Raw genomic sequence first — 85,101 nt, forward strand, 5'->3', positions numbered from 1 at the left:
TCTGCACGACTTGCAGCTTGAACTCCGCGTTGAATGTTCGTCTTTGCTTCTTGGTCATATTTCTCGTCCAGGTGGATTCCACCTATCGAGGTGTCCGGGGGAATTAGACCAGCACAGTGATACCCAAAGGAATGTTGTGCTCAACCATTTCCTTAAACTCTCTGGGCGAATAGGCCTTCCGATGATTCACGATGCGCCAAGCTTCGTAAGCGTCACGAAGAGCAGCACGGCGAAGGAACTGATCTTGTGGAACCAAATCGCAGACTTCATGGATGAATTCTTCGACTGGATTGGCACTCATACGCCACTTTTGCATATAGTGGTCGTGAGCCTTCGAATAGGAAAATTTTCCGTTCTTCAGCAGACGCTCAGCACCCTCCAATGCCCACTGGGCAATACCTGGAAGTTCATTTTCCAAGATACGCTTGGCAAGATTCGGATCCATACCAAGCCCCAGCTTCACGCGGCTATTAGGGAACACGACAACAATCCAGCGCTCATAAAATGCCGCAGTATGGTCATTGGTAGTGATCATGTGGTTGGACATGAAGATGTGTGTCGCTTCATTTTTAAACGTGAACGGCATCTTCGCTATTGCACGCCCCGTAAGCGAATCTAACCCTGTTACGCGCTTAAACACAGCAGCAGGAATAGTCCGCCCCATTGAAAGCTCACCCACCATGTTTAGGCGAACTCCGGCCAACTTAGCCAAGTAGTACTCTTCATCCCAACGGAATGGATCAATGGATTCCCGATACGTTTCCGGGACCAACTGCTCCAGTATCGTCCCCATCGTTCCCTTCCCTGAACGACCAAATGGGTCATGGAAAAGAACGGCTTTTTGCTGACTTGCCGTCAGACCAAACATGACCGCTCCTGCAATCTCTTGCATTAGTGCTAACTGTTGCACTTCCTCTTCTGTATCGTTTGAAGAAAAAGTCTCCCGCAAAAACTGTTTGAAGCGCGGCATGTCCATCTTCCGGGGTGTGAAGCTAACCCGGAAACGTTGTTTGTGCGCGGGCGTCAAAGGCATCTTGCTGAAAGTGTCGCCGTTCGCCTGAAAAAATTCATCTCCGCAAGCCAAGCCGATGGGCGCACTCCCAAAGTTGGAATCAGCAGCTACAGAGACGACGAGGCTGGCAATACTGTTGTAATCGCCCCCTTTTTTACACAGATCTTTTCCGTCGTGCAATTCCGTAACCAACTGCACTAGCTTAGTGTGCGCATACGGGACCCATAGTGAACTGGGAGCATCCACCGAATAGAGTTCCCCCTCGTGGCGAATCGGAACGTGAACATCAACTGTCAAGTGCCGATGGATGTCCCTGGCATAGCAGTTATGAGTCGGTTTGACCTCCAACTCAGTATTAGGAAGTACGCGAATTGCTCTTTCTAGATCGGTCCAGCTAACACCGAACTTTAGCTTCTTGATCTCTGACTTAGCGCGCTGAAAGTTGGCTTGGTCAAACCTCTTCAAACGAGAAAATGCCGAGAGCACATCATCGGCAAAGAGCATTCCGGTATCACCACTACCCTTCGCAAGCTGGATAGCACCCATGACGACACGTTGAGCTTGCTCCGTCCGTTGGGATTTCGAATCACCAGTAGCAGAGACCTCCTTTAGATATGGTGTGGACTGATGATCCCCAACAATAGGTCCAAGCTCAGATTGGCTGGAATGCTCAGAGCCTACCAAAAGTACCTGACCAAGGGCATTGCTCGGATTCGCGATAGTTAGCACGGTGTCCAGATCATTGCCAACCACGTCGTTGCAAACAGCGACCGTCAAAGTTGTTGGTGGGGACAAAGGAGCGACCGAAGCGGTCACGTCGGAGATATTGGAAAAGTTAGACAAAGTGAGATAGACCTTAAATATAAAAAATTACTGACAGGTACCGACCAGTAGTGCACGACAAAACGACAGTGCAGAACTGACCAGCCCTGGTCCAAAAAACGACCTAGGAACTGAAACTAAAAAATTGATCGAAGCTAAAAATATTGACGAATAGCAAAACCTCCTAAGCAACAGTTGAACAACAAAAACGATAACGAAAAATTCTCAGGGACCTTCATGAAGCAAGTTCATGAACGAAACACCGATGTATGAGATATCTCATGTATCGGCAAACAAGCTGGCGTTGCACCAGCGCGCTATTCCCAATGGGTTTAAAGGAAACGAAGGCATCAAGTGCCAACATTTCCGTGCCTGACTCGAATGACTCCGCGCCAAGGATTGCAACCTTTACTGATCGGAGACCAGTGATCCGGATGCGGGGCGTATGTTAAACCAGCGCCAGCAAAAATCTCAAACTATTTCAGATATTTTTATGACGTTTTTGCACTTGAAAACCGGCAACGTACCCCAATCGCGCACGCTAGAAAAACTTCACTGAACCGCCCTTTCCAACGCTAGAAAATTCCTTTTCGGTGAAGCATGGGTGCGGCCTACACTGACCGCATCAATCGACAGCGGCCAGAATCGCATCCAACTCCGCATGCTCAGCCATGTAGGCTCTCAAGAGATGGAATTGTTCCGTGCACATCTCCGAGAACTCCGTGTTCAGCGAACCCGATAGCAAGCTATAGGCGTACAGGCAGCAGGTGATTCCGAAGGCATCCGCAGACAGATCGCCCTCGAAGCCGTTGTCACAATTGACCCGCAAGACACCCTCATGGTCAGGTGCCATATAGAACGCACCATTGCTCAAGGTGTAGTAGTGCCAGTAGCCACCGTCATAGTCCACCGACAAGCTCCCTGCGGTGTCGAAGGTGAAGGACTCTAGGTAGATGAAGCGTGCACCGAATAGCCTAGCGACGAACTTGCCGCGCTGTGAATCGGTCAAAAGCTCACGAGATATCAAAGAGGAAACGGTCATCAAAAACTCCTTGGTTGAATTGGTGCCTCCCTCCATTCCCCTGATTCCAGACGTAGCAATGCCTCTGCACAAGGCAGAACTGAGCAATCTCAGTGGTCAAGAAAAAGGGGAAGGAGGAAGGCTAGAGAAATAGCAATATGACGGTGAGCGGCGCGTTAGCCATCCATGGTCCGACCGCCCTGCTCATGGAGAAAGTCTGCGATGTCATCGCTTGATTTCCTTCTCAAGCAGGTACAACAGCACACGGATGCCGATGATGGCGAACAGCACCAACAGGACGGTCCCAGGGAAGAATGCACACAGGATTGCAATGACCACTGCGGCGATCCAGCGACTTCCATAGGGAACACAGGCAGTCAGGCAGAAAATGACAGTGATAGCGGCGATGGTTTTCATCAAGATCCTTTTTTTGAGGGAATGGGTCGGTTTTTGGTCGGCATTGCACCAACCACCGGTACGAGAAAATAAAACGCCATGTGCTTCAACGGCTTAGAAGCGATGGCATTGCGTGACCATGGGAAAGACACTCCCGCCCAGGAGATTTAGGCGGTGGGTTTGGCTTCTTTGGGTGTGTTCACGACTGGTGATACCGCGACCTTCACAGGTGGCGCTTTAGAGGCAGGTGCCTGCTCTGGATCCAGATCTACCCCCGACTCCACCAGCACCTTGACCGAGGCCATGAAGGCTTCAGAGGGGGTGCGGATGTATTGGCGCGGGTTCTCCGTTGAGCGGGCAACCAAGCCTTCCTGTTTCAGCGCCGCCAGCACGAATCCAGCGGTATTGGCCGACTTGCCCTTGCAGACAGGCTGTATCGATACGCTGCTGATCAGGGTCTGCTTACCCAGAGTGCGTTCTATCTCGCTGACTGCAATCCAATCGTTGCTATAAAAGCCGCCTCCGCTGTTCCCATAAATCCTGAACAACACCTCCGCGTTGGCCCGGTATCCGACGTGGTACGTCAGAGTGGACTTAGCGGATAGCGTGGGACAGGTGGCAATTTTGAGAACTCTGGTGGAGGTGGATCCTGCTACGGTGGTGGTTTTCGATTTCATATTTCATTTCTCCGTTGGTTGATGGTGGTTTCGAAGGCCTATGTCCTTCATTACAGATACGCGGTTTTCCTCAGTTTTTGATACATGCCGGGAGCACCCAGGGGGATGGATCCAGCAAGCCAGATCACTATGCAAGGCCCAGAAACAAAAAAACCACCCGAAGGTGGCTGTTGGTGGTGATGTGTCATGTCTCATGGGATAGATACCTCTGGTGAACGAACCGCGTACTGTCGGCACATGGCTAGCAGACCGGGATCAATGCCCCCGACCTTGGGAATGAACACTTCCACGCCATAGCCATCGTCACTGAGGACAAAGACCATTTCGTAGCACCCCTTGTGTTCCTCGATGCATTCAAAGCTTGGGCGAAAGCCTTGTTCACCGAAGCGCACTCCATCGAACCGGTTAGCCAGGACCGGGAAGCCCAGTTGTGCATCGAGCACATCCACACTATCCCCAACCTCCAACACGACGAAGAACCCGTGGATATTCGGGTCGTAGGGTTCGTCTTCGCTCAACATGGCAAATCTGCAGGCAGCGATGGTAGCCATCTCCGTATCCAGAATCTGCACGGTCAACGCAGGGTCACGAATGACTTGCATCAGTGCCCTCCTCTATCAGGTTTCTCGTAATCAACATAAATACTCCTTTCAGAAACGAAAAAACGCCCAGGGCTGTGAACCGAGGGCGCGCTTGGGAGAAACTTTTCTACAAATACCAGTCTGTATTCCTTTCTTAAATTTATCTATCGCCTAATCACTAAAGCAGTTCGCTGGGCAACCTAGGTAGGGCAGAACGGAAGCACAAAGCCAGCACTCATTTTCATGAACTTAACTTAACTTAAAAACGAAGATATAGAGAATATTGATTGGCATGTAGTAATCAGGGATATTTAGTATCAAGCATCAATTAGTCCTACATAACAATTACCAAAACCCAATAATTCTCAAAAATGGCGCTCTAATTTTTTTGCCCATTTTTCACCTGCGGACTTGAAAGTATCGGCATAGTTTTTCTAAATAAAGTACAGATTGATCAAATGCCGTGACCAAGTGCCTGGACCCTTTCTAGGGCAACGTCTATTGGAAGCCTCCCCTTATCAACCAAGGACAGAATTCGAGCCGCTTGGGTACTATCCAAATTGCCTGCAATCAATGCATGGTTAACGCTTGCCTCCAAATCTCCACGAAGCGGGTCAGGGGAATCAGAGACACCTGCAAGCACTTTCAACCTCTTGCGCAGACCAGCCCGGATATGGTCTTGGGTGGCCCCCGACCTCACCAACCTGGAAATGCCGTAAGCGGCGGCGGCACCTGCTGCGGCAGCACCAATGACCCAACCAACAGGCGTTGCCGTCACGAAGACTCCGCCTAGGACACCGGCAAGAGTTCCTGAACCAAGCAGTGTGGTGGCTCCTGCAGCCCCAGCGGCGGCACCCGCAAGAGAGGTACCGGCGACGGCACCAGAAGCAATACCCAGTAGCTCACCGGCTCGTCCCACCTTATCCTTGCCCTGCAGGCTTGCTATTGCCTTGAGGGTGTCAGCTTTAGCGGCATCTTCGGGTGTGCTATCTGCAGGTCTGTCAGCACGATGATCGTGTTTCCCCTGATGCTCTTTCATTGGACGGCCTCAACATACTGCGCAACGCCCTCAAAGACACTCCTCAGCAGTTCAAAGAATTTTTCTACAAGGGCAGTAAGAACAGCCAGCGCGGAAGGTGACACATCGTTCTGAGTTGCAGCACCATAGCTAGAGCCAACGATTCCAAGCACCATGACCAGAGGGGCCAGGAGGGCTCCAATAAAGGGGATACCCGTTAGCAGATACCCCACTGCCAACCCAATTGCAGCCCCAACAGCGATACGCGGGTTTGCCAACAGGAAAGCAAATATGCGCTCGACGATGACTTTGCCGATCGCTATTGCGTGCCCTCCGATGACTTGCACTTGCTCCCATAGTTGATTTAGCCGGGTTAAGACCTCGGCAGGTATCCCCATCTTGGTTCCTTTGATGAAGAAGTTCTCAAAGCTCTCTTCGTCAACTTCGGCATTCAACAGCGTCAACTCCAAGAGTGCTGCTTTAGGGTTCATGCTTGTCAATTTAAGTACTCCATTAAAAGTGCCAACGGGTAGCAATCAAAAGTTCACGGGTTCTAGCTCCATCTCGGTAAATACTATTTATCTTGTCTCTTAGTGCACCGGCAATCCAGCATACAGTCAACAATGGCACCATCCTAAGGATGAAGTAAAAAGCAATTTTCCACCCACTACCACTTGAACCAGTATCAAGGGTCACTGCAAAACCGAACAACATCCACCGCAGAGTTAATACCGCAACCAAGATAGCAAGAACGCCGACTAGGATTCTTAATAGTCGAAGTACTCCAATTGAAAACCATGGAACCCCTGGCTCTTCAAGTTTTACTACTGCAACTGCAGGAACATTTCGTTTCGAGAAAAGGCTCCGCAGGAGTGCTATAAAAATGATGACTCCAAACCCTATTCCTAGTGCAATAACAAGCTTCATTGGCACCCTTCTAAAAGATAGCTAACTCTGCCTGGGATTTCTTTAAAGCACCTCCAGAGCGAAAGATCGATCAAGAAGCACTCACCAAAAGAAGCCAAACGGACTCTTCTGATAGGTCCCCAACTTGATACGAAACTCCTCGTCAGTCATCAAGATGTAGCGAACGGTCTCCACCATTGCAACTAGGAATGGTATGAACAACCACCAGCAGGTAGCCAAATAGACGATTCCCCAGCCCCAAGATCCCAGGTAAAACTTATGAGCACCAAAGCCACCTAGGAATAGTGCCCAAAGCGTAATTTCCGGTTTCTTCGGTCCTGTTTCGTTGGTCTTCCCCTGAGCAAGTGCACCATAGATATCAATAGCCTTTTCATTGCTTGCCTTGAAGTCGACCCAAGCACCACGAATAGGGGCATTGTTTCCATTCCAATCGGCTCCTACAAACTCGAACCGCTCCCCGTTTTCTGCGGATATGACCCCAGAATTTGTTCTAACTACATAATCCAAAATTTGACCACGCAAAATATTCTCCCTATTGTTTAAATTCTTCAATCCTCACACTCCCTCATTTCTGCATTACACAACTCCTATTGAAAAAATTAAAAGATGAAATATATTCAAAAAATCACTTGAAAAATAATTTTAGCCAGAAGTAACGAAAACTGCACCACCTATTTCAGATTGGCAACAAATATAGGAGACCTCACGCCTCCTGTTTAAATAGACAGGAAAATCGTTACTCGTCAATATAAATAATTATTTGAAGCTATGTCAGTTGTTATGCGACATCGAGCCTGAACCAAAAGTGCCGAAAGTCAGGCGTGCGGCCCTGCCGATGGTGCAGGCACCCACTGACAATTTGGGGCGTTGGGGGTGACATACTGACACTATAGTCTCTGGTACTATAGTAGTGAAGTGCGCACCATCAAAGGATGGGCGTAGCAGAAGAACACTTTGGCAAGCAGGTTAAGAAACTGCGCATTGCCTGTGGGATCTCGCAGGAAGAGCTCGCCCATCGAGCTGACATCCACACCTCGTATGTGAGTCAGCTGGAGCGAGGGAAGAAGTCACCTTCCTTTGGTGTGATTCTTCGAGTGGCGCTGGCGCTGGGCATGTCCGGCGCAGAGTTGGTTAGGGGCGTTGAAGAATCGATGGGCGCTCAGCCCTGTTGACGTAGATGGCAAATGCGGAACGATGTCCTCTATCTCGCGCTGCTCATTGATGGAAGGTGGGGGCTCTTCCACCTAATAGCGTCACATCACGTTGCCAACACCGAAACCACCGTGCATGTGGTGCTAAACAGATGCCTAGTGAAACAGCGAGCAAATCCTTTGCCCCGCCCAAACTCTCATACTTTGCAATGATCTACGAGTAGACGAAAGAGTACGTAGGCGCAATACTGCAAGTCAAATTTCGAGGAGATTTGCATGAGCACAGTGAAGGCGCGATCTCTGGCGGAGCAGATCAACGATGAAGATCGACTGGAAATGCGCATGGCATTCAACCTCGTCATCAAGATCGAGCAGTCATCAAATAGTCTGGGCGACGATACAAATTTCAGCTCCTTGGCCTCTGCATACGCTCAAGCTATGGGGCTGTTTACAAAGCGGATTGCCTCTGCGGCCAGGCCCACAGCCAACTACCCTCCGACTGAGTCATTGTGTACTTACCTTGATCGGTTGTCCGACGAGGATGAGGACTATGCTCCTGACGACAATGTCACTATGCCGCCGTCTGATTTAATGGATAAATTAAGGCTCATTAGTCCCGATCAGTTTTCCGATATCGATGCGCAATTTGATGCAGGCTGGAGCAGGGAAGAGGTTTTTGAATACTTATTAAATCAAGATCAACTTCCACCAGAACCAGATTCTGCTCTGACAATGCAAGTCCAAGGAGGATAAGCAACGTCTATTCTATCGACCAAGCAAGATTTTTAGATCGACCGATATTGAATATTAATATTTTTTAAATCCAACAATGTCAACTTATTTCAAATGTACTTAATTGTAATTTAACACCTTCCCACGAACGAATCCGCCGATTTGCAAAATCAGAAATAATATTAAACCGTGCTAAAGATGTAGACTCGTCCAAGGTTGATAATTCAGAAATTCTCGCGCAGCCTATACTATTAGTTGACGTTCCTAATCTTAATCCACTGTCAAACGTGACAATCCATCGATCATGGACAGGATGAAGACCATCTGTCTCTTTTCCTATAACGATGATTTCTGTATCAGGTGGCGAAACATCGCATAGTTCGCGCCATGCCGTATTGAAACCGGCTTCATGTAAACCTGTAGGTATCTCTTTTCGAAGGTGATCGCGACTTGTAAGAATGCGTAGTGTTGAACTAGGTGCCATTTCGGCAATCTTATGTACAACATCTAAGTCTTCAGGTCCAAAAAATGGGTCAGATATAAAAATTTCTTTCCCGTCATTTTTGAAAGCCCAATCACCTATAAATTTAAACACTGCATCTCTGTCACCCGGCTTTATGATGCCATCAGAGGTAAAACTAGACTCGGACATCTTTGAAGATTGCACACCAGCCAATGCTAAAACGAGCTCAGCAGAGTTACATGCCCCAAGGTGAAAATTGGAAACTAATTTCAACCCATTAGAATTCGGACCAATTTTTCTTACAGCATTCTCTATTATCCAACTCCAAATCGGATAAGAAGTATTAATTTGAACTGATCCTGCATACGCGAATAAATTCCGAAACTCATCCACTGGGCGCGGAATTATTCTCCCTCCATTTAAAGATGCGAGATTACTTCCGCATAAATCAATTAGGGAGTCAGTATCGATTGAGGCATCCAAAATATCTTTTGGATTTTCTGCCGCTTCTTTTTGAATTTTTCTTAGATTTATTTTTTTCAAATGCTCAGCTTTTTTAAAGGTACGAGCCTCATCCTTATCGGCCTGTTCAATTAATTTCTCAGCAAAATCTGGATCCATGTTAAAGGCAAGATCTAATAGCTTCTTCTGCTTTTCAAACGCGCCATCCTCATCAGGCATGGCCTTTGTTAGTACCAAAGCCTCCTTAACGAGTGCCGAAGCCAAAGTCTTATCCATTGATTCAACTAGTTCAGCGACCCACTGATATCGCTCAACCTTATCAACATCAGTTGGTATTTCTTCAAGGTCATTCTTTACATCAGACAGCCAAGTCGGGAAAAAAATTATTGTTTTGGGACGTGCACAGACTGAAACAAATGTAGTGACGATCGCCCTATCAGAAATATTTGATATATTGCGCGCCTGAGCATATAGCAAGACCCACTGCTCTTTAGTTACAGTCAAACCAAGTGTCATACGCGCCTTATGTATATGCGCGATTGCAGCCAACTTAAATCCATCATGCCTAATATTATTGCTATCGGGCAGAGTCCTATCGACGATTTTCTCCAATGAAAGAAGAAAATCAGCAACTTGATTTCGTCTTATTAAATTTACATTTCGTTTAGCGACAAGACTTGCGGTCATTTCTCGAATTATATGGAAAATTAACGAATCCATCGTCATAGTTTGCAAAATACTAACTATCGTAGCGGCATCGTCATTGGTTAAGTCATACTCCCAGTTATCTGGGGTCTGATATGCATCAGAATCTGATTGTTTCCGCAATAGAACCTTGCATATATTACCTTTCGCACGATCCCTTCTCGACTGCTGAGATATTTTTTCAATCCTCAAAATAGCCGATGCATTATGGGTTAAAAAAAGCAATGGGGCAGCATCAAGAATCAACGACTCTTCAATGTATTCATTATTAACAAAAGATTCATCAAAAAACTTCAATACATAAGTCTCACATATTCTTTTGCTGATACTTCTTTTTCCAAAAAAATAGAACCTCAAACCCAAATCGCACCACAAAGACATTCGATCCTGAATAACGGGAGCAGAATTAATTAATTTAGCAACCCTTAAAAAATCAGCATCATTTAAATCAAGGTCATCAGAAGCAAGTGACCCATAACATCTAACCAATAGATTTAAAATTTGATTCAACACAAGAGTAAAATCTCTTGACATTGAAACTCTGTTCTTCTCTTCTGTAGAAATATGATCAAGCCAAATTACGGCGAGCGGCTTATCTATTTTTGCGATGTCGCCAACAAAATAATATCCGACATCAGTTCTAACCCAGTCAACCATGATGGACGACCAAATACCCTTCATCTCTAGAAGTAACTCCTCAGCTTTATCTCTGTTACTATAACAAATAGCAAATATTTTGTATGCGGCTGCAATAGCTTGAAATTTTACATTTGCTATTCTTATATTTCGCCAAAGTCCAATAACACCTAAATTTACATCAATTACCTCTTTTCTTTCGCAATGAATTGCTATCGCATGCATTAATTTTACTATTTCAATACTTCTTGTTTTTTCATCTTCTATGCAATTAACTGCCTTAATGAGAACTCCAGGTTGAGTTACATAAATTTTGCTTGTGACAATTTCCCGAATAAAAGTGACGTAACCCCTATCGCGGCGCTCTTCAGTGTTGAAGCGTGAAATTAAATTAAAAGCCAATTTCGTATCTGCTCTTGCTAGTGCATATATGGCGCTTTTTGCAGCCTGATAATGATCCGCCGATGAAATTAATAGGGAATCTATTGCGGTCATCAGACTTGCCGTAGTTTGACTAACCAAAGAAGTTTTCTTCTCGAATTCACTGGGATTTGGAAGCTGTTGTAAAGAGTAAAGCATCCAAGAAAAACAAGCCGCTCTAACACTTGGATCTACGACATCCTCGATCTTCATAAACAACTCTAATAATGAAAGCTCGGTCTCATCCCTCAAGTATTTATATTTAACACGTTCCAACAACATTTGAAGACGAACAGACTCCGCATTTGTCCCCAGAAACAGCTTCGTACCAAGCTGTGCTTCAATCCTATCAACTAAAGTCTTGGATATGGCATCGTCTTCAATATAGGGAAGAACTACAGCTATGGCACGCAAATCTTCGAGCCGAGGTGAACGACTTAGATCCTTCAATGTAATATCAAGCGCCTTATCTGCAACCTTCCATGAGTTTTTATCTTTTCTTCTTCTTGAAATCCATTGTTTTAATACAACCAGTTTATTACTCAATTCGTTAGTTTTCTCAAGTCCAACGAGTAATTGATCGACAGAAAGCCTATCAACGATACCGCCAAGAGCATCAATAAACATCCGATGGTAATGCTCCGACATTTTCATCTCAACTGTTCCCAAAGATTTTTCCTCGGGAAGCGACTCTTCAGAGCTCGATTTATTTATTTTATTGTCAAGTGAATTATTCTTTTGTGAAACCTCTTTTTGTTCGACATTGGCTCTATTGAAAAAATCAATTGCAGTATCAAAATCCACAACCAAAAGATCGCAAGCAATTTCAAATGCGAGATGTCCCAGCGCTTTTGCATCAATCTCCAGAAGAAGTAAGCCAACTTCTTTAGATATTTCTGTTTTTATAGCAAGCTTTTCATCGTAAAGAAACTTTGCTGTGGCAGCCAACAACTGAAGCTTCTCTTCATTCGTAGGAGCGATGAACGCAAGTTCAATCGCACGCTCAACTTCCCCCAACTTAATTAATGCACCAATTCTATTTTTCGTCCCAACTGAAAATGTTAGTCCACTAATAACACTACCATTTAATGAAAATTTGGCTTGTGCCGATTCATCGTTACTTTTCTTTGCGGCGGAAAGACCCAAATCAGAATCGCCTTTTAACAATCTCAATGACTTTTGAGAAGTTAAAAGTTTGCAAAAATGAGCATTATCCAATCTCTTTATTAAATCGCCAAAATGTCCTGCACTCATTAACTGCCCTGGAAGATAGCGAACTGCATCAAGCCCATCAGGATCCTTCAAAAGCTGAGAAATAAATTCTTCTTGTATTAATGATTCTTTATGCGATAGTTTTTTCCTTAAAAAACTCCTTTGATCATTCGACCTAATCGATATTAATTGACTTTCCACTGCCAATTCAATCACTCTACATTTCTTCACCTTATCCAGCAATTCAATACAATTTAATTCAACAAGCTCGCTTAACTGCAACAAGGAAAGCTGTCTATTCGAAAATGCAATGTATGCCAAAATATTATGTGTTACTTCATCCGCTGGAATCAAACTCCATTCGAATTCCATAAGATCAGTTGCTGCATTTTCTTTCTTTTGAAGAAGCTCATCAACTGATGCGCCAGACTCGATTAACCCTTTAAATTTTGAAATCAAACCAATCGAACCTCCGCAAATTTTCCGTATATCAGTTACGTCTTTTGCTGTAATATTTTTATTATCTAAAAAGTAAGCGGTGGCTTCCTCAACTCCAATCTCCATTAGAGGAACTGTTTTGTATTTATATTTATCGAGATTTAATGATGGCAGCAATTCAGGTGACCCTGAAATTAAAAACCTAAACTCCCCTTGATTCATTGGAAATAGTTTTAATATTTCATCGCGTAAACGATGTTCTGCAGTATTTGGATCGCTTAATCCATCCAAAACAAATGTAATAGGATTTGCTCTTGCTTTTCTTTGGAGTTGATGCAGTAATCTAGTAAATGTCTCGGGGTCTACCGAGTCAAATTTTGCAGGTTGTTTATTTATTATCCAATAAATTTGCTCACTCAGAGCCAGTCTCACATACTCAGGAGAATAAAAAAATATATCACCAGGAGAGAGAAATACACCCAAAGATGTAAGCAAATTTCTTCTCATGTAGTTCGCAAGAAATTCACTTTTTCCACTAAGCGCGTTGCCTTCTAAATACGCAATATTGGAGGCCTTAGAAAATATATTTTGTATATGATTAAACAAACTCTCTCTTGGTAACAGGGGGCTGGGCTGCTTGGGAAAATTCCTGCAAAAATCTTTTGTGCCCAAAACATCCTGAGCATCAACTGTTATCGACATATACATTTCCTTACGTTTAACTATGGGTATTTAACCAGCTATTCACTTTTTGTGTAAAGTTTTTCTTGAATTCATGCTTCATATTTATGATAAAAATTGGCAGTCTCCAGCCTCGCTTGGAATAGTTGTTTTTTAGTTGATCAGCCGTAAACCTATCGTTTCCACTTAACCTGTTTTAAACTTTTTGTGTTAGATATTTTTCAGAATCAGCATGAACAACAAGATGCTTCGAACACGAAAAACTGTCTCGGAGCATTCTTAGAACTAAGCTTTTGACTTCAAGAATGTTTATGTCGTTAGTTAACATTGGCCTAATTTAGGCCGGCATCAACTTGCTTGGGCATCAATCCGCAGTGAAAGTAGAAAAACCGGAATTGTGGGCAGAATGAGAAAAAGACCTAAAGGTTCATCTCCGAGAATTTCATAGAGGTTTTTGATGCAAGTTATTGCAAATTTCCCGGCTAAATTGAAGACCAACAAGAACCTGAGTACAATAAAAAGAACTTTATATATTCGTATACACCAGTATTTACAGTGCTAGCGTCTAAAGGTGGCCGCTCTGAACGAAGCTGAATTTGCGAGTCAAACTCTCTTCAGGCAGGCGTCAACCAAGTGCGACAAACCCTGCAATCTGTACTACCGTCATGAGCAGATGGTTGACCTTGATCGTTCGGCCATTGCTGTGGACGCTGTGGATCGTACAGAACAAGACCAGCGCCCGCCTGGGCATCGAGATAACCGGGGAGCTGGCGGCCACCATCGCCAGGATCAACGCCCGGCCCTACGAGGCCACCAGCGCCTACCTGATCCAGAACGCAAACGGCCAGCCGCTCACCAAGGACGCGTTGCGTTCACGCTTCGACAAGGCCCGTACGCTGGCCGGGGTGACTTTTCAGTTTCGGGATATCCGGGCCAAAGCGGCGACCGATACGGGCGACCTGGCGCACTCGCAAAAGCTGCTGGCGCACAAGAACCGGGGGATGACCGAGCACTATGTCAAGGCCCGGATGGGCGAACGGGTGAAGCCGCTCAGATAACCGCCCTGCTGGGCGATACGGGCCATTTTTCGGGGTGTGTTTTTCTACTGTCCGCGCAGAATTGTAGAGAAACACCCGTAATTGTAGAGTGGCCCCAGCACCCCAAACGGGCGCTAAGGCGCATGAATAATGGTAGGACGTGAGTGACTTGAACACTCGACCAAAGGATTATGAGTCCTCTGCTCTAACCAACTGAGCTAACGTCCCACACAACCCAGCATTCTACTGTGCCTGAATCGTGCTACTTCTGGTGGCTCAGCGCGTTGCTGACCAGCTTGGAAGTGATGTCCACGATCTGGATCATGCGGTCGTAGGCCATGCGGGTGGGGCCGATCACGCCCAGGGTGCCGACGATCTGGCCGTCTACCTCGTAGGGGGCGCTGACGATGGAGAGTTCTTCGAACGGCACGACCTGGCTTTCGCCGCCGATGTAGATGCGCACGCCTTCGGCCTGGCTGGAGATGTCCAGCAGCCGCATGATCTGGGTTTTTTGCTCGAACAAGTCGAACGCACGGCGCAGGTGGCCCATGTCGCTGGAGAAGTCGCTTACGGCCAGCAGGTTGCGCTCGCCGGAGATCACCACCTCGTCCTGCTCGCGGGTGAGTGCGTCGGAGCTGGCATTGACCGCAGCCTGCATCAGGCTGGCGATCTCGCCGCGCAGGGTTTCGACCTCGTTCTTGAGGCGTTCGCGCACCTGCTCGATGGACAGGCCGGCGTAGTGGCCGTTGAGGTAGTTGGCGGCCTCCACCAATTGCGAGGAGGTGTAGTCCACCTCGGTAAAGATGACGCGGTTTTGCACGTCGCCCTCGGGCGAGACGATGATGACCAGAAAGCGCTTGTCCGACAGGCGCAAAAATTCAATGTGGCGAAACACCGAGGTGCGCCGGGGTGCCATCACCACGCCCACAAACTGCGACAGGCTGGACAGCAGGTTGGCGGCGTTGACGATGACCTTTTGCGGCTGCTCGGCGACCAGCTTGGGCGGCACCAGCGGGCCGGGCTGGGCGGTGAGCATGGTGTCTACAAACAAGCGGTAACCGCGCGCCGTGGGAATACGCCCGGCAGAGGTGTGCGGGCTGACGATCAGGCCCAGCTCTTCCAGGTCGGACATCACGTTGCGGATGGTGGCAGGCGACAGGTCCAGGCCCGAGGCCTTGGAGAGCGTGCGCGAGCCTATGGGCTGGCCATCGGCGATATAGCGCTCGACCAGCGCTTTCATTAACAACTTGGCGCGGTCATCGAGCATGGGCCCATTTTAGGGGCATTGATACTCCTGGCCGCATCCTCTGAACGCAGCACAAGTCGTGTTGTAATTTGTGAATGAAATCACAATTCCGCCACGTAGCGCTGTTCGGCAAATACGCCGCACCGGGCACCTACGCAGCCAACGCCTCGTCGCGCCAGGTGCTGGAAGAGATTGCGCAGTTTTTGACCCACCAGGGCTGCGAGGTGGTGGTGGATGCAGAAACCGTGGCCAACACCGGTCTGACCGGCTACCCCGCGCTGGATATTGCCACCATTGGCCAGCGCTGCGACCTGGGGCTGGTGGTGGGAGGCGACGGCACCATGCTCGGGATTGGCCGCCAACTGGCCCGCTATGGGGTGGCGCTGATGGGCATCAACCAGGGGCGGCTGGGGTTTATTACCGACATTCCGATCGAGTCCTACGCCACCACCTTGTTGCCGATGCTGCAAGGCACTTTTGAAGAAGACCACCGCAGCCTGATGCATGCCCGTGTGATGCGCGCCGGTGTGTGCGTGTTTGATGCGCTGGCGCTGAACGACGTGGTGGTGAACCGCGGTGCCACCTCGGGCATGCTGGAGCTGCGCGTGGAGGTGGATGGCCACCTGGTGGCCAACCAGCGGGCCGACGGTCTGATCATCGCCACGCCCACCGGCTCCACGGCTTATTCGCTGTCGGCCGGGGGGCCGCTGATGCACCCGTCCATCCCCGGCTGGGTGATGGTGCCGATTGCCCCGCATACATTGACAAATAGGCCGATTGTGCTTGCCGATGCGGCGGAGGTAGCTATAGAACTCATAGCAGGCCGGGATGCCAGTGCGAATTTTGATATGCAGTCGCTGGCCTCGCTGCAGCACGGCGACCGCATCATCGTGCGCCGCTCCGAGCACCGGGCGCGTTTTCTGCACCCCCAGGGCTGGAGCTACTTCGACACCCTGCGGCGCAAACTCCATTGGAACGAAGGCACCTAAAGCTATGGCCTTGAAACGTATTACCCTGCGCGACTTTGTGATCGTGCGGGAGCTGGAACTGGACCTGCAAGGCGGTTTTGGCGTGCTCACCGGCGAAACCGGCGCGGGCAAGTCCATCCTGATCGACGCGCTGCAACTGGCCCTGGGCAGCCGCGCCGATGCGGGCACGGTGCGCGAAGGCGCGGCGCGGGCCGACATCAGCGCCGAATTCGACAGCCCGCCCGCCGTCAGCACCTGGCTGGACCAGGCCGGGTTTGACCAGGCCGACAGCCTGCTGCTGCGCCGCACGGTGGATGCGCAGGGCAAAAGCCGCTCGTGGATCAACGGCAGCCCGGCCACCGCCACCCAGCTGCGCGAGATTGGCGACCAGCTGCTCGACATCCACGGCCAGCACGCCTGGCAAAGCCTGACCCGCCCCGACACGGTGCGCCGCCTGCTCGATGCCTACGCGGGCACCGGCACCAAACCACTGGAGGCCCTGTGGACCCAGTGGCGCAGCGCCCAGAAAGCCCTGGCAGATGCCCAGGCCGCACGCGACTCGCTGCAGCAAGAGCAGGAGCGCCTGGCCTGGCAGATTGGCGAGGTGGGCAAGCTCAACCCCGGTGCCGACGAATGGGCCGAGCTGAACGCCGAGCACACCCGCCTCTCCCACACCCAGGCCCTGCTGGACGCAGTGCAAACCGCCATTGACGCGCTGGAGGGTGAAGACTCCGGCGCGCTCAGCGGTCTGTCCCGCGCCCACACCGCGCTACACAATCAAGAGCACATAGCGCCCGAGTATGCAGCGCTGGCCGAGGTTTTGGCATCCAGTTTGGCGCAGGCCGAGGATGCCGCCCATTCGCTGCACTCCACCCTGCGCAAGACCGAGCTGGACCCGCAACGCCTGGACGCGCTGGACGACCGCCTGTCGCAATGGGTGTCCCTGGCCCGGCGCTACAAACGCACGCCCGCCGAGCTGCCCGCGCTGCTGGCTACGTGGAAGGCCGAGCTGGCCCGGCTGGATGCCGCTGCCGACGCGCAGGCCCTGGAAGCCGCCGAGCGCAAGGCCCAGGCCGCCTACCGCGCCGAGGCCAGCCTGCTGGGCAAAGCCCGCGCGCTGGCCGCACCCAAGCTGGCCAAGGCCATCACCCTGGCGATGCAGGGACTGGGGATGCAGGGCGGCCAGTTCCAGGTGGCGCTGCAAAAAATCGAGCCCAGCGCCAGCGGGCTGGAAGAAGTGCAGTTTCTGGTGGCCGGCCACGCAGGCAGCACGCCGCGCCCGGTGGGCAAGGTGGCCTCTGGTGGCGAGCTGTCGCGCATCGCGCTGGCCATTGCGGTGACCACCAGCGAGCTGGGCACGGCGCAAACCCTGATCTTTGACGAGGTGGATTCCGGCGTGGGCGGTGCCGTGGCCGAAACCGTGGGCCGCCTGATGAAGCAGCTGGGCCGCGACCGCCAGGTGCTGGCCGTCACCCACCTGCCGCAGGTGGCAGCCTGCGCAGACCACCACCTGGTGGTGGCCAAGCAGCGCGACGGCAAAAGCACGGTCAGCAGCGTGGCCTTGGTGCTGGGTGAACAACGCGTGGCCGAGGTTGCGCGCATGCTTGGGGGCGAAAAACTATCTGGCACCACGCTGGCCCATGCCAAAGAAATGCTAGGCGAACTATGAAACTTGAAATCGTTTTGATCACCGGCATGTCCGGCTCCGGCAAATCTGTCGCGCTGCACGCACTGGAAGACGCGGGCTACTACTGCGTGGACAACCTGCCGCCCGAGCTGCTGCTGAACTTTGTGAAGCTGGAGCAGACCCAGGGCGCGCACAAGGTGGCCATTGCCATGGACGTGCGCAGCGCCACCGCCCTGCCCCTGGTGCCGCAGCACCTGGAGACGCTGCGCAAGCAGGGGGTGCACATCAAGTCGCTGTTTCTCGACTCGGCCACCGACACCCTGGTGCGGCGCTACTCCGAGACGCGGCGCAAGCACCCGCTGTCGCGCTCCGAGCGCACCGACCAGCAGCACGCCCTGGTCGAAGCCATCGAACTGGAGCGCGAGCTGCTGGCCGACCTGCGCGAAAAAGCCCATGTGATGGACACCAGCTTTATCCGCGCCTCGCAGTTGCAGGGCTACATCAAGTCGCTGATCGCCGCCCCCGAAGCGCAACTGACGCTGGTGTTCGAGTCCTTTGCCTTCAAGCGCGGCATTCCGGTGGATGCCGACTTTGTTTTCGACGTGCGCATGCTGCCCAACCCGCACTACGAGGCCGATCTGCGCCCCCTGACCGGGCGCGACGACCCGGTGGCGGCGTTTTTACGCCAAAGCCCCGACGTGGCGCAGATGTTCAACGACATCGAGAAGTTTCTGACCCACTGGCTGGAGCCCCTGGCCCGCGACCACCGCAGCTACGTGACCGTCGGCATAGGCTGCACCGGCGGGCAGCACCGCTCGGTCTACCTGGTGGAGCAACTGGCAGCCGCCTTCGCCAAGCGCTGGGTCACGCTGAAGCGGCACCGCGAACTGGACGCGCGCGGCGACCTGCCGCCCATTTCGGGTGGCGCCACCATTTTTTAAGCCTTTTAGGCCTCTAGCGCTTATTCCATAAGCACGACAAGCTACCAATTAAATAGCAGACAGCAGCTTGCGAATGGGTGCGGGCAGGCCCATCTCCACCCAGCGCGGGGCCTCGACCCAGTCGCCATGCGGGCCGGGGCGCGCGTCTTGCGGCCACTGGGTTTGCACCGGGTGCAGGTACAAGTCCTTGTGCGTCAGCACATGCAAAAACACCGGCAGATCGTCCAGCACAGCCGCCCCCACCGATGCGGCCAGGGCCTCGCGGCTGTCGAACACCGGCAGGCAGTACAACCCCGCCCACACGCCCGCATCGGGCCGCCGCTGCAGCCACACACGCCCGGCGGCATCTTGCGCCCACAGCAGCCACCAGGACTCGGTGCTGCGCTTGAGCTTGCGGGTTTTAACCGGGTATTTCTCGGGCGCACCCTCGCGCTGGGCCTTGCACACCGGCTGCACCGGGCACAGCAGGCAGGTGGGCTGGCGCGGCGCGCACACGGTAGCCCCCAGGTCCATCAGGCCCTGGGTGTAGCGCGGCATGGTGTCCAGCCCGGCCTGTGCGGGCAGCAAGGCGGTGGCCTGGTCCCACAGGGCCCGCTCGTTGGCGGCCACGGCCAGGTCGGCCCCAAAGCCCAGCACCCGGGTCAGCACCCGCTTGACGTTGGCATCCAGAATGGCGGCCCGCTCGCCATAGCAAAACGAGGCAATGGCCGCGGCGGTGGAGCGGCCAATGCCCGGCAGGGTTTGCAGCAGCTCGGCGGTGGGCGGAAAGCGCCCGCCATGCACCTCCACCACCTGCTGGGCGCAACGGTACAGGTTACGGGCCCGGCTGTAGTAGCCCAGGCCGCTCCACAGGCCCAGCACGTCGTCCAGGCTGGCTGCGGCCAGGCTTTTGACATCGGGAAAGCGGGCCAGAAAGCGCGGAAAGTACTCCAGCACCGAGCTCACCTGGGTCTGCTGCAGCATGATTTCGGACAGCCACACGCGGTACGGGTCCTGGGTGTTTTGCCACGGCAGGCTGTTGCGGCCATGGGTCTTTTGCCAGGCAATCACCTGGGAGGCGAAGGCGGTGGCCACCGCCTGGGGGGCCGCATACGCCGCCTCTAAAACTGCCGTCATGCCAAGTTCATTCCAAAGGGGGCCGGGGTGCGGCGGTGGTCAAAAAATACGAGGTCAACAGCTGCAAACGGGATTCGAATTGGCCCAGCACGGCCTCCTGGCCTTCGATCTCGGCCACCTGCGCGTCCAGGCCTCCGGCGGCGGTCTGCATGCGGTCTATGCCTTCGAGGCGGCGGGTAAAGCTTTTGCGGCGCTCCTTGAGCTGGTCTTCCAGCTGGGCGGCTGCCGATTTGCTCCACAGCTCCATCTCGTCAAAGGCCGACTGGTTGACCCCGCGCAGCCGCGAGCGCAGCGCCCGCACCAGGCGTTCGGCAAATTCGGGCTGGGCCAATTTGAGGGCGTTGCGCAGGCTCAGATACTGCACATGGCTGGCTTCAATCTCGGACAGCTCGGCCTGGAAGCGCTGCACATCCGGTGTGTCAGCCAGCAGCAGCGAGAAGCCGAACTCGGTGTTGAGCTGGGCAAAGGTGGCGGCCAGCATGCTGTGGATTTCAGCCCCCACGGCATAGGACTTGGCCAGGTTGTCGCGCAGCCGGGCAAAGGTGGCGGCGTACACGCCTTTTACGCCGCGCTTCCAGCCGGGCTTTTGCAGCGCCTCGGCCAACACGGCCATTTCGGCCTTCAGGGTGCGGCTGCCCATCAGCACATAGACCTCGCCCAGCAGCTTGAGCTGGATGGCGCGCACCGCGTGGATCTTGGCGTTGCCCATGTCGAACTCGTGCTTTTCCTGCTCGATGCGCTGGCGCATGTTCTTCACTACGGTCAAATTTTTGCCGCCCAGGCCTTGCAGCTCCATTTTTTGCTCGGCCAGGTCGCGGCGGCGCACGTGCAGCAGGCGGCTGGTCTCGGCGCGCAGGTCAGTGATGCCACGGGCCACGGCAGAGCGCAGAATCTCTTGCCGCTGGCCCAGAATGCCCTGGCCCAGCGCCACTTCCAGGTCCGGCAGGCCACTGGCTTGCAGCAGGGGCGCATCGCCGGTGATCTTGGCCACCAGCCCCTTTTGCGCCGATACCGCCAGCACCCGCTGCGCAGGCACGCCTAGCAGCGCGGCGGAGTCGGCCCGTTGGCGGTCTACCTGCACCTGCACCTGCTCGGGCGTGCTCAGCGCATCCCACAGGGTATCGACCTTGTTTAAAACCACCACCCGGGTCTCCATGGCATCGGCCGTGGGGCGCAGGTGGTCGCGCCAGACGGACAGGTCGGACTTGGTGACCCCGGTGTCGGCCCCCAAAATGAAGACCACGGCGTGCGCCTGGGGAATCAGGTTGACGGTGAGCTCAGGCTCCGCACCAATGGCGTTCAGCCCCGGCGTGTCCAGAATCACCAGGCCCTGCAGCAGCAGCGGGTGCGCCATATTGACCAGCGCATGCCGCCAGCGGGGCACCTCGACCCGGCCCTCCATGTCCAGCGGCGGGTTGTCGTCGGGCTCCTGGTCGTGCCAGAAGCCCAGGGCACGGGCTTCTTCCTGGCTCACGCGGCGCACCTCGGTGACCTTCTCCATGGTCTGGGCCAGTTGGGCCGCGTCGTTCACATCCAGGTCGATATGCGTCCACTGCTCCGGGGCCTGCCGCCATTCGGCCAGCGACTGGGGGTGCATGCGCGACTCGATGGGTAGCAGCCGCAGGCTGGGCGGCACGTCCGCGTCATAGCCCAGCTCGGTGGGGCACATGGTGGTGCGGCCCGCGCTGGCGGGCATGATGCGGCGGCCATACCCAGCAAAGAACACCGCGTTGATCATCTCCGACTTGCCGCGCGAGAACTCGGCCACGAAGGCGACCATCACCTTGTCGCTGCGCATCTGGTCTTCCAGCCGCCGCAGCCGCGCCTCGACCCCTGCATCCATCAGGGCGTGCTCCTTCATCCACGCAGACAGCAGCTTCAAGCGCAGTGCCAGTTCACGCCGCCACGCGCCGTGCTGGCCTAGTTGTTCATTGAAGGAGGTCGCCACAGAGGGATAGGCCGGTAATAAAAGTACAAAAAATCAATATAGCACTAGCGCTTTTGGCACACCGGGCAGAAGTAGGTTGACCTCTGGCCCTGGCGGATTTGCTGAATGGGCGTGCCGCACACCCGGCACGCCAGGCCCTGGCGATCGTAGACCATGGCTTCGAGCTGGAAGTAGCCGCTCTCGCCATGGGCGTTGGAAAAGTCCCGCAAGGTGCTGCCGCCCTTCAACACCGCCCGGGCCAGCACGCTGCGCACGGCGGCATGCAGTTTGGCGGCGCGCGGCTTGCTGATGCTGTGGGCCCGCACCGTGGGACGGATACCGGCGATGAACAGCGCCTCGGACGCATAGATATTGCCCACGCCCACCACCACCTCGCCTGCCAGCAGCACCTGCTTGATGGCGGTTTTGCGCGCCTGTAGCCCTGCGTAAAAAGCCGGTAAAGAAAACCCATCGTCCAGCGGCTCCATGCCCAGATGGCCCAGCAGCTTGGCGGCCTCGGGTGCGTCCTGGCTGTCGGCATACACCACCGCACCAAACCGGCGCGGGTCGTGCAGGCGCAAGATGCCCAGGTGGGTGACCACATCGCAGTGGTCGTGTGCGCCCGGCTCGGGCTGCTGGGGCGCAAAATGCAGGCTGCCCGACATGCCCAGGTGCAGCAGCAACAGGCCTGCATCCAGGTCCAGCAGCAAATATTTGCCCCGGCGGCGCACCTGCAGCACGGTACGGCCCGCCAACAGCGCCGGGTCATAGCCCAGCGGCCAGCGCAGCGGCTTGCCCATGCGCACGCTGTGGATGCGCGCGCCCTGGATGCGGTCGGCAAAACTCAGGCGGGTGACTTCTACCTCGGGGAGCTCGGGCATGGTGGGCTTGAAATAAAGGGAAATGGCGTTGCCGAGGGCTTCGCCCCTTGCGTCGCGTACGTTAATGGGCTTGGATTATTATGAGCCGATGAAGCGATATATCAGACTGGCTACCCACGGATTGGCAACTTTGGCTTTGGCCATGGGCGGCCTGCACGCATTTGCGCAGACCGCACTCGAAACCGCCGCCTCTGGCACCGCCGAGGCCTCGCCCGCGCAGTCGGCCATGAATGGCGAGTTGTTCTACATCGTGCTGCTGGGCGAGTTGAACGCCGCCGGCGGCGAACCCGGCCTGGCCTACCAGCTGTACCTGGAAGGTGCCCGCAAGGCCGCCGACCCCATCCTGTACCGCCGCGCCGTCGAGATTGCGCTGCAGTCGCGCTCTGGCGATGCTGCGCTGCAAGCCGCCCGCGCCTGGAGCAAGGCCGAGCCCGCATCGCGCGATGCCAACCGCTACGTGCTGCAAATCCTGTTGGCGCTGAACCGCGTGGCCGACACCGCCGAGCCGCTCAAAACCGAGCTAGCGATGGCCTCCGATGCCAACCGCTCCGCCGCCATCACGGCCATACCGCCGACCTACGCGCAAATCTCCGACAAGAACCAGGCGGCCATGGTGGTCGAGCAGGTGCTGGGCCGCTACCTGAAGGACGAGGCGGTGGGCCCCACAGCCTGGACCACCGTGGGCCGCATGCGGCTGGCGGCGGGCGACACTTCGGGCGCACTGGAGGCGGCCCGCAGCGCCCAGGCGCTGTCCGCCACCGCGCCTGGCCCGGTGCAACTGGCGCTGGAAATGATGGGCCCCAAGGTCCCGCTGGCCGAACCGATCGTGCTGCACTACCTGGACGGCCAGCCCCTGCCCGAGTTGCGCATGGCCTATGTGCGCGCGCTGCTGGAGGCCCAGCGCTCCGCCGAGGCTACCCAGCAGCTCACACTGCTGACCCGCCAGAACCCTGATTTCGCCGATGCCTGGCTGGTGCAGGGCAGCCTGCAGCTGCAGGAAAACCAGCTCGCTGCCGCCGAGGCTTCGCTACAGCGCTTCATCACCCTGGCCGAGCCCTTGCCAGCCAGCGAAGGGCGTACCCGGGGCTTGTCGTCGGCCTATATGGCCCTGTCGCAAGTGGCGGAAAACCGCAAGGACTTCCCTGCCGCTTCCGCCTGGCTGCAAAAAATCGACAACGCCGAAGAGCTGCTGGCCGTGCAGGGCCGCCGGGCCTCACTGCTGGCCAGGCAAGGCAAACTGGCCGAGGGCCGGGCCCTGCTGCAATCCCTGCCTGAGCGCACCGCGGCAGAAGCGCGCCTGAAGCTGTCTGCCGAAGTGCAGCTGCTGCGCGACAACAAGCAGTACCAAACCGCTTACAACCTGATGGCAAAAGCCGTCGCCGACCATCCCGACGATCCCGACCTGCTCTATGACCAGGCCATGCTGGCCGAAAAGCTCGACAAAATGGTCGAGATGGAGCGCCTGCTGCGCAAGCTGATCGCCAGCAAACCCGACTACCACCACGCCTACAACGCCCTTGGCTACTCGTTGGCCGAACGCAATCTGCGCCTGCCCGAGGCCCGCGAGCTGATCCGCAAGGCACTGGAATTTGTACCCAACGACCCGTTCATCGCCGACAGCCTGGGCTGGGTCGAGTTCCGCATGGGCAACAAGGACGAAGCCCTGCGCGTGCTCGACGGGGCCTTCAAAGCCAAGCCCGATGCCGAAATCGCCGCCCACCTAGGCGAGGTGCTGTGGGCCCTGGGCCAACGCGAACGCGCCACCAGCATCTGGAAAGAGGGCCTGCGGATCAACGGCGACAACGAAACCCTGCTGGCCACCCTGAAGCGCCTGCAAGTCAAGCTGTGACCAACCTGGCCCGCCGCTGGGCACTCATGGTGTGCGCGTTGCTGCTGGCCGGGTGCGCGCACCTGAACAGCGACCGCCAAAACGCCGACCCATCGGCCTTCTGGAGCGGTCGCATCGCCTTGCAGGTCGATGGGTCGGCAGCACAGTCTTTTTCGGCCAGCTTTGAGCTCAAAGGCTCGGCTGAAACGGGTGAGCTCACTCTCTTTAATCCGCTGGGCGGTACCCTGGCTCGCATGCTGTGGCAACCCGGATCGGCCACCCTGCACGCCAACGGCGAAGTACGCCCTTTTGACTCGCTGGAAGCCCTGGTGGCACAGGCCACGGGTGCACCGCTGCCGCTGGCGGCGCTGTTCGACTGGCTGCACGGGAACAATACGCCGGTGCCGGGCTGGCAAGCCGACCTGGCCCGCCTCGACGATGGCCGGATTACAGCGGTGCGCAGCCAGCCCGAACCCACCGCGACCTTACGCCTCGTCCTTGACAAGTAAACATGCACGCCCTGTACGACGTGGCCGCCCCGGCCAAGCTGAATCTTTTCTTGCACATCACCGGCCGCCGCGCGGATGGCTACCACCTGCTGCAATCGGTCTTCATGCTGATCGACTGGTGCGACACCCTGCACTTTGAGTTGCGCGCCGACGGCCAGCTCAGCCGCGAAGACCTCAGCACACCGCTGCCGCCCGACGACCTGGTGCTGCGCGCCGCCCGCGCGTTGCAAGCTGCCACCGGCACAACCTTGGGCGCGCACATTGGCGTGTTGAAAAATATTCCGGCGCAAGCGGGCATGGGCGGCGGCTCGTCGGATGCCGCATCCACCCTGCTGGCGCTGAACCGCCTGTGGAAACTGAACCTGCCGCTGGCGCAACTTAAAATCATGGGCCTGCAACTGGGAGCCGATGTACCGTTTTTCCTGGGCGGCAGCAACGCCTGGGTGGAAGGCATTGGCGAAAAAATCACGCCGATTGCGCTGCCACCGGCCCGGTTTGCGGTGGTGAAACCGCCCGAGGGGCTGGACACCAAGTTGATTTTTTCATCACCGGATTTAAAACGTGATTCAGATAGTGCTATACTCGCAGGCTTTGCTGCACAGCCTTATTACTTCGGTACTAATGACTTGCAGCCAGTCGCGCAAAACCTCTGCCCTGCTGTAAACCAAGTCCTTGAGTGGCTTGGAGGCAAAGGTTTAAATGCTAGAATGACTGGCTCAGGTAGCGCGGTGTTTGCGCAAATGCTGAGCGATGTAGATTTGTCAGATGGTCCCAGCCAACATGGGGCATGGCAGGTTCGCAAATGCAGCAATATGGACGTTCACCCTCTCAAGGGTTGGGCCTCCAGCGATGGTTAATCGGTTCGCAGCTTCATGCTGTGGACCCGTGTAGGGGAGTCGCCAAGTTGGTTAAGGCACTGGATTTTGATTCCAGCATGCGAAGGTTCGAGTCCTTCTTCCCCTGCCAAATATTCTGGATACGCTGATATCCGGGATATTCACACACAGTTATTTCATCGCCAGTTACTACATCGCCGAGATGCTCATGCAGCCCCACCACACTGATTTCATGATTTTCACGGGCAATGCCAATCCTGGCATGGCCGCCGAGATTGCCAAGCACTTGGGCATTGCCCTGGGTGCCGCCCGCGTGGGCCGCTTTTCCGATGGCGAAGTGACCGTCGAAATCAACCAGAACGTGCGTGCCCGCGACGTGTTTGTGGTGCAAAGCACCTGCGCGCCCACCAACGAAAATCTGATGGAACTGCTGATCATGGTGGACGCGCTCAAGCGCGCCTCTGCCGAACGCATCAGCGCCGTCATTCCCTACTTTGGCTACGCCCGCCAAGACCGCCGCCCCCGCTCGGCCCGTGTGCCCATCACCGCCAAGGTAGTGGCCAACATGCTGCAAGCCGTGGGTGTAGACCGCGTGTTGACCATGGACCTGCATGCCGACCAGATCCAGGGTTTCTTTGATATCCCGGTGGACAATATTTATGCCTCGCCCGTGCTGCTGGGCGATCTGCGCCAAAAGAACTACGAAGACCTGATCGTGGTGTCGCCCGATGTGGGCGGCGTGGTGCGTGCCCGTGCGCTGGCCAAGCAACTGGGTTGCGACATGGCCATCATCGACAAGCGCCGCCCCAAGGCCAATGTCAGCGAAGTCATGCACGTGATCGGTGAAATCGACGGTCGCAACTGCGTGGTCATGGACGACATGATCGACACCGCCGGCACGTTGGTCAAAGCCGCCGAAGTCTTGAAAGAGCGCGGCGCGAAAAAAGTCTATGCGTATTGCACCCACCCCATCTTCTCCGGCCCGGCCATCGAACGCATTGCGAACGGTTCGGCCCTGGACGAAGTCGTGGTGACCAACACCATTCCGCTCAGCGCTGCGGCGCTGGCATGCCCCAAGATTCGCCAACTCACCGTGGCCCCGCTGATCGCAGAAACGATACAGCGGATTGCCAACGGTGAGTCGGTCATGAGTTTGTTCTCGGACCAGGAAAACCTTTTCTAGGCCAGAGAACAAAAAAGCAGGCCCGTGCGCATGTACAAACATGTTGCGCACGGGCCTTTTTAAATCGGAGTGACACTGGTCGCGGTGCACTCTTACAGGAGTTGATTATGAAATTCGTCGCTTTTGAGCGCGCAAAGCAGGGCACGGGTGCGAGCCGCCGTCTCCGCATTACTGGCCGTACCCCCGGCATCGTTTACGGTGGTGAAACACCCGCAACCCAGATCGAAATTGACCACAACGCTCTGTGGCACGCTCTGAAAAAAGAAACCTTCCACTCCACCATTCTGGACATGGAACTGGCTGGCAAGGAAAGCAAAGTGCTGTTGCGCAATGTGCAAATGCACCCCTTCCGCCAACTGATTTTGCACGCTGACTTCCAGCGCGTGGAAACCAACACCAAGCTGACCATGAAGGTGCCTCTGCACTACAGCGGCCAGGACGTGTCACCTGCCGTCAAGACGGAAAACTGCATGGTCACCCCCGTGGCGACCGAACTGCAAATTTCCTGCCTGCCTGCAGACCTGCCCGAGTTCATCGCGGTGGACCTGAGCGGCCTGACCAAAGGCTCGTCTTTGCACGCCAAGGACCTGGTTTTGCCCAAGGGCGTGTCGGTTGTCACCAAGGGCAAAGAAAACCCCGCACTGGTGTCCGTGATTGCTCTGGCCGAAGAAGTGGCTGTCGATCCAGCCGCAGCTGTACCCGCCAAGGGCAAAGCCGGTGCCAAGGCACCTGCTGCTGCAAAGCCTGCTGCCAAGAAGTAATTCTTTTACGCATGGTTCAGCCCTGAAAGGGCCCACTTCGGTGGGCCTTTTTTGTTTTTGGATAATCCCCGTCATGATCAAACTGTTTGTTGGCCTGGGCAACCCCGGCCCCGAGTACGAAGCCACCCGCCACAACGCCGGTTTCTGGTGGATCGATGCCTTGGCGCGCGAGCTCAAAACCAGCCTGCAACCCGACAAAAGCTACTACGGCCTGGTGGCGCGTGTGGTGGTGGACGGCGAGCCGCGCTGGCTGCTCAAACCGCAGACCTTCATGAACCTGTCGGGCAAATCGGTGGGTGCGCTGGCCCGCTTCTTCAAGATCCAGCCCGGCGAGATTCTGGTGGTGCACGACGAGCTGGACATCATCCCCGGCCAGGCTAAGCTCAAGCTGGGTGGCAGCCACGCGGGGCACAACGGCCTGCGCGACATCCATGCGCAGCTGGGCAGCCCCGACTACTGGCGGCTGCGCATCGGCATCGGCCACCCGGGCGCGCGCGATGAAGTGTTGAACTGGGTGCTGAAAAAGCCGTCTGCCGACCACCGCACCGCTATCGACGACAGCATGACCCGGGCGATTCTGGCCGTGCCCGCGCTGATGGCTGGCGATATGGACAAGGCCACCATGGCCATCCACACCACCAAACCGCCACGGCCCAAGCCGGTACGGCCACCCGAGCCGGTTTAGGGTTTTACGATCGCGGCTTGCAGCCGCCGGTACTTGGCCCACAGGCTGTCTTTGTCTTCCACATGCTCCGGGTTCACCGGTATGCACGACACTGGGCAGACCTGCACGCACTGCGGCTCATCAAAGTGGCCGACGCACTCGGTGCACTTGTGCGGGTCGATCTCGTAGATCTGCACGCCCAGGTAGATCGCATCGTTCGGGCACTCGGGCTCGCACACATCGCAGTTGATGCACTCGTCGGTGATGATCAATGCCATGGCGCGCTCCGGAAAGTCATGGCGTAATAGTAGGTCACACCGTGGCCAGGGCGCTGCGCATCCCGTCGATCACCGCCTTGTAATCAGGGCTGCTAAAAATCGCGCTACCCGCCACAAAGGTGTCCGCCCCGGCCGATGCCACGCGGGCGATGTTGTCGGTCTTGATGCCGCCATCCACTTCCAGGCGGATGTCCTTGCCCGAAGCTTCGATGCGCTTGCGGGCCTGCTCCACCTTGCGCAGGGCCGAGTCGATGAAGCCCTGGCCACCAAAACCGGGGTTGACGCTCATGATCAAAATCAGGTCGATGTCGTCAATCACCCAGTCCAGCACGTCCAGCGGCGTGGCGGGGTTGAACACCAGTCCGGCCTGGCAGCCCTTGGCCTTGATGGCCTGCACGCTGCGGTGCACATGGCCCGTGCCTTCGGGGTGGAAGCTGATCAACGACGCGCCTGCATCGGCAAACGAGGCCGCCAGCGCGTCTACCGGCTGTACCATCAGGTGCACGTCGATGGGCACCGGCGTGCCATCGGGCTTTTTGGCATACGGCTTCAAGGCGTTGCAGACCATGGGGCCGAAGGTCAGGTTGGGCACGTAGTGGTTGTCCATCACATCAAAGTGGATCCAGTCGGCACCGGCGGCAATGACGTTTTTCACTTCATCGCCCAGGCGGGCGAAGTCGGCAGCAAGAATCGAGGGGGCGATACGGTAATTTTTCATGGGCCGTATTTTCGCAGACGCTGTATGCAGGCACGGTACGATCCTGCCCATGCCCAAATACCAGTTCACCGTCGAAGTCCTGCCGCAGTACCTGCCCGAGCAGTCCGACCCCACCCAGGCCGTGTACAGCTTTGCCTACACCGTCACCATCCAGAACACCGGCGACACCACCGCCCAGCTGATTGCCCGCCACTGGACCATCAGTGATGCCAATGGCCATATTGAAGAAGTCAAAGGCCTGGGCGTGGTGGGCCACCAGCCCTTGCTGAAGCCCGGCGACTCGTTCCAGTACAGCAGCGGCTGCCGCCTGCGTACCGGCACCGGCGCGATGCGCGGCAGCTATTTCTGCGTGGCCGAAGACGGCGAACGCTTTGAAGCCCCCATCCCCACCTTTGTGCTGGATGCCACCGGCAACCACCTGCCCCCGGCTAGCCATACGCTCCACTGAGATGGGCGAATTCGACCTGATCCGGCGCTACTTCACCCGCCCCACGCCGCGTGCCGTGCTGGGCGTAGGTGACGACTGCGCCCTGCTGCAGCCCCGGCCCGGCATGCAACTGGCCATCTCCAGCGACATGCTGGTCGAGGGCCGCCACTTCCTCAGCACCGTCTCCCCTGCCGCGCTGGGCCACAAGGCGCTGGCGGTCAACCTGAGCGACCTGGCGGCCTGTGGCGCGCAGCCGCTGGCCTTTACCCTGGCGCTGGCCTTGCCACGTGCCGATGCCGCCTGGCTGGAGCCGTTTTCGCAAGGTCTGCTGGCGCTGGCCGATGCCCACGGCTGCGAACTGGTGGGCGGCGACACCACCCAGGGCCCCTTGAACATCTGCATCACCGTGTTCGGCGAGGTGCCGCCCGGCCAGGCGCTGCTGAGATCCGGTGCGCGGGTGGGCGACGACCTGTATGTGAGCGGCACGCTGGGCGATGCACGGCTGGCGCTGGAGGCATTTCGCGGCACGCTGTCGCTGCCCGAAGCCGTTTTTGCCCAGGCCCGCGCCCGGCTGGAGCGGCCTACGCCCCGTGTGGCCCTGGGGCTGGCGCTGCGCGGCGTGGCGACGGCGGCGGCCGATGTGAGCGACGGCCTGCTGGGCGACCTGGGGCACATCCTGCGGGCCTCCGGGGTGGGCGCGATGGTAGACACCTCAATCGCTATTCAATTAATAGCTGCTCGTGCTTATCCTACAAGCACGGGAGCCCTATTTCATACAGAACCGTATTTGGCCTGTGTTTTGTCTGGTGGCGACGACTACGAGCTGGTGTTCACCGCCCCACCCTCGGCCCGCCAGGCCGTGGCCGCCGCCGCAGTCCAGGCCGACACGCCCGTCACGCGCATCGGCCAGATCGAGGTCCGCCAGGCCGACGCGCCCATCCGCCTGGTCGATGGCCAGGGAGCGCCTGTGGTGCACGCCTTTGCCGGGTTCGACCACTTTGCCTGAGCGCACTAGGTTTTGCCACCAAGCTTGCGTAAACTAAGCCACCATGAGCGAAGCCGATGCCATCCGCCAAATCCTGACGCATGCCCGCACCATCGCGGTGGTGGGCCTGTCGCCTGACCCTGGCCGACCCAGCTACCAGGTGGCGCGCAGCCTGCAGGTGCGTGGCTACCGCATCATCCCCATCAACCCGAATGCCAGCGAAATCCTGGGCGAAAAAGCCTACCCCAGCCTCACCGAAGCGGCCCAGCACCAGGTGATCGAGGTGGTGAACTGCTTTCGCCGCAGCAAAGACATTCCGTCCATCGTCGACGAAGCCCTGGCCATCCACGCCAAGGCGGTGTGGATGCAGCTGGGCATTTCCCACGCGGCAGCCGCCCACAAGGCCAAGATGGCCGGGCTGCGGGTAGTGCAAAACAAGTGCATCAAGACCGAGCACGCAGTTTTATCGGCACGCGGAGTCATTTAGCCGCCAGGGCGGTGCGGTAAGCTCCCCGGTTTGCTCTTCCGCTCCGCCATGTCCTTCGCCCCCCTCCAAAACGACAGCTTTCTGCGCGCCTGCCTGCGCCAGTCCACCGACTACACCCCCGTGTGGTTGATGCGCCAGGCGGGCCGCTACCTGCCGGAATACCTGGCCACACGGGCCAAGGCGGGCAGCTTCATGGGGCTGGCCACCAACACCGACTACGCCACCGAAGTCACTCTGCAGCCGCTGGAGCGCTTCCCGCTGGATGCGGCCATTTTGTTCAGCGACATCCTCACCGTGCCCGATGCCATGGGCCTGGGCCTGAGCTTTGCGCAGGGCGAGGGCCCGCGCTTTGCCCACCCGGTGCGCGACGAGGCCGCCGTGGCCGCGCTGGAAGTGCCCGACATGGACAAGCTGCGCTACGTGACGGATGCGGTCACCTCCATCCGCCGCGCGCTCAATGGCCGGGTGCCGTTGATCGGCTTTTCGGGCAGCCCCTGGACGCTGGCCTGCTACATGGTGGAAGGCAAGGGCTCGGACGACTACCGCCTGGTCAAGAGCATGCTGTACAGCCGCCCCGACCTGATGCACCGCATGCTGCAGGTCAACGCCGATGCGGTGGCCGCCTACCTCAACGCGCAAATCGAAGCCGGTGCGCAGGCGGTGATGATTTTTGACAGCTGGGGCGGCGTGCTGGCCGACGGCGCGTTCCAGCAGTTCAGCCTGGCCTACACCCAGCAGGTGCTGGCAAAGCTCAAGACCGAACACAACGGCCAACGCATCCCGCGCCTGGTGTTCACCAAGGGCGGCGGCCTGTGGCTGGACGAAATGGCTGGCCTGGACTGCGAAGTGCTGGGCCTGGACTGGACGGTCAACCTGGCCAAGGCCCGCGCCCTAGTGGGCCACAGTAAGGCGCTGCAAGGCAATATCGACCCCAATGTGCTGTTTGCCCCACCCGCGCAGATTGCCGCCGAGGTGGAGCGCGTGGTGAACAGCTTTGGCGTGCCGCACCAGGGCGCGGGCACCGGCCCCACGCACATCTTCAACCTGGGCCACGGCATCAACCAGCACACGCCGCCCGAGCACGTGGCTGCGCTGGTCGAGGCGGTGCACCGGGCTTCACGCCAAATCCGGCGCTAAAAATAGTTTTGCGATGCACCACTTATGCACAAAATTTGTGGTGCAGTGCGGCATAGCCCCCTATGCCCTGCACCGCCCGCTATGAAACCCATAGCGACCGTAAGTGCTTGATTTATATAGTCATCTGAAAATGCTTTTTTTTGAGGCAATCCGTCGAAAGCCTTGATTTTCCGGGCTTTGCAGCCCGCCCCGCAGAGATATCAACAAAGTTATCCACAGATTCTTGGGATACCTTGTAAATCATTTGCAAATCAAGCACTTAGGCGCTTTCCCTCTAGTTCACGTGAAATAACACACACAAATGCCGCACCGGCTTTCCGTCGCCGTCCAGACCCCCGCCCACAGCGCCATCGCCGGGCCGCTCACCTACAGCCACAGCGCCGCCCTGCCGCCCGGCAGCCTGGTGCGGGTGCCGCTGGGCACGCGCGAGACGCTGGGCGTGGTGTGGGATGGAGAGCCGCAGGAATCCACATTTGAGGTCCGCCCCTTAAGCGCCGCGCTCGACGGCCTGCCGCCGCTCAACGCCGCCTGGCGCGGCCTGGTGCAGTTTGCCGCCCTGTACTACCAGCGCGCGGTGGGCGAGGTGGCCCTGGCCGCCCTGCCCCCGCAGCTGCGCGAGCTGGGCGCGGCGCAGCTCACCCGGCGGCTCAAGCGGCCCAGCGGGGCGGTGGATGCGAATACGGCAGACACTACCAATTCCGTAGCACTCAGCGCTGAACAGACCAGCGTGATCGCCGAATTTCATGCCCACACAGGCCCGTTCCTGTTGTTCGGTGCCACCGGCAGCGGCAAGACCGAGGTGTACTTGCAACTGGTGCAGCGCCTGCTGGCCCGCGACCCCACCGCCCAGGCGCTGGTGATGGTGCCCGAGATCAACCTCACGCCGCAGCTCGAAGCCCGCTTCCGCGAACGCTTCGAGCCCCGTTTTGGCGCGGCGGCGGTGGTGGCCATGCACAGCGGCATGACCGCCCCACAGCGCCTGAAAAGCTGGCTGGCCGCCCACGGGGGCACGGCGCGCATCGTGCTGGGCACGCGTATGGCGGTGTTTGCGTCCATGCCGCGGCTTAAGCTCATCGTGGTCGATGAAGAGCACGACCCCAGCTACAAGCAGCAGGAAGGCGCGCGCTACTCGGCCCGCGACCTGGCCGTTTACCGCAGCCAGCTGGAAACGCGGTTATCCACAGATGCCGAACCCTGCCGCGTGCTGCTGGGCTCCGCCACGCCGTCGCTGGAGAGCTGGCACCACAGCCGCCCCGCTGCCGAGGGCGGCCGCTACGTGCGCCTGGCCATGCCCAGCCGCATCGGTGCGGGCGCGCTGCCCAAGGTGCGGCTGGTCGATATGGGCTTGCAGCAAAAGAAAACCGTGTTCTCGCCCCAACTGCTGGCCGCCATCCAGCAGCGCATTGCACGCGGCGAGCAAAGCATGGTGTTTTTGAACCGGCGCGGCTACGCCCCGGTGCTGGCCTGCGGTAGCTGCGAATGGAAAAGCCAATGCCCGCACTGCAGCGCCTACCGCGTATTCCACAAGATCGACCGCAGCCTGCGCTGCCACCACTGCGGCTACGCCGAGCCCGTGCCGCGCGCCTGCCCCAGCTGCGGCAACCCCGATATCGCCCCCGTGGGCCGCGGCACCGAACGACTCGAAGAACACCTGGCCGAGCTGCTGGCCACCGTGCGCCGCCCCGACGGCGGCCCGGTGGTGGTGGCCCGCATCGATGCCGACAGCACCAAGGCCAAAGGCGCACTCGAAGCCCAACTGGCCGAGGTGCATACCGGCGCGGTGGATGTGCTGGTGGGCACGCAGATGATTGCCAAGGGCCACGACTTTCGCCGCATCACCCTGGTGGCCGCCATCCAGCCCGACGGCGCGCTGTTCTCCAGCGACTTCCGCGCGCCCGAGCGCCTGTTCGCCCTGCTGATGCAGGCCGGAGGCCGCGCAGGCCGCGATGCCGCCCACAGCGCGGCCAGCGAGATGTGGGTGCAGACCGACCACCCCCAGCACCCGCTGTTTACCGCGCTGCGCCAGCATGACTACCCGGCCTTTGCCGCCAGCCAGCTCGACGAGCGCCGCATCGCCGGCATGCCGCCCTTCAGCTTCCAAGCCCTGGTGCGCGCCGAGGCCCGTACGCAGGAAGCCGCCCAGGCCTTTTTGACGCTGGCCAGCGCCGCCGCCTGCGACGTGCCCGACGTAGACCGTGTCACCCTCTACCCCGCCGTGCCCATGGGCGTGCAGCGCGTGGCCAACATCGAACGCGCCCAAATGCTGGTGGAAAGCCCGTCCCGCCAGGCCCTGCAGCGCTTTCTGCTGGCCTGGCAAGCCGTGCTGCGCGCCACCCGCAGCCAGCCCGAAGCCAAAGGGCTGATCCGCTGGGCGATTGACGTGGATCCACTGGGTATCTGAACACCCCCAGGCTACAGCGCAAGCGCTTTTCGCCAACCCCCTTGCAGGGGGCGATACCAGTGGCCTGGCAAAGCCAGGGCCAGCTATCTCTGGAACGGTCGGCTCGCCTTCGGCTTTGCCTCAGGGCGACGGGAGCCTTTTGCCCCTTGGTTGCTTTGAGCAACAGTATTCATCGCTATTTTTTAAAATTAAACGTGTAATATTTCCATAACTTAGTAAAATTACACGGATGATTTACCCCACCCGCGACATCGAACCCGAACTGACCCAGCTCCTGGACGAGTTCCCCGCCGTGGTGTTGCTCGGCCCCCGGCAGGTCGGCCAGACCACGCTGGCCCAGCAGTGGGTGGAGCGCAGCGCCGCCACGGAACAGCCCGCCGTCTACCTTGATCTGGAACTGCCCTCGGCCCGCAGCCAGCTCGACGATGCCGAAGGCTTTTTTGCCGCCCACCCCGGTCAGCTCATCGTGCTTGATGAGGTGCAGCGCGTGCCCGAGCTGTTTGCCACCCTGCGCGGTGTGATCGACCAGCGCCGCCGGGCCGGGGCCACGGCGGGGCAGTTTTTGCTACTGGGCTCGGCCTCGGGCGTGCTGCTGGGACAGGCCTCCGAAAGCCTGGCCGGGCGCGTGGCCATGCTGGAGCTGCGGCCTTTCCAGGAGCGCGAGCTGCCGCCGGGCGATGCAGGTCCGCTGGCGCTGCAAAACAGCCTGTGGGTGCGCGGCGGTTTTCCGCTGTCGGCCCTGGCCAAAACCGACGCGTCTAGCCTGCGCTGGCGCAACGCCTTCATCACCAGCTACCTGGAGCGCGACATCCCCGCCCTGGGCCTGCGCATCCCGGCCACCACCCTGCGCCGCCTGTGGACCATGCTGGCCCACCACCAGGGGCAGATGCTGAACCAATCCCTGCTGGCCGGGGCGCTGGCCGTGTCGGGCCAAACCGTGGGCCGCTACATCGACGTGCTGTGCGACCTGATGCTGGTGCGCCGCCTGCCGCCCTGGACCGGCAACGTCGGCAAACGCCTTGTGCGCAGCCCCAAGGTCTATGTGCGCGACAGCGGCCTGGCCCACGCCCTGCTGGGCCTGCCCACGCTGGATGCCGTGCTGTCCCACCCCATCGCCGGGCAAAGCTGGGAGGGCTATGTGCTGGAGCAACTGGTGGCTGCCGCCCCGCACGCCGAAGCCAGCTTCTACCGCACCTCGCACGGGGCCGAAGCTGACTTGGTGCTCACCGCCGCCAGCGGCACCACCTGGGTCTGCGAGATCAAACGCTCTTCCGCTCCCAGCGTCTCGCGCGGTTTCCATGAAGCCGCCAAAGACCTCAACGCCAGCCGCAAACTGCTGGTCGCCCCGGTGCCCAACCGCTACCCGGGCAAGGAGGGACTGGAGGTGCTGTCGCCGTTGGAGGCGGTGCGGTTGCTGGCGGAGTTGGCGTAAATGAACCCCGCCTGCTGCCCCACAAACCCATCAAAAGCCGCCAGCAAAGGCGCGAAGCGGTCGGCATCCCCCTCCAGTTGCACCAGCGCCGCACAGGTGGCCTCCAGCGTAGACAACTGGTCCGGCAGATGCGCCTTGCGGATGCGGTAGTGCGAAGGTGGCAAGCCGCGCAGGGCCAGGCGGGGTAACTGTTGCAGCGGCGGACTTTGGTAGAGCATCTTGCGGCTTTTGCGCCAGGTGCCGTCCAGCACCACTAGGCGCAGGCGCGACGGGTCTTGCAGCCACTCGGGCGGTAGCGGGGGCGGAACCTGCAGGTCCAGGGCCGTGTCCAAGGGCGTGTGGGGGTACAGCAGCAGGGTGTGCCGGTCATCCACCGGCCAGACCGGCGCGGCAAACGCCTCACCCACCACGATACGGCTGTGCGGCAGGCTGAGGTGCAACAGGCGGGCACTGCCTTTGGCCTGGTGCACCTCCAGCGGATGCTGCAGCACCAGCACCTCCACCGCGTGGGCCGTAGGGCGCACCCAGTGGCATATGCAGGTGCTGGATGGGCGCAGGCACAGGCCACACTCGGGGCGATGGATGACAGAAACCATGGGGCATTGTAGGAAGCCACTTCACACGCATCAGTTACTATGGTTTTGATAGCCACTCGTGCAAGCAGAATAAGCACAGGCTGCCATTTTTATTCAAGAAAAAATCGACACAGCGCCATGACAACGCTCCTCCTCCGCGCCAGCCTGCCCCTGGCCTTTTTGCTGGCCAGTTGCACCACAACCACCACCAAGGTGGCCCAGGCGGTGAACGAGGCCCAGGCCGCCGCCAACGTGGCCACCACGGCGGCCATCGTGGCGCAGTCGGCGGCCAGCGCACCGCGTGCGCCCGGTGCGCCGCCCTCACCGCTGCCGCTTTTTGCCACCGTGCTGCAGGGTGCGCAGCGCAGCATCGGGCTGTTTCCGGTGTACCAGCGCGACGAGCGTTTCTGGCTGGAGCTGGGGCCGGACGACTTCGGCAAGCCCTTCTTTTTGTCACCCAAGATGGCCAACGGCATTGGCGAGGGCGGGCTGTTTGGCGGCCGCATGCTCAGCCCCCGCCTGGTGGAATTTCGCCGCGTGCACAACCTGGTGCAACTGGTGGCGCGCAACACCGACTTCGTGGCCCCGCCCGGCACGCCCGAGGCCCGGGCCGTGGCCGCCGCCTACGCCCCCAGCCTGCTGGGCAGCACCCCCGTGGCTAGCCAGCCGCACCCCAACCGCCAAAGCGTGCTGGTGGACGCGGGTGCGCTGTTCATCAACGACATGGGCGGCGTGGCCCAGGCGCTGGCCCACACCTACCGGCAAAACTACGGCGTGGACATGCGCAACTCGGCCATTCTGAAGGTGCGCGGCACGCCGGACCTGCTGGTGCTGGAGGTGATGAACCACTACGCCACCGCCAGCATCGCCCTGCCCGCGCCCGGCAGCAGCCTGCCCGGTGCGCCCCAGAACCTGGTGGACCCGCGCAGCATGTTCATCCAGATCCACTACTCGCTGGCCCGCCTGCCCGCGCACACCATGGCCCCGCGCCTGGCCGACCCGCGCATCGGCCACTTTGTGGAAGCGGCAGACCAGTTTGGCGACGACCTGGCCCCCACGGCCCGGCAGCGCTTCATCGCCCGCTGGCGGCTGGAGAAACAAGACCCGCTGGCCGACCTGTCCGAGCCGGTCAAGCCCATCACCTACTGGATCGACCGCAGCGTGCCGCTGAAATACCGCGAAGCCATCCGCGCGGGCATCCTGGCCTGGAACCCGGCGTTTGAGCGCATTGGTTTCAAGGACGCGATCCGGGTGCAGCAGCAAGCCGACGATGCCGACTTCGACACCCTGGACTTTGGCCGCGCCTCGGTGCGCTGGTCTACCAACAACCGCACCGGCTTTGCCGCCATCGGCCCGCGCCACGTAGACCCGCGCAGCGGCGAAATTCTGGATGCCGACATCCGCATCGAGAGCCAGAGCGTGCGCGCCACCCGGGCCTCTGCCGTGCGCCGCCTGGAATCCACCGCCGCAGAGGCCAGCCAGGACTGCGACATCGGCGCAGAAGCCGGGGAGCAACTGGCCTACGCGCTCGACCTGCTGGCCGCCCAGGGCGACATCGCCCCCGACAGCCCCGAGGCCGAGCAGTTCGTGCGCGACTACATCACCAGCCTGACGGTGCACGAGGTGGGCCACACCCTGGGCCTGCGGCACAACTTCCGCGCCTCGCGCCTGTTCACCCAGGCGCAGCTGGCCGACCCGGCCTTTACCCGGGCGCAAGGCCTGGGCGGCTCGGTGATGGATTACATGCCGGTCAACCTGGGCCTGCCCGGCCAGCCGCGCCCGGTGGCCTTCCAGACCACCCTGGGCCCCTACGACTACTGGGCCATCGACTACGCCTACCGGCCCCTGGCGCCCGCGGTGGAAGCCGCCACGCTGGCGCAGATTGCCAGCCGCAATGCCGAGCCCGCCCTGGCCTTTGGCACCGACGAAGACTTCTACCTCGGGGCCGACCCCGAAACCCTGCAGCGCGACCTGGGCGGCGACCCGGTGGCCTTTGCCCGGCAGCGCTTCGCCATTGCCCACAGCGTGTTCCAGCGCCTGGAGACCCAACAGCCCCCCCCCGACCAGGACTGGAGCCGTGTGCGCCGCCTGCTGCGCGAATCACTGAACGACGCAGGCTCGGCCACCGGCATCCTGCTGCGCCAACTGGGCGGCGTGCGCATGCTGCGCGACTTTGCCAACACCGGACGCGACCCGGCCCAGGCCACGCCCGCCGCCGACCAGCGCGCCGCGCTCGACCTGCTGCTGCGCGAGGTGCTGGCCGCCGACCGCTTTGCCATCTCGCCCGCCCTGCAGCGCCGCCTGGTGCCCGACTACCTGGCCCGCGCCGAAGCCCCCGCCAGCGCGGGCGACCTGCCCTTGGCCCGCGAGGTGTTTGGCCTGCGCCTGCTGGTGCTCAACCACCTGATGGGCGACGCGCTGGCAGGCAAGCTGCTGGACAACGACAGCCGCCGGGCCCCCAGCGCCGACGCGCTGCGCCTGCCCGAGCTGGTACAGCGTGTGCAAGCCGAAGTCTGGGCCGATCTGGCCGCCCCCAGCCCAGAGCAACGCGAGCTGCAGCACGCCTACGCCGAGCGCCTGGCCGCCCTGGTGCTGCGCCCCGCCGGGGCCACCCGCGCCGATGCCCGCAGCCTGGTGCGCGGCCAGGCCACGGCCTTGCTGGCCCGCATCACCACCGCCCAGCAGCAGCGCGGCAACAGCCCGGAAGCACGCCAGCACCTGGCCGATACCGCCCTGACCCTGCGTAACGCTTTGTCGGCCAAGCTGGTGCGCGCGGGCTGATTTTTAGATAAAAACATGGCCTACCGCCCATTCCATGGGCGTGACAAGCTATTTATTAGATAGCGCACAGGGGCTGTCGCCAACCGGTCATTGGCGGTCTATGGGCGTAAGTACCGCATCCAAAACCGCGCGAGAATGCTACGCTTTGTAACTCTTTGTCTGCAAGGTATCCCGGGCTCCGGATAGCTTGCAGACAAGTTTTTCTCGTAACCGTCTTTTGGAAAGCCCCCGCCATGATCTTCAACGGTTTACGCAATCTCACCATTTCCCGCCGCCTGGCGCTGCTCAACTTCAGTGCGCTGATCGGGTTGGTGGTGCTCACGGCGGTATTCCTCACCTCCGAGCGCCGCCTCATCATGGAAGAGCGGCAAAACAGCGTGCGCCAGGCGGTGGAAGTGGCGCACAGCCTGGTGGCCAGCTACCACGGCCTGGTGGCGCAGGGCAAGGCCACCGATGCCGAAGCCCAGGCCCTGGCCAAAACCGCGCTCAAAGCCCTGCGCTACAGCGGCAGCGAATACTTCTGGGTCAACGACCTGCAGCCGGTGATGGTGATGCACCCCATCAAGCCCGAGCTGGACGGCAAGAACCTCAGCGAGAACAAGGACCCCACCGGCAAGCACCTGTTTGTGGAATTTGCCAACACCGTGCGGGCCAGCGGCGGCGGTTTTGTCAACTACATGTGGCCCAAGCCCGGCAGCGAAAACCCGGTGCAGAAAGCGTCTTACGTCAAAGGCTTTGCGCCCTGGGGCTGGGTGATTGGCTCGGGCGTGTACGTGGACACGGTGGACGCCACCATCCAGGGCCGCATCCTCAGCTTTGGCCTGGCCACGCTGGTGCTGGTGGGCGTGCTGCTGGCCCTGGGCGTGCTGATTGCGCGCGGCCTGCTGCGCCAGCTGGGCGGTGAGCCCGATTACGCCGCCACCATCACCGGCCACATGGCGCGCGGCGACCTGTCGGTGCCGATTGCTTTGCGCCCCGGCGACACCCGCAGCCTGCTGCACGCCATCGACGGCATGCGCAACAGCATTGCCAACATCGTGGGCGAGGTGCGCAGCGGCACCGACAGCATTGCCGCTGCGTCCAGCCAGATCGCCGCGGGCAACAACGACCTGAGCATGCGCACCGAGCAGCAGGCCAGCGAGCTGGAGAAAACCGCCTCGTCGATGGAGCACCTGACCCACACCGTGAAGCAAAACGCCGACAACGCCCGCCACGCCAGCCAGTTGGCCGCGGCCGCCAGCACCGTGGCCATCAAGGGCGGCACCGTGGTGGCGCAGATTGTGGGCACCATGGGCACGGTCAACGCCAGCTCCAACAAGATCGTGGACATCATCGGCGTGATCGACGGCATCGCGTTTCAGACCAATATCCTGGCGCTGAACGCTGCCGTGGAAGCCGCCCGTGCCGGGGAGCAGGGCCGGGGCTTTGCGGTGGTGGCCAGCGAAGTACGCAGCTTGGCCCAGCGCAGCGCGGCAGCGGCCAAAGAGATCAAGACCTTGATCAACGAGTCGGTCAGCAATGTGGAACACAGCACCCGGCTGGTCAACGACGCAGGCACCACCATGACCGAGGTGGTGCAAAGCGTGAAGCGGGTAACCGACATCATCAACGAGATCGCCGTGGCCAGCCAGGACCAGTCGCAAGGCATCGACCAGATCAACGGTGCCATCACCGCCATGGACGGCGTGACGCAGCAAAACGCTGCGCTGGTGGAAGAAGCCGCGTCGGCCGCCGAATCCATGCGCAGCCAGGCCGAGCGCTTGTCGGAGCAGGTCAGCGTGTTCAAGCTGGGGAGCTAACGCCCCCCCAAACAGCCTACTTCTTCAGCCGGAACACCCGCACGCTCTCCGACACCGCCTCCGACTGCCCGTGCAGCGCAGTGGCGGCGGCGGCAATCTGCTCCACCAGTGCCGCGTTTTGCTGGGTGATGCTGTCCATCTGGGTGATGGCATCGTTCACCTGCGCAATACCCTGCTGCTGCTCGCGCGAGGCGGCACTGATCTCGTTCACCAGCAAGGTCACCCGGCTCACCGAGGCCAGGGCATCGCCCATGGTGACCTGGGCGGCATCGGCCAGGCGGCTGCCGCTGTCCACCGTGGCGGCAGACTCGGCAATCAATGTTTTCACCTCGCGCGCCGCCGAGGCCGTGCGCTGCGACAGCGCCCGCACCTCGCTGGCCACCACGGCAAACCCGCGCCCCTGGTCGCCCGCGCGCGCCGCTTCCACGGCGGCGTTCAGGGCCAGGATATTGGTCTGGAAGGCGATGCTGTCGATCACCTGGATGATCTCGCCGATGCGGTGCGACGAGGTGCTGATCTCGCGCATGGTGCGGGTCACATCCTGCACCGCCTCGCCGCCGCGGCGGGTCACGGCATCGGCCTGAGCCGCCAGCTGGGCGGCCTGGATGGCGGAGTCGGTGTTCTGGCGTACCGTGGCGGTGAGCTGCTCCATGGAGGCTGCGGTTTGCTCCAGGCTGCTGGCCTGGCTCTCGGTGCGCTGCGACAGGTCGTTGTTGCCTGCGGCAATCTCCTGGGTGGAGACGGACATGTTTTCCACCCCGCTGCGCGCATCGCGCACGATGGACAACAGGTTGACGTTGAGCTGGTTCAGCGCCGCCGACAGGCTGCCCAGGGCATCGGTGCCCTGGCTTTGCAGACTCTGCGTCAGGTCCCCGGCAGCCATGCGGTTGGAAAAAGCCACCAGGGCCAGCAGCGGGTCGATCGCCAGGCTTTTCAGCACCCAGCCGCCCGCCAGCGCGCAGACCAGCACCGTGGGCACCGCCACCAGCGCCACCGACCCGGCCGATGCCCCACCGATGGCCACCCCGGCCACCACACCCAGGGCCGTCAGCGCTCCGGCGGCCAGGGTCAGCTTGCCCGCCAGCCCCAGCGTCAGCGCCGTGGCCGTGCGCCCTGCCAGGGTGTTCATGCGCAGGTGGCCGCCGTCCAGGCAGGTGATGCGCTGGCCCTGGGCCTTTTCGGCGCGCATGCGGGCGTACAGCGCGGTGGCGGCATCGATGTCGGCGCGCAGGGGTTCGGTGCGCACCGACATGTAGCCGGTAGGCTGCGTGCCCTCCATCAGCGGCGTGACGTTGGCCCGCACCCAGTAGTAGCTGCCGTCCTTGCGGCGGTTTTTCACCATCGCCGACCAGGGCCGCCCGGCCTTGATGGTGGCCCACATGTCGCGAAAGGCCTCTTCGGGCATGTCCGGGTGGCGGATCAGGTTGTGCGGCTGGCCCACCAGTTCGTCGCGGCTGAAGCCGCTGACCTCGATGAAGTACGGATTGCAGTAGCGGATATTGCCCTGCAGATCAGTCGTGGAGACCAGGGTCTGGCCGCTGGGGAAGGGGTATTCCTGGTTCAGGATGGGTTGGTTGTTGCGCATCAAGGTCCTCATCGGTTGTGGATCGACAAACAGGGTTCCGTGGTGGTGTTGCGGCCCCACCGGCCCGGCCCGCGTCGGCTAGCGCAGGCGCGGCAGGCCCAGGCCCGCCACCGTGGGCAGCGTGAACACCGCCACCGAAGCCACCAGGTCCTGCGCCTGGGTTTTCATGCTGCTGGCCGCCGCCGCCATTTCTTCCACCAGGGCGGCGTTTTGCTGGGTGACGTGGTCGATCTGCGAGACGGCCTCGCCGATCTGCGACACACCCGCGCTTTGTTCGTTGCTGGCGGCGCTGATCTCGCCGACGATGCCGGTCACGTGGCGGATGGCGGACACCACCTCGGCCATGGTGGTACCCGCCTTGTCCACCAGCGCCGTGCCCTGGGCCACGCGGTCCACGCTGGCACCGATCAGCAGCTTGATTTCCTTGGCCGCCTCGGCGCTGCGCCCGGCCAGGGAGCGCACCTCGCTGGCCACCACCGCAAAGCCCCGGCCCTGCTCGCCCGCGCGGGCAGCCTCCACCGCGGCGTTCAGCGCCAGGATGTTGGTCTGGAAGGCAATACCGTCGATCACGCCAATGATGTCGGCGATTTTTTTGGAGCTGTCGTTGATGCCCTGCATGGTGGTCACCACCTCGGCCACCACCTCGCCGCCCTGCACCGCCACGGTACTGGCGCGCTGGGCCAGCTGGTTGGCCTGGGTGGCGCTGTCGGCGTTTTGCCGCACCGTGGCGCTGAGCTGCTCCATCGAGGCGGCGGTTTCTTCCAGCGCGCTGGCCTGCTGCTCGGTACGGGCGCTCAGGTCGTGGTTGCCCTGGGCGATCTCGGAGCTGGCGGTGGCCACACTCTCCGAGCCCAGGCGCACCTGGGTGACCAGCCGCACCAGGCTGGTCTGCATGCTCTGCAATTGCGCCATCAGGCTGCTGCTGTCCCCGGGGCGCAGGCGGATCTGCACCCCCAGATTGCCTGCGGCCACACCCTGCGCCAGGGCTGTGGCGGTGCCGGGTTCGGCCCCGAGTTGGCGCACGATGGAGCGGGTGATGAGCGCGCCGACCACGGCCGCCAGCAGCACGTTGAACAGGCCGAAGCCGATCAGCAGCATACGTGCCTGGTGGTAGTCGTGCATCGCCGCGACGTAGTCCCGCTCGTTGTTCTCCTGCTGCAAGTGGATGCTCTCGGCAATCGCCTCCTGCCACAGCGTGTTGGCCGGGCCGGCCTCTTTGAGCAGCAGCGCGGTGGCGTCGGCGGGCTTACCGGCCATGCCCAGCGCCAGGACCTGGTTGTTCAGCGCGCGGGCGGTCTGGGCGGCTTGGGCAATCTTGTCGCCCAGGGCTTTGCCGGTGTCGCTGGCAGGAAACGCCTGCAGCGCGGACCAGGCCTTGTCGTAGGTATCGCGCGCCTCGGTGATCTTGCGCATCTCGCTGTTTTTGGCCGCCGGGTCGTCCAGCAGCGCAATGGTGCGGATGACGCGGGAGACGATGTGCACGTCCTGCGACAAGGTGGTGTTGAACGCGATCTTGGCGTTATTGACCTTGACCACCTCCTCCAGATCAGCCGCCACGGCTGCCAGCTTGTGCAAGGCCAGCCCCGCCGACAGCAGGGACAGCAGCAGCACCAGACCAAAGCCGAAGTTCAAACGCGTGCTGACTTTCAAGTCGGAAAGTTGCATGGAAAGCGTCCTTTCAAAGGGTGCGAGAGCCGTCCGCAAAGACGTTGCGGCACAGGCCCGTCCTGCTACACCACTGCGATACGTAACCGATAGTAACTAGTTTGTACGCGATATTGGCTACGCAATGGAGTCTTTTTACACCCGTTTATCGGTCTGTAGCAAGCCACCCGAAAGCTATATAAAAAATAGCTGGTTACGCTCTATCCATAAGCACCAGGGCTTGAAAAAGGCATTGAATCTACGCCACCGCAGTCCGCCCCAGGCGCCGCAGAGCCGCCCTGGCCAGGCGACTGGTGCCGCCCGCCTGATAGGGGGAGAGAGTGCTGCGCAACCTTGAGCCTGGAGGTGTCACCAGGCAATTGCTATGAAAAATGCAGCTGCTAGCGCTTATTCAATAAGCGCTAGCAGGCCAATAGGCTTAAAGAAACGGCTCCTGTAGAGATTGCGCCCACCCTACGGTCCGTTGCGGCCTCTGGTGGAACCAGCCGCCTCAGCGGCCAAATCTGCCTGCGCAGCCCAGTGACGAACCGTGCGGGAAGGCGTAGCATGTTCTCGCGCAGCATTCCGCCCCCCATGAGAACGTGCTTTCGTTCTATCAGCCCGGCCATTGACAGGCGGCTGCGCACCTGCCGCGGCCACCACATCCAAAGGGGAACGCCATGGCCTTTTATTCCAGCCTGTTGTACTTGAAAGAATTTCGCTGCGTGACGGAGACCGCCGGAGAAGCGGGCAACGACAGCCCGTACTTCATGGTCTTTGTGGGCAACCAGAGCCAGGAATTCTTCACCGATGTGGTGCGGGTGCGCATGCCCGCCTGGGACGGTGCCGCCTACAGCGGCAAGCTGTTCACACCCAACCTGTGGGTGCACAACCATGTGGACGCGAACTCGGTGGTGCTGGTGGCGCTGGTCGAGGAAGACGACGGCCCCGATGTCGGCGGCTCCAACCTCAGTATTCTGCAACTGCTGATGAAAGCCAAGTTCAACAGCTACCGCGACTGGAACCTGACCCTGGCCCAACGTGCCAGCCTGATGGCCAACCATTTCCGTACCTACATCACGGACATTCTGGGCAACGACGATTACATCCAGACCAAGCACCTGCCCATCAGCGCCGCCGTGGGCGACCTGCCTTTGCTCAACTTCTATGGCGACGGCGGGCACTACCGGGTGCGCTTCATGATGATGGATACCCAGGGATGACAGCTGGGGCGTGCCTAGAACTTCGGCATGCCGCCGCCGCCCAGGCCCTTCATGCCACCCATGCGCTTGATCATCTTCATCATGCCGCCGCCCTTCATCTTCTTCATCATGTCCTGCATCTGGCTGAACTCGTTGAGCATGCGGTTGACCTCTTGCACCTGCACCCCGGCACCGGCGGCGATGCGGCGTTTGCGGGTGGCCTTGATCAGGTCGGGCTTGCGGCGCTCCAGCGGGGTCATGCTGTAGATGATGCCTTCCTTGCGGCGGATGTCGCGCTCGGCCTTGTCCATATCCATGGAGCCGGCCTTGGCGGCCATCTGGGCGGGCAGTTTGTCCATCAGGCTGGACAGGCCGCCCATTTGCTTCATCTGCTGGATCTGGCTCAGGAAATCGTTCAGATCGAAGCTTTCGCCGCTTTTGACCTTGGCGGCCAGCTTTTGCGCCGCGGCCATGTCGACCCCGGCGGTGACCTGCTCGACCAGCGCCAGGATGTCGCCCATGCCCAGCACGCGCCCGGCGTGGCGCTCGGCATCGAACACTTCCAGGCCGTCGATTTTTTCGCTGGTACCGGCAAACTTGATGGGCACGCCGGTGACGTGGCGCACCGACAGGGCCGCACCACCGCGCGAGTCGCCGTCGGTCTTGGTGAGGATGATGCCGGTCAGCGGCAGCGCATCGGAGAAGGCCTTGGCGGTGTTGATCGCGTCCTGGCCCTGCATGGCATCGACCACGAACAGGGTTTCGACGGGCTTGAGGAAGGCGTGCAGGTCCTTGATTTCGCGCATCAGCACTTCGTCGATGGCCAGGCGACCCGCGGTATCGACCAGCAGCACGTCAAAGTAGTGCTTGCGGGCGTAGTCGATAGCGGCGGCGGCGATGTCCAGCGGCTTCTGGTCGGGCGTACTGGGGAACCACTCGGCCCCGGCCTGCTTGGTAACCATCTTGAGCTGCTCGATGGCGGCCGGGCGGTACACGTCACCGGACACGGTGAGCACTTTCTTCTTGCGCTTCTCAATGAGGTGCTTGGCCAGCTTGGCGGTGGTGGTGGTTTTACCTGCGCCCTGCAGACCGGCCATCAGAATCACCGCGGGCGGCTGCGTGGCCAGGTTGATGTCGCTGACACCCTCGCCCATGGTGCGGCTGAGTTCGCGGTTGACGATGCCCACCAGCGCCTGGCCGGGCGAGAGCGAGCCCATCACCTCCTGGCCCAGGGCTTTTTCTTTCACCCGCGCAATGAAGTCGCGCACCACCGGCAGGGCCACGTCGGCCTCCAGCAGGGCCATGCGCACTTCGCGCAGCATGTCGGCCACGTTGGACTCGGTGATGCGGGCCTGGCCCCGGATTTCTTTGACCAGGCGGGAGAGTTTGTCGGTAAGAGCGGAGGCCATAAAGAAGTGTCCGGGGAGGGTTGGGCTAGCAAGAACAGAAGAAATTAGGACTTACGCAGCGCCCCTGTATCGCCCTTCGGGCTTACAGGGGGAACTTGCGTAAATCCTGGAAATATAGGGATAGGGTGAAACGCTAAACTTCGCCCATGATTTTAACGACCACGCCCCTTGCCACCGTGCTGCTGTTCGCCGCCACGGCGCTGGCCTATGCCGTGCCTGCCGTAGGGGCTGGGGCCTTGAGCATGCGCGCCAGCCGGGCGGCCCTGTGGCTGGCCTGGCTGCTGCACGCCCTGGTGCTGAGCCTGGGCCTGTTTGGCACGCCGCCGCGCTTTGGCTTTGCGCCCGCGCTGTCGGTCACGGCCTGGCTGGTGCTGACGGTGTACGCGGTGGAAAGCCATTTGTTCCCGCAGTTGCGGGCCCGCTGGGCGCTGGCCGGGCTGGGGGCGGTGGCGGTGCTGCTGGCCCTGCTGTTTCCCGGCACGCCGCTGCACGAAATGGCCTCGCCCTGGCTGCCGCTGCACTGGGCGCTGGGCATTGCCTCGTACGGCCTGTTTGCTGCCGCCGTGGTGCATGCCTGGCTGATGACCCGGGCCGAGCGCCAAATGCGCCTGGCCGCCGACACACACAACGGCATCCCGCTGCTGACGCTGGAGCGGTTGACCTTTCGGCTGGTGACGGCGGGCTTTGTGCTGCTGTCGGCCACGCTGCTGGTGGGCTGGCTGTTTGGCGAACAGCTCTACGGCATCCACGGCTGGAAGTGGAGCCACAAGACCATATTTTCGGTACTGTCCTGGCTGACCTTTGCGGTACTGCTGCTGGGCCGCAGCCGCTTTGGCTGGCGTGGCCGCAAGGCGGTGCGGGTGCTGTACGCCGGGGCCGGGCTGCTGCTGCTGGGCTATGTGGGTTCGCGCTTTGTGCTGGAAGTGGTGCTGGGGCGGGTCACATGAAGCTGCTGATCATCTTGCTGGCGGTGCTGCTGGGCGTGTGGCTGTGGCGCTCACGCAGGGGGCCGTCCAAGCCGCCCAAACCCTCCAAGACCACCCAGGCCCTGCAGGACATGGTGCCCTGCAAGGTATGCGGCGTGTTGTTGCCGCAGACCGAAGCCCTGACCACCGCGCACGGCGTGTACTGCGGCCCGGCCCACCGCGCACAGGCGGAGCAGGCCCCACGGTGATGCCCGCCAGCCCCGCCGCGCACCTGGCAGAGCCCGACCCGCTCGCCTTGGCGCGGATCTGGTACGGCTTCATGACCGCCCGGGTAACGATTGCCCTGGCGATTCTGGTCTGGCACGGCGCGTTGCTGGTATTGGGCCAGGCGGTGTCGCCCTGGCTGCTGCTGTTTTGCAGCGGCTACCTGGCCAGCGCACTGGCGCTGCGCCTGACCGGGCGGCCCAGCCACAGCGAGCCGCCTTCCAAACGCTTCTGGATCGGCACGGTGGGTATGGATGCCCTGGTGTTCTCCACCCTGCAACTGATGCAGTCGGGCGGCAGCGTCAACTACAGCCCATTGCTGGGGTTGCCGGTGCTTTTGGCGGCGGTACTGGGCCGGCGGGCCATCGCCCTGGGCACGGCGGCCGGCATGACGCTGCTGCTTTTGCTGCTGGACGGCTGGAAGCTGTATGCCCGCCAGGCGGGCGACGAAGCCGCCCTGTTCATGCAAAGCGGCCTGACCGGCATGGGCTATTTTGTGGCGGCTTTTCTGGTCAACCAGCTGGCGGCCCGGCTGGAGCGCGAAGAGCAGTTGGCTCTGCGCAGCCAGCAAAACGCGCAGTTGCAAACCCGGGTCAACGAGCTGGTGATTGAAAGCCTGACCGATGGCGTGTTGGTGGTCGATGCCAGCGGCAGCGCGCGGGCGGCCAACCCGGCGGCCCGCCTGCTGCTGGGCACCGACAGCCGCCATGGCCACGCGCCGCTGCAACTGGGCAGCCAGCCCGGCTGGCAGGCGCTGCTGGCGCTGGCGCAAAAAACCTTTGCCGACGAAAACCCGCAGCAGGCCGACATCCGCATCCAGCACAGTGGCCGCAGCCCGCGCCGGGTGCGGGTGCGCACCCGCATGACGGCGGCCATGGAAGGGCAGACCGACAGCCTGTGCGTGATGTTTCTGCACGATCTGCGCGAAATGGAAGCCCGGCTGCGCACCGAAAAAATGGCCGCCATGGGCCGCATGTCGGCCGCCGTGGCACATGAGATCCGCAACCCGCTGGCCGCCATCACCCAGGCCAATGCCCTGCTGGAAGAGGAACTAAGCGACCCGGCCCAGCAGCGGCTGACCACCATGGTGCGGCACAACGCCCAGCGCCTGGCCAAAATTGTCGACGAGGTGCTGGAGATTGCCCGGGTGCCAGTGCGCTCCAAGCACGACAGCGTCCCTCCACAAATCAAACTGGACGAGGCGGTGGACAACATCTGCCGCGACTGGTCGCAACAGGACCCGGCCCGGCGCAAGGTGCAGGTGTCGCTGGGCACACTGGGTTTGCCGGTGGAGTTTGACCCCGACCACCTGCACCGCGTACTGGTCAACCTGCTGGACAACGCCCTGCGCTATGAGAGTGGCCAGGTCGGGGCCGTGCAGGTTGGCACCCAGTTGCTGCCCAGCCGGCAATCCAGCCTGCAGGTGTGGAGCGACGGCCCACCGATGGAGCACACGGTGGAGCAGCATTTGTTTGAGCCTTTTTTCAGCTCGGAGAGCCGATCCAGCGGTTTGGGTCTGTATATTTGTAGGGAACTGTGCGAACGCCACCGTGCCAGCATCGGCTACCAGCGCAGCAGCCGGGAACGCAACGGCCTGGCGGTGCAGGGCAACGAGTTTTTTGTGCAGTTTCGCCCGCCCAAGCCCAGCTCCCTGGTGGCGCGCCCTTTTGACATCCAACCGGTCTGACCCATCCCCGTATCCTCACCGTATGGCCCAGCCCCCTTCAACCTTAGCCGCATCCGTCCTGGTGGTGGACGACGAGCCCGACCTGCGCACGCTGTACGAGCTGACCCTGCTGCGCGAGGGCTACCGTATCGACACCGCCGCCAACCTGCAGGAGGCCCGTGTGCTGCTGGAGAGCAAGCGCTTTGACGTGGTGATCACCGACATGCGCCTGCCCGACGGCCTGGGCCTGGCCTTGCTGCACGGCCTGAAAGCCCAGCAGCGGCCCGAGCGCGTCATCGTCATGACCGCCTACGGCTCGGCCGAGAACGCCGTCGAGGCCCTGAAGGCCGGGGCCTTCGACTACCTGACCAAGCCGGTGGACCTGAAGCAGTTCCGCGCCGTGGTGGTCTCGGCCATCCAGGACACCAGCCAGGCCGCACGGTCTGTAACCAACAGCGAAAAAGCCCCCTTGCGCTTATCTGGTGCGCACGGAGCGCTACAAAAACTGGTAGGAACCTCGGAGGCCATGCAAGGGGTCAAGCAGCGCATCGTGAAGGTGGCGCGCAGCATGGCCCCGGTGCTGGTGCGCGGCGAATCGGGCACTGGCAAGGAGCTGGTGGCCCAGGCCCTGCACGCCAACAGCCACCGCGCCGCCGGGCCGCTGGTGGCGGTGAACTGCAGCGCCATCCCCGAGAACCTGCTGGAAGCCGAGTTCTTTGGGGCCAAGAAAGGCTCGTACACCGGCGCGCTGCAAGACCGGCAGGGCTACTTCCAGGCGGCCCGCGACGGCACCCTGTTTCTGGACGAGATCGGCGACCTGCCGCTGGCCATGCAGTCCAAACTGCTGCGCGCCATCCAGGAACGCAGCGTGCGCCCGCTGGGCTCCACCCAGGAGGACGCGGTGGACGTGCGCATCGTCAGCGCCACCCACAAGGACCTGGCCGCCGATGTGCGGGCCGGGCGCTTCCGGCAGGATTTGTACTACCGGCTGAATGTGATCGAAATCGCCGTGCCCCCGCTGCGCGAGCGCCGGGGCGACCTGCCTGCGTTGTGCGAGGCGCTGCTGGCCCGCATCGCTCTGGAGTCCGGCATGCCGGTGCCCCTGCTGTCGCCCGAACTGCTGGCCCAACTGGCCAGCCACCCGCTGAGCGGCAATGTGCGCGAGCTGGAGAACCTGCTGCACCGCGCCGTGGCCATGGGCGATGGCGATGCGCTGCATGCCGACTTTGACGCTACCGAGCCGACCCCGCTGGCGGAGAGCAGCTTGTCCACCGCCACTTTCACCGCTACCGCGCCGTCCACCGGCATCCCCAACGACCTGCAAGCCTTTTTGGACCAGCAGGAGCGCGACATCCTGGTCAAGGTGCTGCAGGAGACCGGCTTCAACCGCACCGCTACCGCCCAGCGCCTGGGCCTGAGCCTGCGCCAGATCCGCTACCGCATCGAGCGCCTGAACATCGCCACACCGCAAGACAATGAACCCCAAGACCCCTGACACAAAGCCCGCGCCGCAAGCCCCGCTGTGGCGCAGTGGCTGGTACCGGTTTGCCCACCAGCACCCCTCGCCCAACTTCGGCCCCCGGCCCGTCGGTGCGCGCACCGACCTGGTGGTGGTGCACTCCATCAGCCTGCCGCCGGGCCAGTACGGTGGCAACCATGTGCAAGCCCTGTTTGGCAACACGCTGGACTGGAGCGCCCACCCGTATTTCGAAAGCATCCGCGGCCTGCAGGTGTCAGCCCACTTCTATATCCGCCGCCAGGGCGAGCTATGGCAATTTGTGAGCGCCGACGACCGGGCCTGGCACGCCGGTGTCTCACAGTACCGGGGCCGCAGCAACTGCAACGATGACTCCATCGGCATCGAACTTGAGGGCCTGGAGGGCGAAACCTTCGAGCCCGCGCAGTACGACACCCTGGTCAGCCTGCTGGCCGCGCTGGTGCCCGCCTACCCCATCCACCATGTGGCGGGCCACGAGCACATCGCGCCGGGCCGCAAGCACGACCCAGGGGTCGGCTTTGACTGGCAAGCGGTGCAGCGCGGCACCGGCTGGGACGCACGCTACTTTCCACCGGTGGAGCAAAAATAAAAATGTAACAATGCGGGCCCTTCCGCGTGGCCCCGGCGGCGCGGGAGCCAGGCACTGTACCGTTTTGCAAGGCAAATGCCCCGCCAAGCCGCTTGTTTACTGGATGTGCATACCGTCTGCCTGATGGAACAACGCTTGCCGGACGATTGCCACCACAAGGCCCGCAAAGCCCCAGACCGCCGTGGCCATCCAGGTCGCGATACACTACCGGTAGTGGCTTGAATTGATTCCAGACCCTATATATAGTGCCTGACTTGCATTGCAAAGTGGCCCCATTCCCTAACATAACGTGAAAGTTGGGTGGGCTCTTTACCGCTTTTTGCAGAAATCCCCCGCCCGTTTCAGCCCGCCCCATCCACTCCTACCGTCAGCCCCCAAGGAAACCATGCAAACTGCATTGAACACCCCCTCCGCCGTCCAGCCGCTGCAACCTGCCCTGCCTCCCCATGACCCGGCTCCCCGGTCGGACCGCAGCGATGCCAGTGCGCCCGAGATGCTGGCGCACTACCAGATCATCCGCCGCAACGGCGCCGTGGTGCCTTTCGAGCCGGGCAAGATCGCCATCGCCATGATGAAAGCCTTTTTGGCCGTGCATGGCACGCAGGGCGCGGCCTCGGCCAGCGTGCGCGAAGTGGTGGACACACTGACCCAAGGCGTGGTGCGCGCCCTGGTGCGCTCGCGCCCCGGTGGCGGCACTTTCCATATCGAAGACGTGCAGGACAACGTGGAACTGGGCCTGATGCGTGGCGGTCACCACGAAATCGCCCGCGCCTATGTGCTGTACCGCGAGCGCCACACGCAAGAACGCGCCAAGCAGGTCGCCGAGCAGGCCCCTGCCGCCCCGGTGTTGCACGTGCTGGACGACGGCCAGCGCGTCGCCCTGGACACGGCCCGCCTGCAACAGCTGATCGAGCAGGCCTGCGCCGGTTTGGGCAGCGAAGTCACCGCTGCGCCCATCGTGGCCGAGACCATGCGCAACCTGTACGACGGCGTGCCCATGGAAGAGGTCTACAAGGCCGCCATCCTGGCCGCCCGGACCCTGATCGAAACCGATCCCGACTACACCTACGCCACCGCCCGTCTGCTGCTGCATACCATCGCCAAAGAGGTGCTGGGTGCCGACCTGACGCAGGCCGAGCTGGCCGCCAAGTACGTGGATTACTTCCCCCAGTACATCCAGAAAGGCGTAGACAACGAGCTGCTGGATGCCGCCCTGCTGACCTACGACTTGCCGCAACTGGCCGCCGCCCTGAAGCCCCAGCGCGACCTGCAGTTCGACTACCTGGGCCTGCAGACCCTGTACGACCGCTACTTCCTGCACGTGCGCAAGACCCGCATCGAGCTGCCCCAGGCCTTCTTCATGCGCGTGGCCATGGGCCTGGCGCTGAACGAACCCCAGCGCGAAGCCCGCGCCATCGAGTTCTACGAAGTGATGTCGTCGTTCGACTTCATGTCCAGCACGCCCACGCTGTTCAACAGCGGCACGCTGCGGCCCCAGCTCTCCAGCTGCTACCTGACCACCGTGCCCGACGACCTGGACGGCATCTACGAATCCATCAAGGAAAACGCCCTGCTGTCGAAGTTTGCCGGTGGCCTGGGTAACGACTGGACCCGCGTGCGCGCCCTGGGCAGCCACATCAAGGGCACCAACGGCGAATCCCAAGGCGTGGTGCCGTTCCTGAAGGTCGTCAATGACACCGCCGTGGCGGTGAACCAGGGCGGCAAGCGCAAGGGCGCAGTCTGCACCTACCTGGAAACCTGGCATCTGGACATCGAAGAGTTCCTGGAGCTGCGCAAGAACACCGGCGACGACCGCCGCCGCACCCACGATATGAACACCGCCAATTGGGTGCCCGATCTGTTCATGCGCCGCGTCATGGAAGGCGGCAGCTGGACCCTGTTCTCGCCCAACAACGTGCCCGACCTGCACGACAAGTTCGGCGCCGAGTTCGAAGCCGCCTACGTGGCCTACGAAGCCCGCGCCCAGCGCGGTGAGATCAAGCCTTCGCGCACCCTGCCCGCCAGCGACCTGTGGCGCAAGATGCTGACCATGCTGTTCGAAACCGGCCACCCCTGGATCACGTTCAAGGATGCCTGCAATGTGCGCAGCCCCCAGCAGCACGTGGGCGTGGTGCACTCCAGCAACCTGTGCACCGAGATCACCCTGAACACCAGCGATTCTGAGACCGCCGTCTGCAACTTGGGCTCGGTGAATCTGCTGCAACACATCAAGGATGGTCAGCTTGACCACGCCAAGCTGCAAAAAACCATCACCACGGCCATGCGCATGCTGGATAACGTGATCGACATCAACTACTACGCCGTTCAAAAGGCCCGCACCTCGAACATGCTGCACCGCCCGGTCGGCATGGGCCTGATGGGCTTCCAGGACAGCCTGTACGCGCTGCGCATTCCCTACGCCAGCGAGGCCGCCGTGGCCTTTGCCGACACCTCGATGGAAGCCATCTGCTACTACGCCTACTGGGCCTCCAGCGAGCTGGCCAAGGAACGCGGCCAGTACTCCAGCTACAAGGGTTCGCTGTGGGACCAGGGCATCCTGCCGCTGGACACCCTGGATCTGCTGTCCCAAGCCCGCGGTGGCTATGTGGATGTGGACCGCTCCTCCACCCTGGACTGGGGCAGCCTGCGCCAGAAAATCCAGGCAGACGGCATGCGCAACTCCAACTGCGTGGCCATTGCGCCCACCGCCACCATCTCCAACATCATTGGCGTGGATGCTTCGATCGAACCCTGCTTCGGCAACCTGTCGGTCAAGTCCAATCTGTCGGGCGAGTTCACCGTCATCAACAGCTACCTGGTGCACGACCTGAAACGCCTGGGCCTGTGGGACAACGTGATGCTGATGGACCTGAAGCACTTCGACGGTTCGCTGCAATCCATCGACCGCGTGCCGCATGAAATCAAGGCGCTGTACCGCACCGCGTTCGAAGTCGAAACCACCTGGCTGGTGGAGGCCGCCTCGCGCCGCCAGAAGTGGATTGACCAGGCCCAGTCGCTGAACATCTACATGGCCGGTGCCTCGGGCAAGAAGCTGGACGACACCTACAAGCTGGCGTGGACGCGTGGCCTCAAAACCACCTACTACCTGCGCACCCGCAGTGCCACCCATGTCGAGAAATCGACCGTGGCCGCAGGCCGCATGAACGCCGTGTCGTCGGGCCAGACACCCAGCCAAAAGATGAGCGCCATCGACACCGCCGCCATGGCTGCGCGCCAGCAAATGAACGCCGATGCTCTCAGCGCCAGCCCCGCCACCGACATCAAGTTTTGTGCGATCGACGACCCGGGTTGCGAAGCCTGCCAGTAAGCATGCCAAGGCATCGTAAAAAGCGCCTTTTTTACGATGCGATTGAGCAACAAAGCCCCTAAAAACAGCCGCATTGGAAATGAATACTTTTCATTTTTCAATGCTGCTCTCATAATCCTAGCATTGGAAAATCTATGTTGACCTGGGACGAAGAAGTCAAGCCCTCACCGCCATCTGCAGCCTCCCTCGGTTTACCCACCAGCCGTGTGGAAACCCACGCTGTTTTTCCAGCCGAAACTCCTTCCACAGCCCCCTCGGCCATGGCTACCGCCACCGCCCACGTCGCCGTGCAGGCCACCGCAGCACGCCGCGTCAACGCAGCCGACAAGCGCATCATCAATGGCCAGACCGACGTGAACCAGTTGGTGCCGTTCAAGTACAAATGGGCCTGGGAAAAGTACCTGGCCTCCTGCGCCAACCACTGGATGCCGCAAGAGGTCAACATGACCCGCGACATCGCCCTGTGGAAAGACCCAAACGGCCTGACCGAAGACGAGCGCCGCATCGTCAAGCGCAACCTGGGCTTCTTTGTCACCGCCGACTCGCTGGCCGCCAACAACATCGTGCTGGGCACCTACCGCCACATCACTGCACCCGAGTGCCGCCAGTTCCTGCTGCGCCAGGCGTTTGAAGAAGCCATCCATACCCACGCCTACCAGTACATCGTGGAGTCGCTGGGCCTGGACGAGAGCGAGATCTTCAACGCCTACAACGAAGTCGCGTCCATCCGCAACAAAGACCAGTTCCTGATCCCCTTCATCGAAGCGATCATGGACCCCAACTTCCACACCGGCACCACCGAAACCGACCAGACCCTGCTCAAGTCGCTGATCGTCTTCGCCTGCCTGATGGAGGGCCTGTTCTTCTATGTTGGCTTCACACAAATCCTGGCGCTGGGCCGCCAAAACAAGATGACCGGTGCGGCCGAGCAATACCAGTACATCTTGCGCGACGAGTCCATGCACTGCAACTTCGGTATCGACCTGATCAACCAGCTCAAGCTGGAAAATCCGCATCTGTGGACGGCCGAGTTCAAGACCGAGATCAAGGACCTGTTCATGCGTGCCGTCGAACTGGAATACCAGTACGCCGAAGACACCATGCCGCGTGGCGTACTGGGCATGAACGCCTCCATGTTCAAGGGCTATCTGCGCTACATCGCCAACCGCCGTGCCACCCAGATCGGCCTGGAAGCATGCTTCCCGCACGAAGAAAATCCGTTCCCCTGGATGAGCGAAATGATCGACCTCAAGAAAGAGCGCAATTTCTTTGAAACCCGCGTGATTGAGTACCAATCGGGCGGCGCGCTTTCCTGGGACTGAACGCCATCACGTCCATGCTTTTAAATACCGCGCAAACCCCGACCTGCATGCAGGTGCGGAATACCCTTTGCGCCCCCGAGTCCATGGTGCTGGGCACACGCCCAACACCATGCATCGCTCTATGCCTAACAATCGGTATAAAGTGCTCTTTGTAAACAGATCAAGGAGAAAATAATGGCAACTGCAAAAAAACCGGCCGCAAAAAAGGCCTCCCCCGCAAAGGCGGCAACTCCTACCAAGGCCGTCGCGGCGAAAAAAGTAGCTCCCGCTAAAACCGCGGCCAAACCGGTCGCGGTAAAGGCCGCGCCCGCCAAGGCAGCACCGGCCAAGAAGGCCGCCGCTCCCGCTAAAAAGGCAGCACCCGCCAAGAAAGTAGCCGCAGCCAAGGCAGCACCCGCCAAAGCGGCACCTGCGAAGGCGGCACCGGTCAAAGCCGTAGCCAAGGCCGCTCCAGCTGCCAAGAAAGCCGCTCCCGCGAAAAAGGCTACGGTCGCCAAAGCCGTCGTTGCCAAGGCCGTCGTTGCCAAGACAGCACCCGTGAAAGCGGCTCCCGCCAAGAAGGTCGCAGCAGCCCCCAAAGCCGCAGCCAAGGCCGCAGCTCCTGCCAAAAAAGCGACCGTCGCCAAAAAGGCCGTGGTAGTTGCCAAGGCAGAGCCCGCCAAGAAGGCCGCAGCAGCCCCTAAAGCCGCTGCCAAGAAGACCGCCGCCAAGCCAGCCTCAGCACCGGCTGCCGCATCGGCCCAAACGACCCTCAATCCGCAAGCGGCCTGGCCTTTCCCTACGGCCAACAAGCCCTGACCGGATACGTTGGATCCGCATCAGGCTCGGTATCGAAAGGTACCGGGCCTTTTTTATGGGTAGAAGGCCCGCAAACGGTAGCCGACGATGCGCCCCTTGTTGGGGTTGTCGATGACCCGCACATCGACCGACATCGCCCACTCCCGCCCTGCAAACAGCACCCGGGATGCCGTCCCCAGCTCGACCGGGGTCAATACCCGCCGAAACACCGCCTGCTCGTCGATATCGGTCAACACAAACTCGATTGCGGGCATCGCCACGTCCAGCATCGCCTGGTTCTTGAGCACCAGATTCAGCCGGTAAGCATCCTCGTTTTGCAAGGCGCTCAGTGTGGAGCTGTCAATAACGATGGCTTCGATCTGCCGCAAAGCCTGTACCGTACACCCGAGCCGGGCACAGGCCGCCTGCAGCCAGGGACGGGCCTCAGGCCAGGTTGCAGCCAGGCGATCACGCCCCTGGAAAATACCTTGCAGGCCCAGGGTCACCACCAGCAGCACCGCCGCAGCCACCCACAACCCGCGCATGAACGGGCGCGGCACCGCGGCCGGGGAAGAGGCTTCCCGGATAAAGGAATAGCTGCCGCCGTCCATAGGCTCAGGCGACAGAACAGGCTGGCTGTCCGGCACTACATCGACTTCAGCGGCAGGCAGTGACACCGGCGGCTCCAGGGCTTCGGGCTCCGGAAGCACGTCCACCTCGAGCTCGACCTGCGCAGGCGAAACCGAGTTCGGTACATCCGGCAACGGTTCAGGCGTGGCGGCGAGTTCCGGAGGCGGCTCGGCAGATGCGGGGGTAGACGGCGACACCTCGGGCAAGGAACCTACCGGCTGAATCTCCAGGTGCTCTGCCTCACTTTGCTGCAGATCGCCGGAAGCGTCGAATATTTCCCCGCAATGGCCGCAGCGCACCCAGCCTTCAGAGATGCGGAGCTGGTCAGGAACGACCTTGAACAGGGTCCCGCATACCGGGCAGCGCGTGATCAAGGCCATGGTCTGCGGGCTTCGTGCTCGGGACTACACCGGCGACGGCCTAGAGCCGTGCGGTCATCAAGACCCAGCCGTCTTGCGTGTCCGACACGTCCAGTGCGGCGTAGGGGGCGTAAGCCTCTTTCAATTCGTCGGTTTGGCGTTCCAGAATACCGGCCAACACCAGGGCACCGCCAGGGGCCACATGGGCGCACAGCAGCGGAGCCAGCACCTTGAGCGGCGTGGCCAGGATGTTGGCTAGCACGGTGCCGTACCGGCCTTGCGCCTGGTCCGGCAAACCGGCCTTGAGCTGCACATGGTTGGCATGGGCGTTGAGCACGGTGGACTGCACCGCCGCATCGTCAATGTCCACCGCATCGATATCGGTGGCACCAAACTTGGCCGCACCAATCGCCAGAATGCCCGAGCCGCAACCGTAGTCCAGCACCCGCGCCAATGCCCCCGCATCCTGCCGGGCAATCCAGCGCAGGCACATACGGGTAGTGGGGTGGGTACCGGTGCCAAAGGCCAGGCCGGGGTCCAGGCGGATCACCCGCGTCGCCTCGGCGGGGGGCTCATGCCAGGTGGGCACAATCCAGAAATCCGGGGTGATGTCCACCGGCGCGAACTGCGACTGGGTCAGGCGGACCCAGTCCTGCTCCGGCACCGGAACGATGCCGAGCAGGTCACAACCCGCAAAAAAGTCCTGCACCGCCAAAACGCCTGCCGCATCGCGTGCCAGGGCCTCGGTGGCAAACAACGCCTGGATGCGTGAACGCTGCCAGCCGTCTTTGGGCGGCGGCATGCCGGGTTCGCCAAACAGAGCTTGCTCGGCATCGGTCTGTGCGTCCGCGTCTTCCACGCTCACGCTCAGGGCATCCAGGGCATCCAGCGCGTCGCTGACCATCTCGACCCGGTCTTGCGGGCACATCAAACTGATTTCAAACATTGTTCAAGTATTTAGCGCTTGTGCTGCGACAGCCACTCTTCCAGGTAATGGATGTTGGTGCCACCCGCCATGAACTTGGCATCCACCATCAGCTCGCGGTGCAGCGGAATGTTGGTGTTGATGCCTTCGATCACGGTTTCCAGCAAAGCCGTGCGCATGCGCGCCATGGCCTGTTCCCGCGTGTCACCGTGCACGATGATCTTGCCGACCATGGAATCGTAGTTCGGCGGCACGTAGTAGTTGGTGTAGACATGCGAATCCACGCGCACCCCCGGACCACCGGGCGGGTGCCACATGGTGATGCGGCCGGGCGACGGCGTGAACTTGTACGGGTCTTCGGCATTCACCCGGCACTCAATGGCGTGGCCATGGATGCTGATCTGGCGCTGGGCAAAGGGCAGTTTTTCGCCCGCCGCCACCATGATCTGGGTACGCACGATATCCACACCGGTGATCAGCTCGGTCACCGGATGCTCGACCTGCACGCGGGTGTTCATTTCGATGAAATAAAACTCGCCGTTCTCGTACAGGAACTCGAACGTACCCGCACCCCGGTAGCCAATTTTCTTGCAGGCGGCCGCGCAGCGTTCGCCAATGCGTTCAATCAGCTTGCGCGGAATGCCGGGCGCGGGCGCTTCTTCCAGCACCTTTTGGTGGCGGCGCTGCATGGAACAGTCGCGCTCGCCCAGGTAGACCACGTTCTTGAACTTGTCGGCCAGGATCTGGATTTCGATGTGGCGGGGGTTCTGGAGGTATTTCTCCATGTACACCGCGCCATTGCTGAATGCAGCCAAAGCCTCGGCCTTGGTCATTTGCACGGCATTGATCAGGGCGGCTTCGGTGTGCACCACGCGCATGCCGCGGCCACCGCCTCCGCCTGCGGCCTTGATGATGACCGGATAGCCCACCGCCTTGGCGGTACGCTTGATCACCACCGGGTCGTCCGACAGCTCGCCTTCGGAGCCGGGCACGCAGGGCACACCGGCTTTAATCATGGCCTGCTTGGCCGACACCTTGTCGCCCATCATGCGGATGTTCTCAGGCGTGGGCCCAATGAACTGGAAGCCGCTTTTTTCCACGCGCTCGGCAAAATCGGCGTTTTCGCTGAGGAAACCGTAGCCGGGATGGATGGCCTCGGCATCGGTCACTTCGGCGGCCGAAATCAGCGCGGGCATATTCAGGTAACTCATGGCCGAAGCCGCAGGCCCGATGCACACGGCTTCGTCGGCCAGCTTGACGTATTTGGCTTCCCGGTCCGCCTCGGAGTACACCATGACGGCTTTCACGCCCATTTCACGGCAGGCCCGCTGGATGCGAAGGGCTATCTCCCCCCGGTTCGCGATCAGTATTTTTTTAAACATGCGCCACCAAACTCTGTGGGTTTACTCAATCACGTACAAAGGTTGGCCGTATTCAACAGCCTGGCCGTTTTCACACAGCATTTGCACCACGGTGCCGGCTTTGTCGGCCTCGATTTCGTTCAGGATCTTCATCGCTTCGATGATGCAGATGGTGTCGCCCTCCTTGACCTGGCTGCCCACTTCCACGAAAGATTTGGCACCAGGGCTGGAAGAACGGTAGAAAGTGCCGACCATCGGCGACTTGACCACGTGGCCTGCCGGTACCGCAGGTGCGGCAGGAACGATGTCCACAGCCTGGGGTGCAGCCGCAGCCATCACCGGCGCAGCCACCATGGTGGGCTGGGCCGCTTGGTACACCATGGCACCGCCACCCTTGACGATGCGGACCTTGCCCTCGGCTTCGGTAATTTCCAGTTCTGACACGTTGGAGTCGGACACCAAGTCGATCAACGTTTTGAGTTTGCGCAAATCCATAAAACCTCCAGCCACGATGCTTGAAAAGGGGTGGAATCTACCCTAATTTCACACAACGATCGTTTATTTCTTTTATTTACATCTGACAGACTGCCGCAAAAGACAGCTTGCAGGGGGCAAGTCTGCCACCGAATGCGCTATTTCAACCCTGCCCACGCTTGTAAATCAGCAGGGTTAACCCTGCCCATTTTACGGTGAAGTACCGTCCCGGCCGACCCGAGCACCACGGTAAACGGCAAGCCCCCAGCCAGGTTGCCCAGCGACCGCCCCAGCTCAGTCCCCCCTAGACCGGCCATGGCGATGGGATAACTGACCGGCGTTTTTTGTAAAAAGCTACGCACCGAACTGGGTTGGTCCACCGCCAAGCCCAGCACTTGCCAGCCGTTGACCGCATTTTCTTGAAAGAAGCGGCTGAGCATGGGCATCTCTTCCACACAGGGCGGGCACCAGGTGGCCCAGAAATTCAGCAGCACCGGGCGACCGCGCAAAGCCTGCATCGCCAGAGGTGCACCCTGCGGGGTGTTAAAACTGAGCCCCCACAACGCCTCTTCCACACCCGAAAGCAGGGGCGCGGGCTGGTATTTCCACCAAGCCACACCGGCACCCGCCAAGCCAGCGGCTGCCGCCACCCCGACCATGAGTCGGCGGCGTGAAGAGGCCATCATGGCGCGCCTTCCGCCAGCAAGCGGCGCACGGCAGCGGTGTCGCCCCGCGGGGCGCGGCCTTTGGAGTCGGGCTTCAGGGCCCCCCGCAGGTCGTCCAGGTCATAGACCATGAAGTGCACACCCACGGTTTCACCCAGTTCGGGGCTCAGACTGGCAAAGCTCAGCGCCTCGACCGGTTCGCCGCGAAACCCGGTGACGGTGGCCGGGGTGTAGGGCACGCGGTGGTCGATCAGTGCAATCTCGGCGGATTTGGAGTCGTCGCAAAACAGCTGAATCGCCAGGTCCGACAAGCGCGTGGCCGTGCCCTGCCACACCGCGCCGCACAAATGCGGCCGAAACCGCTCCATGCGCTCCATCCAGACCAGGGCCAACTGGCGCAGGGCGCGCAGTTCGGCGGGCTGGGTATCGCCACAAAACAGGTCGATATAGGCCCGCACCGCATCTTCCACGGTGTCGTTGCCGGGCAAAGCCGCGCGGCCTGCGCCCAGTTGCGCGGCGGCGCGGCGCTTGGCCGGGCCGTATTCCAGGCCTTCTTCCACCACCATACGGGCGGCGGTCTCGGCGATCTCTAAGGTCAGTGCATCCATGTCACGGATTTTGCCTTTTTTCACAATCCGGGTTGGGCCAGGGGCCACCCCTAAAATCCCCGCATGCACATTCATATTTTGGGTATTTGCGGCACCTTCATGGGAGGTTTGGCCGCTTTGGCGCGGGAGGCTGGGCACCGGGTCACCGGTTGCGACGCGGGGGTCTATCCACCGATGAGCGACCAGTTGCGCGCATTGGACATCGGACTGATCGAAGGCTTCTCGTCCGACCAGTTAGCCCTGAAGCCCGACATGTTCGTGGTCGGCAACGTGGTGTCGCGCGCCCGCGCAGCCGACGGCACGCCAAAATTTCCGCTGATGGAAGCCATTCTGGACGCAGGCCTGCCCTACACCAGCGGTCCGCAGTGGCTGGCCGAGCACGTGCTGCAAGGCCGCCACGTACTGGCGGTGGCGGGCACGCACGGCAAAACCACCACCACCGCGATGCTGGCCTGGGTGCTGGAGCACGCCGGGCTGCAGCCGGGCTTTCTGGTCGGTGGCGTACCGCTGAATTTCGGGGTGTCCGCCCGTTTGGGCGCGGGCAAGACCTTTGTGATCGAGGCCGACGAGTACGACACCGCCTTCTTCGACAAGCGCAGCAAGTTTGTGCACTACCGCCCGCGCACGGCGGTGCTGAACAACCTGGAATTCGACCACGCCGATATTTTTGACGACCTACCCGCCATCGAGCGCCAGTTCCACCACCTGCTGCGCACTGTGCCCAGCACCGGCCGGGTGGTGACCAACGGGCTGGAGGAAAGCCTGGCCCGCGTGCTGCACCAGGGCTGCTGGAGCGAAGTGCGCAGCTTTGGCGCGGCCGTGAGCGACTTCACCGCCCAGGGCGAACCCCACCACTTCGAGGTGTTGCAACGCGGCAAGCCAGTGGCTACGGTGGAATGGGCGCTGGGCGGCGTGCACAACCAGCTCAATGCGCTGGCCGCCATCGCCGCAGCCGACCACGTGGGCGTGCCCGCCGACGTGGCGGCACGGGCGCTGGGTGCTTTCCAAAATGTGAAGCGCCGCATGGAAGTGGTCGGAAACGTGCGCAGCATGACCGTGTACGACGACTTTGCCCACCACCCCACCGCCATCCGCACCACGGTGGACGGCCTGCGCCGCCGCATCGGGCCGGGCCAGCGCATCCTGGCGGTGTTCGAGCCGCGCAGCAACACCATGAAACTGGGGGCGATGAAGGCCCAGTTGCCATGGAGCCTGGAAGATGCCGACCTGGCGTTTTGCCACAGCGGCGGCCTGGGCTGGGATGCCCGCAGCGCCCTGGAACCCATGGGCGACCGGGCCCAGGTGGCCGACACGGTGGATGCGCTGGTGGCGCAGGTGGTGGCCGCGGCCCAGCCGGGCGACCACATCCTATGCATGAGCAATGGCGGGTTCGGCGGCATCCACGCCAAACTGTTGAACGAACTACAAAATTAGTAGCTGCTTGTGCTTATAGGATAAGCGCCAGAGGCACTTTTTATATATAAATTCTCAACCTCTCCCAAACCGGCTATTCCGGGCTGGTGGTGTCGCCCCCTGCCAACGGCGCGGCGCAACGCGAACCCGCAGGCGGGGTGGCGCTGGCCGCGATTTCAGACAGCGACGACGGGTCGAACACCGAGGGGCGCTGGTTGGCCGACGACAGCCAGTTCATTTCGCCCGAGACGGTGGACAGCGCACCGTCAAAATACAGGCTGACCAGGTCGCGGCCCAGTTGCTCAGGGTTCAGGCCGCTGTGCAGCAGTTGCTCCAGGCTGCAGGGGCCAATCTCCAGCGCGCGCAACACCGTGCGCAGAGAATCCTTGAGCCAGGCTTCGGGTACCTGGGGCGGGCGCAGCAGCCGGATGGCATCGGTCTTGAACGCCACCGGCAGCAGATCGGCCACAGAGTGCTGGGCAAACTGCCACATCACCTCGCGCAAACCCACTTTCTGGAACCGGGGCGGCAGCGGCTCGGGGGTGGGTGCACGTTGGGCCCACACCGCTTGCTCCAACTGCACCGGGCTGGCATCTGCCAGATAGTCGATGCGGCGCTTGGGAATGTCCACCACCGCCAACAAAACGCCTTGGTGCGTCAGCGCATAGACCCCGAGCGACAGGCTGCCCACCCGTTGGTACAGCAAAGCCCCCAGGAAATACTGCGCCCGCAAAGGCAGCAGCCAGGTCTCGAACTTTTTCAGCACCATGCGCACCGCGCGCTCGGACTCGGGCTCAAAGGTGGTCAGCGGCTCAATTTCGCGGGCTGACAAGGGCGTGGTGAAGGCCAAGGGCCGGTCCACCTGGTCCAGCTGGAGCAGCAGCTCCGGCTCGGCGCTGCGGCTGTCGGGTACGGTCAGGGTGCCGTCGTCGTGCAGCCGGGCGGCCGCACCGTTGATGCACCAGGCATCGGCTTCGGAGAACTTGGCCACCCGCCAGGCGGGCAAACTGGTCGGCTGGTAGGGTAAGACGGCCACCAAAGCGGCCCTTTGCGGCGGTGACAGTCCCGCCAAACCCAGCCAAAAAACAGGTCGATCCAGTGCCATGCTGCTGCTCCGTTCACAAATTCAACGAATCCACCCCAAAAAAGGGGCAGATTCGCTCCGTGAAACTCAGCTTACCCGACGCGCCTGGACTGCGGCTGACAAAATTTCCAGCGTTTGCAAAGACTGGTCCCAGCCCAGGCAGGCATCGGTGATGCTCTGGCCGTAAGCGAGCGACTTCTGGTCGGTCTTGCCGGGGGTGAACTTCTGCGCGCCCTCGACCAGGTGGCTTTCCACCATCAGACCAAACACCTGGTGCGAGCCCCCCGCCACCTGGCCCGCGATGTCGCGCGCCACCTCAATTTGCTTTTCGTGCTTTTTGCTACTGTTGGCGTGGCTGCAATCGACCATCAGGGTGGCGGGCATCTGGGCGGCGCTGAGCTCGGCGCAGGCGGCGGCCACACTGGCAGCGTCGTAGTTAGGCGCCTTGCCACCGCGCAGAATGACGTGGCAGTCCTTGTTGCCATTGGTTTGCACGATGGCGACCTGGCCGTTCTTGTGCACCGACAGGAAGTGGTGGCCGCGGGCTGCCGCCTGGATGGCATCGGTGGCGATGCGGATGTTGCCGTCGGTGCCGTTCTTGAAGCCAATGGGGGCCGACAGGCCGGAAGCCAGCTCGCGGTGCACCTGGCTCTCGGTGGTGCGCGCGCCAATCGCGCCCCAGGCGATCAGGTCGCCTATGTACTGGGGCGAAATCACGTCCAGGAACTCGCTACCGGCGGGCAGGCCCAGGCGGTTGATGTCGATCAGCAACTGGCGGGCGATGCGCAGGCCTTCGTCGATGCGGTAGGTTTCATCCAGGTAGGGGTCGTTGATCAGGCCCTTCCAGCCCACGGTGGTGCGGGGTTTTTCGAAGTACACGCGCATCACAATCTCCAGCGTGTCGGCGTATTTCTCGCGCTGCACCATCAGGCGGCGGGCATATTCCATGGCCGCTGCCGGGTCGTGGATGGAGCAGGGGCCAATCACCACCAGCAGGCGGTCATCGGTGCCCGCCATGATGTTGTGGATATTTTTGCGGGTGGCGGTGATCAGCGTCTCGACCGGCGTGCCGCTGATGGGGAAGAAGCGGATGAGATGTTCTGGAGGGGGTAGCACGGTAATGTCCTTGATGCGTTCGTCGTCGGTTTTGCTGGTTTTTTCGACGCTTGCATACCAGTTGTCACTGGCGGGGTGGGTCTTGGCATTCATGGGTTGCTCCTGTGGGTTTTGTATAGAAAAGGAAAAAAGGGGACGAAAAAAAACCGCCTGAGAGCTTAAGGCTCCGGCGGTTTTCATGAAGGGCTTGCTTGTCTACAACTTAGCCTCTCATCCGCCGGGGACTGAGAACCAAAAGTAAAAGTAGGCAAACACGCTTTGATGCATAGCAGCTCAATGTACCACAGGCAATTTAAGCTGTGCCGCCGACCGTCAGGCCGTCGATGCGCAAGGTGGGCTGGCCCACGCCTACCGGCACGCTCTGGCCTTCTTTGCCGCAGGTGCCCACACCGGGGTCGAGTTTCATGTCGTTGCCGATCATGCTGACCTTCTTCAGGCACTCGGGGCCGCTGCCGACGATGGTCGCACCCTTGACCGGGTACTGGATCTTGCCGTTTTCCACCCAGTAGGCTTCGCTGGCCGAGAACACGAACTTGCCCGAGGTGATGTCCACCTGGCCACCGCCAAAGTTGCTGGCGTACAGGCCTTTTTTGATGCTGCCAATGATTTCCTGCGGGTCTTTGTCGCCCCCCAGCATGTAGGTGTTGGTCATGCGCGGCATGGGGATGTGGGCGTAGCTCTCGCGCCGGCCATTGCCGGTGGGTTTGACTCCCATCAGGCGGGCGTTCATCGCGTCCTGGATGTAGCCTTTCAAGATGCCGTCTTCGATCAGCACGTTGCGCTGGCTGGCGCAGCCTTCGTCGTCCACGTTCAGCGAGCCGCGGCGGTCGCTGATGGTGCCGTCGTCCAATACTGTCACGCCCTTGGCGGCGACGCGCTGGCCGATGCGGCCACTGAAGGCGCTGGAGCCCTTGCGGTTGAAGTCGCCTTCCAGCCCGTGGCCGATGGCTTCGTGCAGCAGGATGCCAGGCCAGCCGGAACCCAGCACCACGGTCATCACACCCGCCGGGGCCGGGCGGGATTCGAGGTTGGTCAGCGCGGCGTGCACGGCGGCATCCACATATTCATTGAGCATGGCATCGTCAAAGTAGGCCAGCCCAAAGCGGCCACCGCCACCGCCCGAACCCATTTCGCGGCGCACCACGCCTTTGACGGTGGCCTCGGCAATCACCGTGACGCTCAGTCGCACCAGCGGGCGCACGTCGGCGGCCAGGGTGCCATCGGCACGGGCGACCATCACTACGTCGTATTCGGCAGCCAGTCCGGCCATGACCTGGGCCACGCGCGGGTCTTTGGCGCGGGCCAGCTTTTCCACCCGCTCCAGCAATTTGACCTTGGCCGTGCTGTCCAGCGTGGCGATAGGGTCTACGCCCATGTACAGGCTACGGCTTTTTGCTACTTTTTGTGTAGCTACCTTCGCCCGTCTGTTTTGCGCAGCAGCCGAAATAGACCGGACGGTACGTGCCGCATCGAGCAGAGCCGCTTCGGAGATGTCGTCGGAATAGGCAAAGGCGGTTTTCTCGCCGCTCACGGCGCGCACGCCCACGCCCTGGTCGATGCTGAAAGAACCGGTTTTGACGATACCCTCCTCCAGGCTCCAGCCCTCGCTGCGGGTGTACTGGAAGTACAGGTCGGCATCGTCCACCTTGTGCGCGGTGATTTCCGCCAGCGCACGGCCCAGGTGGGCGGGTGTCAGGCCAAAAGGCTCCAGCAAGAGCGATTGGGCGATGGCAAGACGTTCGAGGGTAGGTTCGCGAGAGATCATGCGGCCCATTATAGGAAGCGCCCCCCAGTGCGAGAAAGCCAAGGGCATTGCGCACCGCCCAGATGCGCACGCGGGCCGGTGTGACCCCCAACCCCCCCAGCGGCTCATGGATGCGGGAGGGGTCAACCTGGGGCACCCGCACCTTGTACCAACTTACGCAGCAGTCACGACGAAAATATCGTACACAAATAATTTTATTAAAAACTAAATGAAACATTGAATACAAATTAATGTAAATTTTTTAAGGGTGTGGTGTTAACTTCATCCGGTCAATTCTGCGGCCGCGAAATTGGCGGATTTCACAACCCTCCATCCACCCCAGAGAGAAATATGCACCCACCAGCAACATCCTCGATTTCCGCCCTGTCCGCCCATGAAATTGACCAGGTCAGCGGCGCAGGCTTCTTTGGCAGCCTGATTGGCAGCACCTTGCACACCGCCAACGTGGTCACCAACCAGATCCTGAACACCGCAGTCATTTCGTCTGTGGGCCAAACTTTCAATCTGCTAGGCCCGGTAGGCGTTGGCATCCATGCGGCAGCCGATACCGGCGGTTACCTCGTCTTCCAAACGGTGGAGGCCGTGGCCACCGCCGTGGGCGGCCCACAGGGTCCGGTGCCGTACCACTACGACACCGAGTGGCCCTGATCCGGCTCTAGCCATGCGACCGGGCAGCCTTCTGGGCGGGCCCGGCTCCTCGCCACACCTTTGCCGCCATGGGACCTGTCCGGACAGGCCTTGGCAGCATTTCTTGCACCTCTATGTCCCCCATTCCGTCTACCGATCGCCGTACATTCCTGGCTCGCGCGGGCCTGCTCGGGGCCTGGCTGCCCTTTTCGCAGCTCGGCTCCGCCCATGCGTCCGCCAACTGTGCTGTGCCACCCGCTTTTCCGAGCCAGATCCCGCTGTACCGGCAGAGCTTCAAGAACTGGGCCGGCGACATCGCCGTGGACGATGTCTGGACCTGCGCGCCGCGTTCTGCCGACGAGGTGGTGGAAGTCGTCAACTGGGCGCGCCACGCGGGCTACAAGGTGCGCCCGCGCGGCATGATGCACAACTGGTCGCCGCTGACCATGGCGGCGGGCACGCCAGCCTGCGCCGCGGTGCTGCTGCTGGACACCACCCAGCACCTGACGGCCATTTCCGTGGACACCCGGACGTCGCCCTGCACCGTGACGGCCCAGACCGGCATCACCATGCAGGCGCTGCTGACACGCCTGGAGGCCGCCGGGCTCGGCATGGCCGCCACGCCCGCCCCTGGCGACCTGACCCTGGGCGGTGTGCTGGCCATCGACGGCCACGGCACGGCAGTACCTGCCAAAGGCGAGTCCCGGCAGGCTGGGCACACCTATGGCTCGGTGAGCAACCTCGTGCTGTCGCTCACCGCGGTGGTATTTGACAGCGCGCAGCAACGGTATGTACTGCGCACGTTCGCCCGCAATGACCCGGCAATTGCCCCCTTGCTGGTACACCTGGGCCGGGCCTTCATCGTCGAGGCCCGCCTGCAGGTCGGCACCAACCAGCGCCTGCGTTGCCAGAGCCGCATGGACATCGCGGCCACCGAACTATTCGCCCCCCAGGGTAGCGGTGGGCGCACCTTCACCAGCTTTCTGGACAGCGCGGGCCGGGTCGAAGCCATCTGGTTCCCCTTCACCGCCTTCCCGTGGCTCAAGGTGTGGAGCGTCTCGCCCACCAAGCCGCTGCTGGCCCGCCGCGTGTGGGGGCCTTTCAACTACGTGTTTTCGGACAACGTGCCCTTCGAAATCACCGACCTGCTGGCCCGCATCGTGCGCGGCGAGCCCTGGCTCACGCCGCTGTTCGGGCAGACGCAGGCGAAGCTGTCGGCGCTCGGCCTGGCCAGCACCCTGTCGCTAGATCTGTGGGGCTGGTCCAAGGACCTGCTGCTGTATGTGAAGCCCACCACCTTGCGCGTCACGGCCAACGGCTATGCGGTGCTGACGCGGCGCTCAGACGTGCAACGCACGCTGCATGAATTCACCAGCTTCTACCAGTCGCGCGTGGACGCCTGGCAGCGCAGCGGCAAATACCCGATGAACGGCCCGGTCGAGATCCGGGTGACCGGCCTGGACCAGTCTGGCGACGTGGCCATGGCGGGCGCGGTAGCCCCCGCGTTGTCGGCTGTACGCCCCCGGCCCGACCACCCGGAGTGGACGGTGGCGGTGTGGTTCGACATCCTCACCGTGCCCGGGACCCCGCATGCCAACGCCTTCTACCGCGAGATCGAGCAGTGGATGCTGTCGAACTTCTCGGGCAGCTACGCCGCCGTGCGGCCCGAATGGTCCAAAGGCTGGGGCTACACCGACACCGCCGCCTGGGACGATGCCCACGTGCTCGGCTACACCGTGCCGCAGGCCTACCGCGACGGGCAAGCCATCGGCGAGCGCTGGGAAGCAGCCCAGACCGCCTACAACCAGCACGACCCCTACCGGGTGTTCAGCTCTCCACTGCTGGACCGGCTGCTGCCTTGAGCGTGCCTGCCCCGCCGCTGTTCCGGCCCGAGGCACTGGAGCGGCAGCACCGCAACTGGCTCGGCAGCATCACCATGGTGCGACCACTCAGCTATGGCGTGTGGACGGCGCTGGCCTGTGGCATGGCGCTGCTGGTGGTGGGCTTTTTCACCTGGGGCAGCTACACCCAGCGCAGCACCTTGTCGGGCCATCTGATGCCGTCCACCGGGCTGGTGCGGGTGCACGTGCCGCAATCGGGCGTGGTGCAGCGCATGCGGGTGGCAGAAGGCCAGAGCGTGCAGCAGGGCCAGGCCTTGTTCGATCTGGGCAGCGACCGCCAGTCCGCCAGCGGGTCATCGGACAGCGGCGTGCACGCCACGGTGAGCGCACGCGTGCGGCAGCGCGGCGATTCTCTACAGACCCAGACGGCCCAGACCTTGGCCTTGCAAACGCAGGAGACAAGCGCCTTGGCGGCACGTCTCGCCCGGCTGAAGGCGCAGGCCGATACGCTGGACGCGCAAATCGCCAGCCAACGCCAACGCACCACGCTCGCCGCCGAAACGGAAGCCCGCTCTGCGGGCCTGGTGGCGCAAGGCTTCTATTCCAAAGAGCAGGCCCAGCAACGCCAGGCCGAACTGCTGGACCAACAGGTCAAGCTGCAAGGCCTGCTGCGCGAGCAAGCCCACACCGCCCAAGAAATCCAGGCGCGCAGCGACGAACTGCGCGCCCTGCCCTTGCGCCACCAGGCCCAATTGGCCGAACTGGAACGCAACCGCCTGGGCGTGGAACAAGAGCTGGCCGAGAGCGAGTCACTGCGGCAACTGGTCATCCACGCGCCACAGGGCGGGGTGGTGACGGCCATCGTGGCCGAAGCCGGGCAAACCGCTGACCCCGGGCGGGCGCTGCTGAGCATCGTGCCCGCAGGCGCGGTGCTGCAGGCCCATCTGTATGCGCCGAGCCGCGCCATCGGCTTCATCCGCGTGGGCGACACCGTGCGCCTGCGCTACCAGGCATACCCCTACCAGAAGTTCGGCCAGGCCCAGGGCGTGGTGTCGGCGATTGCGAAGACCGCCCTGCCCGCTGCCGAACTGGCGGCCACCGGCGCCCTGCCCAGCGCCGCAGTCGCGCAGAACGAGCCGCTCTACCGCATCACGGCCACCCTGCAGTCACAAACCATGCACGCCGCCCAGCGCGTGTGGCCGCTGCAGGTCGGCATGGTGGTGGAGGCCGATGTGATGCAGGACAAACGCCGCCTCTATGAATGGGTGCTGGAGCCGCTGTACGGCATGGCGGGCAAGCTGTGACGGATCGACCATGCTGAACCGGCTCGCCCTGGGCCTGCGCCGCGCCCCGCCGCTGGTCTTGCAGACCGAAGCCACCGAATGCGGCCTGGCCTGCCTGGCCATGGTGGCGCGCCACCACGGCGATGCCACCGACCTGGCCACGCTGCGCCAGCGCTTCCCGGTATCGCTCAAGGGCGCGACGCTGGCGCACCTGTTGCAGGTAGCCCGGCAGATGCAGCTGGGCAGCCGCCCGGTCAAGCTGGCGCTGCACGACCTGGGCCAGCTCAAGCTACCCTGCGTGCTGCACTGGGACTTCAACCATTTCGTGGTGCTGACGACCGTGGGCAAGCACCATGTCACTGTGCTGGACCCGGCCCATGGCGAGCGGCGGCTGCCGATGGCAGAGGTCTCCGGCTCGTTCACCGGCGTGGCGCTGGAGCTGTGGCCCGATGTGGATTTCACACCCAAGGAGGCACCACCGTCGGTCAAGCTGGGCAGCCTGATGGGGCGGGTGACCGGCCTGTACCGCTCGTTCGGGCAGATCCTGCTGCTGTCGCTGGTGCTGGAAACCTTCGCGCTGACCAGCCCGTTCTTCATGCAGTGGGTGGTGGACCACGTCATCGTCGGCCAGGACCGCGACCTCCTGGGCGTGCTGGTCGTGGGCTTCGGCCTGCTGATGCTGATGCAGCAGGCCGTGTCGGCAGCGCGCAGCTGGACCCTGATGGGCATGGGCACCACGCTCAGCGTGCAGTGGCGCGCCAACGTGCTGGGCCACCTGCTGCGTTTGCCCACGCAGTATTTCGAGCGCAGACACCTGGGCGACGTGGTGTCGCGCTTCGGCGCGGTGGACAGCATCCAGGCCACGCTGACCACGTCCTTCCTGGACGCAGTGCTGGACGGCCTGATGGCCAGCATCACGCTGGTGATGATGTTCGTCTACAGCCCGGGGCTCGGCGCGATGGCCTGCGCAGCCATGCTGCTGTACCTGCTCGGACGCTGGGCCTGGTATGCGCCGCTGCGGCGCGCCACCGAGGCCGAGATCGTGCACGGCGCGCGCCAACACAGCCATTTTCTGGAAACCGTGCGCGGCGTGAAGACCATCCAGCTGTTCCAGCGGCAAGAAGAACGCCGCGCCGCCTGGCTCACGCTGCTGATCGAGCAGGTCAACGCAGGGCTGCGCACGCAAAAGCTGCGGCTGCTCTACCAGCAGTGGAACGGCCTGCTGTTCGGCCTGGAGAACCTGCTGGTGATCTGGCTCGGTGCCACGATGGTCATCGACGGCCGCTTCACCGTGGGTGCCTTGCTGGCCTTCTTGGCTTACAAGACCCAGTTCGTCGGCCGCGTGGGCGGCCTGATCGACAAGTTCTTCGAGTTCCGCATGCTGCGGCTGCAGGGCGAGCGCCTGGCCGACATCGTGCACACGCCGCCCGAAGCCACCGACGGTCTGCATCCAAGCCATGAGGACGATGCCGCGCCGCGCCCGGCCGACATTGCCATCCGTGGCCTGCACTTTGCCTACAGCGCGTATGAGCCCGCCGTGCTGCAGGGCGTGGACCTGCACATCGCAGCCGGGGAGTCGGTCGCGCTGATCGGCCCCTCGGGCTGCGGCAAGACCACGCTGGTGAACCTGCTGCTGGGCGTGTTGACGCCCACCGCAGGCGAGATCCGCATCGGCGGCGAGCCGCTGCAGACGCTAGGCCTGAACACGCTGCGCAGCATGGTCGGCACGGTGCTGCAGGACGATGTGCTGTTCGCCGGGTCGATTGCCGACAACATCGCTTTTTTCGACCCGCAACCCGACCGTGGCTGGGTTCAGGCCTGCGCGCAGATGGCCGCCATCGCCGACGACATCGCCCAGATGCCCATGCACTACAACACGCTGGTGGGCGACATGGGAACGGTGCTCTCGGGCGGGCAGCGCCAGCGCATCCTGCTGGCGCGCGCCCTGTACAAGCGGCCCCGCATCCTGCTGCTGGACGAGGCCACCAGCCACCTGGACGTGGCGCGCGAAAAGCTGGTCAACAGCGCGATTGCCGCACTGCAACTCACCCGCATCATCGTGGCGCACCGGCCCGACACCATTGCCAGCGCCAGCCGGGTGATTGCGCTGCAGCACGGCAAGGTAGCGCTGGATGCGCCGGTGGCGACCATGTTTGCGCCCTCCCCGGCGGGCTGAAGAATCAGGACTGCACCAGCCGCCGCGCCTTGGAAATCGACATCAAAATGCCCAGCCCCAGCCCCAGCGTAACCATGGCCGTGCCGCCGTAGCTGATGAAGGGCAAGGGCACGCCCACCACCGGCAGGATGCCGCTGACCATGCCCATGTTGACGAAGGCATAGGTAAAGAAAATCAGCGTCACGCTGCCTGCTAGCAGGCGCGAGAACAGGGTCGGTGCGTCCATGGCGATCACCAGGCCACGCAGGATCAAAAACAAAAATCCGGATATCAGCAGCAGGTTGCCTACCAAACCGAACTCTTCGGAAAAAGCCGCAAAAATAAAGTCGGTGGTGCGCTCGGGGATGAATTCCAGATGGGTTTGCGTGCCCTGCATGAAGCCCTTGCCCAGCACCCCACCCGAGCCGATGGCGATCATGCCCTGGATGATGTGAAAGCCTTTGCCCAGCGGGTCGCGGCTGGGGTCCATCAGGGTGCAGATGCGCTGTTGCTGGTAATCGTGCAGCACCACCCAGCGCACGCCGTCGGCACACAGGTCGGGCGCATACAGCACCACCAGCCCCATACCGACCAGGGCCAGCAAAAACGGTGGCACGATCAGCTTCCAACCCAAGCCCGCAAAAAACATCACCGACAGCCCGGTGGACATCACCAAAATGGCGGTCCCCAGGTCGGGCTGCTTGACGATCAACGCGACCGGCACCAGTAGCAACATTCCGGCGACCAGGAAGTCCAGCGGCCGCAGTTGCCCCTCGCGCCGCTGGAACCACCAGGACAGCATCAAGGGCATGGCGATTTTGAGGATTTCACTGGGCTGGATGGTGACGCCCAGATTGATCCAGCGCCGTGCACCTTTTTTGGTGATGCCGAATATGGCCACGGCGATGAGCAGGGCAACACCAATGGTGTACATGGGCACGGCAAACGCCATCAGCCGCTGCGGTGGAATTTGCGCCACCACAAACAGGATAAAGCCCGCCAGCAGCATGTTGCGGCCATGGTCCCGGAAACGGGTGCCGTGGTCGTATCCGGAGGAATACATGGTCAGCAGGCCGGCACACACCAGTAAGAAGATGGCAAACGCCAATGGACCGTCGAAGCCGCGAAACAGCGGCCCAATGCGCTGCCACAGCGGAGGTTTTTCAAAGACAACAGACATCCCGCGATTATCGCGGCTGCCAGAGGCAGGTCTAGGCTAGCCTGCCAGAACGCGGTTCTTGCCGTTACGCTTGGCCAGGTACATGGCCTGGTCGGCGCGCTTGATGCAGTCGGTGCCCGCCTCGTCAGTGCCCAACTGCGCCACACCGGCGCTGAAGGTGATCAGCACCTTTTGGTTATCGCGCAAAAAGAACTTCTTGGTCAGTTCGCGCTGCAACCGGGTCAAAGTGCCCACGCCCAGCTCCAGCAGGGTGTCGGGCAGCACGATAACGAACTCCTCCCCACCGTAGCGGGCCAGGGTGTCCTGGGGCCGCATGGATTCGCGGGTGACGTTGGCCAGGTGGGTCAGGGCTTCGTCCCCTGCCTCGTGGCCCAGGTCGTCGTTGAGCTTTTTGAAGTTGTCGATGTCCAGCAGTGCCAGGCACAGGGGGGTATCTTTGCGCCGGGCGTTGGCGATTTCGCGCCGGATGGCTTCGTCCAGTCCGCGGCGGTTGAGTGCACCGGTCAGCGGGTCGTGCCGGGCCTGGGCGCTGACGCGGTCCAGCTCCAGGTGCAACTTGCTGATTTCGGCCTCGGCCTGCTCGGTTTTTGCACGCATGGCCTGGAGCTGGTCGCGCGAGTTTTGCGTATCCAACGCCATGCTGCGGGTGGCGCTGAGCGCGGTTTGCAGCACCGGGCCGAGCTCCTCAATGTTCTGCACCTGCTCGATCTGGCGTGCACATTCTTCAATTTTGTCGTGGTAGGCACCGCTGGACTCGCCCATCAACGACAGCCGGTCCACAAACGCGGCCAGCAACTGGCGCATTTGCGTCTGGGCTTCAAAGGCACGGGCCTTGGCCTCGGACTGCTTGCCGATCACGTCCACCAGCCGCCGCTGCACATCGTCCAGGCGGCGCAGGCTCAACGGTGGGGTGGATGCCAGGACCAGCGCGTCGATCTGCCCGCGCAGCCACTGGTCGTCGATGCAGAGCTCGCCAATATTGGTAAACACCAGGTGCAGCAGCTGCAGCAAGGCGTTCTTGATCTCGAACTGGTCTTCGGCCGTGAACGACAGCCGGTGGGTGAAATTGGCCAGCATGGTCTTGGTGCGCGGTAGATCCGGCACCGGCTGACGGATAAATCCTAGCAACTCGCGGGCCTGCTCCAGAAAGCGCGGGTCGTCGGTGCCGAGTGCGGGCAAGGCATTGTCGATCAGGCGGGCAATCTGCTCCATGAATTCGGGGGTCAGCGCCGGGTTGGCCGGGCTGCTGGCCGGGCTGGCCAAAGCCCCCAATCCGCTGTCACCAAAACCCGAGTTGCCGTTAGCGGGCGCGCCAAGCATGCCAAACCCGGCATAACCCACCAGGGCATTTTGCACACCGTCCCAGCTACGCTGGGTAATGGCCGATTCAAGCAAACCGCATTGCTTTTGCTGGCCGGGGTTTTTGGCGGGCAGCGCCGCCGCAATCAGGCGCAGGCGTTCAAACGGAAAGTGCGCGGGCACCATGGTGCCCGCCACCTCGTGGTACAGCGTCTGGTAGTTTTCTGGCGTAGGAGCCAACTTTTTGACACTGAGCAACCGGAAGGTTTCGCGGGCGATTTCGGCAGGGGATCGTTCAGCCATGGAGCTTTGTAATTAATCTTTCGGGACTTGCGCCTCCCAGGGACGGCTATCGTAATGGCTCAACCCGCTATCTCAAAGCCGCGAGTACCTACGATTTTGATAGCATCTTCGCATGCTTGCACCCTATTTTGCTACCCATCTGCTGTATCTTCACGGCTTTCGCTCGTCGCCGCAGTCGGCCAAGGCCCGGCAGGTGGCCGTACGCGTGCAGACCCAGCACCCGGGTGTGACCTGGTGGTGCCCGCAGCTTCCGCCGTCGCCCCGGGAGGCTATCGACCTGCTGCGCCAGGGCATTGCCGACTGGCCGTGGGAGACGATGGCGGTGGTGGGCTCGTCCCTGGGCGGCTTTTACGCCACCTGGATCGCCGAACACACGGGTTGCAAAGCGGTACTGCTGAACCCTGCGGTGGACCCGGCGCGGGATCTGGCCCGGTACATCGGCGAGCAGACCACTTGGCAAAACCCGCAAGAGCGTTTTTTCTTCGAGCCCGCCTTTATCGGCGAATTGCAGGCCCTGGCCCTGCACAACCAGCCGCCACCCGAGCGCTACCGGGTACTGATCGCCAAGGGCGACGAGGTGCTGGATTGGCGCGAAATGGCGGCCCGCTACGCCAGCGCCCAACCCACGCTGCTGGAGGGCGGTGACCACGCGCTGAGCGACTTCGACGCGCACATCGACGGCGTGTTTCGTTTTCTCAACCTCTTGCCTGGCCCATCGCCCAAATAAACAGGCCACGGCGCATGGGAGAATTCAGCCCATGTTTGCATTATTTGAAGAAGCCGGAAAATTCATGGCCGGACGCATCTTGTCTGAGGCGGAGTCGTCCGCGCAGGTCGAGCTCGACAGTGGCAAGCGGGTCAAGGTCAAGGCCGCCAACCTGTTGCTGAAGTTCGACAAGCCCACGCCCGCCGTCCTGTTGCAGGGTGCCCAGCTGGTCGCCGCCGACATCGAGCTGGAGATGGCCTGGGAGTTCGCCCCCGAGGACGACTTTGGCTTTGCCGACCTGGCGCGCGACTATTTCAGCCTGAACGCCACGCTGGAGCAGCAAACCGCCATGCTGCTGCGCCTGTTTGACGCGCCCCATTACTTCCGCCGCGCGGGCAAGGGGCGGTTTCGCAAGGCATCCGCCGAGATCCTGCAGCTAGCGCTGGCCGCCATCGAGAAAAAGCAGCAGCTTGCACTACAAATTGCGGCCTGGGCGGAGGAGCTAAGCCAGGGCTCATGCCCACCGGCTGTGCGTGAGCAGCTATACAAAATACTGTTCAAACCCGATAAAAACGGCCCTGAATACAAGGCCGTGGTCGAGGCCTCGCGCGCCACCCACAAAGCCCCGCTGGTGCTGCTGCAGCACGCCGGGGCCATCGACTCGCCCTACCAGTTCCACTGGCGGCGGTTTTTGCTGGAGAACTTTCCCAAGGGCACGGGTTTCCCGAACTTGGACGCGCCACAGATCGTGGACGACCTGCCGCTGTCGACCGCACAGGCGTTTTCCATCGACGATTCGCAAACCACCGAGATCGACGATGCGCTGTCGGTGCAAGGCCTGGGCACGGGTACGGTCACGCTGGGCATCCACATTGCCGCGCCCGGCCTGGCCATCACACCCGGCAGCGCCATCGACCAGCTGGGCCGCGCCCGCCTGTCCACCGTCTACATGCCCGGCTACAAGCTGACCATGCTGCCCGACGCAGTGGTGCAAAACTACACCTTGCAAGAGGGCCGCGACTGCCCCGCCGTGTCGCTGTATGCCACGCTGGATGAGGCCACGCTGGAGATCACCGCTACCGAGACGAAGCTGGAGCGGGTGCACATCGCCGCCAATCTGCGGCACGACCAACTCGATACGCTGGTGACCGCTGAATGGCTGGAGAACCCGGATTTTGAGCATGAAATTGGCACCCAGCGCTTATCCATTGAGCGTGAGCAGCTATCATTTTTGTATAAACTGGCTAAACACCTGAAGGCCCAGCGCGAAGTGGTGCGCGGCAAGCCCGAGAACTTCAACCGGCCCGACTACAACTTCAAGCTGGTCGGCAAGACCGCCGACGAGCCGGTGGGCGACGAGCAGGTGCAAATCACCACCCGCCAGCGCGGAGCCCCCCTGGACCTGATGGTGGCCGAGGCCATGATCCTGGCCAACAGCACCTGGGGCCAGTGGATGGCCGAGAACGGCGTGCCCGGCATCTACCGCAGCCAGGCCAGCCTGCTGCCCGGCGTAAAAGTGCGCATGGGCACCAAGGCGCTGCCGCACGCGGGCATCGGGGTTAAAAGCTACGCCTGGAGCACCTCGCCCCTGCGCCGCTACACCGACCTGGTCAACCAGTGGCAGATCATCGCCTGCGCCCGGCACGGTAAAACCGCCGCCCTGGCCGCGCCGTTCAAGCCCAAGGATGCCGACCTGTTCTCCATCATCTCGATGTTTGACGCGGCCTACGCCACCTACAACGGCTACCAAGGTGCCATGGAGCGCTTCTGGACGCTGAAGTACCTGCAGCAAAACGGCATCACCGAGATCGTCGGCAGCATCTTCAAAGACGGCATGGTCCGCGCGGATGACTTACCGCTGGTGTTGCCCGTGATGGGCGATGCGCCGCGCGGTGCCAAGGTGCGGGTCAAGCTGGGCGACATCGACGAGATCACGCTGGACGTGCACGGCACCGTGGTCGAGCGGCTGGACACGCCGGTCGAGGTGGCATCCGACGCACCCGCCGAAGAAGCCGAGGACGACGAAGACGACACCTCCGCCGGGCCGATTGCCATCGCCGTCGACATGGACGAGCCCGAAGCCGCTGCCGCATCCGCCGTCGAACCCGCACCGTGACCTGGCGCTTCCTTCGCAACTTCACCGCCCTGCAGATTGCGCTGGGGGTGTCCATCACCCTGCACGCGGTGCTGCTGACGCTGCGCTTCGTCGACCCCGACTCCTTCAACCGGGTGTTCCAGGACACGCCGCTGGAGGTGATTCTGGTCAACGCCAAGTCCACCACCCCGCCCGACCGCGCCACGGCGATTGCCCAGGCCTCACTGGCCGGCGGCGGTGAGGCGGATGCAGGCCGCGCCACCTCGCCGCTGCCGCCGTCGGCCATCACCGACCTGGGCGAAACCATGGAAGCCACGCAGCGCAAGATGGACGCGATGCAGCAGCAGCAAACCATGCTGCTGGCGCAGGTGACCCAGCAGCTGGCCAGCCTGCCTATTCCAGACCCCAAAAAGGCCAGCAATTCGCCCGAAGCCGCCGCGCAGGAAGAAAAACGCCGCCAGTTGCTGAACCTGCTGGGCGAGATCGAGCGGCGTATCAACCAGGAAAATGCCCGCCCCAAGCGCCGCTACGTCAGCCCCGCTACCCGCGAAGAGGTGTACGCGGTGTACTACGACAATCTGCGCCGCCGGGTGGAAGACCGGGGCACCGAGAACTTCCCCGAAGTGGCGGGCAAAAAGCTCTATGGCGCGCTGACCATGATCGTCACCGTCAACTTTGATGGCCAGGTGCTGGCCACCCAGATCGCCGAAAGCTCGGGCAACCGCACGCTGGACCGCCGCGCCGAGGCCATCGTGCGCAATGCCGGGCCGTTTGGCCTGTTCAGCGACGCGATGCGGGCTAAAGTGGACCAGTTGGTGGTGGTGTCGCGCTTTCGCTTCACCCGCGACCAGACGCTGGAAACCAAGGGTGGCACCACCCCCTGACCCCTTTTTTAGACAGAAAGTACGTGTATGGACCGCTATTGCGTGATGGGCAACCCGATAGAACACAGCCGGTCGCCGTGGATCCAGAGCCGGTTTGCCGTGTTGATGGGCCACAGCCTGCAGTACGACAAGCGCCTGGTGCCGCTGGACGGCTTTGCGCAGGCGGTAGCCGCCTTCCGCGCCGAGGGCGGGCTGGGCTGCAACATCACCGTGCCCTTCAAATTTGAGGCTGCCGCACTGGCCGATCACCTGTTGCCGCGCGCCCAACTGGCGGGGGCCAGCAACTTCCTGCACTTCCGCGATGGCGGCATCCATGCCGACAACACCGATGGCGCAGGCCTGGTCAACGACATCCAGAACAATGCCGGGGTGGCCCTGGCGGGTCGCGATGTGCTGCTGATCGGTGCCGGTGGCGCGTCCGCCGGGGTGCTGGGGCCGCTGATCGCCGCCCAGGCCCGCCGCATTACCGTAGCCAACCGCACCCTGGGCAAGGCCGAAGCCCTGGTGGCACGCCACGCCGCACTGGCCCAGGCCCACGGCGTGTTGGTTGACAGCGCCGAGCTGGCCGCCGTACAAACGCCTTACCACGTGGTAGTCAACGCCACCGCCAGCAGCCTCAGCGGCGCAGGCGTGCCGGTGTCGCCCAGCGTGCTGCAAGCCGGCGCGCTGGCGCTGGACATGATGTACGGCCCGGCGGCAGCCGGTTTCATGGATTGGGCCCGCGCGCACGGAGCCATTGCACGCGACGGCCTGGGCATGCTGGTCGAGCAGGCGGCAGAGGGCTTTTTGCTCTGGCGCGGCGTGCGCCCACCTTCGGCGCAGGTACTGGCCGAGCTGCGCGCCACCCTGGGCTGACACGATGCGCTCCCTGCTGCGCTGGCTGCTGCTGGCGGTTTTTGCCGCGCTAGCGCTGCAACTGTTTTTTGTGGGCCGCATCGCCCTGATGCTGGTGGTGGACCCGCAATCCACCGCCTTTGAGCGCTCGGAGGCCTGGCGGCTATTGACCAGCCCAGACAAATCCTTGCGCTGGAAGCAGGAATGGGTGCCGTACAGCCAGATTTCGGACAACCTCAAACGCGCCGTCATCGCCTCGGAAGACAGCAGCTTCAGCAACCACGACGGCGTGGACTGGGAGGCACTGGAAAAAGCCTGGGAAAAGAACGAAAAAGCCGAGGCACGTGCAGCCAAACTGGCCGCCCCGGCCAAGGCCAAAGCGGCTGCCACAGCCAAGCCGGTCAAACCACCCAAGGTCATCGGTGGCTCCACCATCACCCAGCAACTGGCGAAAAACCTGCTGCTGTCGGGCGAACGCACACTGCTGCGCAAGGGCCAGGAATTCGTGCTGACCATGGTGCTGGAGCATGTGTTGGACAAGCAGCGCATCCTCGAGATCTACCTCAACAACGTGGAATGGGGCGAAGGCGTGTTTGGTGCTGAGGCTGCCGCGCAGCACTATTACCGCAAACCCGCGTCCCGCCTCAGCGCGTATGAAGCCGCCCGGCTGGCGGTGATGCTGCCCCGGCCCAAGTATTTTGAAAAACTGCCCAAATCCGGCTACCTGGGCAGCCGCGCCTCCACCATCGTGGCCCGCATGGCCAGCGCCGAGCTGCCTTGACGGGCGGGATGGATAATGCGGGGCATTCCTGCTGAAACTGCCTGAGCCTTCCCATGTCTGACATCCTCGAACAAATCATCACCGTCAAGCGCACAGAGATCGCCGCCGCGATGCGCCGTACCTCCCTGGCAGACATGCGTGCCGACGCAGAATCCCGCGTACTCACCCGCGACTTTGTGGGTGCCATGCGCAAAAAAATCGCCGCTGGACAGGCTGCCGTCATCGCCGAGATCAAAAAGGCCAGCCCTTCCAAAGGCGTGCTGCGCGCCGACTTCATCCCTGCCGACATCGCCCAAAGCTACGCCGAATATGGCGCGGCCTGTTTGTCCGTGCTCACTGACAAACAGTTCTTCCAAGGCCAGGTGGACTACCTGAAACAGGCACGCGCTTCCTGCCAGTTGCCGGTGCTGCGCAAGGACTTCATCGTCGATGCCTACCAGGTCTATGAATCCCGCGCCATGGGAGCCGACTGCATTTTGCTGATCGCCGCCGCCCTGGACGATGGCCACATGGCCGAACTGGAAGCCATTGCCCGCTCGCTGGACATGGCCGTGTTGGTGGAAGTGCACGATGCCGCCGAGCTGCAGCGCAGCCTGAAGCTGAAAACCCCGCTGATCGGCATCAACAACCGCAATCTGCGTACTTTCGAGGTCAGCCTGGACACCACGCTGACGCTGCAAAAAGACGTGCCTGCGGATCGTCTGCTGGTCACAGAGAGCGGCATCCTGACCACGGCCGACGTACAGCGTATGCGCGACGCCAACATCCACGCGTTCCTGGTCGGCGAAGCCTTCATGCGCGCGGCCGACCCTGGCGTGGCGCTGGCGGGCCTGTTTTCTACGCAATAACGCACCCGCCATGCCTCTTTTTCAAGAGGACCGCTTGCAAAGCTGGCCGCCCCTCGCCACCAGCGTCGCACCCGACTGGCAGCCTTGCGTGGCGGACTTTCTGGCTTCGGTGCCAGGCCAGCAGCTCAGCCAGTTTCTGAACCACCGCCTGGCCCAGAAGGCTACGATCTACCCGCCACAGCCCTTGCGCGCGCTGGCCCTCACGCCATTGAGCAAAGTCAAGGTTGTCATCCTGGGGCAAGACCCTTATCACGGCCCAGGACAGGCCGAAGGGCTGGCATTTTCGGTAGCGCCCGGCATCCAGCCACCGCCCTCGCTGCGCAACATCTTCAAAGAACTCCAGCAAGAATGCATGCCGCGCCGGGCCCCAGGCGGATCCCTGGCCGCCTGGGCCGAGCAAGGCGTTTTGCTGCTGAACACCTGCCTGACGGTCGAGGACGGATTGCCCGCCAGCCACGCCAAACGCGGTTGGGAAGCCTTGACGGACGCGGTGGTCATGCAAGTCGCACAAACCGTACCGGTGTGCGTCTACCTGCTGTGGGGAGCCCACGCCCAAAGCAAATCGCCGCTGATTCACCAAGTCGCCGCAGCCCATGGCCGACGCATTCTGGTGTTGCAATCCAACCACCCCTCCCCGCTCTCGGCACTGCGCCCGCCCACACCGTTCATAGGTTCCGGCCACTTTCGGCTAGCCAGCAATTTCCTGCTGCAGGCGGGTTCCGCCGCCATCGACTGGTCGCACACGGCATGAAGACAAAATTAAGCCGCCCGAAGCCATCGGTCACCACAACGCGGTATGATTGAAAGCTGTTAAATACAGAGTGGTTAGCCAGCTAAAAACTCTGTGCTATAATTTAAGGCTTCGCCGGAGAGGTGGCCGAGTGGTTAATGGCAGCAGACTGTAAATCTGCCCTCTTACGAGTACGCTGGTTCGAATCCAGCCCTCTCCACCAGCGAAACGTCAGAAATGACAGCCAGTTTTTAAAGTATTGACAAGCGGGTTTTGGGTTTGGCGTGAATGTTTCGTCTCGGATGTCTCGGCATCAGATCGCGGGAGTAGTTCAATGGTAGAACCCTAGCCTTCCAAGCTAATGACGCGGGTTCGATTCCCGTCTCCCGCTCCAAAGGCGTTTGTCAGTAGTTAGTTGAGGTTGTGTTGCTTCGGGTCTTCCGCAGCGATGCAACAAGTGCCCATTTGGCTCAGTGGCAGAGCACTCCCTTGGTAAGGGAGAGGTCCCGGGTCCGATTCCCGGAATGGGCACCAGTATTTTGAAAGCGCGCCGAATCCAGTAGGTGCCGATGGTTGGGTAAATTTGGTTTATTTTTTTCGGAGCTCCTTGGAGAGTTGAAAAATGGGAAAAGAAAAGTTCACACGTACCAAGCCCCACGTCAATGTGGGCACGATCGGCCACGTTGACCATGGCAAAACCACGCTGACCGCCGCCATCACCACCGTGCTGGCAGCCAAGTTCGGCGGCCAGGCCAAGGCCTACGACCAAATCGACGCAGCGCCCGAAGAAAAAGCGCGCGGTATTACTATCAATACCGCCCACGTCGAATACGAAACCGCCAACCGCCATTACGCCCACGTGGACTGCCCAGGCCACGCCGATTATGTGAAGAACATGATCACGGGTGCCGCCCAGATGGACGGCGCTATTTTGGTGTGCTCGGCTGCTGACGGCCCCATGCCCCAGACCCGCGAACACATCCTGTTGGCCCGCCAGGTGGGCGTGCCTTACATCATCGTGTTCCTG

Annotated in this window: 72 protein-coding genes, 5 tRNA genes and 1 pseudogene; 46 read left to right on the forward strand and 32 right to left on the reverse strand. The window is 61.3% G+C overall.

Annotated features, from left to right (window positions below):
• Positions 1-103 precede the first annotated feature (103 nt).
• The 8 genes from AC097O_RS22550 to AC097O_RS22585 form a co-directional block, all read right to left on the reverse strand.
• Positions 104-1,855 carry a DNA primase family protein gene (locus AC097O_RS22550; RefSeq protein WP_479595204.1) on the reverse strand — a complete coding sequence of 584 codons (1,752 nt, stop codon included), beginning with the start codon at positions 1,853-1,855 and terminating at the stop codon, positions 104-106.
• A gap of 604 nt (positions 1,856-2,459) precedes the next feature.
• The gene (locus tag AC097O_RS22555; RefSeq protein ID WP_479595205.1) at positions 2,460-2,876 is read right to left on the reverse strand and encodes an antirestriction protein; all 417 of its coding nucleotides are present in this window, start codon (positions 2,874-2,876) and stop codon (positions 2,460-2,462) included.
• A 204-nt stretch (positions 2,877-3,080) separates the two neighbouring features.
• Positions 3,081-3,272, reverse strand: coding sequence for a hypothetical protein (locus AC097O_RS22560; RefSeq protein WP_479595206.1), 192 nt, complete (start codon positions 3,270-3,272; stop codon positions 3,081-3,083).
• A gap of 146 nt (positions 3,273-3,418) precedes the next feature.
• The gene (locus tag AC097O_RS22565; protein ID WP_479595207.1) at positions 3,419-3,928 is read right to left on the reverse strand and encodes a hypothetical protein; all 510 of its coding nucleotides are present in this window, start codon (positions 3,926-3,928) and stop codon (positions 3,419-3,421) included.
• A 191-nt stretch (positions 3,929-4,119) separates the two neighbouring features.
• Positions 4,120-4,530: a hypothetical protein gene (locus AC097O_RS22570; protein WP_479589289.1), complete on the reverse strand. Its 411-nt coding sequence runs from the start codon at positions 4,528-4,530 to the stop codon at positions 4,120-4,122.
• Positions 4,531-5,544: 1,014 nt separating this feature from the next.
• The gene (locus AC097O_RS22575; RefSeq protein WP_479595208.1) at positions 5,545-6,018 is read right to left on the reverse strand and encodes a hypothetical protein; all 474 of its coding nucleotides are present in this window, start codon (positions 6,016-6,018) and stop codon (positions 5,545-5,547) included.
• A gap of 22 nt (positions 6,019-6,040) precedes the next feature.
• Positions 6,041-6,454, reverse strand: coding sequence for a hypothetical protein (locus AC097O_RS22580; RefSeq protein ID WP_479595209.1), 414 nt, complete (start codon positions 6,452-6,454; stop codon positions 6,041-6,043).
• 81 nt (positions 6,455-6,535) lie between these two features.
• Entirely contained in the window at positions 6,536-7,006 is a 471-nt protein-coding gene (locus tag AC097O_RS22585) for a TM2 domain-containing protein (protein WP_479595210.1), read from the reverse strand.
• 380 nt (positions 7,007-7,386) lie between these two features.
• On the opposite strand from AC097O_RS22585, the gene AC097O_RS22590 reads away from it, so the two are divergent.
• Together AC097O_RS22590 and AC097O_RS22595 are read left to right on the forward strand one after the other, a co-directional pair.
• Positions 7,387-7,626: a helix-turn-helix domain-containing protein gene (locus AC097O_RS22590; RefSeq protein WP_479595211.1), complete on the forward strand. Its 240-nt coding sequence runs from the start codon at positions 7,387-7,389 to the stop codon at positions 7,624-7,626.
• 255 nt (positions 7,627-7,881) lie between these two features.
• The gene (locus tag AC097O_RS22595; protein WP_479595212.1) at positions 7,882-8,358 is read left to right on the forward strand and encodes a hypothetical protein; all 477 of its coding nucleotides are present in this window, start codon (positions 7,882-7,884) and stop codon (positions 8,356-8,358) included.
• A gap of 79 nt (positions 8,359-8,437) precedes the next feature.
• Here AC097O_RS22595 and AC097O_RS22600 read toward each other — a convergent pair whose 3' ends face one another.
• Entirely contained in the window at positions 8,438-13,375 is a 4,938-nt protein-coding gene (locus AC097O_RS22600) for a hypothetical protein (protein WP_479595213.1), read from the reverse strand.
• Positions 13,376-14,031: 656 nt separating this feature from the next.
• On the opposite strand from AC097O_RS22600, the gene AC097O_RS22605 reads away from it, so the two are divergent.
• Complete coding sequence (locus AC097O_RS22605; protein WP_479595214.1) at positions 14,032-14,412, forward strand: tyrosine-type recombinase/integrase; 381 nt, start codon at positions 14,032-14,034, stop codon at positions 14,410-14,412.
• A gap of 130 nt (positions 14,413-14,542) precedes the next feature.
• Here the strand turns inward: AC097O_RS22605 and AC097O_RS22610 are convergent.
• Positions 14,543-14,619, reverse strand: a tRNA-Ile gene (locus AC097O_RS22610).
• Between the two features lie 34 nt (positions 14,620-14,653).
• Positions 14,654-15,658 carry a heat-inducible transcriptional repressor HrcA gene (gene hrcA / locus AC097O_RS22615; RefSeq protein WP_479595215.1) on the reverse strand — a complete coding sequence of 335 codons (1,005 nt, stop codon included), beginning with the start codon at positions 15,656-15,658 and terminating at the stop codon, positions 14,654-14,656.
• A 74-nt stretch (positions 15,659-15,732) separates the two neighbouring features.
• Here hrcA and AC097O_RS22620 point away from each other — a divergent pair, with 74 nt between their 5' ends.
• The 3 genes from AC097O_RS22620 to rapZ are packed head-to-tail and all read left to right on the forward strand — an operon-like array spanning position 15,733 to position 19,173.
• Positions 15,733-16,626, forward strand: coding sequence for an NAD kinase (locus AC097O_RS22620; protein ID WP_479595216.1), 894 nt, complete (start codon positions 15,733-15,735; stop codon positions 16,624-16,626).
• Positions 16,627-16,630: 4 nt separating this feature from the next.
• Positions 16,631-18,274 carry a DNA repair protein RecN gene (gene recN, locus AC097O_RS22625; protein WP_479595217.1) on the forward strand — a complete coding sequence of 548 codons (1,644 nt, stop codon included), beginning with the start codon at positions 16,631-16,633 and terminating at the stop codon, positions 18,272-18,274.
• Positions 18,271-19,173 (forward strand): RNase adapter RapZ, encoded by a 903-nt coding sequence (gene rapZ, locus AC097O_RS22630; RefSeq protein ID WP_479595218.1) that lies wholly within the window; start codon positions 18,271-18,273, stop codon positions 19,171-19,173. Before recN ends, rapZ begins: the two co-directional genes overlap by 4 nt.
• A 48-nt stretch (positions 19,174-19,221) precedes the next feature.
• On the opposite strand, the gene mutY is transcribed toward rapZ, so the two are convergent.
• Genes mutY through mutM form a run of 3 tightly spaced genes read right to left on the reverse strand, consistent with a single transcriptional unit; the run spans position 19,222 to position 23,097 of the window.
• Complete coding sequence (gene mutY, locus AC097O_RS22635) at positions 19,222-20,289, reverse strand: A/G-specific adenine glycosylase (protein ID WP_479595219.1); 1,068 nt, start codon at positions 20,287-20,289, stop codon at positions 19,222-19,224.
• A 7-nt stretch (positions 20,290-20,296) separates the two neighbouring features.
• Positions 20,297-22,237, reverse strand: a complete 1,941-nt coding sequence (locus AC097O_RS22640) for a dynamin family protein (RefSeq protein WP_479595220.1) — start codon at positions 22,235-22,237, stop codon at positions 20,297-20,299.
• Between the two features lie 44 nt (positions 22,238-22,281).
• Entirely contained in the window at positions 22,282-23,097 is an 816-nt protein-coding gene (gene mutM, locus AC097O_RS22645) for a bifunctional DNA-formamidopyrimidine glycosylase/DNA-(apurinic or apyrimidinic site) lyase (RefSeq protein WP_479595221.1), read from the reverse strand.
• A gap of 88 nt (positions 23,098-23,185) precedes the next feature.
• Here mutM and AC097O_RS22650 point away from each other — a divergent pair, with 88 nt between their 5' ends.
• The 7 genes from AC097O_RS22650 to pth all read left to right on the forward strand — a co-directional run bounded on the left by AC097O_RS22650 (position 23,186) and on the right by pth (position 28,899).
• Positions 23,186-24,946, forward strand: coding sequence for a tetratricopeptide repeat protein (locus AC097O_RS22650; protein WP_479595222.1), 1,761 nt, complete (start codon positions 23,186-23,188; stop codon positions 24,944-24,946).
• Complete coding sequence (locus AC097O_RS22655; RefSeq protein WP_479595223.1) at positions 24,943-25,434, forward strand: lipoprotein insertase outer membrane protein LolB; 492 nt, start codon at positions 24,943-24,945, stop codon at positions 25,432-25,434. The genes AC097O_RS22650 and AC097O_RS22655 overlap by 4 nt, the downstream gene beginning before the upstream one ends.
• Before the next feature lie 2 nt (positions 25,435-25,436).
• A complete protein-coding gene (gene ispE, locus AC097O_RS22660; RefSeq protein ID WP_479595224.1) occupies positions 25,437-26,291 on the forward strand; it encodes a 4-(cytidine 5'-diphospho)-2-C-methyl-D-erythritol kinase in 855 nt (284 codons plus the stop codon).
• Positions 26,292-26,323: 32 nt separating this feature from the next.
• A tRNA-Gln gene (locus AC097O_RS22665) sits at positions 26,324-26,400 on the forward strand.
• Positions 26,401-26,478: 78 nt separating this feature from the next.
• Positions 26,479-27,453 (forward strand): ribose-phosphate diphosphokinase, encoded by a 975-nt coding sequence (locus AC097O_RS22670; protein ID WP_315192249.1) that lies wholly within the window; start codon positions 26,479-26,481, stop codon positions 27,451-27,453.
• 107 nt (positions 27,454-27,560) lie between these two features.
• Positions 27,561-28,214, forward strand: a complete 654-nt coding sequence (locus tag AC097O_RS22675; RefSeq protein WP_479595225.1) for a 50S ribosomal protein L25/general stress protein Ctc — start codon at positions 27,561-27,563, stop codon at positions 28,212-28,214.
• A gap of 73 nt (positions 28,215-28,287) precedes the next feature.
• Positions 28,288-28,899 carry an aminoacyl-tRNA hydrolase gene (gene pth, locus AC097O_RS22680; protein WP_479595226.1) on the forward strand — a complete coding sequence of 204 codons (612 nt, stop codon included), beginning with the start codon at positions 28,288-28,290 and terminating at the stop codon, positions 28,897-28,899.
• Here pth and AC097O_RS22685 read toward each other — a convergent pair.
• Both AC097O_RS22685 and rpe read right to left on the reverse strand, forming a co-directional pair.
• Complete coding sequence (locus tag AC097O_RS22685) at positions 28,896-29,156, reverse strand: YfhL family 4Fe-4S dicluster ferredoxin (RefSeq protein WP_479595227.1); 261 nt, start codon at positions 29,154-29,156, stop codon at positions 28,896-28,898. The genes pth and AC097O_RS22685 overlap by 4 nt on opposite strands.
• Before the next feature lie 34 nt (positions 29,157-29,190).
• A complete protein-coding gene (gene rpe / locus AC097O_RS22690; protein ID WP_479595228.1) occupies positions 29,191-29,874 on the reverse strand; it encodes a ribulose-phosphate 3-epimerase in 684 nt (227 codons plus the stop codon).
• A 49-nt stretch (positions 29,875-29,923) separates the two neighbouring features.
• Here rpe and apaG point away from each other — a divergent pair, with 49 nt between their 5' ends.
• The 6 genes from apaG (at position 29,924) to AC097O_RS22720 (ending at position 36,743) form a co-directional block, all read left to right on the forward strand.
• The gene (gene apaG / locus AC097O_RS22695) at positions 29,924-30,322 is read left to right on the forward strand and encodes a Co2+/Mg2+ efflux protein ApaG (RefSeq protein WP_479595229.1); all 399 of its coding nucleotides are present in this window, start codon (positions 29,924-29,926) and stop codon (positions 30,320-30,322) included.
• A gap of 1 nt (position 30,323) precedes the next feature.
• Positions 30,324-31,307, forward strand: coding sequence for a thiamine-phosphate kinase (gene thiL / locus AC097O_RS22700; RefSeq protein WP_479595230.1), 984 nt, complete (start codon positions 30,324-30,326; stop codon positions 31,305-31,307).
• 43 nt (positions 31,308-31,350) lie between these two features.
• Entirely contained in the window at positions 31,351-31,773 is a 423-nt protein-coding gene (locus AC097O_RS22705; RefSeq protein WP_479595231.1) for a CoA-binding protein, read from the forward strand.
• Positions 31,774-31,821: 48 nt separating this feature from the next.
• Complete coding sequence (gene hemE / locus AC097O_RS22710; RefSeq protein WP_479595232.1) at positions 31,822-32,910, forward strand: uroporphyrinogen decarboxylase; 1,089 nt, start codon at positions 31,822-31,824, stop codon at positions 32,908-32,910.
• Positions 32,911-33,211: 301 nt separating this feature from the next.
• Positions 33,212-35,311 carry a replication restart helicase PriA gene (gene priA / locus AC097O_RS22715; RefSeq protein WP_479595233.1) on the forward strand — a complete coding sequence of 700 codons (2,100 nt, stop codon included), beginning with the start codon at positions 33,212-33,214 and terminating at the stop codon, positions 35,309-35,311.
• A 229-nt stretch (positions 35,312-35,540) separates the two neighbouring features.
• Positions 35,541-36,743: an ATP-binding protein gene (locus AC097O_RS22720; RefSeq protein ID WP_479595234.1), complete on the forward strand. Its 1,203-nt coding sequence runs from the start codon at positions 35,541-35,543 to the stop codon at positions 36,741-36,743.
• Here AC097O_RS22720 and AC097O_RS22725 read toward each other — a convergent pair.
• The gene (locus AC097O_RS22725; protein ID WP_479595235.1) at positions 36,671-37,339 is read right to left on the reverse strand and encodes a tRNA-uridine aminocarboxypropyltransferase; all 669 of its coding nucleotides are present in this window, start codon (positions 37,337-37,339) and stop codon (positions 36,671-36,673) included. The genes AC097O_RS22720 and AC097O_RS22725 overlap by 73 nt on opposite strands.
• Positions 37,340-37,456: 117 nt before the next feature.
• Here AC097O_RS22725 and AC097O_RS22730 point away from each other — a divergent pair, with 117 nt between their 5' ends.
• On the forward strand, positions 37,457-40,099 hold the full coding sequence (locus tag AC097O_RS22730) for a zinc-dependent metalloprotease (RefSeq protein ID WP_479595236.1): 2,643 nt from the start codon (positions 37,457-37,459) through the stop codon (positions 40,097-40,099).
• A 233-nt stretch (positions 40,100-40,332) separates the two neighbouring features.
• Entirely contained in the window at positions 40,333-41,898 is a 1,566-nt protein-coding gene (locus tag AC097O_RS22735) for a methyl-accepting chemotaxis protein (protein ID WP_479595237.1), read from the forward strand.
• A 16-nt stretch (positions 41,899-41,914) separates the two neighbouring features.
• On the opposite strand, the gene AC097O_RS22740 is transcribed toward AC097O_RS22735, so the two are convergent.
• Entirely contained in the window at positions 41,915-43,483 is a 1,569-nt protein-coding gene (locus AC097O_RS22740; protein ID WP_479595238.1) for a methyl-accepting chemotaxis protein, read from the reverse strand.
• Positions 43,484-43,561: 78 nt separating this feature from the next.
• Positions 43,562-45,148, reverse strand: coding sequence for a methyl-accepting chemotaxis protein (locus AC097O_RS22745; RefSeq protein WP_479595239.1), 1,587 nt, complete (start codon positions 45,146-45,148; stop codon positions 43,562-43,564).
• A gap of 659 nt (positions 45,149-45,807) precedes the next feature.
• Between AC097O_RS22745 and AC097O_RS22750 the strand changes: the two genes are divergently transcribed.
• Positions 45,808-46,350 carry a hypothetical protein gene (locus tag AC097O_RS22750; protein WP_479595240.1) on the forward strand — a complete coding sequence of 181 codons (543 nt, stop codon included), beginning with the start codon at positions 45,808-45,810 and terminating at the stop codon, positions 46,348-46,350.
• A gap of 14 nt (positions 46,351-46,364) precedes the next feature.
• Here AC097O_RS22750 and ffh read toward each other — a convergent pair whose 3' ends face one another.
• On the reverse strand, positions 46,365-47,738 hold the full coding sequence (gene ffh / locus AC097O_RS22755; protein WP_367848717.1) for a signal recognition particle protein: 1,374 nt from the start codon (positions 47,736-47,738) through the stop codon (positions 46,365-46,367).
• 146 nt (positions 47,739-47,884) lie between these two features.
• Between ffh and AC097O_RS22760 the strand changes: the two genes are divergently transcribed.
• From AC097O_RS22760 to AC097O_RS22795, 8 genes are all read left to right on the forward strand, one after another.
• Positions 47,885-48,685, forward strand: coding sequence for a cytochrome C assembly family protein (locus tag AC097O_RS22760; protein WP_479595241.1), 801 nt, complete (start codon positions 47,885-47,887; stop codon positions 48,683-48,685).
• On the forward strand, positions 48,682-48,912 hold the full coding sequence (locus AC097O_RS22765; RefSeq protein WP_315192084.1) for a PP0621 family protein: 231 nt from the start codon (positions 48,682-48,684) through the stop codon (positions 48,910-48,912). Before AC097O_RS22760 ends, AC097O_RS22765 begins: the two co-directional genes overlap by 4 nt.
• Complete coding sequence (locus AC097O_RS22770; protein WP_479595242.1) at positions 48,912-50,615, forward strand: ATP-binding protein; 1,704 nt, start codon at positions 48,912-48,914, stop codon at positions 50,613-50,615. The genes AC097O_RS22765 and AC097O_RS22770 overlap by 1 nt, the downstream gene beginning before the upstream one ends.
• 22 nt (positions 50,616-50,637) lie before the next feature.
• A complete protein-coding gene (locus AC097O_RS22775) occupies positions 50,638-52,089 on the forward strand; it encodes a sigma-54-dependent transcriptional regulator (RefSeq protein WP_479595243.1) in 1,452 nt (483 codons plus the stop codon).
• Entirely contained in the window at positions 52,070-52,681 is a 612-nt protein-coding gene (gene ampD / locus AC097O_RS22780) for a 1,6-anhydro-N-acetylmuramyl-L-alanine amidase AmpD (RefSeq protein ID WP_479595244.1), read from the forward strand. The genes AC097O_RS22775 and ampD overlap by 20 nt, the downstream gene beginning before the upstream one ends.
• A gap of 385 nt (positions 52,682-53,066) precedes the next feature.
• Positions 53,067-56,009, forward strand: a complete 2,943-nt coding sequence (locus AC097O_RS22785) for a ribonucleoside-diphosphate reductase subunit alpha (RefSeq protein WP_479595245.1) — start codon at positions 53,067-53,069, stop codon at positions 56,007-56,009.
• A 134-nt stretch (positions 56,010-56,143) separates the two neighbouring features.
• Positions 56,144-57,331 carry a ribonucleotide-diphosphate reductase subunit beta gene (locus AC097O_RS22790; protein WP_479595246.1) on the forward strand — a complete coding sequence of 396 codons (1,188 nt, stop codon included), beginning with the start codon at positions 56,144-56,146 and terminating at the stop codon, positions 57,329-57,331.
• A 174-nt stretch (positions 57,332-57,505) separates the two neighbouring features.
• Positions 57,506-58,129: a histone gene (locus AC097O_RS22795; RefSeq protein WP_479595247.1), complete on the forward strand. Its 624-nt coding sequence runs from the start codon at positions 57,506-57,508 to the stop codon at positions 58,127-58,129.
• Between the two features lie 53 nt (positions 58,130-58,182).
• On the opposite strand, the gene AC097O_RS22800 is transcribed toward AC097O_RS22795, so the two are convergent.
• The 7 genes and pseudogenes from AC097O_RS22800 to AC097O_RS22830 all read right to left on the reverse strand — a co-directional run bounded on the left by AC097O_RS22800 (position 58,183) and on the right by AC097O_RS22830 (position 63,130).
• Entirely contained in the window at positions 58,183-58,935 is a 753-nt protein-coding gene (locus AC097O_RS22800) for a DUF3426 domain-containing protein (protein ID WP_479595266.1), read from the reverse strand.
• A gap of 78 nt (positions 58,936-59,013) precedes the next feature.
• Positions 59,014-59,118 (reverse strand): annotated as a pseudogene (locus AC097O_RS22805) (zinc-ribbon domain-containing protein); the annotation flags it as partial.
• Positions 59,119-59,158: 40 nt separating this feature from the next.
• Positions 59,159-60,043 carry a 50S ribosomal protein L11 methyltransferase gene (gene prmA, locus AC097O_RS22810; RefSeq protein ID WP_479595248.1) on the reverse strand — a complete coding sequence of 295 codons (885 nt, stop codon included), beginning with the start codon at positions 60,041-60,043 and terminating at the stop codon, positions 59,159-59,161.
• An 11-nt stretch (positions 60,044-60,054) separates the two neighbouring features.
• Positions 60,055-61,404 carry an acetyl-CoA carboxylase biotin carboxylase subunit gene (gene accC / locus AC097O_RS22815; RefSeq protein ID WP_479595249.1) on the reverse strand — a complete coding sequence of 450 codons (1,350 nt, stop codon included), beginning with the start codon at positions 61,402-61,404 and terminating at the stop codon, positions 60,055-60,057.
• 21 nt (positions 61,405-61,425) lie between these two features.
• Positions 61,426-61,878, reverse strand: a complete 453-nt coding sequence (gene accB, locus AC097O_RS22820; protein WP_479595250.1) for an acetyl-CoA carboxylase biotin carboxyl carrier protein — start codon at positions 61,876-61,878, stop codon at positions 61,426-61,428.
• Positions 61,879-62,015: 137 nt separating this feature from the next.
• Complete coding sequence (locus tag AC097O_RS22825) at positions 62,016-62,474, reverse strand: TlpA family protein disulfide reductase (protein ID WP_479595251.1); 459 nt, start codon at positions 62,472-62,474, stop codon at positions 62,016-62,018.
• A gap of 65 nt (positions 62,475-62,539) precedes the next feature.
• Positions 62,540-63,130 (reverse strand): hypothetical protein, encoded by a 591-nt coding sequence (locus tag AC097O_RS22830; protein ID WP_479589249.1) that lies wholly within the window; start codon positions 63,128-63,130, stop codon positions 62,540-62,542.
• A 63-nt stretch (positions 63,131-63,193) separates the two neighbouring features.
• On the opposite strand from AC097O_RS22830, the gene mpl reads away from it, so the two are divergent.
• Positions 63,194-64,564, forward strand: coding sequence for a UDP-N-acetylmuramate:L-alanyl-gamma-D-glutamyl-meso-diaminopimelate ligase (gene mpl, locus AC097O_RS22835; RefSeq protein ID WP_479595252.1), 1,371 nt, complete (start codon positions 63,194-63,196; stop codon positions 64,562-64,564).
• A 73-nt stretch (positions 64,565-64,637) separates the two neighbouring features.
• Here the strand turns inward: mpl and AC097O_RS22840 are convergent, their stop codons facing one another.
• The 3 genes from AC097O_RS22840 to tldD form a co-directional block, all read right to left on the reverse strand.
• Positions 64,638-65,582: a hypothetical protein gene (locus AC097O_RS22840; protein ID WP_479595253.1), complete on the reverse strand. Its 945-nt coding sequence runs from the start codon at positions 65,580-65,582 to the stop codon at positions 64,638-64,640.
• Between the two features lie 132 nt (positions 65,583-65,714).
• The gene (locus AC097O_RS22845; RefSeq protein ID WP_479595254.1) at positions 65,715-66,836 is read right to left on the reverse strand and encodes a 3-deoxy-7-phosphoheptulonate synthase; all 1,122 of its coding nucleotides are present in this window, start codon (positions 66,834-66,836) and stop codon (positions 65,715-65,717) included.
• 199 nt (positions 66,837-67,035) lie between these two features.
• Positions 67,036-68,508 (reverse strand): metalloprotease TldD, encoded by a 1,473-nt coding sequence (tldD, locus tag AC097O_RS22850; RefSeq protein ID WP_479595255.1) that lies wholly within the window; start codon positions 68,506-68,508, stop codon positions 67,036-67,038.
• 330 nt (positions 68,509-68,838) lie between these two features.
• On the opposite strand from tldD, the gene AC097O_RS22855 reads away from it, so the two are divergent.
• From AC097O_RS22855 to AC097O_RS22870, 4 genes are all read left to right on the forward strand, one after another.
• The gene (locus tag AC097O_RS22855) at positions 68,839-69,156 is read left to right on the forward strand and encodes a hypothetical protein (RefSeq protein ID WP_479595256.1); all 318 of its coding nucleotides are present in this window, start codon (positions 68,839-68,841) and stop codon (positions 69,154-69,156) included.
• 113 nt (positions 69,157-69,269) lie between these two features.
• Positions 69,270-70,997 (forward strand): cholesterol oxidase substrate-binding domain-containing protein, encoded by a 1,728-nt coding sequence (locus AC097O_RS22860; protein WP_479595257.1) that lies wholly within the window; start codon positions 69,270-69,272, stop codon positions 70,995-70,997.
• 2 nt (positions 70,998-70,999) lie between these two features.
• Complete coding sequence (locus AC097O_RS22865) at positions 71,000-72,280, forward strand: HlyD family secretion protein (protein ID WP_479595267.1); 1,281 nt, start codon at positions 71,000-71,002, stop codon at positions 72,278-72,280.
• Positions 72,281-72,290: 10 nt separating this feature from the next.
• Entirely contained in the window at positions 72,291-74,435 is a 2,145-nt protein-coding gene (locus tag AC097O_RS22870; protein ID WP_479595258.1) for a peptidase domain-containing ABC transporter, read from the forward strand.
• A 4-nt stretch (positions 74,436-74,439) separates the two neighbouring features.
• Here AC097O_RS22870 and rodA read toward each other — a convergent pair whose 3' ends face one another.
• Together rodA and AC097O_RS22880 are read right to left on the reverse strand one after the other, a co-directional pair.
• The gene (gene rodA / locus AC097O_RS22875; RefSeq protein WP_479595259.1) at positions 74,440-75,594 is read right to left on the reverse strand and encodes a rod shape-determining protein RodA; all 1,155 of its coding nucleotides are present in this window, start codon (positions 75,592-75,594) and stop codon (positions 74,440-74,442) included.
• Positions 75,595-75,630: 36 nt separating this feature from the next.
• Entirely contained in the window at positions 75,631-77,196 is a 1,566-nt protein-coding gene (locus AC097O_RS22880) for a GGDEF domain-containing protein (RefSeq protein ID WP_479595260.1), read from the reverse strand.
• A gap of 112 nt (positions 77,197-77,308) precedes the next feature.
• Between AC097O_RS22880 and AC097O_RS22885 the strand changes: the two genes are divergently transcribed.
• The 11 genes from AC097O_RS22885 to AC097O_RS22935 form a co-directional block, all read left to right on the forward strand.
• On the forward strand, positions 77,309-77,923 hold the full coding sequence (locus AC097O_RS22885) for a YqiA/YcfP family alpha/beta fold hydrolase (RefSeq protein WP_479595261.1): 615 nt from the start codon (positions 77,309-77,311) through the stop codon (positions 77,921-77,923).
• A 31-nt stretch (positions 77,924-77,954) separates the two neighbouring features.
• Positions 77,955-80,018, forward strand: coding sequence for a ribonuclease catalytic domain-containing protein (locus AC097O_RS22890; protein ID WP_479595262.1), 2,064 nt, complete (start codon positions 77,955-77,957; stop codon positions 80,016-80,018).
• Positions 80,015-80,881 carry an energy transducer TonB gene (locus AC097O_RS22895; RefSeq protein WP_479595263.1) on the forward strand — a complete coding sequence of 289 codons (867 nt, stop codon included), beginning with the start codon at positions 80,015-80,017 and terminating at the stop codon, positions 80,879-80,881. The genes AC097O_RS22890 and AC097O_RS22895 overlap by 4 nt, the downstream gene beginning before the upstream one ends.
• Positions 80,882-80,908: 27 nt before the next feature.
• A complete protein-coding gene (gene aroE, locus AC097O_RS22900) occupies positions 80,909-81,736 on the forward strand; it encodes a shikimate dehydrogenase (protein WP_479589135.1) in 828 nt (275 codons plus the stop codon).
• A gap of 4 nt (positions 81,737-81,740) precedes the next feature.
• Positions 81,741-82,496 (forward strand): transglycosylase domain-containing protein, encoded by a 756-nt coding sequence (locus tag AC097O_RS22905; RefSeq protein ID WP_479589136.1) that lies wholly within the window; start codon positions 81,741-81,743, stop codon positions 82,494-82,496.
• Positions 82,497-82,549: 53 nt separating this feature from the next.
• On the forward strand, positions 82,550-83,344 hold the full coding sequence (gene trpC / locus AC097O_RS22910; protein WP_479595264.1) for an indole-3-glycerol phosphate synthase TrpC: 795 nt from the start codon (positions 82,550-82,552) through the stop codon (positions 83,342-83,344).
• A gap of 10 nt (positions 83,345-83,354) precedes the next feature.
• On the forward strand, positions 83,355-84,095 hold the full coding sequence (locus AC097O_RS22915) for a uracil-DNA glycosylase (protein WP_479595265.1): 741 nt from the start codon (positions 83,355-83,357) through the stop codon (positions 84,093-84,095).
• Positions 84,096-84,211: 116 nt separating this feature from the next.
• Positions 84,212-84,297, forward strand: a tRNA-Tyr gene (locus tag AC097O_RS22920).
• 97 nt (positions 84,298-84,394) lie between these two features.
• A tRNA-Gly gene (locus tag AC097O_RS22925) sits at positions 84,395-84,468 on the forward strand.
• 65 nt (positions 84,469-84,533) lie between these two features.
• Positions 84,534-84,608: transfer RNA gene (locus AC097O_RS22930), tRNA-Thr, on the forward strand.
• A gap of 88 nt (positions 84,609-84,696) precedes the next feature.
• A partial coding sequence (locus tag AC097O_RS22935; protein ID WP_479593186.1) for a GTP-binding protein occupies positions 84,697-85,101 on the forward strand: 405 nt, incomplete at its 3' end.

The sequence above is a fragment of the Rhodoferax sp. LS1P39 genome, from assembly GCF_056521425.1.

Coding starts and splice junctions, on each gene's coding strand:
- AC097O_RS22775 (WP_479595243.1), top strand. CDS start 50,638: ATGGCCCAGCCCCCTTCAACCTTAGCCGCATCCGTCCTGGTGGTGGAC.
- AC097O_RS22880 (WP_479595260.1), bottom strand. CDS start 77,196: ATGGCTGAACGATCCCCTGCCGAAATCGCCCGCGAAACCTTCCGGTTG.
- AC097O_RS22860 (WP_479595257.1), top strand. CDS start 69,270: ATGTCCCCCATTCCGTCTACCGATCGCCGTACATTCCTGGCTCGCGCG.
- AC097O_RS22795 (WP_479595247.1), top strand. CDS start 57,506: ATGGCAACTGCAAAAAAACCGGCCGCAAAAAAGGCCTCCCCCGCAAAG.
- accC (WP_479595249.1), bottom strand. CDS start 61,404: ATGTTTAAAAAAATACTGATCGCGAACCGGGGGGAGATAGCCCTTCGC.
- hrcA (WP_479595215.1), bottom strand. CDS start 15,658: ATGCTCGATGACCGCGCCAAGTTGTTAATGAAAGCGCTGGTCGAGCGC.
- AC097O_RS22770 (WP_479595242.1), top strand. CDS start 48,912: ATGCCCGCCAGCCCCGCCGCGCACCTGGCAGAGCCCGACCCGCTCGCC.
- AC097O_RS22915 (WP_479595265.1), top strand. CDS start 83,355: ATGCCTCTTTTTCAAGAGGACCGCTTGCAAAGCTGGCCGCCCCTCGCC.
- thiL (WP_479595230.1), top strand. CDS start 30,324: ATGGGCGAATTCGACCTGATCCGGCGCTACTTCACCCGCCCCACGCCG.
- accB (WP_479595250.1), bottom strand. CDS start 61,878: ATGGATTTGCGCAAACTCAAAACGTTGATCGACTTGGTGTCCGACTCC.
- trpC (WP_479595264.1), top strand. CDS start 82,550: ATGTCTGACATCCTCGAACAAATCATCACCGTCAAGCGCACAGAGATC.
- AC097O_RS22790 (WP_479595246.1), top strand. CDS start 56,144: ATGTTGACCTGGGACGAAGAAGTCAAGCCCTCACCGCCATCTGCAGCC.
- prmA (WP_479595248.1), bottom strand. CDS start 60,043: ATGTTTGAAATCAGTTTGATGTGCCCGCAAGACCGGGTCGAGATGGTC.
- rapZ (WP_479595218.1), top strand. CDS start 18,271: ATGAAACTTGAAATCGTTTTGATCACCGGCATGTCCGGCTCCGGCAAA.
- mpl (WP_479595252.1), top strand. CDS start 63,194: ATGCACATTCATATTTTGGGTATTTGCGGCACCTTCATGGGAGGTTTG.
- AC097O_RS22650 (WP_479595222.1), top strand. CDS start 23,186: ATGAAGCGATATATCAGACTGGCTACCCACGGATTGGCAACTTTGGCT.
- AC097O_RS22575 (WP_479595208.1), bottom strand. CDS start 6,018: ATGAACCCTAAAGCAGCACTCTTGGAGTTGACGCTGTTGAATGCCGAA.
- ispE (WP_479595224.1), top strand. CDS start 25,437: ATGCACGCCCTGTACGACGTGGCCGCCCCGGCCAAGCTGAATCTTTTC.
- AC097O_RS22570 (WP_479589289.1), bottom strand. CDS start 4,530: ATGCAAGTCATTCGTGACCCTGCGTTGACCGTGCAGATTCTGGATACG.
- AC097O_RS22785 (WP_479595245.1), top strand. CDS start 53,067: ATGCAAACTGCATTGAACACCCCCTCCGCCGTCCAGCCGCTGCAACCT.
- AC097O_RS22740 (WP_479595238.1), bottom strand. CDS start 43,483: ATGCGCAACAACCAACCCATCCTGAACCAGGAATACCCCTTCCCCAGC.
- AC097O_RS22745 (WP_479595239.1), bottom strand. CDS start 45,148: ATGCAACTTTCCGACTTGAAAGTCAGCACGCGTTTGAACTTCGGCTTT.
- AC097O_RS22685 (WP_479595227.1), bottom strand. CDS start 29,156: ATGGCATTGATCATCACCGACGAGTGCATCAACTGCGATGTGTGCGAG.
- AC097O_RS22580 (WP_479595209.1), bottom strand. CDS start 6,454: ATGAAGCTTGTTATTGCACTAGGAATAGGGTTTGGAGTCATCATTTTT.
- ampD (WP_479595244.1), top strand. CDS start 52,070: ATGAACCCCAAGACCCCTGACACAAAGCCCGCGCCGCAAGCCCCGCTG.
- AC097O_RS22845 (WP_479595254.1), bottom strand. CDS start 66,836: ATGAATGCCAAGACCCACCCCGCCAGTGACAACTGGTATGCAAGCGTC.
- AC097O_RS22830 (WP_479589249.1), bottom strand. CDS start 63,130: ATGGATGCACTGACCTTAGAGATCGCCGAGACCGCCGCCCGTATGGTG.
- mutY (WP_479595219.1), bottom strand. CDS start 20,289: ATGACGGCAGTTTTAGAGGCGGCGTATGCGGCCCCCCAGGCGGTGGCC.
- AC097O_RS22595 (WP_479595212.1), top strand. CDS start 7,882: ATGAGCACAGTGAAGGCGCGATCTCTGGCGGAGCAGATCAACGATGAA.
- recN (WP_479595217.1), top strand. CDS start 16,631: ATGGCCTTGAAACGTATTACCCTGCGCGACTTTGTGATCGTGCGGGAG.
- AC097O_RS22670 (WP_315192249.1), top strand. CDS start 26,479: ATGCAGCCCCACCACACTGATTTCATGATTTTCACGGGCAATGCCAAT.
- mutM (WP_479595221.1), bottom strand. CDS start 23,097: ATGCCCGAGCTCCCCGAGGTAGAAGTCACCCGCCTGAGTTTTGCCGAC.
- AC097O_RS22555 (WP_479595205.1), bottom strand. CDS start 2,876: ATGACCGTTTCCTCTTTGATATCTCGTGAGCTTTTGACCGATTCACAG.
- ffh (WP_367848717.1), bottom strand. CDS start 47,738: ATGGCCTCCGCTCTTACCGACAAACTCTCCCGCCTGGTCAAAGAAATC.
- rpe (WP_479595228.1), bottom strand. CDS start 29,874: ATGAAAAATTACCGTATCGCCCCCTCGATTCTTGCTGCCGACTTCGCC.
- AC097O_RS22765 (WP_315192084.1), top strand. CDS start 48,682: ATGAAGCTGCTGATCATCTTGCTGGCGGTGCTGCTGGGCGTGTGGCTG.
- AC097O_RS22705 (WP_479595231.1), top strand. CDS start 31,351: ATGAGCGAAGCCGATGCCATCCGCCAAATCCTGACGCATGCCCGCACC.
- aroE (WP_479589135.1), top strand. CDS start 80,909: ATGGACCGCTATTGCGTGATGGGCAACCCGATAGAACACAGCCGGTCG.
- hemE (WP_479595232.1), top strand. CDS start 31,822: ATGTCCTTCGCCCCCCTCCAAAACGACAGCTTTCTGCGCGCCTGCCTG.
- AC097O_RS22725 (WP_479595235.1), bottom strand. CDS start 37,339: ATGGTTTCTGTCATCCATCGCCCCGAGTGTGGCCTGTGCCTGCGCCCA.
- AC097O_RS22890 (WP_479595262.1), top strand. CDS start 77,955: ATGTTTGCATTATTTGAAGAAGCCGGAAAATTCATGGCCGGACGCATC.
- AC097O_RS22565 (WP_479595207.1), bottom strand. CDS start 3,928: ATGAAATCGAAAACCACCACCGTAGCAGGATCCACCTCCACCAGAGTT.
- pth (WP_479595226.1), top strand. CDS start 28,288: ATGATCAAACTGTTTGTTGGCCTGGGCAACCCCGGCCCCGAGTACGAA.
- AC097O_RS22600 (WP_479595213.1), bottom strand. CDS start 13,375: ATGTCGATAACAGTTGATGCTCAGGATGTTTTGGGCACAAAAGATTTT.
- AC097O_RS22730 (WP_479595236.1), top strand. CDS start 37,457: ATGACAACGCTCCTCCTCCGCGCCAGCCTGCCCCTGGCCTTTTTGCTG.
- AC097O_RS22675 (WP_479595225.1), top strand. CDS start 27,561: ATGAAATTCGTCGCTTTTGAGCGCGCAAAGCAGGGCACGGGTGCGAGC.
- AC097O_RS22855 (WP_479595256.1), top strand. CDS start 68,839: ATGCACCCACCAGCAACATCCTCGATTTCCGCCCTGTCCGCCCATGAA.
- AC097O_RS22720 (WP_479595234.1), top strand. CDS start 35,541: ATGATTTACCCCACCCGCGACATCGAACCCGAACTGACCCAGCTCCTG.
- priA (WP_479595233.1), top strand. CDS start 33,212: ATGCCGCACCGGCTTTCCGTCGCCGTCCAGACCCCCGCCCACAGCGCC.
- AC097O_RS22560 (WP_479595206.1), bottom strand. CDS start 3,272: ATGAAAACCATCGCCGCTATCACTGTCATTTTCTGCCTGACTGCCTGT.
- AC097O_RS22590 (WP_479595211.1), top strand. CDS start 7,387: ATGGGCGTAGCAGAAGAACACTTTGGCAAGCAGGTTAAGAAACTGCGC.
- apaG (WP_479595229.1), top strand. CDS start 29,924: ATGCCCAAATACCAGTTCACCGTCGAAGTCCTGCCGCAGTACCTGCCC.
- AC097O_RS22905 (WP_479589136.1), top strand. CDS start 81,741: ATGCGCTCCCTGCTGCGCTGGCTGCTGCTGGCGGTTTTTGCCGCGCTA.
- AC097O_RS22870 (WP_479595258.1), top strand. CDS start 72,291: ATGCTGAACCGGCTCGCCCTGGGCCTGCGCCGCGCCCCGCCGCTGGTC.
- AC097O_RS22885 (WP_479595261.1), top strand. CDS start 77,309: ATGCTTGCACCCTATTTTGCTACCCATCTGCTGTATCTTCACGGCTTT.
- AC097O_RS22760 (WP_479595241.1), top strand. CDS start 47,885: ATGATTTTAACGACCACGCCCCTTGCCACCGTGCTGCTGTTCGCCGCC.
- tldD (WP_479595255.1), bottom strand. CDS start 68,508: ATGATCTCTCGCGAACCTACCCTCGAACGTCTTGCCATCGCCCAATCG.
- AC097O_RS22620 (WP_479595216.1), top strand. CDS start 15,733: ATGAAATCACAATTCCGCCACGTAGCGCTGTTCGGCAAATACGCCGCA.
- AC097O_RS22735 (WP_479595237.1), top strand. CDS start 40,333: ATGATCTTCAACGGTTTACGCAATCTCACCATTTCCCGCCGCCTGGCG.
- rodA (WP_479595259.1), bottom strand. CDS start 75,594: ATGTCTGTTGTCTTTGAAAAACCTCCGCTGTGGCAGCGCATTGGGCCG.
- AC097O_RS22750 (WP_479595240.1), top strand. CDS start 45,808: ATGGCCTTTTATTCCAGCCTGTTGTACTTGAAAGAATTTCGCTGCGTG.